This window comes from Paenibacillus sp. SSG-1, from assembly GCF_002224835.1.
Lineage (GTDB): Bacteria > Bacillota > Bacilli > Paenibacillales > Paenibacillaceae > Paenibacillus_AQ > Paenibacillus_AQ favisporus.
This window is the reverse complement of the sequence record NZ_MBRK01000001.1, coordinates 7,349,132-7,464,474: the sequence shown is the minus strand read 5'-3', so window position 1 is coordinate 7,464,474 and position 115,343 is coordinate 7,349,132. Positions and strand designations below refer to the sequence as shown.

111 protein-coding genes, 6 tRNA genes, 9 pseudogenes and 2 riboswitches (1 of these 128 cut by a window edge) are annotated in these 115,343 nt (G+C 47.9%); of the genes and pseudogenes, 35 read left to right on the top strand and 91 right to left on the bottom strand.

Annotated elements, in window-relative coordinates; all coding sequences use genetic code 11:
* The 4 genes from BCV73_RS34270 to BCV73_RS34255 form a co-directional block, all read right to left on the bottom strand.
* Positions 1-829: the 5' end (the start) of an S-layer homology domain-containing protein gene (locus tag BCV73_RS34270; RefSeq protein ID WP_089550018.1), read on the bottom strand. It extends 4,217 nt beyond the left edge of the window; only the first 829 of its 5,046 coding nucleotides appear in the window; the start codon lies at positions 827-829; its stop codon lies beyond the left edge, outside the window.
* A gap of 35 nt (positions 830-864) precedes the next feature.
* Entirely contained in the window at positions 865-2,793 is a 1,929-nt protein-coding gene (locus BCV73_RS34265) for an extracellular solute-binding protein (protein WP_050769773.1), read from the bottom strand.
* A 397-nt stretch (positions 2,794-3,190) separates the two neighbouring features.
* Positions 3,191-4,069, bottom strand: a complete 879-nt coding sequence (locus BCV73_RS34260; protein WP_009225462.1) for a carbohydrate ABC transporter permease — start codon at positions 4,067-4,069, stop codon at positions 3,191-3,193.
* Between the two features lie 18 nt (positions 4,070-4,087).
* Complete coding sequence (locus tag BCV73_RS34255) at positions 4,088-5,062, bottom strand: ABC transporter permease (protein ID WP_009225463.1); 975 nt, start codon at positions 5,060-5,062, stop codon at positions 4,088-4,090.
* A 243-nt stretch (positions 5,063-5,305) separates the two neighbouring features.
* Here BCV73_RS34255 and BCV73_RS34250 point away from each other — a divergent pair.
* Positions 5,306-6,939, top strand: a pseudogene (locus tag BCV73_RS34250) (IS5-like element ISPaen2 family transposase).
* A gap of 162 nt (positions 6,940-7,101) precedes the next feature.
* Here BCV73_RS34250 and BCV73_RS34245 read toward each other — a convergent pair.
* The 15 genes from BCV73_RS34245 to BCV73_RS34175 all read right to left on the bottom strand — a co-directional run bounded on the left by BCV73_RS34245 (position 7,102) and on the right by BCV73_RS34175 (position 29,623).
* Positions 7,102-8,610, bottom strand: coding sequence for a sulfatase family protein (locus tag BCV73_RS34245; protein ID WP_009225465.1), 1,509 nt, complete (start codon positions 8,608-8,610; stop codon positions 7,102-7,104).
* 267 nt (positions 8,611-8,877) lie between these two features.
* Complete coding sequence (gene dgoD / locus BCV73_RS34240) at positions 8,878-10,026, bottom strand: galactonate dehydratase (protein WP_009225466.1); 1,149 nt, start codon at positions 10,024-10,026, stop codon at positions 8,878-8,880.
* Positions 10,027-10,312: 286 nt separating this feature from the next.
* Positions 10,313-12,778, bottom strand: coding sequence for a glycoside hydrolase family 2 TIM barrel-domain containing protein (locus tag BCV73_RS34235; protein ID WP_036645464.1), 2,466 nt, complete (start codon positions 12,776-12,778; stop codon positions 10,313-10,315).
* Positions 12,779-12,986: 208 nt separating this feature from the next.
* On the bottom strand, positions 12,987-14,453 hold the full coding sequence (aldA, locus tag BCV73_RS34230) for an aldehyde dehydrogenase (protein WP_089550017.1): 1,467 nt from the start codon (positions 14,451-14,453) through the stop codon (positions 12,987-12,989).
* Between the two features lie 77 nt (positions 14,454-14,530).
* The gene (locus tag BCV73_RS34225) at positions 14,531-15,304 is read right to left on the bottom strand and encodes an enoyl-CoA hydratase/isomerase family protein (protein ID WP_009225469.1); all 774 of its coding nucleotides are present in this window, start codon (positions 15,302-15,304) and stop codon (positions 14,531-14,533) included.
* Positions 15,294-16,484: a CaiB/BaiF CoA transferase family protein gene (locus tag BCV73_RS34220; protein WP_009225470.1), complete on the bottom strand. Its 1,191-nt coding sequence runs from the start codon at positions 16,482-16,484 to the stop codon at positions 15,294-15,296. The genes BCV73_RS34225 and BCV73_RS34220 overlap by 11 nt, the downstream gene beginning before the upstream one ends.
* 5 nt (positions 16,485-16,489) lie before the next feature.
* The gene (locus tag BCV73_RS34215; RefSeq protein ID WP_256993103.1) at positions 16,490-17,668 is read right to left on the bottom strand and encodes an ABC transporter substrate-binding protein; all 1,179 of its coding nucleotides are present in this window, start codon (positions 17,666-17,668) and stop codon (positions 16,490-16,492) included.
* Positions 17,669-17,700: 32 nt separating this feature from the next.
* Entirely contained in the window at positions 17,701-18,810 is a 1,110-nt protein-coding gene (locus BCV73_RS34210) for a CaiB/BaiF CoA transferase family protein (protein ID WP_256993102.1), read from the bottom strand.
* A gap of 57 nt (positions 18,811-18,867) precedes the next feature.
* On the bottom strand, positions 18,868-19,965 hold the full coding sequence (locus tag BCV73_RS34205) for a CaiB/BaiF CoA transferase family protein (protein ID WP_009225473.1): 1,098 nt from the start codon (positions 19,963-19,965) through the stop codon (positions 18,868-18,870).
* Between the two features lie 123 nt (positions 19,966-20,088).
* A complete protein-coding gene (locus BCV73_RS34200; protein ID WP_009225474.1) occupies positions 20,089-22,449 on the bottom strand; it encodes a glycoside hydrolase family 2 protein in 2,361 nt (786 codons plus the stop codon).
* 134 nt (positions 22,450-22,583) lie between these two features.
* A complete protein-coding gene (locus BCV73_RS34195) occupies positions 22,584-25,661 on the bottom strand; it encodes a glycoside hydrolase family 2 TIM barrel-domain containing protein (protein WP_313955169.1) in 3,078 nt (1,025 codons plus the stop codon).
* A gap of 92 nt (positions 25,662-25,753) precedes the next feature.
* Positions 25,754-26,560: a sugar phosphate isomerase/epimerase family protein gene (locus tag BCV73_RS34190; protein ID WP_036645469.1), complete on the bottom strand. Its 807-nt coding sequence runs from the start codon at positions 26,558-26,560 to the stop codon at positions 25,754-25,756.
* 133 nt (positions 26,561-26,693) lie between these two features.
* Positions 26,694-27,464: an SDR family oxidoreductase gene (locus BCV73_RS34185; protein ID WP_009225477.1), complete on the bottom strand. Its 771-nt coding sequence runs from the start codon at positions 27,462-27,464 to the stop codon at positions 26,694-26,696.
* 15 nt (positions 27,465-27,479) lie between these two features.
* Positions 27,480-28,496 carry a (R,R)-butanediol dehydrogenase gene (locus BCV73_RS34180; RefSeq protein ID WP_036645471.1) on the bottom strand — a complete coding sequence of 339 codons (1,017 nt, stop codon included), beginning with the start codon at positions 28,494-28,496 and terminating at the stop codon, positions 27,480-27,482.
* 23 nt (positions 28,497-28,519) lie between these two features.
* Positions 28,520-29,623: a mandelate racemase/muconate lactonizing enzyme family protein gene (locus BCV73_RS34175; RefSeq protein WP_036645474.1), complete on the bottom strand. Its 1,104-nt coding sequence runs from the start codon at positions 29,621-29,623 to the stop codon at positions 28,520-28,522.
* 184 nt (positions 29,624-29,807) lie between these two features.
* Between BCV73_RS34175 and BCV73_RS34170 the strand changes: the two genes are divergently transcribed.
* Positions 29,808-30,602 carry an IclR family transcriptional regulator gene (locus tag BCV73_RS34170; protein WP_009225480.1) on the top strand — a complete coding sequence of 265 codons (795 nt, stop codon included), beginning with the start codon at positions 29,808-29,810 and terminating at the stop codon, positions 30,600-30,602.
* Positions 30,603-30,698: 96 nt separating this feature from the next.
* On the opposite strand, the gene BCV73_RS34165 is transcribed toward BCV73_RS34170, so the two are convergent.
* Positions 30,699-31,796 carry a glycoside hydrolase family 117 protein gene (locus tag BCV73_RS34165; protein ID WP_143811925.1) on the bottom strand — a complete coding sequence of 366 codons (1,098 nt, stop codon included), beginning with the start codon at positions 31,794-31,796 and terminating at the stop codon, positions 30,699-30,701.
* Between the two features lie 199 nt (positions 31,797-31,995).
* Positions 31,996-32,826, bottom strand: a complete 831-nt coding sequence (locus BCV73_RS34160) for a phytanoyl-CoA dioxygenase family protein (protein ID WP_009225482.1) — start codon at positions 32,824-32,826, stop codon at positions 31,996-31,998.
* A gap of 131 nt (positions 32,827-32,957) precedes the next feature.
* On the opposite strand from BCV73_RS34160, the gene BCV73_RS34155 reads away from it, so the two are divergent.
* Positions 32,958-33,845 carry a helix-turn-helix transcriptional regulator gene (locus BCV73_RS34155; RefSeq protein ID WP_036645477.1) on the top strand — a complete coding sequence of 296 codons (888 nt, stop codon included), beginning with the start codon at positions 32,958-32,960 and terminating at the stop codon, positions 33,843-33,845.
* Positions 33,846-33,960: 115 nt separating this feature from the next.
* On the opposite strand, the gene BCV73_RS34150 is transcribed toward BCV73_RS34155, so the two are convergent.
* Positions 33,961-34,269 (bottom strand): PTS sugar transporter subunit IIB, encoded by a 309-nt coding sequence (locus tag BCV73_RS34150; RefSeq protein WP_009225484.1) that lies wholly within the window; start codon positions 34,267-34,269, stop codon positions 33,961-33,963.
* A 270-nt stretch (positions 34,270-34,539) separates the two neighbouring features.
* A pseudogene (locus tag BCV73_RS36255) lies at positions 34,540-35,652 on the bottom strand (IS110 family RNA-guided transposase); the annotation flags it as partial.
* A 38-nt stretch (positions 35,653-35,690) separates the two neighbouring features.
* Between BCV73_RS36255 and BCV73_RS34140 the strand changes: the two are divergent.
* Both BCV73_RS34140 and BCV73_RS34135 read left to right on the top strand, forming a co-directional pair.
* The gene (locus BCV73_RS34140; RefSeq protein ID WP_009225486.1) at positions 35,691-36,083 is read left to right on the top strand and encodes an SOS response-associated peptidase; all 393 of its coding nucleotides are present in this window, start codon (positions 35,691-35,693) and stop codon (positions 36,081-36,083) included.
* Between the two features lie 206 nt (positions 36,084-36,289).
* The gene (locus BCV73_RS34135) at positions 36,290-36,832 is read left to right on the top strand and encodes a flavin reductase family protein (protein ID WP_036645480.1); all 543 of its coding nucleotides are present in this window, start codon (positions 36,290-36,292) and stop codon (positions 36,830-36,832) included.
* Positions 36,833-36,918: 86 nt separating this feature from the next.
* Here BCV73_RS34135 and BCV73_RS34130 read toward each other — a convergent pair whose 3' ends face one another.
* From BCV73_RS34130 to BCV73_RS34120, 3 genes and pseudogenes are all read right to left on the bottom strand, one after another.
* Entirely contained in the window at positions 36,919-37,302 is a 384-nt protein-coding gene (locus BCV73_RS34130) for a DUF488 domain-containing protein (protein ID WP_009225488.1), read from the bottom strand.
* 31 nt (positions 37,303-37,333) lie between these two features.
* Positions 37,334-37,672, bottom strand: a pseudogene (locus BCV73_RS34125) (MFS transporter); the annotation flags it as partial.
* Positions 37,673-37,690: 18 nt separating this feature from the next.
* Positions 37,691-38,125: a MarR family winged helix-turn-helix transcriptional regulator gene (locus BCV73_RS34120; protein ID WP_379401793.1), complete on the bottom strand. Its 435-nt coding sequence runs from the start codon at positions 38,123-38,125 to the stop codon at positions 37,691-37,693.
* A 384-nt stretch (positions 38,126-38,509) separates the two neighbouring features.
* Between BCV73_RS34120 and BCV73_RS34115 the strand changes: the two genes are divergently transcribed.
* A complete protein-coding gene (locus BCV73_RS34115) occupies positions 38,510-39,421 on the top strand; it encodes a transposase (RefSeq protein ID WP_036645483.1) in 912 nt (303 codons plus the stop codon).
* Positions 39,422-39,892: 471 nt separating this feature from the next.
* Here BCV73_RS34115 and BCV73_RS36060 read toward each other — a convergent pair.
* Positions 39,893-41,395, bottom strand: a pseudogene (locus BCV73_RS36060) (glycoside hydrolase family 2 TIM barrel-domain containing protein).
* Between the two features lie 28 nt (positions 41,396-41,423).
* Here BCV73_RS36060 and BCV73_RS36055 point away from each other — a divergent pair.
* From BCV73_RS36055 to BCV73_RS34090, 4 genes and pseudogenes are all read left to right on the top strand, one after another.
* The gene (locus BCV73_RS36055) at positions 41,424-41,750 is read left to right on the top strand and encodes a substrate-binding domain-containing protein (RefSeq protein ID WP_256993098.1); all 327 of its coding nucleotides are present in this window, start codon (positions 41,424-41,426) and stop codon (positions 41,748-41,750) included.
* Positions 41,668-41,916 (top strand): substrate-binding domain-containing protein, encoded by a 249-nt coding sequence (locus BCV73_RS36050; protein ID WP_256993097.1) that lies wholly within the window; start codon positions 41,668-41,670, stop codon positions 41,914-41,916. Before BCV73_RS36055 ends, BCV73_RS36050 begins: the two co-directional genes overlap by 83 nt.
* Positions 41,917-42,004: 88 nt before the next feature.
* On the top strand, positions 42,005-42,853 hold the full coding sequence (locus BCV73_RS34095) for a mannitol dehydrogenase family protein (protein WP_313955168.1): 849 nt from the start codon (positions 42,005-42,007) through the stop codon (positions 42,851-42,853).
* A pseudogene (locus tag BCV73_RS34090) lies at positions 42,841-44,326 on the top strand (UxaA family hydrolase). Before BCV73_RS34095 ends, BCV73_RS34090 begins: the two are co-directional and overlap by 13 nt.
* Before the next feature lie 55 nt (positions 44,327-44,381).
* On the opposite strand, the gene BCV73_RS35315 reads toward BCV73_RS34090, so the two are convergent.
* The 14 genes and pseudogenes from BCV73_RS35315 to BCV73_RS34025 all read right to left on the bottom strand — a co-directional run bounded on the left by BCV73_RS35315 (position 44,382) and on the right by BCV73_RS34025 (position 54,206).
* Positions 44,382-44,825: an MFS transporter gene (locus BCV73_RS35315; RefSeq protein ID WP_256993195.1), complete on the bottom strand. Its 444-nt coding sequence runs from the start codon at positions 44,823-44,825 to the stop codon at positions 44,382-44,384.
* Between the two features lie 82 nt (positions 44,826-44,907).
* A pseudogene (locus BCV73_RS36250) lies at positions 44,908-44,961 on the bottom strand (hypothetical protein); the annotation flags it as partial.
* Between the two features lie 64 nt (positions 44,962-45,025).
* Positions 45,026-45,178, bottom strand: a complete 153-nt coding sequence (locus tag BCV73_RS35310) for a hypothetical protein (protein WP_009225497.1) — start codon at positions 45,176-45,178, stop codon at positions 45,026-45,028.
* Between the two features lie 74 nt (positions 45,179-45,252).
* The gene (locus tag BCV73_RS34075; RefSeq protein WP_089550016.1) at positions 45,253-46,134 is read right to left on the bottom strand and encodes a hypothetical protein; all 882 of its coding nucleotides are present in this window, start codon (positions 46,132-46,134) and stop codon (positions 45,253-45,255) included.
* An 18-nt stretch (positions 46,135-46,152) separates the two neighbouring features.
* A complete protein-coding gene (locus BCV73_RS34070) occupies positions 46,153-46,833 on the bottom strand; it encodes a PD-(D/E)XK nuclease family protein (protein WP_089550015.1) in 681 nt (226 codons plus the stop codon).
* Entirely contained in the window at positions 46,833-47,261 is a 429-nt protein-coding gene (gene ssb, locus BCV73_RS34065) for a single-stranded DNA-binding protein (RefSeq protein ID WP_089550014.1), read from the bottom strand. The genes BCV73_RS34070 and ssb overlap by 1 nt, the downstream gene beginning before the upstream one ends.
* Positions 47,258-47,740 (bottom strand): hypothetical protein, encoded by a 483-nt coding sequence (locus tag BCV73_RS34060; protein WP_256993096.1) that lies wholly within the window; start codon positions 47,738-47,740, stop codon positions 47,258-47,260. Before BCV73_RS34060 ends, ssb begins: the two co-directional genes overlap by 4 nt.
* A 187-nt stretch (positions 47,741-47,927) precedes the next feature.
* A complete protein-coding gene (locus BCV73_RS34055) occupies positions 47,928-48,254 on the bottom strand; it encodes a hypothetical protein (protein WP_020816499.1) in 327 nt (108 codons plus the stop codon).
* A complete protein-coding gene (locus BCV73_RS34050; protein WP_089550012.1) occupies positions 48,251-49,162 on the bottom strand; it encodes a hypothetical protein in 912 nt (303 codons plus the stop codon). The genes BCV73_RS34055 and BCV73_RS34050 overlap by 4 nt, the downstream gene beginning before the upstream one ends.
* Before the next feature lie 112 nt (positions 49,163-49,274).
* A complete protein-coding gene (locus tag BCV73_RS34045) occupies positions 49,275-49,589 on the bottom strand; it encodes a hypothetical protein (protein ID WP_036715201.1) in 315 nt (104 codons plus the stop codon).
* Positions 49,590-49,947: 358 nt separating this feature from the next.
* On the bottom strand, positions 49,948-50,988 hold the full coding sequence (gene recA, locus BCV73_RS34040) for a recombinase RecA (protein WP_009225502.1): 1,041 nt from the start codon (positions 50,986-50,988) through the stop codon (positions 49,948-49,950).
* A 107-nt stretch (positions 50,989-51,095) separates the two neighbouring features.
* Positions 51,096-51,767, bottom strand: coding sequence for a hypothetical protein (locus BCV73_RS34035; RefSeq protein ID WP_009225503.1), 672 nt, complete (start codon positions 51,765-51,767; stop codon positions 51,096-51,098).
* Positions 51,768-51,819: 52 nt separating this feature from the next.
* Positions 51,820-52,638: a S1 RNA-binding domain-containing protein gene (locus tag BCV73_RS34030; RefSeq protein WP_232282309.1), complete on the bottom strand. Its 819-nt coding sequence runs from the start codon at positions 52,636-52,638 to the stop codon at positions 51,820-51,822.
* Positions 52,639-52,706: 68 nt separating this feature from the next.
* The gene (locus tag BCV73_RS34025; protein ID WP_143811923.1) at positions 52,707-54,206 is read right to left on the bottom strand and encodes a type IV secretory system conjugative DNA transfer family protein; all 1,500 of its coding nucleotides are present in this window, start codon (positions 54,204-54,206) and stop codon (positions 52,707-52,709) included.
* An 87-nt stretch (positions 54,207-54,293) separates the two neighbouring features.
* Here BCV73_RS34025 and BCV73_RS34020 point away from each other — a divergent pair, with 87 nt between their 5' ends.
* Positions 54,294-55,346 carry an RNA-guided endonuclease InsQ/TnpB family protein gene (locus tag BCV73_RS34020; RefSeq protein WP_256993095.1) on the top strand — a complete coding sequence of 351 codons (1,053 nt, stop codon included), beginning with the start codon at positions 54,294-54,296 and terminating at the stop codon, positions 55,344-55,346.
* A 61-nt stretch (positions 55,347-55,407) separates the two neighbouring features.
* Here BCV73_RS34020 and BCV73_RS34015 read toward each other — a convergent pair whose 3' ends face one another.
* The 6 genes from BCV73_RS34015 to BCV73_RS33990 form a co-directional block, all read right to left on the bottom strand.
* On the bottom strand, positions 55,408-55,896 hold the full coding sequence (locus BCV73_RS34015) for a hypothetical protein (RefSeq protein WP_036645502.1): 489 nt from the start codon (positions 55,894-55,896) through the stop codon (positions 55,408-55,410).
* Between the two features lie 39 nt (positions 55,897-55,935).
* Complete coding sequence (locus BCV73_RS34010) at positions 55,936-56,949, bottom strand: replication-relaxation family protein (RefSeq protein ID WP_009225507.1); 1,014 nt, start codon at positions 56,947-56,949, stop codon at positions 55,936-55,938.
* A gap of 241 nt (positions 56,950-57,190) precedes the next feature.
* A complete protein-coding gene (locus BCV73_RS34005; protein WP_009225508.1) occupies positions 57,191-57,832 on the bottom strand; it encodes a hypothetical protein in 642 nt (213 codons plus the stop codon).
* Positions 57,833-57,929: 97 nt separating this feature from the next.
* Positions 57,930-59,177, bottom strand: a complete 1,248-nt coding sequence (locus BCV73_RS34000; protein ID WP_009225509.1) for an FtsZ/tubulin family protein — start codon at positions 59,175-59,177, stop codon at positions 57,930-57,932.
* The gene (locus tag BCV73_RS33995) at positions 59,174-59,536 is read right to left on the bottom strand and encodes a hypothetical protein (RefSeq protein WP_036645504.1); all 363 of its coding nucleotides are present in this window, start codon (positions 59,534-59,536) and stop codon (positions 59,174-59,176) included. The genes BCV73_RS34000 and BCV73_RS33995 overlap by 4 nt, the downstream gene beginning before the upstream one ends.
* Before the next feature lie 207 nt (positions 59,537-59,743).
* Positions 59,744-60,169 (bottom strand): prepilin peptidase, encoded by a 426-nt coding sequence (locus tag BCV73_RS33990; RefSeq protein ID WP_089550011.1) that lies wholly within the window; start codon positions 60,167-60,169, stop codon positions 59,744-59,746.
* 152 nt (positions 60,170-60,321) lie between these two features.
* Between BCV73_RS33990 and BCV73_RS35305 the strand changes: the two genes are divergently transcribed.
* Complete coding sequence (locus BCV73_RS35305) at positions 60,322-60,432, top strand: putative holin-like toxin (RefSeq protein WP_197070091.1); 111 nt, start codon at positions 60,322-60,324, stop codon at positions 60,430-60,432.
* 158 nt (positions 60,433-60,590) lie between these two features.
* On the opposite strand, the gene BCV73_RS33985 is transcribed toward BCV73_RS35305, so the two are convergent.
* The 4 genes from BCV73_RS33985 to BCV73_RS33970 all read right to left on the bottom strand — a co-directional run bounded on the left by BCV73_RS33985 (position 60,591) and on the right by BCV73_RS33970 (position 65,370).
* Positions 60,591-62,978, bottom strand: coding sequence for a CARDB domain-containing protein (locus tag BCV73_RS33985; RefSeq protein ID WP_256993094.1), 2,388 nt, complete (start codon positions 62,976-62,978; stop codon positions 60,591-60,593).
* Positions 62,979-63,055: 77 nt separating this feature from the next.
* Positions 63,056-63,937 carry a copper amine oxidase N-terminal domain-containing protein gene (locus BCV73_RS33980; RefSeq protein ID WP_089550010.1) on the bottom strand — a complete coding sequence of 294 codons (882 nt, stop codon included), beginning with the start codon at positions 63,935-63,937 and terminating at the stop codon, positions 63,056-63,058.
* A 393-nt stretch (positions 63,938-64,330) separates the two neighbouring features.
* Positions 64,331-64,681, bottom strand: coding sequence for a hydrogenase (locus tag BCV73_RS33975; RefSeq protein ID WP_232282310.1), 351 nt, complete (start codon positions 64,679-64,681; stop codon positions 64,331-64,333).
* 44 nt (positions 64,682-64,725) lie between these two features.
* On the bottom strand, positions 64,726-65,370 hold the full coding sequence (locus tag BCV73_RS33970) for a Panacea domain-containing protein (protein WP_009225514.1): 645 nt from the start codon (positions 65,368-65,370) through the stop codon (positions 64,726-64,728).
* Positions 65,371-65,577: 207 nt separating this feature from the next.
* On the opposite strand from BCV73_RS33970, the gene BCV73_RS33965 reads away from it, so the two are divergent.
* A complete protein-coding gene (locus BCV73_RS33965) occupies positions 65,578-66,957 on the top strand; it encodes a helix-turn-helix domain-containing protein (RefSeq protein WP_089550009.1) in 1,380 nt (459 codons plus the stop codon).
* 140 nt (positions 66,958-67,097) lie between these two features.
* Here the strand turns inward: BCV73_RS33965 and BCV73_RS33960 are convergent.
* The 3 genes and pseudogenes from BCV73_RS33960 to BCV73_RS33950 form a co-directional block, all read right to left on the bottom strand.
* Positions 67,098-68,701 (bottom strand): annotated as a pseudogene (locus BCV73_RS33960) (IS5 family transposase).
* A 250-nt stretch (positions 68,702-68,951) separates the two neighbouring features.
* Positions 68,952-69,371, bottom strand: a complete 420-nt coding sequence (locus tag BCV73_RS33955; RefSeq protein WP_218828222.1) for a hypothetical protein — start codon at positions 69,369-69,371, stop codon at positions 68,952-68,954.
* Positions 69,372-69,549: 178 nt separating this feature from the next.
* A complete protein-coding gene (locus tag BCV73_RS33950; protein WP_089550007.1) occupies positions 69,550-70,401 on the bottom strand; it encodes a hypothetical protein in 852 nt (283 codons plus the stop codon).
* Positions 70,402-70,574: 173 nt separating this feature from the next.
* Here BCV73_RS33950 and BCV73_RS33945 point away from each other — a divergent pair, with 173 nt between their 5' ends.
* The 4 genes and pseudogenes from BCV73_RS33945 (at position 70,575) to BCV73_RS33935 (ending at position 73,349) form a co-directional block, all read left to right on the top strand.
* The gene (locus BCV73_RS33945; protein WP_089550006.1) at positions 70,575-71,876 is read left to right on the top strand and encodes an IS1380 family transposase; all 1,302 of its coding nucleotides are present in this window, start codon (positions 70,575-70,577) and stop codon (positions 71,874-71,876) included.
* An 85-nt stretch (positions 71,877-71,961) separates the two neighbouring features.
* On the top strand, positions 71,962-72,219 hold the full coding sequence (locus tag BCV73_RS35545) for a hypothetical protein (RefSeq protein ID WP_218828221.1): 258 nt from the start codon (positions 71,962-71,964) through the stop codon (positions 72,217-72,219).
* Positions 72,220-72,252: 33 nt separating this feature from the next.
* Complete coding sequence (locus BCV73_RS36045) at positions 72,253-72,630, top strand: GerAB/ArcD/ProY family transporter (RefSeq protein ID WP_256993093.1); 378 nt, start codon at positions 72,253-72,255, stop codon at positions 72,628-72,630.
* A pseudogene (locus tag BCV73_RS33935) lies at positions 72,627-73,349 on the top strand (GerAB/ArcD/ProY family transporter). The gene BCV73_RS36045 and the pseudogene BCV73_RS33935 overlap by 4 nt, the downstream one beginning before the upstream one ends.
* Here the strand turns inward: BCV73_RS33935 and feaR are convergent.
* Complete coding sequence (feaR, locus tag BCV73_RS33930) at positions 73,327-74,289, bottom strand: transcriptional regulator FeaR (RefSeq protein ID WP_089550004.1); 963 nt, start codon at positions 74,287-74,289, stop codon at positions 73,327-73,329. The pseudogene BCV73_RS33935 and the gene feaR sit on opposite strands and share 23 nt — an antisense overlap.
* Before the next feature lie 178 nt (positions 74,290-74,467).
* Here feaR and BCV73_RS33925 point away from each other — a divergent pair, with 178 nt between their 5' ends.
* Positions 74,468-75,481, top strand: coding sequence for a carbon-nitrogen hydrolase family protein (locus BCV73_RS33925; RefSeq protein ID WP_343220478.1), 1,014 nt, complete (start codon positions 74,468-74,470; stop codon positions 75,479-75,481).
* Here BCV73_RS33925 and BCV73_RS36245 read toward each other — a convergent pair whose 3' ends face one another.
* From BCV73_RS36245 to BCV73_RS36040, 3 genes are all read right to left on the bottom strand, one after another.
* Positions 75,482-75,694: a PTS glucose transporter subunit IIA gene (locus BCV73_RS36245; protein ID WP_089550002.1), complete on the bottom strand. Its 213-nt coding sequence runs from the start codon at positions 75,692-75,694 to the stop codon at positions 75,482-75,484.
* Positions 75,695-75,828: 134 nt separating this feature from the next.
* Positions 75,829-76,266: a class B sortase gene (locus tag BCV73_RS33915; RefSeq protein ID WP_218828220.1), complete on the bottom strand. Its 438-nt coding sequence runs from the start codon at positions 76,264-76,266 to the stop codon at positions 75,829-75,831.
* Positions 76,267-76,345: 79 nt separating this feature from the next.
* Entirely contained in the window at positions 76,346-76,702 is a 357-nt protein-coding gene (locus BCV73_RS36040) for a hypothetical protein (protein WP_256993092.1), read from the bottom strand.
* Positions 76,703-76,710: 8 nt separating this feature from the next.
* Between BCV73_RS36040 and BCV73_RS33905 the strand changes: the two genes are divergently transcribed.
* Positions 76,711-77,673, top strand: a complete 963-nt coding sequence (locus BCV73_RS33905) for a hypothetical protein (RefSeq protein ID WP_218828241.1) — start codon at positions 76,711-76,713, stop codon at positions 77,671-77,673.
* 195 nt (positions 77,674-77,868) lie between these two features.
* Here BCV73_RS33905 and BCV73_RS36155 read toward each other — a convergent pair whose 3' ends face one another.
* The 9 genes from BCV73_RS36155 to BCV73_RS33865 form a co-directional block, all read right to left on the bottom strand.
* Complete coding sequence (locus BCV73_RS36155; RefSeq protein WP_218828219.1) at positions 77,869-77,973, bottom strand: BsuBI/PstI family type II restriction endonuclease; 105 nt, start codon at positions 77,971-77,973, stop codon at positions 77,869-77,871.
* A 163-nt stretch (positions 77,974-78,136) separates the two neighbouring features.
* Complete coding sequence (locus BCV73_RS33895; protein ID WP_186376357.1) at positions 78,137-78,850, bottom strand: hypothetical protein; 714 nt, start codon at positions 78,848-78,850, stop codon at positions 78,137-78,139.
* Between the two features lie 131 nt (positions 78,851-78,981).
* Positions 78,982-79,194: a hypothetical protein gene (locus tag BCV73_RS33890; protein WP_089549998.1), complete on the bottom strand. Its 213-nt coding sequence runs from the start codon at positions 79,192-79,194 to the stop codon at positions 78,982-78,984.
* Positions 79,178-79,828, bottom strand: coding sequence for a hypothetical protein (locus BCV73_RS33885; RefSeq protein WP_089549997.1), 651 nt, complete (start codon positions 79,826-79,828; stop codon positions 79,178-79,180). Before BCV73_RS33885 ends, BCV73_RS33890 begins: the two co-directional genes overlap by 17 nt.
* A gap of 162 nt (positions 79,829-79,990) precedes the next feature.
* Entirely contained in the window at positions 79,991-81,184 is a 1,194-nt protein-coding gene (locus tag BCV73_RS33880; RefSeq protein WP_016311143.1) for a transposase, read from the bottom strand.
* 107 nt (positions 81,185-81,291) lie between these two features.
* A complete protein-coding gene (locus BCV73_RS33875; protein WP_089549996.1) occupies positions 81,292-82,410 on the bottom strand; it encodes a helix-hairpin-helix domain-containing protein in 1,119 nt (372 codons plus the stop codon).
* Positions 82,410-83,243 carry a transcription termination/antitermination NusG family protein gene (locus BCV73_RS33870; RefSeq protein WP_009226490.1) on the bottom strand — a complete coding sequence of 278 codons (834 nt, stop codon included), beginning with the start codon at positions 83,241-83,243 and terminating at the stop codon, positions 82,410-82,412. The genes BCV73_RS33875 and BCV73_RS33870 overlap by 1 nt, the downstream gene beginning before the upstream one ends.
* A 28-nt stretch (positions 83,244-83,271) precedes the next feature.
* Positions 83,272-83,412, bottom strand: coding sequence for a hypothetical protein (locus BCV73_RS35300; protein WP_156124767.1), 141 nt, complete (start codon positions 83,410-83,412; stop codon positions 83,272-83,274).
* A 66-nt stretch (positions 83,413-83,478) separates the two neighbouring features.
* The gene (locus BCV73_RS33865) at positions 83,479-83,673 is read right to left on the bottom strand and encodes a helix-turn-helix transcriptional regulator (protein WP_009226489.1); all 195 of its coding nucleotides are present in this window, start codon (positions 83,671-83,673) and stop codon (positions 83,479-83,481) included.
* A gap of 161 nt (positions 83,674-83,834) precedes the next feature.
* Here BCV73_RS33865 and BCV73_RS33860 point away from each other — a divergent pair, with 161 nt between their 5' ends.
* From BCV73_RS33860 to BCV73_RS33850, 3 genes are all read left to right on the top strand, one after another.
* Positions 83,835-84,266 (top strand): helix-turn-helix domain-containing protein, encoded by a 432-nt coding sequence (locus tag BCV73_RS33860; protein WP_009226488.1) that lies wholly within the window; start codon positions 83,835-83,837, stop codon positions 84,264-84,266.
* 113 nt (positions 84,267-84,379) lie between these two features.
* On the top strand, positions 84,380-84,859 hold the full coding sequence (locus BCV73_RS33855; RefSeq protein ID WP_009226487.1) for an ImmA/IrrE family metallo-endopeptidase: 480 nt from the start codon (positions 84,380-84,382) through the stop codon (positions 84,857-84,859).
* A gap of 15 nt (positions 84,860-84,874) precedes the next feature.
* Positions 84,875-86,356 (top strand): recombinase family protein, encoded by a 1,482-nt coding sequence (locus tag BCV73_RS33850; protein WP_009226486.1) that lies wholly within the window; start codon positions 84,875-84,877, stop codon positions 86,354-86,356.
* Here the strand turns inward: BCV73_RS33850 and BCV73_RS33845 are convergent.
* The 5 genes and pseudogenes from BCV73_RS33845 to BCV73_RS33825 form a co-directional block, all read right to left on the bottom strand.
* Positions 86,336-87,278 (bottom strand): annotated as a pseudogene (locus BCV73_RS33845) (TadA family conjugal transfer-associated ATPase); the annotation flags it as partial. The gene BCV73_RS33850 and the pseudogene BCV73_RS33845 overlap by 21 nt on opposite strands.
* On the bottom strand, positions 87,271-88,434 hold the full coding sequence (locus BCV73_RS33840) for a P-loop NTPase family protein (protein WP_143811922.1): 1,164 nt from the start codon (positions 88,432-88,434) through the stop codon (positions 87,271-87,273). The pseudogene BCV73_RS33845 and the gene BCV73_RS33840, both read right to left, overlap by 8 nt.
* Positions 88,435-88,611: 177 nt before the next feature.
* Positions 88,612-89,034 carry a thiol-disulfide oxidoreductase DCC family protein gene (locus BCV73_RS33835; RefSeq protein WP_089549993.1) on the bottom strand — a complete coding sequence of 141 codons (423 nt, stop codon included), beginning with the start codon at positions 89,032-89,034 and terminating at the stop codon, positions 88,612-88,614.
* A gap of 125 nt (positions 89,035-89,159) precedes the next feature.
* On the bottom strand, positions 89,160-89,438 hold the full coding sequence (locus BCV73_RS33830) for a hypothetical protein (protein WP_089549992.1): 279 nt from the start codon (positions 89,436-89,438) through the stop codon (positions 89,160-89,162).
* 180 nt (positions 89,439-89,618) lie between these two features.
* Positions 89,619-89,783: a zinc ribbon domain-containing protein gene (locus tag BCV73_RS33825; protein ID WP_374954757.1), complete on the bottom strand. Its 165-nt coding sequence runs from the start codon at positions 89,781-89,783 to the stop codon at positions 89,619-89,621.
* On the opposite strand from BCV73_RS33825, the gene BCV73_RS36240 reads away from it, so the two are divergent.
* The gene (locus BCV73_RS36240; protein WP_433620816.1) at positions 89,736-89,990 is read left to right on the top strand and encodes a hypothetical protein; all 255 of its coding nucleotides are present in this window, start codon (positions 89,736-89,738) and stop codon (positions 89,988-89,990) included. The genes BCV73_RS33825 and BCV73_RS36240 overlap by 48 nt on opposite strands.
* A 136-nt stretch (positions 89,991-90,126) precedes the next feature.
* On the opposite strand, the gene BCV73_RS33820 is transcribed toward BCV73_RS36240, so the two are convergent.
* Entirely contained in the window at positions 90,127-90,546 is a 420-nt protein-coding gene (locus tag BCV73_RS33820) for an organic hydroperoxide resistance protein (protein WP_089549991.1), read from the bottom strand.
* A 241-nt stretch (positions 90,547-90,787) separates the two neighbouring features.
* Between BCV73_RS33820 and BCV73_RS33815 the strand changes: the two genes are divergently transcribed.
* Complete coding sequence (locus BCV73_RS33815; protein ID WP_089549990.1) at positions 90,788-92,137, top strand: Nramp family divalent metal transporter; 1,350 nt, start codon at positions 90,788-90,790, stop codon at positions 92,135-92,137.
* A gap of 66 nt (positions 92,138-92,203) precedes the next feature.
* On the opposite strand, the gene kdpC is transcribed toward BCV73_RS33815, so the two are convergent.
* From kdpC to BCV73_RS33790, 5 genes are all read right to left on the bottom strand, one after another.
* Complete coding sequence (gene kdpC, locus BCV73_RS33810; protein WP_089549989.1) at positions 92,204-92,821, bottom strand: potassium-transporting ATPase subunit KdpC; 618 nt, start codon at positions 92,819-92,821, stop codon at positions 92,204-92,206.
* 57 nt (positions 92,822-92,878) lie between these two features.
* Positions 92,879-94,909: a potassium-transporting ATPase subunit KdpB gene (gene kdpB, locus BCV73_RS33805; protein WP_089549988.1), complete on the bottom strand. Its 2,031-nt coding sequence runs from the start codon at positions 94,907-94,909 to the stop codon at positions 92,879-92,881.
* A gap of 16 nt (positions 94,910-94,925) precedes the next feature.
* Complete coding sequence (gene kdpA / locus BCV73_RS33800; RefSeq protein ID WP_089549987.1) at positions 94,926-96,605, bottom strand: potassium-transporting ATPase subunit KdpA; 1,680 nt, start codon at positions 96,603-96,605, stop codon at positions 94,926-94,928.
* 70 nt (positions 96,606-96,675) lie between these two features.
* The gene (gene kdpF, locus BCV73_RS36235; protein ID WP_354502751.1) at positions 96,676-96,753 is read right to left on the bottom strand and encodes a K(+)-transporting ATPase subunit F; all 78 of its coding nucleotides are present in this window, start codon (positions 96,751-96,753) and stop codon (positions 96,676-96,678) included.
* Between the two features lie 141 nt (positions 96,754-96,894).
* Complete coding sequence (locus BCV73_RS33790; RefSeq protein ID WP_089549986.1) at positions 96,895-97,284, bottom strand: hypothetical protein; 390 nt, start codon at positions 97,282-97,284, stop codon at positions 96,895-96,897.
* 136 nt (positions 97,285-97,420) lie between these two features.
* Positions 97,421-97,593, bottom strand: a riboswitch (cyclic di-AMP (ydaO/yuaA leader).
* Positions 97,594-97,715: 122 nt separating this feature from the next.
* A riboswitch (cyclic di-AMP (ydaO/yuaA leader) is annotated at positions 97,716-97,926 on the bottom strand.
* A gap of 310 nt (positions 97,927-98,236) precedes the next feature.
* On the opposite strand from BCV73_RS33790, the gene BCV73_RS33785 reads away from it, so the two are divergent.
* On the top strand, positions 98,237-98,731 hold the full coding sequence (locus BCV73_RS33785; RefSeq protein WP_089549985.1) for a glutathione peroxidase: 495 nt from the start codon (positions 98,237-98,239) through the stop codon (positions 98,729-98,731).
* A gap of 145 nt (positions 98,732-98,876) precedes the next feature.
* Here BCV73_RS33785 and BCV73_RS33780 read toward each other — a convergent pair.
* A tRNA-Leu gene (locus BCV73_RS33780) sits at positions 98,877-98,959 on the bottom strand.
* Between the two features lie 253 nt (positions 98,960-99,212).
* On the opposite strand from BCV73_RS33780, the gene BCV73_RS33775 reads away from it, so the two are divergent.
* Positions 99,213-99,872 (top strand): urease accessory UreF family protein, encoded by a 660-nt coding sequence (locus BCV73_RS33775; protein WP_179232116.1) that lies wholly within the window; start codon positions 99,213-99,215, stop codon positions 99,870-99,872.
* An 89-nt stretch (positions 99,873-99,961) separates the two neighbouring features.
* On the opposite strand, the gene BCV73_RS33770 is transcribed toward BCV73_RS33775, so the two are convergent.
* Positions 99,962-100,318: a helix-turn-helix domain-containing protein gene (locus BCV73_RS33770; RefSeq protein ID WP_076173486.1), complete on the bottom strand. Its 357-nt coding sequence runs from the start codon at positions 100,316-100,318 to the stop codon at positions 99,962-99,964.
* A 247-nt stretch (positions 100,319-100,565) separates the two neighbouring features.
* Here BCV73_RS33770 and BCV73_RS33765 point away from each other — a divergent pair, with 247 nt between their 5' ends.
* The 5 genes from BCV73_RS33765 (at position 100,566) to BCV73_RS33745 (ending at position 106,315) form a co-directional block, all read left to right on the top strand.
* A complete protein-coding gene (locus BCV73_RS33765; RefSeq protein WP_089549983.1) occupies positions 100,566-101,183 on the top strand; it encodes a PAS domain-containing protein in 618 nt (205 codons plus the stop codon).
* Positions 101,184-101,385: 202 nt separating this feature from the next.
* Positions 101,386-101,769: a MarR family winged helix-turn-helix transcriptional regulator gene (locus tag BCV73_RS33760; RefSeq protein WP_167372902.1), complete on the top strand. Its 384-nt coding sequence runs from the start codon at positions 101,386-101,388 to the stop codon at positions 101,767-101,769.
* 9 nt (positions 101,770-101,778) lie between these two features.
* Positions 101,779-102,996: an MFS transporter gene (locus BCV73_RS33755; protein ID WP_089549982.1), complete on the top strand. Its 1,218-nt coding sequence runs from the start codon at positions 101,779-101,781 to the stop codon at positions 102,994-102,996.
* A 297-nt stretch (positions 102,997-103,293) separates the two neighbouring features.
* A complete protein-coding gene (locus tag BCV73_RS33750; protein WP_089549981.1) occupies positions 103,294-104,133 on the top strand; it encodes an AraC family transcriptional regulator in 840 nt (279 codons plus the stop codon).
* Positions 104,134-104,362: 229 nt separating this feature from the next.
* Positions 104,363-106,315, top strand: a complete 1,953-nt coding sequence (locus tag BCV73_RS33745; protein ID WP_256993090.1) for an amidase family protein — start codon at positions 104,363-104,365, stop codon at positions 106,313-106,315.
* A 153-nt stretch (positions 106,316-106,468) separates the two neighbouring features.
* On the opposite strand, the gene BCV73_RS33740 is transcribed toward BCV73_RS33745, so the two are convergent.
* From BCV73_RS33740 to BCV73_RS33715, 6 genes are all read right to left on the bottom strand, one after another.
* Complete coding sequence (locus BCV73_RS33740) at positions 106,469-107,209, bottom strand: SDR family oxidoreductase (RefSeq protein ID WP_089549980.1); 741 nt, start codon at positions 107,207-107,209, stop codon at positions 106,469-106,471.
* A gap of 13 nt (positions 107,210-107,222) precedes the next feature.
* Positions 107,223-107,876 (bottom strand): SDR family NAD(P)-dependent oxidoreductase, encoded by a 654-nt coding sequence (locus BCV73_RS33735; protein WP_089549979.1) that lies wholly within the window; start codon positions 107,874-107,876, stop codon positions 107,223-107,225.
* A 3-nt stretch (positions 107,877-107,879) separates the two neighbouring features.
* Positions 107,880-108,536: a ThuA domain-containing protein gene (locus tag BCV73_RS33730; RefSeq protein ID WP_179232115.1), complete on the bottom strand. Its 657-nt coding sequence runs from the start codon at positions 108,534-108,536 to the stop codon at positions 107,880-107,882.
* Between the two features lie 157 nt (positions 108,537-108,693).
* Positions 108,694-108,779 (bottom strand) — tRNA-Leu (locus tag BCV73_RS33725).
* Positions 108,780-108,810: 31 nt separating this feature from the next.
* Positions 108,811-108,886 (bottom strand) — tRNA-Lys (locus tag BCV73_RS33720).
* 195 nt (positions 108,887-109,081) lie between these two features.
* Positions 109,082-109,156 (bottom strand) — tRNA-Glu (locus tag BCV73_RS33715).
* Positions 109,157-109,349: 193 nt separating this feature from the next.
* Here BCV73_RS33715 and tlp point away from each other — a divergent pair.
* Complete coding sequence (tlp, locus tag BCV73_RS33710) at positions 109,350-109,559, top strand: small acid-soluble spore protein Tlp (protein WP_076174820.1); 210 nt, start codon at positions 109,350-109,352, stop codon at positions 109,557-109,559.
* Between the two features lie 475 nt (positions 109,560-110,034).
* On the opposite strand, the gene BCV73_RS33705 is transcribed toward tlp, so the two are convergent.
* The 3 genes from BCV73_RS33705 to BCV73_RS33695 all read right to left on the bottom strand — a co-directional run bounded on the left by BCV73_RS33705 (position 110,035) and on the right by BCV73_RS33695 (position 110,717).
* A tRNA-Ser gene (locus BCV73_RS33705) sits at positions 110,035-110,123 on the bottom strand.
* 7 nt (positions 110,124-110,130) lie between these two features.
* Positions 110,131-110,206, bottom strand: a tRNA-Asn gene (locus BCV73_RS33700).
* 31 nt (positions 110,207-110,237) lie between these two features.
* Positions 110,238-110,717: a SprT family protein gene (locus BCV73_RS33695; RefSeq protein WP_084204161.1), complete on the bottom strand. Its 480-nt coding sequence runs from the start codon at positions 110,715-110,717 to the stop codon at positions 110,238-110,240.
* Between the two features lie 139 nt (positions 110,718-110,856).
* On the opposite strand from BCV73_RS33695, the gene BCV73_RS33690 reads away from it, so the two are divergent.
* Entirely contained in the window at positions 110,857-111,210 is a 354-nt protein-coding gene (locus BCV73_RS33690) for a hydrolase/acyltransferase (protein WP_076174826.1), read from the top strand.
* 208 nt (positions 111,211-111,418) lie between these two features.
* Positions 111,419-111,547, top strand: coding sequence for a cortex morphogenetic protein CmpA (cmpA, locus tag BCV73_RS33685; protein ID WP_089549977.1), 129 nt, complete (start codon positions 111,419-111,421; stop codon positions 111,545-111,547).
* Between the two features lie 106 nt (positions 111,548-111,653).
* On the opposite strand, the gene BCV73_RS33680 is transcribed toward cmpA, so the two are convergent.
* Positions 111,654-112,142 carry a DinB family protein gene (locus tag BCV73_RS33680; RefSeq protein WP_089549976.1) on the bottom strand — a complete coding sequence of 163 codons (489 nt, stop codon included), beginning with the start codon at positions 112,140-112,142 and terminating at the stop codon, positions 111,654-111,656.
* 150 nt (positions 112,143-112,292) lie between these two features.
* Between BCV73_RS33680 and BCV73_RS33675 the strand changes: the two genes are divergently transcribed.
* Entirely contained in the window at positions 112,293-112,880 is a 588-nt protein-coding gene (locus BCV73_RS33675) for a CGNR zinc finger domain-containing protein (RefSeq protein WP_089549975.1), read from the top strand.
* A 203-nt stretch (positions 112,881-113,083) separates the two neighbouring features.
* On the opposite strand, the gene BCV73_RS33670 is transcribed toward BCV73_RS33675, so the two are convergent.
* Positions 113,084-115,282, bottom strand: coding sequence for a Tex family protein (locus BCV73_RS33670; protein WP_089550501.1), 2,199 nt, complete (start codon positions 115,280-115,282; stop codon positions 113,084-113,086).
* Positions 115,283-115,343 lie beyond the last annotated feature (61 nt).

Below are 115,343 nucleotides of genomic sequence, written 5' to 3'. Positions count from 1 at the left end.
GCTTGTTGACACCGTTCATACTTAAATTTGTAAGCGCATCCACATTAACGGATACATCTAGAATCTCCTTGTCTCCTCCGAGAACAGTCCATGCGGATGTATCGAATTCCAACGGTACGCCTTCCTCCTCCCAATGATAAACACTTCGAAGCGTACCATTACCGACGATTTTCATTTTATAACCGTCATAAATGACGTCGCCGTTTTCATCCTTAATTAACCAAGGATGCGTAATTCCTTCCGTTGGGTTGGATTCCTGGAATCCCATCTTCGTATAGTTCGTATATAATCCTGTGACACCGTCTTTCCAGCCACCATTTTTGAATACCGTCCACTGAGTCTCAACGCCATTTGGGTCAATGACATAAAGCTCCATCGTTTGTGCAACGGAACCCTCGAATCGCACATCACCAAACAGACGCCATACTCTCGCATCCATCGCAGGAATGTCAATTGTCACCTGCCCATTAACCTCCAGGTATTCGCCTTCTGGATATTGCAGAAAATTAATACGCTGAATACGGCTCTCTCCGTTTATACTTTTGAAATAGGATACCGCATTATCACCGAACAGTTGCTTGTAATGCTCGGCAACATCAGGAATCGTATCGAAATCAGCTTTATCGACTCTAATATTTTCTGGAAGCTCGTCGCTTGCCTCAACCGCATAGCTTATAGTTGTCGGGCCTGCGAGACAAGATACAATCAGCAATACCGCACATAATAATACAGCCAATATTCGTTTAATCTTTAAATAAGATTTCAACTTTTGCACACCATCCCATCTTAATTTTTGTTTGCGTTTTACATAGAGAACTCCCTCTGGCAACAGTGTTCCAGAGGGACTTCTCCTTGTGAAAGCAATTATGATTGGGCGCTGATGAAGCGGTCGTATGCTGTCTGATAAATACTGATTAACTCGTCAACCTTCATCTTATTCAGATCGTCCAGGTAGTTATCCCATTCCTCTTCTACCCCGCCTTCAAGCAGCCACTTGGCACTCGTTTGATTAATGTAGCTGTTCAAATCGGTGTCCAGCGTTTTAATTCTTTGGGACTCCTCAGCAGTGAACATCACGCCAGGGAACGTTTCCGAAGTCATGTAAGGCAAATAATTTTCTTTGATACCGTCAATCTTGACTTTATCCTTTTCAGCCATTGCCAGTCGAGTACCATACGTATTCTCTAGAATCGCATAAGGAGCTTCTACTGGTGCCGTCTTAAATACATATTGGTCAGTTGTCAAGCCGTCTGGTGCATCCTTGAGCGTCAAAGTACCATCCTTGTCTTCCAATGTCGTTCCAATTGGGCCCCAACCTGCTTCGATGGAGGTATCCGTTGCGTAGGACAGATCGATCCATTGCATTGTAAGCTCTGGATGCTGATTTTCGACTGTCATCGAGAAGGCAAACGGATTAACGCCCTGGTTATTATTCAGTGATTTTCTCCACACTTGATCCCCGTTCGGTCCTTTCAGAGCCGGAACAACAACATATTTCGGATCGTTGTCGACGCCGACTATAGAGAAAGCATTCCAAGCGAAGAAGCCACCCAGACGCTGTTCCGTTCCACTTCCTTTACCAAGCAGTTGATTACGGTCTTGAGCAAGGCTCTCTTTATCAAATAATCCGTCCTCGAAGAAGGTATGGAAATATTGAATTGCTTCTTTGTACTCCGGCTCCTTCGCGGAGAAGACCACCTTGCCATCCTCGACGAAGATATGGGTAGCGGAGTCCGCTCTGCCGAAGGCTCCGAACAAAGAGCCGATGCCATTTACATTGTAGTTCGCAAAATCCCACAGGAAGGAGAACGGAATTTCATCATTTTTGCCATTACCGTTCGGGTCCTGCGTCTTGAACGCTTCCAGAACGTTCCGTAGCTCTTCCATTGTTGTTGGCACTTCAAGTCCTAGATTATCCAACCATTCTTTGTTTAGATACATCATGTCGGGAGAGAGCCACAGCATCAGTTCACGGATGCTCGGTAATGAATAGATATGTCCGTCCGGCGCCGTCAACATGGCTTTATATTTTGGATTCTGCTCGATCAACGCTGACAGATTCGGCATTGTTTCCTTCGTAATGTATTGCTCTAGAGGCACCAGCATGCCCTGACCGCCATAGTTGATGACATCGTTGCCTGTCAGCGCAAGCGTTCCGTAGAAGGCATCAGGCAGCTCTCCGCTGGCAAGAATCAGATTGCGTTGCTCCTCACATTGTGAGAATTCGATGTCCGTCCAATCAATATGCACGTTTGTTTTCTCTTCATATTGCTTAAAAAAGTCCATTTCATTGAACGGTCCATTATTTGGATGCTTACAAGCTACCATCTCCAACGTAACTTTCTCATCCAGTGGGAATACACTCTTCTCTGCGTCTCCATCCGTTGCTTCAGGCGATTGCGAAGCTTCTGATTGATCCGGTTCATTCGAAGTCGGTACATTTTCATTTGTGTTATTCCCTCCACAAGCGGATAACACACTCATGATCAAAACTACTGAAATAAATAAAGCTAACAACTTTTTATTTCGATTTTCCAATTCGACGCCCCCCCAATTTATTGTTAAGCCTCCCGGAATTAAATTTTCCGCATCGGCTCCGACATGACGTCCAGAGGCTTTTCTTCTTTCATCCCAAAACAGGAATGTGAACAAACTGTCCTCTGAACTTTTCAGAACGCCCCAATAATCGCTGATAAGGAATTTTTTCAATCTCTCACGAAATTGGAGATTGTTTTGAAAGTTATATCTCGTTCTCGCCAGGACTACTTGACATTCGTAATCCAACAATCTCATAAGAAGTACGACTCACTGGAAGAGTTGCTGTTTTGCGGAACTTTTACAACGACCTGATCTTCTGAATCACGCCGATTAATCTGTCCGCCACCGCTTCCTTAATGCATTCGGCTTACGCTTCCTATCCCAGAGGCTACAAGCCTCAGGATCCAGCTGAAAAGTAAAAACTATTATTCATTACGAGCCAGTCTGGAACGTCCCATCAATCTTCGAAAACGATTACAATTTCATGCATGCCCTTTCATCGACGCCACCTCCATATCGCCCCCTTATTTCGAACTAACACCCCTGCTGTATTTCCAAGCTCCTAGATTGCAAATATACGCTTAATGCAGTTGCAAATCTCGTTACTTCCAGGCGCCCACCTCCCTTTCATAATAACGTTTGATCTTCTGAATTACCCTTTAATGCTTCCGATCATAACGCCTTTGACGAAGTAGTTCTGCAGGAAAGGATACAGGATCAGCGGCGGCAGCGCCGCAATAATGATCATGCCGTATTTGATGAGCTCCGCCGTTCGAAGCTGATCCCCCATTGTAGATTGATCTGTTATCATGTCACTTTGGATCTGATTCTCGACCAGAATGGAACGAAGTACGAGCTGCAGCGGGAATAACTCTTGATCACGCAGATAGATTAATGCATTGAAGTAGGAGTTCCAGTGAGCAATACCATAGAACAAAATCATGATCGCGATGAGCGCCTGAGAAAGAGGCAGCACCATCTTCCAGAAAAACTTGGCATCCGAGCAGCCGTCGATTTTCGCTGCTTCTAGAAGCTCATCTGGAATTGTAGATTGGAAGAACGTTCGAGCAATAATGAGATTCCATGCACCCACGGCATTGGGAATGACCATCGCCCATACCGAATTCACCAAACCCAGTTCCTTGACTGTCAAGTAAGTTGGAATGAGACCTCCACTGAAAAACATCGTGAATGTAATGAAAAGCATAATCGAGTTGCGCCCCTTCATATCCTTCCGCGACAAAGCATAGGCCGCAGGGAGAGTGAGGCATAAATTAATAAAGGTACCTAATATTGCGTATACAAAAGAGTTTTTATAGCCAATCCATAGATTGTCGCTATCTAATATTTTTTTGTATCCCTCTAAGCTGAACTTCTCCGGCCAGAACAATGTCATTTGAACTGCTCCGGGATCCGTAACAGAGGCCAATACTACGAAGTAGAGGGGATAGATAATGATGGCCAGTCCTGTCAAAATCAACAGCATATTCACTCGATCGAACCAGATATCTGCTAGACTGCGTTTAAACATGTTGACCCTCCCCGCTTATTACCATAACGATATATTTGAAGCTTTTTTTGCTATTTGATTAACCGTTAAAAGAATAATGAAATTAATAATGGAGTTGAATAGTCCTACAGCAGTCGAGAAGCTGTATTGGGCTCCGACCAATCCTGTTTTGTACACATAAGTTGAAATAATCTCTGATGAAGGAAGATTGAGAGATGTTTGCAGAAGATATACCTTTTCAAAACCAAGACTCATAATATTGCCTGTACTCAGAATCAGCAGAATGACTGCTGTCGGCATAATCCCGGGAATATCAATATGCAAGATCCGCTGAAATTTATTCGCGCCGTCCACAACAGCAGATTCATGAAGCTCGGGACTGATCGCCGTAAGCGCTGCCAAATAAATAATCGTTCCCCAGCCGGTATTCTGCCAAATCTCCGACAGCACATATACCGGTCTGAACCAATCCGGGTCCCCCATAAAAAATACGGGTTCTCCGCCAAACGCCTCAATGATTTTGTTGATCAAGCCTGTATCTGGCGATAAAAATAAAAACAGCATGCCTGCAATAACAACCGTCGAGATAAAGTGAGGTGCATAAATAACGGTCTGCACAAATTTTTTGAATTTCTTGTTCATTAACTGATTGAGCATCAACGCGAGCAAAATGGGAGCCGGGAAGCCCACTACAAGCTGCAGGACGCTGAGCTTGATTGTATTCAGAATAATTCTCTCAAACTCAAAGGAATTGAAGAATCGTTCGAAATGCTCGAATCCAACCCAGGGGCTATCTGCTATCCCTTTAAAGGCTAGATAGTTTTTGAAGGCAATCTGAATACCATATAACGGTACGTAATGGAACAGCACATAATACAGTACGACAGGAAGCACAAACAAGTATAACTGGTAACTCTTCATCAGCCTCGAAACCTTTTGTTTGAAAGGCATCTTGCGCTTAATGTCGGGAATATTCAACTGCTGGACTTCTTTTACATTTTCCACAAAAAGCACTCCTTCTCTAGTAAGCCTGTAATCCTTAAATTCATTCCTCCTTAGAAAACGTTTACAATTTGTTAATAAAATATTAACGAAACATAACATCAATATTTTTATTATTAAATAGGGCTTGCTGAACACTTAAAAAAAACAACAAAAACCGCATAACAACAAGGATTCTAAGGCCCATTTGTCGAAATCATATGCAAAGGAAATGTTTGAAAACCACCTAAAACCTTTGCAGATGGAGTGACGAAGATGTTTAAGCCGACCGCGCACCTCGATAATCAATTGATCCTGCCCGGCGATTTCTTTCTGCCCTTTGGCGGAAAGCTGGACGAGGACAATCGCTGGGTCCAGTTGGCGCGGTTGGTGCCGTGGGCGGAGGCTGAGAAAACATACGGTCAATTTTTCAAAGACACCTTTCGCGGCCAGCAAACGATCAGTCTTCGGATGGGGCTCGGTGCGCTCATCATTCAGGAGCGAATGCAACTGACCGACAGAGAAACGTTGGAGTCGATCAGCGAAAATCCTTACATGCAATACTTCATTGGTCTGCCTGGATTCGTCATGAAGCCACCGTTCCATCACTCCATGATGACGCATTTCCGCAAGCGTCTGACGGACGTGCTGGCAGAGTTGAATGAGATCGTCGCCACCGAAGGTGCGAAGGAAACGAAAGATGATGATGACAGCAACGACGCGACCGGCGGCGGTAAAGGCCAAGGGAAGCGCTCGAAGAAGCGCGCCTCTGATGAAGAAGTCGAGCAGCAAACCATGTTTGCACAATCGCAAGTCGCATCGTCAGAAGCAGCGTCTCCCGTGGAGTCGATGGCTACAGAGTCAGAGGTTCCTGAAACGAATAAACTTGTTTGCGAAGCGCATCCGAAATCGACCGCAGAATGGGAAGCCCCTGAGCAGCCGAATCAAGGGACCGTGCTGGTGGATGCCACCTGTGCGCCGGCGGATGTGGCGTATCCGACCGATCTGAATCTGTTGAATGAAGCGCGGGAGAAGCTCGAAGCGATCATCGATACGCTGCATGAGCCGGTCATCGGACAAATGGCGAAACCGCGCACGTACCGGGAAAAAGCGCGCAAACAGTTTCTGGCCGTTTCCAAGCAACGCAGACCGGGGCCGAAAGTGATTCGCAAAGCGATCAGGAGGCAACTCGGTTACGTTGGACGGAACCTCTCCATCATCGCCGAGCAAGCCAAGTCGCAACCGCTCACGCTACTTGGCCGCAAAGCCTATCGCGACCTGCTGGTGATTCACGAACTGTACCGTCAGCAGCTTCACATGTACAACGAGCGTTCCCACCAGATGGAAGACCGGGTCGTCAGCATTCATCAGCCGCATGTCAGGCCGATCGTGCGCGGGAAAGCCAAGGCGCGCGTGAGTTCGGAGCCAAGATCGCGGTAAGCATGACGAAGGGCTACGCGTTCCTTGATCGGCTATCTTGGGATAACTTCAACGAGAGCACGACGCTCATGGACGTGATCGAGAAGTATCGCAGCCGCATGGGATTCTATCCGGCTGTCGTCCAAGCGGATCAGATCTACCGCACACGCGAAAACCGGAGATTCTGCAAACAGCATGGGATTCGGCTCAGCGGACCGGCACTGGGACGCAAGCCGAAAAACGGCCCGACAAGCGAAGATAGGCAAGTGGCCAAACAGGATACCGGAGAACGAAACGCAATCGAAGGCAAGTTCGGAGAAGGCAAGCGCAAGTACGGGCTTGGCTGTATTCGAGCACGCCTCGCAAAGACAAGTGAATCCGTGATTACGCTGCAACTTCTGGTGATGAACCTGGAGCGCAGGCTCCGCGTTCTTTTTTGCCTCATTTTTACGCTGCTATCTCGCAGTCGCCTAGCCATGAGTTTCGGTTAAAGAATCGTTCAGCAAGCCCTAAATAACTAATCGAAACTTGTTTCGTTTTTATTGTATTCAAACCAACAATCATTGTCAACACGCCTCATAAAATGGAACAAAAAGAAAAGCTGTCTAGGGAAGTAAAAAAATCACTCTCCTAGACAGCCTTAGGCAAGTTGCTTATGCTCCTGTTATTCTAATCGTATCAAATCGATCGGTACGAATCAGCTCCCGCAACAACTGCTCCGTCATCGTATGCCGGACGTGCGCGTATTCCGGTTCGTTCCATAGATTGTTATGCTCGTGAGGGTCTGCCACAAGATCAAACAATAGCCCCTCTTCCGAATTGATAAACAACGTTAATTTAAATTGCTCTGCAACCAGAGTTCGCATACGGGTCGTCTCTGGAGCATACCAATCCTCATCATATTCAATCAATGCTGGTCGAGCAGACAGCTCCTTGCCCGCTTGAACAGCTTCACGCAGACTACGTCCTGGCAAGCCTAAAGGAGGTGCGCTGTATACGCCTCGAGTATCCATTACAGCCTGATCGATACCCGCAAAATCAAGAATAGTCGGCACAAAGTCAAGCAGGCTCACTACGCGGTCACGATAGACGCCCTGTTTAGCGGCTTGGGGGGCTTTCCATATATACGGGACATTCAGTAGTTCCTCCCAAGGCCACTCCGCCTTGGTCAATAGACGATGGGAGCCCAAATATTCTCCATGATCAGCCATAAATACGATAACGGTGTTATCGTATAGCCCTAATTCCTTCAGCTTTTCCAACACCTCTCCTATACAGCTGTCCATATGCGTAATCATGCCGTACGTTTGTGCCAATACTTCCCTTAAGGTCGTTTCATCGAACTGTGTATGACCAGGATGAACCTTCCGTAATCCCTTTAGCCAATCGATCGAATCCGCTTCATTCTCCCAGCCCTCCGGCAATGTCAGCGACTGTGGGTCATACATTTCACTATAAGGACGGCATGCCGCGAAAGGATGATGCGGATCGGGGAAGGAGCACCAAAGATAGAAGGACTCTTCCGGCTGAAGGTTCTCAAGGAAAGCCACAGAGCGGTTTGCAATCCACCGGTTGTAGTGCAGCGATTCAGGCAGATCAATCTTCCAGTTTTGCTCGTATAAAAGATTCTTCTCATAGGCTCCTGCCCGCAGTAGCTGCTGTCTCCCTCCCGGTAGCTCTTGTTCAAGCCATGTCAAATAATCACCGTAGCAGTCTACATGTCCGCCTACACACTCTGTCGTTTGGTAGCCATAATAACCACTTGGCAATGCTGTAATTTCCCCGGATTCCCACCGTTCCCTGCTCTCCCAGGAGAAGGCCATCTCCTCTCCATTACTTACAGAGCCGATCGGCTGATGATGCAGCTTACCGACGGCATGCGTCCGATATCCTGCCTCAGCGAGTACCCCTGGCAGTGTAGGCAACTGCTCGGGGACGGCGTTGCCATTCGTCAAGCAGCCGTGCTGTCTGGGAGTCAACCCCGTCAGCAATGTCGCACGCGACGGCATACACACTGGATTGTTGCAATATGCTCTAGCGAAGGAAACGCCTTCACGTCCCAACTGATCCAGATTCGGCGTTCGCACATCGGGATGTCCATGCAGTGACAGTGTACGAGCTTGCATCTGATCTGCAACAAATATAAGAAAGTTAGGCTTCATCTATATTCCTCCATTCATTCTTTCATCACATTACCACTAAGATACCAGGAGCGCTCAGTGCTTTGTCGAAGCAAGCCTTAATATTATCCAATGACTCATGCACTATCCAGGCCTGCTTCACGAACGCCCCGTTGACCAGAGGACAGCAAGAACTCTATTGTTCTGACAATGTATAGCTGATCCGAATTCAAGCCCATGACAACAATATGCCAAATGCCACCATTAGACAGCGGTTTCCTGCACATTCCCCTTATCCGAATACCTTTTTTACCATTCTGCATAGGATCCGTCTTCATTGCGCCAAATAGGTGAATGCCAATTATGGCCTTTTTTCGCAGCTTCTCTAACAGCCTCCTCATTAATGGCAATACCAAGACCAGGCTTGTCAGACACACGAACATAACCGGCTTCATATTGGAATATGTCCGGATCTATTAAGTAACCCGGAACATCGCTACCTTGATTATATTGAATACCTAGCCCTTGTTCCTGAATAACGAAATTCGGCGTGCAATAATCGACCTGGAAGCAGGAAGCCAGTGCAATCGGTCCAAGCGGGCAATGCGGCGCCAGACTAACATCATAAGATTCCGCCATAGCTGCGATCTTCTTCGTTTCCAAAATACCGCCAGCATGAGAGAGATCCGGTTGTATGATATCTACGTAACCATCCTGCAACAGCTGTTTAAAGCCCCAGCGTGTGTACATTCGCTCGCCCGTTGCAATAGGTGTATTCGTCATTCTTGCAATCTCCCTAAGTGCCTCATTATGCTCCGGCAACACAGGCTCCTCAATAAACATTGGCCTGTATGCCTCCAGCTCCTTCACTAGAATCTTGGCCATAGTCTTATGAACACGGCCGTGAAAATCAACCGCAATTCCCACGTCTGGCCCGACAGCATCCCGTACTGCCTGCATTCGTTCCACTGCCTGATCAATTTTCCTATATTCATCTAAATAATGAAGCTCATCCGTCACATTCATTTTTAGCGCCTTGAAGCCAAGAGCTACCTGCTTCTGAGCATGACTGCTCACATCACTTGGCCTGTCTCCTCCAATCCAGGCGTATACTTTGATTTTATCGCGAACCGATCCGCCAAGAAGATCGTAGATAGGTGCGTCATAATATTTGCCTTTAATGTCCCATAACGCTTGCTCAATGCCGGAAATCGCACTCATGAGAACGGGACCTCCCCGGTAGAAGCCGCCGCGGTACATGACCTGAAAGTGGTCCTCGATCTTGAGCGGATCCTTCCCTATCAGATAGTCCTTCAACTCCTCGACTGCTGCCCTAATGGTAGAAGCTCTTCCCTCCAAAATAGGCTCTCCCCAGCCTTCAAAGCCCATATCGGTGCTAATCTTCACGAACAACCATCTAGGCTCGATCTGGAATAATTCCACAGCTTTAATTTTCATAATATGAACCTCCTTTAAAATACGGTTCTCTTCCAATTGCATATATTGAGGATTGCGGATAATCAAGACATTCTACGAGCAACATTTCTTCATGACATTGGTCAGAGAGCCAAGCTTCTCAATCTTTACAGTAACGATGTTTCCATCCTTCAGCCATACCTGACTATCCATTCTATAAACTACAATGACGCCTTACGGCGTCCAGGTAAGGAGAAGATCAGATTATAATGAACAACAGGAGAAAAGCATGTCAGTTCAATCGGATGATCTCCCTTGAAATGGATTACTACTCGATAACGCTTACATTACACGTATTGGATACGCTATGAATATGAGTGCATACAGCCCGGATCATGAGATTTCCTGGCACAGAGCCTTGCACAATGAGCAGTCCTCTGCCCAGCTCCGTCATAAGGCGAGTGCTCTGATAAGGTTGTACGTTATCGGAGCTTCCATTGTCCACCCCAAGAATTCGGCATTCGCCCTCCACCTCAAATTCAAGCTCTACATTCTGGTTTGTAATAGCATGCCCCTTGGCATCCACTAACTGCACGGTTACATGAACGACACTGTCTGAATCAATTTTAATCGTATCCTTATCTGCTAGCAGCTTGATAGAATGCACAGGCCCTACCGTATAAAGCTTCGAATCAACTACCTTTCCGCCTTGTTTGCCAATGGCTTTCAATTCTCCAGCGCCATAAGGCACAGCCCACTTGTAGATATGATCCTCAAATTGTTCAAGACGCTTCGTAGCAAGCAGCGAATCATTCAGATACAACGATACCTCCTCACAGTTCGAATAAACCTCGACTACAACGATCTCCCCATCCCGATAGTTCCAATGCGAATTCACGTCGTGCCAGAACCAAACCCGCTGCTGCCAGCCACCCGGATTCTTCTCTACCAGCTCACCGGATTCATCTAGCCTGTACAAGGATTTCTCCAGAACCTGCGTTGCCAGATGAAGATGCGGTTCTTCATTCCATAGGCTCTTGAACATATGATAAGAAGGCTTCTCGAATCCAGCAAAGTCCAGAAGACCGAGATTCGACCCTTTCCGAGGCCAAGGCTTCTGAATAGCTTCTCCAATATGATCAATGCCCGTCCAGAGGAAAATTCCCGGAATATATTCTCTCTCCAGAACTGCCTTCCATTCATGCCACTGGGCCACATTCTCTGTTCCCATAATCGGCTTGTCCGGATAATGATGGTGCCCATAATCATAGATAACTCTGCGATAGCTGTACCCTGCTATATCCAATTCGTCGATAAATCCCGATTCGTAGCTGGCGCTAGGCAGGATGCAATTTGCTGTAACAGGTCTTGTTGTATCCAGCTCCTTGGTCCAGCGAGTCAAGAGCCGGGCTGTTTTGTCAATATCATACGCATCTCTTGGCAGCTGCTGAATGATCTCACGTATTTTATCCTTCCCGTTAGGCGGCAGTGTCCAGAAATAATTGCCTGATGCATTCATGCCAAAATATCCTGTTGCCTCATTATATTTCGGATACGTCCACTCAATTTCATTGCCAATGCTCCACTGGAATATGCAAGGATGGTTGCGATCCCGCACTACAGTATTCTGAAGGTCCTGTTTGGCATATTCGCGGAAGTATTCAGCATGTCCACGAGTAATATAATCAACCTTCTGTTCCCCGCCATTGCTTCGCTTATCTTTCGGATTATCCCATTCATCGAAGAACTCCTCTTGGACCAGAAAGCCCATCTCGTCACATAAATCCAGGAAATCCTCCGATGCAGGGTTATGGGCCGTTCTGATCGCATTGCATCCGCATTCCTTCAGCTTCTCCAATCTGCGTCTCCATACATCCAGAGGAACAGCTGCTCCTACCAACCCACCATCATGATGGAGATTTACACCCTTGATCAAGGTATTCCGTCCATTGAAAAAGAAACCTTTGTCCGGATCAAATCTGAACTCTCGAATCCCTATAGTGTCCTCTACAGTCTGAATGATTCGCCCGCTTGTTACAACTTCAACACTTACACGGTACAGCTTGGCTGCATGAATCTCCCATCTCTGCGGATTTGGGATCGTCCATTCTAATGAAAGCTCCTCCGATTGATTCGCTGCTAGGGAGCAAGTCTTGACTTGCTTGGCCACAAGCTGATTATCAGGGCCAAATATTTTGCCGATAATTTCGGCTTGCTTGCTAACAGCTTCATCATTCTGCAACGTTATTCTGCCTTGCACAATTGCTGACGAGTCACTCACTATCGGCGTCGTATAATAGGTGCCCCATACGGGGATATGCAGCTTCGGAACAATATGAAGGGCTACCTTCCGATAAATGCCTGAGCCCGTATACCACCTACTGTCCGCATATCGGGAATGATCAACCTTCACGGCAATGATATTTTCTTCACCTATGTCATTCAGGTAATCGGTTACATCCACCAGACATGGCGAATAACCGTAAGGGTGGAACCGTACAAGTTCACCATTACAGTATATGCTTGCTCGATTATATATGCCGTCAAAGTTAATAATTACCTTGCTTTGGTCCATCTCAGGCGTTGTCGTAAAGCGCTTTCTATACCAACCAATACCCCCTGGTAGATAACCCGTGCAAGCTTCCCCCTTCTCTTGATCAAAAGGAAATTCCACACTCCAATCATGGGGTAAACTTAATGTTCTCCACGAGGAGTCATCGGTCGCCAGCAAGTGCGGAGCCTCTGGCTCCCCCAACATAAACTTCCAGTCCTGAATAAAAGGAATACCTCTCATCTCTAAACTCTCCCTTCGTCCATCCTCATCTATAAACGCGGCACTCGACACATAGCAGACTCGTTCCTCGTGCGCCATTATGCGATTCTTCTGATTGATAAATCATAAATTCGTCCATTGGATCAATGTAAAGAAAAATGTCGTCTCCTTCGGCACCCCATCCTAATAGGGAATCAGCCTGCGGTCGGTAAACCGCAGGCCAGTCTCATTACTTATAATTCAAGTAGACAACACGCTTCTGCATGTAGCCTTCCAGTCCGTATTCGCCATCCTCGCCGCCCAGACCGCTCAGCTTATGTCCGCTATGATAACCTTGCATACAGCCGGACATACCTTGATTGACGAACACGGTGCCAACCTGAAGCACGTCCGTACCGTGCATCATCTTCTTCATATCGCTTGTGAACAAGTAAGCAGACAAGCCCAGCTCACTTGAGTTGGTAATTTCAATCGCTTCTTCGAAGCTGGAGATTTTTACAATCGGTAACACCGGACCGAATATTTCCTTCTGTGCTGCAGCCATATCCGGTTTCACATCAACAAGCACAGTTGGCTCGTACCAGTAGCCTTTATCGAAAATGCCGCCAGTTGGACGTTTGCCCCCTGCCGCTACTTTGGCGCCTTGTGCGACCGTTTCTTGAACAATTTCTTCGATCTTCTTCAGATCATTGCCATTCGCTTTTGGCCCCATCGTTACACTGCTATCGAAGGGATCTCCAACTTTAATCGATTTCATATGCTCCAGCAGCTTGGCTGTGAAAGCTTCGGCCACCTGTTCGTGAACCAGCACCAGCTCATTGCACACACATACCTGTCCGCAGTTCGCGAATCTTGCGGAAACTGCTGCTGCCGCCGCCTGGTCAATATCCGCATCCTCCAGAACGATGAACGGAGCTTTTCCGCCGAGCTCCAGTGACAAAGCTGTAATGTTATCGGAAGCGGCCTTGTAAATTTGTTGACCTGCCCGTACACTGCCGGTAACAGTTACCAGCTTTGTAATCGGACTGCTTACCAGAAGCTGTCCTACCTCAGCTCCTGTGCCCGTCACGAAGTTCGCTACTCCTGGAGGGAAGCCTACCTCATGAATCAGGTTGAAAAATTCAGCCGATGCGATCGGCGTCAGCTCATGTGGTTTAATAATCATAGTATTGCCTGTCACCAGTGCCGGGCCAAGCTTTCTGCCGATCAAGGCTAACGGATAGTTCCACGCACATAAGCCAATAGTGACACCGTAAGGAACCTTGCGAATTTGCAGCATTTCTCCTTCCTTATTGGACGGAAGGATATCTCCTTTAATTTTGTTGGCTGATTCCACCGCGTACATCATATAAGCCATCGTATCGTCCACTTCACCAAGCGCTTCACGGTACGTCTTGCCCTGCTCCATCACAAGAAGCTTGGCAAGAAACTCTCGCTTCTCCTTCACCTTCTCAACCAACTTCACCAAATAAGACGCGCGCTTCACAGAAGGGAGCGCTTGCCAAGCCTGTTGAGCCCGCTCAGATGATTCCAGTGCCCTCTGTACATCCTTGGCAGTAGCATCGCTCACAAGCCCAATCACTTCTTCATTCGCTGGATTCTGCACCTCAATTAGTCGATCCGAGGCAGAATCCACCCATTCACCGTCAATATATAAACGATAATATTCCTGTCCATTGCGATTGCCCTTCATCATGTATACCCATCTCCTTTAATTATTATAGTGAGGTAGTAAGAATAAAAATTTTCTAACAGGGCTTTCTTCTACGAACTTTACATCCCCTTGAATTCTGGAGCTCTCTTCTCCTTAAAAGCTGCCTTTCCCTCTTGCGCATCCCTGGTTGTGAAACAGAAGGAGAACAAACTGTTCTCGTATTGCAAGCCTGCATCAAGCGGCATATTCATAGCCGCACGAAGCGCAAGCTTAGCGTTCTCTACAGCGATTGGACTGTATCCGGCAATTGTGTGCGCTGTCTCGTAGACAAGCTTTTTCAACTGATCTAACTCAACGACCTGCTCTACCAATCCACAACGCAAAGCCTCTTCTGCCGTCAATAGTCTGCCCGTTAAGACCATCTCTGCAGCCTTCCCTGCGCCTACCACTCTCGGCAGTAGCTGTGTGCTGCCGCTGCCTCCGATCCAGCCCAGCTTTATTTCACCTGCGCCAAACTTAGCATTGGAAGAAGCTATGCGAATATCTGCATGCAAGGCAAGCTCGAGTCCCCCACCAATTGCATAGCCATTGACCATTGCAATTACAGGCTTGCGAATGCTGCGAATCGCCATACAATAATCGTCGCGGTTACGCAGATCCCATGGACTTCCGTAATCGTCCAATACCTCAATATCACTTCCAGCCGAGAAGCTTTTCTCACCCTCGCCAGTCAAAACGACGACCCTTATCCTTTTGTCCCTATTAATTTCCTGACAAAGAAGACTCAACCTCTCACCCATCGCACGAGTGACAGTATTCAGTTTGTCTGGCCTGGATAGGGTAATCGTCCCGATATAGTTGTCAACCTCATACCGAATATCATTATTCTCCATCGATCAACCCCCTATCATCGTTTACTTTGGAAGCCTCGAGCCCGAAATCCTTATTAATTTGTGCAGTATGTTCGCCGACAGGAGGCGCTCCCTTTACATGTTTAAGAAGTTGGCCGTTCACCCTAGCCGGATATCGGGTCGTCTTGAACACAGCTCCACTTGGCCTTACGACCTCCTGGAACATATCCAGTACTTTAATTCCTTCATGCTGGAGAGCTTGCTCCCAATCAAACACCTCTGCGCACCAATAATCAGCCCGCTCCAAAATATCGAGCCAGTGCTTTGTCGACCTCGTCTTCAGATGACAATTCAATAATTGCTTAATGGTATCGCGCTCATCGAACCAGGACTCCTGCTCTGTATATTGGAGCAGCTCTTCGCACTGTAGCAGCTTTCCTAGCGTAAGAATGGAGCCCATAGCCAAAGCGATATACCCATCCTTTGTTTCATAGATGCCATACGGTGCGCCTAAATAGGCATGCGCATTGTGGAACCCACTCCGCTTGGGAAGTTCTCTAGGCTCCTTGTTCATATAAGCACTCAGCACTTCAAATTGAAAGTCTAGCGCTGCCTCCATCAGACTAATTTCTACAAACCCTCCGACGCCTGTTTTCTCCCGCTTATACAGCAAGCCAAGTAAGGCCTGAACAAATATCGAGCTTGTATGCAAATCGATTGTTGCCAGTCCGAAGGGGACCGGTGGCTGTTCGGCATCGCCGTTCAGCCATGCGAGACCGGACAATGATTGCACGAGCAAATCCTGTCCCGGTTTGTTCTTCCAGGGACCTTCCACACCATAGCCGGTAATACTGCCGTATATGATGCCAGGATTCAGCTCCTTAACTGACTCATAGTCCAGACCTAGCTTCTGCATCGTGCCGGGACGGAAATTTTCTATGACTACATCCGCCTTCTGTATCAGCTGTTTGACTCTAACGAGATCGGCCGGATCCTTCAGGTTGGCAGCATAGCTCTCTTTGTTCCGATTCATCGATTGGAATACGGTACTCTCCCCATCGACCCGAAGATTAGATAAGGTTAATTGACGGCTTCCATCACCCGCATTCGGTCGTTCAATCTTGATAACTCGAGCCCCCAGATCAGCTAGCCGAAGCGCAGATACAGGCCCTGCCAAATATTGACTGAAATCCAATACAACGATATCCTCTAATAGCTTCATCCTGTTCACCTCCCTGCTTCCTGATATTCACGCCTAATATGCATATACATTTCATTTAAGGTTTGAATGACCGTTTGTCGTTCAGGTGTTTGACTCATTAATCGATAACGAATCAGATTACCCGCCTGCTCCTGGAAGCTGATATAGCCATGGAATCGAGGTCTCAGCGAGCCATGCATCAATGTCTCCAATGTACGCTCGAAGAAACCTCCGGACATACGATTCACCTCAGGATCCAGCCACGCTTCCCGATGACCAGGCTGACCATCATTCAAGAAAAACGACGTTCGTTGGAAGGAAGGAGAAGCCACCATAACTGCAAACTTCGCAGCTATATCGACATACCGACATTTCGACGAGATTGCAAGTCCCACGCCGCCAATCATGCTTCCGCTTGGCACTCCGCTGTCAGACGGAATATTGCCGAAACTCGTGACGAATGGTCTAAAACCTTCTCTTGCATAATTGGAATAGCCGTAAATAAGCGGGACGTACGCAATTTCATTGCTGGTTCCCATAAGATCCAGCATTTGAATGGGATCATGATGAACCGATTCCGAATGAAGATACGGCATCAAGCCTTCCATTAGCGCGAGCGCCTGCTCCCCTACCTCCATAGGAAGATCAATGCCTTCACTCCAGTAAGCCCGGTTTGACAGCTGTGCACATAAAGTAAAGAAGGTCGAATAGGCATGTACTGGAACCAACGGAAGACCAATATACTGTCCCTTCGGCAGCTTCTTGGCAATCGACAGCACATCGCTCCAGCTCCGGGCAGGCTGCAGTCCAGCCTGATCCAGCAAATCCTGCCGGTATGCGCTGACTTGAGCTGCTGCATCCACAGGCAACGCCCACTGTTTCCCTTCATACGTATAACTGGCATAGCTCAGACCTGTCGAATGAAACTCCTGATCCTGCAGGAATGCTTCCTCTACTAGACCATTCAAGGGCAGCAGCAGCTGCTTCGCTACCGCAGTTCCAATATGAGGGTGATCAATCATAATGAAATCATACTTATCTGCAAGCAGCTCAAGCGGATAAAGCTCGAAATCCGACAGAGAACGCGCATCCCATTCAATCTCGACATCTGGCTCCAGCTTGCGAAATGCCTCTGAGGCGGCTACCAATGGGTTCAAGCCTCGCTCATGAGACCAGGTCATTCCTTTCAATTTCAATTTTATCACCATCTCTTCAACGTTTAATCATAAATGTACAACTACGAGTGAGACAGCCATTCCAATTCGATTGCACCATTATGCTCACCGATGTAAGGTGCTCCTCTCGAAGATTGCAGCCGGTAGCCATTCAAACGAATGGGACAAGAAAGCGCAGTCAATCGAGCACCATTACTTCTATAAATATTCTGTGTGATATTCAGATCGCGGAACGCCTCCTGCCCCAGAAGTTGTTCCCAGTTAAGCAACTCCTCACAAGCAATGCCGGCTTTCCTCAGTTGAATGCACCAGTAGTCTGCAGGCTTTGTTAGTAATAATTGTTGTATGCTGTCAGCTGTCACTTCGTTGATTGTTGCCGAAGAGAAGTGTGCTTCTAACGCTTTCTTCAATTCGTACAGAGACATTTCTTCTAGCGCTATATATCCCGTAGCTGTAGGATACAGGCCTTTCAACCATCGGCTGGATTCAGCTTCTCCAGCACCCTCGTTAGAGCACCTGTCCGGCATCCACTTCTCATCCCAAATCTCTTGCATGACGTCCAAGGTAGATTCCAGCATATTAACCTCCACCAGTGCGCCTGTCCCTTGTACAGATCGACGCACAAGAGCTGCCAGAATACCTTGCACAAGATGGGCACCGGTCATCATATCTGCGATGGCAAGACCGAATGGTATAGGCCTGTGTATCGCATCGTCGCGATTCAGCCAGGATAGACCAGTAAACGCCTGCATAAGCAAATCCTGTCCTGGTCTCCCTCGAAGAGGAGTATCCCATCCATATCCGCTAATAGAACCATAGATGAGAAACGGATTGATCGCCTTTACCTCTTCATATCCGAATCCAAGCTTCTCAATGACACCCGGTCGAAAGTTCTGGATCATAATATCCGCATGGCTTAACAATTTCCTCACCTTATGTCTGTCCGATTCCGATTTCAAGTCGACAGCATAACTTTCCTTGTTCCGATTAATCGAATGAAACAGCGTACTGTCCCCGTCCAGCTCCATATTAGATATATAGAGTCTTCTGCATATATCCCCACCGTCCAGTCGTTCAATCTTAATGACTCTTGCTCCCAAATCTGCTAATCGCAAGCCGGCATACGGACCGGACAGGAATTGACTGAAATCAAGAACTAATAAGCCTTCCAACGGTCTCGGTATCATGACATTTCACTCGCACTTCGACTTAATCTTTAACAATGACGCCTAGAGCAACTGGAATTCCTCCTCAATCCTGAAGTTGTCCTCGCCCGCTCGTACAATTCCTCGACGACTCCTCATATGTTTACCGTCGATACGAATAGGACAACAAGTAGTTAAGAACAATCCTTGCTCCTCCACTTGCACGCTCTGTACATTACGCAAGGCAACAAACCCTTCATGCCGAAGAAGATCGTCTACGGTCTGCACCTCGGCACACCAGTATCCGCCTTCTTCCAAATCGTTCACCCAGACAGCTGCCGGCTTGCTCCTCAGATGATCAGCAATCAACTGCTTAATTTCATCCCTCTTCAAGAACCAACTAGCAGGATCTGTATAGGAAGCTAAGGCGCGGCATTGCAGCAGCTTTCCCAGTTCAAGCACTGACCCCATCGCAAGAGCCAGATATCCGCTCGCCGTCTCGTAAATACCATATGGTGCTGGAAGATAAGCATGCGCATTATGGCTCAAGCTTCTCTGCGGCAGCTTTCCTCCATCATTAAGATGAGTGGTCAGCACCTCGAATTGATAATCAATCGCCGATTCCAGCAGACTAACTTCTACCAGCATTCCAACTCCCGCTTTGGAACGTTGTACAAGCGCAGCTAGAATACCTTGAACAAGGTTGGCACTTGCAAACATTTCCACAGTCGAAAGTGGGAACGGAATTGGCGGATCATCCGCATTCCCATTCAACCAGGGTATACCTGTAAGCGCCTGGACGAACAAGTCACTATATGGCTTCTTCCGCCATGCTCCCTCTCGTCCGTAACCGGTAATGTTGGCATGAATCAACGAAGGATTTAGCACCTGCGTTTTCTCATAAGGAAGCATGGCCGCCTGGGGGGAATCAACAGGAAAACCTTCTATTAGAACGTCTGCTTCAGCAATAAGCTTGTGCAGTTTCTCTACATCTTGATCTCTAGTGAGGTTGAATAACAATCTTTCTTTATTGCGGTACAAGCTGCTGAGCGGCAGCTGCTCATCCTCAATCTGCTCTATCCTGACGACACGTGCCCCAAGATCAGCCAGTCTTAACCCGGCGAACGGACCAGCAATCTGCGTACTGAATTCCACAACGAACAAACCCTCTAACGGAAGCAAGCTACCCCTCCTAAGCGATGGACATAACAGACTTCAAAGCAGGGAAAGGGATCGAACAAACGTGAGCGTATGTTCATCCCCTCCAGCATCAAGAATGGTTAACTTCGTGCCAAATATTCTAGATTACTCAAGCTCCCAGAGCTCTGGGTTGTAGCGGTAATAGCTGCTACCGTATTCATCACGCAGCTTCCTACTTTCATCGAGATGCTCGTTGCATATGCGCTTCGCCTCAGCTTGATCGCCAATGAGCAGCTTGTATTCATTGCTTGCCAGAACACTGCCTGCTTGCTTCAGATTGAGCGTGACTGTGAACTGGCCTGTGGCATCGGCATCAACCTTCCATGCAATATCGCTAAATTTTGCGGCGCTATTCGAAGCGATCTGTGCAGCTATTGCTCCGCTGTGAACGACCTCGTCCTTATGATTGCAAAGCGTCCACTCCAGTACCGTATCCGCATACTCCTTATGATAATCGTTGACAATCCACAGTTCGCCTTGGAACGTCTCTCCCGGATTCCATCTTCTTTTCTCAAATGCCAAGCTTGGCAGAAGCGGCTGATAACTTGTCTTTACGTAGTCGAAACTAATTTTCTTCAAGCCATAATAATCGACGAGTCCCCATTTAATGTCGGGCCAATGCGTAATGAAGTGACAAAGTGACACACCGCTCATCCGCGGTTTCCGTCTCCGGTACAATTCAAGTGCAAACTGTAGAATTGTGCCGTGCGCAATCTGAGTCGATTCTACGAATTGCTCCAGTGAATCCATTCTCTTATCGCCGAACACTTCAATGTTCAATCCTTGGAGAATGTGGATATCTGCCCAATGATAACCCCAGCTTGGTCCCATAGGCCATAGCTCATTCTCCGGAATAAACTTCTTCAAGCTTTCAATCGAAGGAGCTGACGCCGCGGTTAATTCAGGAATGATCGAGCAATCAAGCGAAGGGTAATATTCCTCCATGAAGGTGCCACCACCGCCGTAATAATGCTCATTAGCGTGCTGGGACTCCTTAGGTTTGAATCCCATACTCTGACCGAACTCATTGCTAAGCGGTGATGCCAATCCGTATGGAACAGACGTATATGCTCCAATTGCTACACCGATCGCTTCCATAAGCTCTTTATTGCCGCTCTCTACATGTGCATCCGTAAAGAATACTTCTTCTCCGCCCATCCAATAAATATTGGATGGATGATTGCGGCGAAGTTTCACAATTTCAATACATTCCTTCGACACGGATTCCACAAAAGCTGGATCATTGGAGAAGGCTTGTGTGGAGAACGTGAAGTTTGTCCATACTGTAATACCAAGCTCATCGCATAGGCGGTAGAAGGTTGGTATCTCCGGCGGATGCCAGCCAAAAATTCGCAAATTGTTAATATTGCATTCCTTCACCAGTGACAGCAGATGTTCATACTTCTTCGTGCTGTTCCTTCCATATAAGAAAGATGGCTGGCCTCCCCAACATGCGGAGCGCAGGAATTGACGTTTACCATTAATAACGAAGGTCCATGGATATTCGCATTCTTCTTCTGTAAATCCCGGATTTTTCTCCATCTGAATCGTACGAATACCGATTCTGTCCTGTACACGATCCAATTCAGAACGATTCTTTGCAACTGTAATTTCCAGATCATACAGATGTGGAGTTCCCATGTCCCAAGGCCACCACAGTTTTGCGTCCGGAACCTCTACACTTACTTCTACGAGACCGTTGCCTGATCGAACATCAGCCTCCACTGTACGAGTGATTGTCTCCGATGTGAAGTTGTGGCCCTTCATCGCAATCTGAAGTTGAATGCTTTGATTCTCTGCAGCCATGTTGTCGAGTTCCACTTGCAGATGGACTACAGCGCCTTCCTCCTTAAGCTCGGATTCTGAACGATAATTAATAATTCGCACATCCTCCGTTGCAACCAAGCGTACCGGACGCCATATGCCGAATGGCACCAAGCCAGTGAAATAATCGCCGGAGAAGTTCACCTTCTTGCCTCCAACATTGCGGAAGTTCTTTGGCGGCGGATCAAGCTTGACAGCCAGCTGATTCGAACCACCAGCCCAATTATCGAAGTTCAAATATTGACTGACCTCAAAGGAAAAAGGAGAGAACATACCCTCATGACTACCCAGCAGTTGGCCGTTTAGCCACACGGTACAGCTATAATCGACACCTTCAAATTCCAGATGAATCTTCTTGCCTTTCATCTCTTCAGAGACGTTGAATCTCCGAATATACCACCATTCGTATTCTTGCACCCACTTGGCCTTGTGCATATTACGTCCAAAATAAGGGTCCTCTAATTCGCCAGCACGCTGAAGATCGGTATATACATCTCCTGGAACAGATGCGTAATTCCAGCTAAAGATTACACCTTGACGCTCTGCAGGAAGGATATGGAATCCCTCTCGTTCTCCTTCGCCTACTCTCATCTTCTCCATCTGCCAGAGCTTTCCGCTTAAATCCTTCACTACTCTCGACATTCCAGAACCTCCAGTACTGCAATCGCATTTTTACAGAACAACAACCCAAAAATAATAAATTATAACTAATTTTCGAAACGTTGTTCCGTTTTAAACGATTATACATTTGGTTGTACTTTGCGTCAATACTGTTTTCATTCATCTTCTTTAAATACAGGTCTTAAGGTAAATTGGAAGTCGAACTGCTTCTCATTCAACTGATACTTCTCCATCAATTTAGGGCCACAGGAGTTCGAGCCGACACCACTCATCTTGTAATCGAGCTGAACAATCGTTTCCTTCCTCTTCCGCAGCTCATACGTGTGCTTGGCTGCCGTAAGATCCTGAGGCAAATAATTCGAAACATTAAACGAGAAAGATGCAGTGCTATCCATCAACATGCCCATGCCAAGCTCATTGGATACGATGACCCATTCCGTGCCCCATCTAGAGCCATTCTCCTGCGGCATAATGTAACACTCGCTCATCTGATCTACACGCTGCAAATATCTACCTTTGCGTACGCTCTGACGCTTATCTATATAGCTCTCATGCGGTCCGTACCCGACGTAATCCACCGTATTCATTGCTGCAGGCATTCTAAGCTGCAGACCAAAACGAGGCAGGAAGTCAATCTCTTCCTTCACCTGTACACTTGTCTTCACCGTTATCGCACCTTGAGCATCTACATGCCACTTAGCAACACCCCGCACAATCGGCTTGCGTGTGTAGATGCCTAAAGAAAATTCTGTTGTAACAATAACCTCTTCCTCGCTTGGTTGCTCCCAATCGCAATGATAGACTTTCATACTGGCATGCTCTAGCCCTTCATATTCCCATCTAGAGGCTATCACCCTATCGTTATCAAGTGGAGCTCGCCACATATTGAAGGATAGAGGATGCTCCAACAACTGCACGCCATGTCTGGTCAACTGATTCGGCACACCTCTGCGTAAATCAAAGGAGTGACTGAAGTCGAAGCCATCTATACGAAGCATGCGATCTTGTTCAAGCACTTGGATAGATACATGAGAAGCTTTGTTTTTATATGAATTAAGAGCCAAGCTTTCTTCACTCGCCGTATATTCAAATTGTTGGAACATGATCTCATGACCACGCTCCGCCCATATATTCTGCTTCTCTAAGCAGCAGGATATAGTCAAGCAGATCGTCCCAATCGCGCTTTTATCCGATTGAAATGCTAGCTGTACTTCTTCTCCGGAATGAGGAGGCGTTCGCAGTCCGCGCAGCTCGCCTTCTTCTAAGAGGACGCCCTCTCGCTCCACCTTCCAGTAAAACACCAAATGGGATAGGTCAATGAAGTCATACAGGTTTCGAATGAACAGCCGTCCCTTCTCAAGCTCAATCGCTTCAATTCGAACAGGTGCTATCACCTGCTTTAGTTCAAGCAAACCGGTATGCGGTGTACGATCTGGAGCAACAAGTCCATCGATGCAGAAATTCCCGTCATTCGGCTTGTCACCGAAATCACCGCCGTAGGCATAATACACTTCTCCATGCTCGGTCGTCCTCTCGATGCCGTGATCGCACCACTCCCACACACAACCACCCATTAGCTTAGGCTCGGCATAGATCACGTTCCAATAATCCAGCAGATCTCCAGGGCTATTGCCCATAGCATGACTGTATTCGCACAAAAACAACGGCTTGTCATTTGACTTATCTTTTGCATAAGCCTCAATCTCCGGAACGGATGCATACATACGACTTTCCATATCCAGCACGCTTACATCCGGATTACCGAGATATAGGGATGCTGCTCCCTCATAATGAATCAGTCTGGAGTTGTCTCTCTCCCTCGTCCACTTCGCCATGGCAATGTGATTATGACCATAGCCTGACTCATTGCCCATCGACCAGATCACTACACAAGGATTATTCTTATCTCGTTCCACCATCCTAATCGCCCGATCGACGAATGCTTCCTCCCAATCCGGATTGTTCGACAACTCATGAAATGCAGGATACGATTGCATGCCAAGTCCCTTCGCCATGTTGTCCCAGGTCTCAGCTATTGCTAAACCATGACATTCTAGATCTGCTTCATCCACAACATAGAAACCGTATTCATTACACAGTTCAAGAAATCTAGGATCATTCGGATAATGTGAAGCTCGTATAGTATTAATATTGTGCTGCTTCATCAATTGAAGATCATTAATCATATGCTGCAGCGGAATTGTCTGACCAAGGCTCGGATGAGAATCATGGCGATTGACACCCTTCAGTTTAACGGGAACGCCATTGATCTGAAAGACGCCCTCTCGAATCTCAACACGGCGGAAACCAACGTTGAAGCGAATAATCTCTTCTCCCGAGGATAGAAGAAGTTCATATAGTACCGGCTGCTCGGCATTCCAAAGCTTAGGCTCAGTAACCTGCATCTGAAGCTGACCTGTCTGTCTAACTTCTTCTTGCATCTCTACTATTACATTGCCGCTTGGATCTCTCAGAACAGCATGTACAACAGCTTCACCAGTCATCTCTATCTCTATATTCAGCTTCGCTTCCTTGTCGTCGTTCAACAGCGAAGTACGAACGAACACGTCGCGAATATGCACCTTATCCCGCGCCAGCATATATACATCACGGAATATGCCGGTGTATCTCCATAAATCCTGATCCTCCAAATAAGTGCCGTCACAATATTTCAGTACCATAACCGCCATTCGGTTAACGCCTGGAACGAGGTGATCGCTGATGCGAAATTCTGCGGGAATTCGACTTCCCTGGCTATATCCGACAAAATTCCCATTAACCCATACATAGAAGCATGCATTCACTCCCTCGAACACGACATATTTTTCTTTGTTACTCCATTCCGACGAGATGTGAAAGTCTCGAATATACAGTCCTGCTGGATTATCATCCGGCACAAATGGCGGATCGCACGGTATCGTATAATTGAGATTCGAATAATGCATTTGATCATATCCGTTGTTCTGCCAACAGGAAGGAACTAATAAAGAAGACCAGTCTTCTGCATCAAAGTTGGCTTCGTAAAAGCTTTCACACACATCCTCTACGCTGGAATGATATTGAAATTTCCATGCACCGTTCAAGGTTTGATAATAGGGAGATCTTCCCCTCTTTCGCGAAGCAGCAGTCTCTGCATTCGCATACGGAATGTAATAGGCCCTTGGCTTTTCACGATTTATGTGCAAGGTATGGGGGTCTTCCCAATATTTATCGATCTTCAACAACGTTATCACTCCTATATTATTGTAAGTGTTAAATGTACAGATGATACGAAGAGCACTCGTTTCCAAAGGGATCCAAGTGCTCTCAAATATTTATTGCCTCCTCAAGATATCCAAACCTGATAATTCGCTTTCACCCTGGTCGCGATCCATTCATTAACATCCCATAGATCCGCTACAGGCTGTTTTGTATAAGCAAGTGTCGGCATATAAGGAACAGGTCCGAATTCCGGTGTCATCGTGCTGACGGATTCGCCTTGAGAAAGTCGGTAGCTGAATATGCGCTTCCACCAGCCCTCAAAGCGTTCTCGTTCCGCTGTCCATTCCGGCGCTCCGGGATGCGGAACCTGAGGACCTTGCGAGAAGCCAATTCTGCCATGAATATGATGCGTATGAGTAATGGCCAGGGCGATCTCCTCCTCCATATCTTCAAGGAGTGATTCACACACATTCGTCCAATGGCTAAAATCCGCGGTAATGCGTAATTGCGGGAACTTGTTCAACAGCCTTGCTGTTGTCCATGGCGAAAACATTGCCCGATGCCTGTGTGTCTCATGTGCAACCACAATGGCATTGTCAGACTCTATACGCAGCGCCGCGTCAAAGAAACGATCCTGCTCACTGTCGCTCATGCGATCTCGAGCGCTGTGCGAAACGATAAACTGCGGCTGGAAACCGATAGCTCTCTCCACTTGCTTCTTAAAAGATTGAATATGATCTTCACCGTCTGTGAAGATCTGGGCTATATAAGAAAGTGAGTAGGCTTGAAGCGCTTCACGGAATTCTTCCTCCTGCTCAGGCAGAGGCATAGGCGCTTCAATGCCGGTATAACCCGCATCCGCTGCCCGCTTGAATTGGTCACGATACGTGCCTTCCATTCCCCATAATGCTTTATATAACTGTAGTTTCATGAATATCTCCTTTTTTCGAGCTATGCATATGCAACTTATACTAATCGAGCTCAAACACCCGTTCCTCACTAATCGGGTCGTAAATGGCAATCATACGACACGGTGATGCCAACGCCTTCCCCCGTTAAGAGTGCTATCTGCCCATCCAACCGCCATCCACCGTTACAATAGTTCCGGTCACATAGTCTGAAGCAGAGGAAGCCAGGTAAATAGCTGCCCCGTTCAGATCCTCTGGTCTTCCCCAGCGAGCTGCAGGAATTCGATCTAGGATCGCCTTGTAGCGGTCAGGGTCTTGTCGCAGCTGCTCGGTATTATCAGTCTCGATATAACCAGGTGCAATCGCATTCACCTGAACCCCCCGCGAGGACCATTCATTAGCCAGTGCCTTGGTCAACTGTCCGATACCGCCCTTACTTGCCGCATATCCCGGTACGTTGATTCCACCCTGATACGTAAGCAAAGAAGCGGTGAATATGATTTTGCCCGCACCTCGCTCCAGCATTCCTTGCCCCATCTCCCTCGCCAATATAAACTGGGAGTTTAAGTTCACCTCGACGACGTGATCCCAATAATCATCTGGATGTTCCGCTGCCGGCTTGCGCATAATCGTACCGGCATTATTCAACAAAATATCAATATCAGCATGCTCTTCCTTCACCTTGGCGATGAAAGCATACAAAGCTTTACGGTCACTGAAGTCGCAGGCATATCCGGTGAAGCTTCGCCCTTCATTGCGAACCTCTTGCTCCACTTCGCTACCTGACTCCTCCAGTGTTGCACTGACTCCGACAATATCCGCTCCAGCTTGTGCAAGCGCAACTGCCATCGACTTGCCAATGCCTCGCTTGCAGCCTGTCACTAATGCTTTCTTGCCACGCAATGAGAATAATTCCAAAATATCCATCTTGCTACCTCCCACTTAATTGCATTGGATAAGAATCTTCATAACACCGCTTCCTGATTCCATCTGCTCGAAGCCCTCTTGAATCTGCTCAATCGGGTAAATCTTGCTGATAATACGCTCAAGCTGGAGCTCACCGCTCGCCGCAAGCTGAATCGCTTGCTCGAAGTCCTCATGTTCGTACACACGTGCGCCTAGTAGCTGAATCTCTCTCCAGAAGAAACGATGCAAATCCACTGGAACAGGCTTACTGAAGATACCTACGATTACAATTCGTCCTCTTACCTTAGGCAGCTTGGTCATAACCTCGGCGCCAGCGAGCGATGAGGTTACCTCGAACACAACATCAGCCCCTTTGCCGCCTGTAGCCTCCTGAACGTATTCCGCCAGATCCTGCTCATTCGAGTTACAGATTTCAAAGCCCATCTCAGACAGCAGTTGGAGCCGGTATGGATTAATCTCCGCAACGACAACTCTGGCACCAGCGGCACGGGCAACGAGTGCGATCAACGTACCAATCGGTCCTCCACCAATTACAACAACATACTCTCCAGGCGCCACCTTACCCAATCGAACGTCATGACACGCTACTGCCAACGGCTCAATCATTGCACCATGCTGCAAGCTGAGATCATCAGGCAGCATATGCAGTGTGCTGGCCGGTACAGTCCAATATGATTGGAAAGCACCGTCTGTCTCGATTCCCATAAACTTAAGACGATGACAGATATGACTGCATCCATCCTGACAAGCAGGACATTCACCGCATGGCCCTAGCGGCCTTACAGTTACTCTGTCTCCCGGCTTATAGGATGTCACCTCCTTGCCGACACGCTCGATTACTCCCGACATCTCGTGACCCATCACTTGCGGCAGCGTTACACGATGATCCATATGCCCGTGATAAATATGCAAATCCGTACCGCATATGCCTGCATAGGCCACCTTTATTTCAACCTCACCAGGTCCTGGTTCTTTGCGCGATCCAGCTCCGACTACAATGTTTTTATTTCCCTCATAAAATGCAGCTTTCATTCTGTTCACTCCCTGTTATATCATTAAAATATTTGCTTATAAGGCTGTAATAGCTCCCATCGGAATTCCACACCAGTACCTGGTACATCTGGCGCTACAGCTCTTCCATCTTGAATGACAAGCGGTCGTTTCGTATATTGATCGATCGGGAAACTGTGCACTTCCAGATAAGAAGCATTCGGCATAGCTGACATCAGACTGACATGGAGCTCCTGCATGCCATGTGTGCAAACTGGCAAGTTATAAGCATATGCCAGATTCGCAATCTTCAACCAGCCTGTAACACCACCAATATTAGAAGCATCCGGCTGAGGGAAATCAATCTTGCCCCGAGTAATCATATTTACAAATTCATAGACGGTATGAAAATTCTCTCCTGCCGCAATAGGTAAGCCTCCCTCTGCACCGATACGACGATACCCATCATAATCATCGGGAATCGTCGGCTCTTCCAGCCAAAAGATATTATATGGTGCTAACAGTTGTGCTGCTTTAATAGAGGTCTCGACTGACCATTTCATGTTAGCGTCAACCATAAATATCCGATCTGGTCCAATCAACTCTCTGACAGCTGCCACTCGTTCAATATCCTCAACTAATCGTTCTTGACCCAGCTTGATCTTGACTGCCTGGAACCCCTTGTCCAAATAACCCTTAATATTGTCCAGCAGCTTATCCTTAGTGAAATTTAGATCGATCGCACCCGCATAGGCTTTTGTAGAAGAAGCATGACCGCCAAGCAGTTTCCATAAAGGCTCGTCACTGCTCTTCCCACGAAGATCCCATAGGGCAATATCGATAGCCGAGATCGCGAACGAGGCGATTCCTCCACGACCGACATAATGAATCTTCCAATTCATCTCTTCCCAATGCTTCTCGATGCAGCTGGCGTCCTTCCCAAGCAAAAATGGCTTCAGATCATGCTCGATCATCTGACAGATCGCCCTTCCACCAACACCTCCGGTATAGGTATATCCAACCCCCTCACTGCCATTCTCCAACACAATCGTGACGGTAATCAATTCGAAGTGAGAATGAATGCCATGTCGTGCATCTCCTAGTTGCTCCACCAAAGGTACGAGGAAATAGTCGGTTTGAATATCAGTAATTCTCTTTCTTTTAGCCATTGTGTTCACCCTTTATTATCATTGATCAGAAACCAATCGTTCCAATTAATTAAATGTTATTACACACAATGCGTTTAGTCAATATAAAATCAGAACAACGTACCATTTTATAAATAAGATTGACTCATATCAAAACATTAATTAAAATAACGGAATAGAGATGAAATGAAAGAAGGTGCTTTCTTTGAAAATTGAAGCGAATAAAACAAATTCTACGTTAGAACGTGCATTATTTCTGCTTGAGCAGCTGTCATTAAATAAAGGCGGATCCGGAATCGGTGAATTATCGGAAGCGACTCAGTTGCCCAAGAGCACAACACATCGCATACTGGAGACACTTATGAAGGCTGGGTTTGTGATGCAGGAACCGTCAACGGAGAAATATTTTGTGGGACTGAAGGCCATAGAAATCGGTATGGCAGGACTTCATAACATTGATCTGGTAGAAGCTGCGATTCCTCATTTACAGGACTTGGCTGAGCAAACAGGCCAAACTGCGTTTCTCGCCGTCTATAATGAAGGTGAAGTAATCTACATTTATAAAGTAGACGGAAGCGCATCCGTCATTATGAATGCGATTCTCGGTTCAAGAAACCCCGTTCATTGTACAGGTCTCGGGAAAGCCATTATGGCGTACTTCTCGCTTGAGGCTGTCGACAAGATTATCAACGAAAAAGGGCTCAAGCAATATACGCCAACGACGATAACAGACCATCAGCAATTTCTTCAAGAGCTGAGCAAGATCCGACAATCGGGCATTGCCATCAATCGCGAGGAATACGATGATGGATTAAGCTCCATCGCTGGACCCATCTTTAATTATACAGGCAAGGTCATTGCAGCCATCAGTGTAGCCGGGCCAACCGCTCGCATATTTGAAAAGCAGGATGAACTGGAATCGTATGTCAAGGAGAAGTCCTCTCTTATCTCCAAACGACTAGGTTTCGTGCCTTCCATGCGCTCCATCTACCTTTCCTAACTTCTACAAAGGACGTTGGCTCTTGAGCCAGAGTCCTTATTTATTGTGTGCATACAAGAAGCCGAGCGTCCTTGCAGACAACTCGGCTCATCCCTCTTAATCCTTCTTTTGTTTCGCTTTCTTCCCTAACCAGAGAACCTCCGGATTAATCTTGTTCGCATAATAATGCTTATAATCCTCAACCGTTCTGAATTTGAGAATATGATTCCATTTCGTGTGAACATTATGGCACAAGCCCCAACGAATGCCCTCCAACGGACTACGATCTGTATCCTCTGTCCGAAATGGTCCTGCCGCTTCAGGTGGATTCTTGATAACGGCTTCAATTTCGAAGTTAATGCCGTCAGGTGCATATTGAATCGTATTTTTCTCCGGGCCATCTGTCGAGAGAAGTGCAGCCATGCCGCCTCGATAGTGCCAAAGCAAGGTTTCGTGACCGCTATTGGTAACCGGATTATATTCCGATTTCACGTATGGACCCTCAGGATGATCTGAGATCGCTACCCCCCATTTGGTTGTCCGTCCGCCAAAGTTCATCTCTTCACCCTTCTGCTCACCTTTATAATACAACCAGAACTGATTATTATAATAGAACAGAACAGGATCATGCACCTTCAAACTGTCGAAATCGCCTTTATGCTTCACCGTCAAGCGATTATCATCATCACCGAACCATTCGCCGTTCATTGCAGGACGAAGAATAGGAGCATCGAGCTTACGCCACGGACCTTCTGGAGATTCCGCTACTGCCATTGCAATATTCTCATACTTTCTAAGTAGATATTGTCCTTCAATGACTTGATACACAAGATAAAACTTGCCATCATGATGCAGAATTTCCGGCGTGAACACACTTCGGTCATCGTAGGACCCCTTCGGCCCCCGTCCGACTGCCATTCCACGTTCAGTCCAGGTTGTGCCATCTGGAGAGGTGGCATACCACACATCGGATTGATCCCACGGGAACACCTTACTATCCGGATCGCCTGTGTTAAAACCAACGGCTTCTCCTACCGACTTCGTATACCATACATAATATAAGTCTCCTACCTTAATTACACTACTCGGATCACGGCGATGAATTCCCTCTTCATACCCCAAGCCTTCGACAGGCTCATACTTAAACTCACAGAACCAGTCAGCATTTTTTGTATATTGTTTGGCTCGAATTGTTGCAGCGCTTTCTTTTTTCATTCCCATACCCTCTCTCTTGAATTTTATAAGATATAAAACCATTCTACTATAAATTAAATATAAATTTCGGAATACATTTCGTTTTGTTTGACATTTAGATTATAACTCTCTATTCTATTTTGGTCAAGAATATGTGGAAGAATACAATTCAAGAAAGAACCCCAGCCTGCATGCAGACTGGGGTTCGCCAATTGTGATCTTATACATCCTTCTTATAGACAATAGGATTAAGCTTGCTTGCCGCCAGATCGCCAGGAGCTAGGCCTGGAAGCCACTTTTGCAGGTCTTTCTTGCGGGCATTCGTATCCGGCTCAATGACCTTTGCGCCATCTGCGTAATAGATAACTGTCATGACCTCGCGCATAGTGTTGGTCGGATTGCCAGGTGCGCTGTGCAGCGTCCAGCCGTAATGCCAGGTTGCGTCACCCGCTGCCAGTGCACCATAATTTTCAACCTCAAGACCTTTGGCCTCGATATATTGACCCAACGTTTTTTGTGATTCATCAGAAATAGCCAGCTTGCTAATATAACCAAATTTATGGGAGCCGTTCGCAAAGTTCATCGAGCCCACATCCTCAGAGACTGGAACCAACGGCATCCACATCGTGATGAAGTTATCCGTATCTACAGGCCAATAGATTTGGTCCTGATGCCAAGGCGTGATTCCGCCTCCCGGCTCCTTGAACAGCGCCTGGTCATGATAAATTCGAACCGCATCTACCCCCATCAGCTCGGCTGCAATCTTGGCGAACCGGCGCGCAAATACGAAGCGTTGGATTTCAGCGGATTTTTCCCAAATATTAGATATTTGGATAAAAGCTTTGCCATAAGTATCTCGCTCTTCTATCGGCTTATCATGATAATTAAGCTCTTTCACTTTCTCCCCGATGATAGAACGGTATACGGCAACCTCATCGCTCGAAGCTACCTGATTCAGCTTGATATGTCCCTTTTCTTGAAACTGTTGAATTTGCTCCTTGGAAAGCTGATAATCACTTGAAAGCTCTGGTAGATTATTCAAATCCGACATCCCTATTCACTCCTCGAAATGTTTTTGACTCTTGATATCCCTTATGTTATCATGTCCATACTTCTTTGTAATTGAACTATTGAGGTCAATAGTTGTACTTTACCGACTTATTAAACAGGAGGGAAATTATAGTGCAGTCATCATCGCAAGCCAAACAATTAAACCCGGTTGTGCATTGGGCACAGCAACATAGACAAGCCAAGGAACGCGTCATTGAACGGCGTATTCGGGATTTTGAGATCCTGCTGCTGGAACATGGTGAAGTCGAGGTACAGATCGAATCGGAGCCTTCGTATTTAGTTCAACCTGGTCAGTTCTTCCTGCTGCCCGCAAAACTCAAGCACCGGGTAGAGGTCCTATCGGATCCGGATGCGCTGTTTCTAGGCGTTCACTTCGATTTTTACGACGAGCTTCGTATCACTAAGGATGAGGACATCATTGTTTCCGTTGATCATGAAGACGATGATTATTATTGCACTATGCCGGATATGGCGGAGTTCCATGAATGGATGACCACCGGCAGCATGCATACAACCTCCGAGGTATACAGCGTGCTGGAATCCATCATCCATGAATTCACTCATCGGCCCGCCGGGTACATGATGTGTTGCCAAGGCCTGCTGCTGCAGCTGTTCTCTCATTTGTCAAGAACATTCCGGCATCACCAGCATCGGGCGAATGCCAGTGCAGGCATGCAGCTGGCAATCGCCGAACTTGCCTCTGCTATTGAGCAGAATGTGGGGGATCGATGGTCCAACGAGAAGATGGCGGACATGCTAAACATCAACGTGGATTATATGGGACGTCTGTTCAAAAAATGTATGGGCGTCAGCCCAAATAAATTTGTCCAGCAGATCCGTCATACTGAGGCGAAGCGCCTGCTCCGCGATACAGATGGCACTATCGAATGGATCGGCCATACGATCGGCTACTCCGACGTGCATTACTTCGTTCGGATATTCCACAAATGGGAGGGTATGCCTCCAGGCGAATATCGCAAGTTCTGCAGGCTGCTATAGTCTCTGTTATGCATGATAATCCAGTAGCGAAATATTATTCATAATGAGTAATCCACCGGCAACGACAAGCGGAAGCATATTGGAAACCCCTGTCATCAGGTGCTTATAAATCCCGTTACGCTGCGGCTTTCTTGTTTGTGTCTCTTGTTTTGTCTCCTATTTGTTTGGTGCCGCTTCCTTCGCCAATGCTTCCTCCAGCAATCCCTTTGGATTCCGAATGGCCTCCGCCACAGGAAATTTTAACGATCGGCTTTCCTTCAAAACGCGCCTCCTGAACATCCGTATCTGCAGCAATAATAATCGCATGTGCAGCTTCAATTTCTTCCTCCGTAATACCGCCCTCGACTCCCATTGCCTCCCACTTTTCAACCTTCAAAGAAATATTCATCTCTTTGGCTGATTGCTCTAAAGCTTCAGCCGACATATAAGTGTGGGCAATCCCTGTCGGACACCCTATTACCGCTAATATTTTTTATTCATTAATCTCCCCTCCCATGTCACACTGGGTCTAAGCCCTCACATTCCTTCGTCCTGCCTCTCAAGGGGTGGACGCCGCTTCTTGCTCCTTTACTGGGTCGTTGCCCTTATGGAAATTGTTTCTGTGGCTACTCCATGCTTCTGTTGTCGTGATTGAAAACCTAAGTGATGCAACTGTTGATGTTTGAACCTTCTATGTTGATGTTTGAACCTTCTATTATGCTGCCATCTGAAGCTGGGACTGGCGTAACGGCCCCAAAACATCGATAGGGTTGTAACGAATTTGTTTTGTCCCCAACGTGTATAACACTCGAATGAGTTTTCCACATAGGGCGACGATGGACTGCTTCTTTTTTAATGGATTGTTTGCACGTTTTGTGTAATATTCATGCAATGCTTTAAACTCAGCGTTTTTCGCTACCATCGGCAGTACCGCCCGGAACAACAATGCCCGAAGGCGGGATCGTCCACGTTTGGTGATTGTGGACTTGCCCTTCCTCTTGCCGGAGCTGTTTTCTTTCAGGTTGAATCCGGCAAGACGTATGATTTGTTGACCGTGATCGTAGCCTCGTAGATCTCCGACTTCCGCCATAAATCCGGCCAGCGTGACGACTCCGACCCTTGGTACCGTCAGCATTTCTTCGGAACCGGGAACTTACCCAAGCAGTTGTTCCACCTGTTGCATGATGTCTTCAAGTTGCCGGGCGAATAATTCGTATTGCTCCAATAAAGCCTTCAACTCCATCTTGGCTGCGACGATACCTTCGGTTAGTCCGATGGAGGATTTGGCGGCTTGAACCAATTGCTCCACTCTCTTCATCCCTACAGCACGTTTCACGTCTTGCTTCCAACGCTTCAGAATCGTATAGGCGCCTAGAGATACGATGTCTTGTGGCGTCGGAAACTCAGACAGTGTGATAAGCGATGCTTTGCCTTCCCAGTCTTTAAACACCTGTTGGTATTCCGGAAAGAAGCGGTCAAGCCAGTTTTGAATCCGCCTTTGGACTTGCCCGAAATTCACCATCACTTTTTCCCTCAGATTCATCAGGATGCGTAAGTCCGCATAGACGCTCTTTGGGAATTTCGGTTCGGTGTACTTTCCGTTTCGGATCAAATCCGCGATCACTTTGGCATCTTTGTAATCGTTTTTCGTCGGTGAATTATCCTCAAGCTCTTTGCTCTTATTCACATGGTGGGGATTAACGACAATCGCTTTAATGCCTTCATGCTGCAGAAATTCCGCCAGCGGGAACCAGTAGCGTCCGGTCGGCTCGATGCCGAAGATCACATCGGTTTTGGCACATTGCCTCTGAAGTTCCTTCATCCACGATCGGCTCATCAGCACGCAGCGTTGCGTGATCCCCTGCAATGGCTTTATTATTGGAAGAAGACGGCAAGAAGGAATATCCCGTGCGCGTTGTGCTCAAAAACCGCGGTATCTTTGGGGTCGCTGGTCTGTACGAAGTTTGGCGGGATACGCGCGGCGAGCCGCTTCGCACCTGTACCCTCGTCATGACGGAGGCGAACCCGCTGATCGGAGAATTTGAGAGCCGGATGCCGGCGATTTTGTCCCCCGAGGACATGACCCGGTGGCTGGATGAAGGAATTAGTGATCTCGACGCGCTGGACCCGATCCTGCGGCCACATGCAGCAGAGGAGATGCAGGCCTACCCCGTGACGCCGCCGATCGACAACAACCGGTACGATTCCGATGAATGCATCCGGGAGATGGATTTGGAGTTAGCTTGGGTGAAGCGTTAAGCGGATAAGGTCGACATCGAAAAAAAAAGCAAAATCAGCTCTTGGACGATTGTGTCCAGGAGCTTTTTAGTTTGCTTTGAAGTTGTCCATCCTCCTTCATTCCGCGTTATCGGCATGTGACCGGAATCACCTTGTCGCTCTTTTCACAGCGTTATCTTCAAATAGAGAGGGATTTGATAAGAAATATAGGATTAGGAGGATGCAACATGGAGAAAATCGAGGTTAATTTTGAAAAAATGTACTATGGTTTTCCGGTCATTCTAACCAGCTTTTACGATGAACATGGAGTTGCACACGTGACGCCGTCTTCGTCCTCTTACTCACTGAAGGACCTGATTGTTCTGGGCTACAACAGCAAGGGCTATGCCGCGCAGCATCTCAAAGCGGGAGCCGACTTCGTGGTGAACCTACCGGATCTCTCCCTGCAGGAGTCGATTAACTACTGCGGTTCCCGTTCCGGTGCAGAGGGCAGCAAATTCGCCGCAGCCGGTTTGACACCGGTAGCTTCGGAGCATGTCCACGCCCCGTCGATCCAGGAATGCCCGATCTCCATCGCTTGTCGGGTCGTTGAAGTTGTCGAAAGCGAACAGTTCCCGGGCCTGACCCATATTTTTGGACGAATCGTCAGCCGCTCTGTGGCCAAGGACTATTTGAGCGCGGAGGGACGTTTGCTAATTGACAAGCTAAATCCGGTGATCTATGCCGGGGATGGAGTTCACAAGGGGTTACGGTTTTTGCAGGAGAGCTGACAGCGCGGCGGTCGCCTAGCAGCAATTCCTTTCGTGCGAAAAAAAGCTGCTTCTTCGCTTCTATAGCGAGGGAGCAGCTTTTTGCTTTACTCATCTAACAGCCAACGCCGCAGCACGTTCGCGTGATTATACACCGGGTCCTTGGCGGCATACAGCAAGGTGACCGGACGTTCACGTGCGATATCGCGGATCCGGTCCGCGAGTACGGCACATTCCGGGCGGCTACTCAATTCCCGCAGATAATTGGCGCTAAATTCCGCGTACCGTTCCATTCGGTGCGCGAATTCCTTGCGCAGCTCCGGGCTCGGGGCGATCCCCTTCATCCACTCGTCAATCGCCGCATCGGCCTTGCTCATCCCGCGCGGCCACAGACGATCCACCAGGATGCGATATCCGTCTTCGGGAGCCGGTGGTTCGTAGATCCGTTTGACCCGGATCTGCCCATGCCGCACTTCGTCAACCGTTGGCATGCCTGCCTGGGCGCCGAACTTCGTCACGGCCACCGGCACCGATTCCTTGAATCCCGCGGTAGGCGATGAACTGGAACACGTTCGAAGACGTCCCCGTCATAAATGCGCCCACCATAAAGAGCAATATCCCAATCAATAGGAACGGCTTCCGCCCGTACATATCGGACAACTTGCCGACCAAGACAGTAGCAATTGTGGACGTCAGCAAGTAAATGTTAATCGTCCAAGTATAATAGTCCATGCCGTCCAGAATCGAAATGATTCGCGGCATGGCTGTGCTCACGATCGTCTGGTTAATGGCGGCGAAGAACATCGCGGCCATGATGGCGATCATGATCGAAACTTTACGTTTAAGTGATAAATGTTCCATGAAGTTTCTCCATCTCCGTTATGATTTATTTTCTATATTTGCAAGCACCACGCCAAGAATTCGCCGCAAATGCTGTAGATCTTCCTCATGCAACTGATCAAAAATCCCCTCGAGCATCTCCTTCTGCCGCTCGGTGATCTGATTCATGATTTCTCTCCCCCGATCGGTAATCGAGATGTTGACAACCCGGCGGTCGTTCTCCCCGCGTTCACGGTTCACATATCCTTCCGTGACCAGCCGGTCCGTAATTCCCGTGATGGCTGCGGAGGTAATCCCCAAGCTCTCTGCAATCTGTGATACGGTATGCGTCCCGGAAGTATTGAGCATGTAGAGCATCTTATATTGCGGAAAACTAAGGTTAAACTCGCCCCCGCGCTTGTTCCACTCCTGGGTGATCGCCTTGAACAGCATTCGAAACATCGAGGTAACTTCGAACAGCTCTTCTTTTTTCACCAACGTGTCTCTCCTCCTTCCTGCCTTGAGCCGTTCGATTCGATTCATTTCATAATTTAATTACTTTACTACTTAAATATTTTAGCGGTTAATAATATACTCCTTAATAATTTTCGCGTCAAGCTTTCGTCTAAATATACTTTTGGGCAACACAAAATGAAAAATGTTGTATACCCTGTCCCTTCCTTTGCGCCCCCCTTTTGCACCATTATCCCTTTCGTTCAGTAATTGGGGATTTATTCATTTAATTTATAGGGGATCATTTCATCCGACCTTTTAGAAAAAGATGGGGGTTGGAATATTTTTCTTGATGAACGAACATGCGTTTGGTATAATAATAAAAAAGAACAAATGTGCGCATTTCTGATTGTGGAGGGATCGGACATGGAGATCAGTACGAGTTCAGAGCTCCAATCTTTTAGCAGCCGTTTTCGAAGCGAAGACGACTGTATCGAGGCGATCATCGCGATGAAGTGGCCAAATGGCTTTGTCTGCCCGCGCTGTGCTTATACCGACTGCACCCGTCTGTCCACTCGACATATTCCTTTATTTGAATGTGGAAAATGCGGCTATCAAGCCTCGCCGTTGGTGGGTACGATATTTGAAAGAACCCATTTGCCTTTGGTGAAGTGGTTCCAAGCACTGGAACTGTTTCTGCTTCCGGATGGCATCTCGGCGCTGCGGTTGAGTCAGGTAATCCAAGTGACCTACAAGACCGCTTGGCTCATGCTGCACAAAATCCGTCATACCCTTGGCGAATGTGAGGCGAAGGTTTTGCTCTCTGGAGAAGTAAAGGTGAGCCGCGATCAGTATGGGACGGATCCCAAACGCTTTCATCCAGCTTTTCAGCCTTATGCCACTGCCGTCGTCACCGGCTGCACGGTCACGGAGACTGGCGAGCCCGAGCGAGTGAAGATTCAACTGATTCCGCATAAAAGAGGGGGCGAGCAACAGGCTGACCGGAGCGATCTTGAGGCATTCATCAACAAGTATGTCGATGGACAACATACCTCAACCAAGCGGTGGTTTCCTTTCGCTTATCGGATGTATCTGCCCTTGCGGAGAGTCGTGAGACAAGCAAGAGACTCAATCCGACGCACGTATGTCGCCTTGGGAACAACGCATTTGCAGGCGTATTTGAATGAGTACACCGTCCGCCGTTACCTGCGCATGACTTGTTCCGAGGAAGAGATGCGCCAAAACCTGCTGCAAATGTGCTTGTCCATTCCCGCCATCCCTTACCGCCAGTTAATCGCACATCATCGGAACCATCCGTCCATTGCAACCGCAGCTTAATCCATCTTGCAACGGCTGCTTAATCTCTCGGCACAACAGGCATCGGGAGAATCCATAATTCAGCATGCAGATTTGCACTCGAATCTATATCTGATTAACCATTTCTAAATATTTACTTTAATATATATTTTTCATATATATTATGATCTATATCGAAATCTACTTTTAGATCCATGTTTTTATATACAAAAATACCAATATCAATATCTACTCCTTTTCTATATACCTACTTCTTTATATCTACTCCTTTTAAATTTTAACTTTGGGGCATCTTACTCTTCTTTGCTTTTTCTTTTTTTAATTTTACTTACGGTTACTCCTTCTCTTTATTCACCACCTGATGCAACGGGATAATCCTTCAAAAAGGGGGATCGGATAGACCAACTCTTCCTCCTCCCCCGCAGCAAGAAATAACCGCTCACCCAGCCGCTTGGCCAGGGAACGGTTATTTACACCAACTATACGCTATCTCTATTCTTCTTCCTTAAATATCGGCTGGATGGTTAGCTCAAAATCGAACGACTCCTCGGCAAAACGGTAAGGCTCTGCGAGCTGCGGGCCGCAGGAGCCGGAGCCGGCGCCGCTCAAAATAACGTTACCCATCGCATGGCTATATTCGCAAAGGAACAACGGTTTGGTGCTGTTCTCATCGAGGGCATACCGCTCGATCTCCTTCACTGAAGGGTACATGCGGCTGTCCAAATCCAGGCAGGACGTGTCCGAATTGCTGTAATACCGGGGATCCGCTCCTTCGTAATGCACTAAACGTGAGGCGTCCCGCGCTTTTGTCCATTCCGCCATGACGATATGGTTATCCCCGTATCCGGATTCATTGCCCATGGACCAGATGATGACGGAGGCATGGTTTTTTATCCCGTTCGACCATGCGAACCGCCCGTTCCACGAACGCTTCTTTCCAATCCGGATTGTTCGACAACTTATGGAAAGCCCCTGCTTCGAGTTCACCGGTTCTGGTCACACCATGGCACTCCAGATCCGCTCATCAATGACGTAAACCCCGAATTCATCACATAGATCAAGAAACTTCGGGTCATTCGGATAATGCGAGGTCCGGATCGTGTTAATGTTATGCCGCTTCATGAGCTTCAGGTCTGCAATCATATGGTTCACCGGAATGGTCTGCCCCAGCTCCGGATGGGAATCGTGGCGGTTCACTCCCTTCAGCTTCACGGCGCGGCCGTTGATGCGGAAGATGCCATCTGTGATCTCCACCTTTTTGAAGCCAACCCGAAAACGCAGCACTTCTTGACCCGCTGTCAGAATCAGCTCATACAACCGGGGTTGCTCAGCATTCCACAATTGAGGCTGCGGCACGTCCAGCTCAATCGCCTCTTTGCCGTCGATTTGTGCCTCATGACGTCCGATCAGCTTACCCGCCGGATCCCGCAATTCCGCTTGCACCGTCAGGCTGCCCGTCGTTTCGATCTCTGACCGCAGCTTGCCTTCGGATAGGTCGGAAGGCAGCAACGGTTGATTAAACACGTCACGGATGTGTGTATTATCTCGGGACAGCAAATAGACATCGCGATAAATTCCGGAAAACCGCCAGACATCCTGGTCCTCCAAATAAGTGCCGTCGCACCATTTCAACACCAGCACGGCGAGACGGTTGCGGCCTGCAGCTACAAACGGCGTGAGATCAAACTCCGCCGGAATCCGGCTGCCTTGGCTGTAACCAACGAAATGACCGTTCACACACAAGTAAAAGCAAGCGTTCACCCCTTCAAATACGATCCGCGTCTGTTTCTTCGTCCATGCTTCGGTCAGATTGAAATCCCTTACATAAGTTCCCGCAGGATTGTCATCCGGCACAAACGACGGATCGTAGGGAATCGGATAGTTGACGTTCGTATAATGCAGCTGATCATACCCATTCGTTTGCCAGCAAGAAGGCACGATTAGATCGTCCCAACTGAAAAGGACGTACACGATCGGACTGTTCTTCTCCAGCATCGATCAAGGCCACCGGCGGCTGGCCATCATGGAAAGCAAAGCAGGCTTTCGGTCTGCGACAGAACGGAAGCAAGGCTTCCTGGAAAGCTTGCTCGCCCACGGTCTTTCCCTCCCTGCTGAATATCAAGTTGCCGGCGATTACAGCATCGATAGCGGGTACCGGATGATGAACGCGCTGCTGGATCTGAAGGAGCCGCCAACGTTGGTATTTTGCGCGAACGACGATATGGCGATCGGGGCGATGAACGTCTGCTTCGCCCGGGGGGGTGAACGTGCCGAATCAGGTGTCGCTGATCGGGTTCGACGATATTGTGTTCGCTGGATACACCAACCCCGCCTTGACGACCATCCGTAAGCCGGTCGCCGATATCAGCGAACTCGGAACCCGCAAGCTGATCGAGCTAATGCAGCCTGCTGGCCCAGGAGCATCGGATCAGGAACAACCAACTGAACCATCCAGCGAGACCTTGTTCGTCCCAACGGCATTGGTGATTCGACAGTCCGTGGCCAAGATCTCCTGATCTAATCTGGAACAGTGAATCATGCTTACTGACTGTTAGTCATTACACTATAGGGTCGACTTCGACCCGCAACTAGCAAGATGGGTTCATCCAATGGCTTGAACAGGAGAACACCTTTTGCTGCAGCCTCGTAGACCGGATCGTTCCCGGATACCCGCAGCAGCAAGCAGAGCAACTGGCGCAAGAGCTCGGTCATCAAGACCATTTGATGGTAACCGCCGAGCCTTACCAGCTGTGGGTGATTGATGGCCCTGCCTGGCTGCCTGAACGGCTGCCATTAACCGAAGCGGGGTTAAACGTCATCTTTACTGAAGACCTGCGTCCGTACCACAAGCAGAAGGTTCATCTGTTAAACGGCCCCCACACGACCATGGCCGCGTCGGGCTTGCTTGCCGGGCTAACAACGGTCGAAGATGTGATGAACGACGAGGATCTCTCTGTGTTCGTCAAGGAACTGCTGGAGCAGGAGATCGTTCCGATGCTTGATCTGCCTAGAGCCGGACTGCTGTCTTATGCCGAGGCTGTACGTGAGCGCTTCATGAACCCGTTTATCCGCCACGAGCTGGCTTCGATCTCACTAAACAGCATCGCCAAGTTCCAAACCCGGCTGCTGCCTGTGCTCCTGCGCTACCAGCGGGAACGGGGCGAGCTGCCAAAGCCAATCACGCTGGCCTTCGCCGCCTTGCTGGTTGGTTATCGGGGGGATCGGCTTGCGCGAAAGGACAGCCCGGAGGTGCTGGCCCTCTTTGATCAAGCTTGGTCACAGCCCGCTGAAGTGATCCCGGTCCTGTTACGGGAAACGGAGCTGTGGGGGCAGGATTTATCCAGCGTTCCCGAACTGGCGGGAACCCTGGAGCAATATGTGCGGAAGCTGGACGCTTTTGGCGCCCGAGCGACATTACAATGGTTGGGAGGCGGCAGCTTATGCGACGATTAATGAAAATGAACCCGCGTGACAATGTAGGGGTAGCATTACAGCCAATTACAGCCGGTGAAGAACTCCAGCTTAACGAGGAGTCTGTTCGTGCGGCGCAGGACATTCCTCAAGGCCATAAAATCGCACTCACCGCCATCCCCGCCGGTTCGTCCGTTACAAAATACGGCTACTCAATTGGCCATGTGGTCACCGCGATCGCTCCTGGCGAGTGGGTGCATACGCATAACATCAGAACCAACCTCGCCGGCGAGGAGCAATACGTGTATCAACCGAACCTGCACCCCGTCATTTATCCGAAGCGTTCCTTCACCTTTCAAGGATACCGGCGGGCCAATGGAAAAACCGGCATACGCAACGATCTGTACATCGTGCCCACGGTCGGCTGCGTGAACGGAATCGCGGAGCAAATGATCCGCGCTTTTAAAGCGGAGCACCCGGATCTCGGTCCCTTCGATAACATTACTGTGCTGAGTCACCCCTATGGCTGCTCGCAGCTTGGGGAAGACCATCTCATGACGCGCAGCATTCTCGCTGATACCGTGCTTCACCCCAATGCAGGCGGCGTTCTCGTATTTGGACTAGGCTGCGAGAATAACGTCGTTTCCGAGTTCCGGGAGCGGCTGGGCCATTACGATGAGCAACGCGTCAAATTTCTGGTGGCTCAGGAGGTCGAGGATGAGCTGGAAGCCGGTCTGGCACTGCTGGAAGAGCTGGTTGAAGCGGCGCGCAACGATCGCCGGGAGCCGGTGCCGCTCAGCGAGATGAACGTTGGGCTTAAGTGTGGCGGCTCGGACAGTTTCTCCGGCATTACGGCCAACCCGCTGCTCGGCGCTTTTTCCGATTTTCTCATTTCGCAGGGCGGCTCTACGATTCTAACAGAAGTTCCCGAGATGTTTGGGGCCGAGAAGATGCTGATGGCCCGCGCGGAGAGTCAAGAGGTGTTCGAGCAAATTGTTGTTCTCATCAACGATTTTAAGCAATATTTCCTGTTCTACGGCGAGCCTGTCTATGAAAATCCCTCGCCCGGCAATAAAGCCGGCGGCATTAGTACGCTGGAGGACAAATCGCTGGGCTGCACGCAAAAAGCCGGGACCGCCCCGGTGGTCGACGTCCTGAAATACGGCGAGAAGCTGCGCAAGAAAGGCCTTAGCCTGCTGCAAACACCAGGAAATGACCTGGTCGCCTCCTCTGCGCTGGCCGCCGCCGACTGCCAGCTGGTCCTTTTCACAACCGGCCGCGGGACTCCGTTTGGCAGCTTCGTCCCCACGGTCAAGGTCGCCACGAACAACGAACTGTTCGCCCGGAAACAGCACTGGATGGACTTCAACGCCGGGGTCTTGCTGGATACGCGATAGAAGAAGTGCTGGAGCAGTTTTTCCATTACGTTATCGCGGTAGCCAGCGGTCAACCCACCCGGAACAGCAGAACGAGGTCCGCGAGCTGGCTATTTTCAAAACGGGAGTCACATTGTAAGCGAATCACGCCAAAAAGCCATTGCCTGGACGTTAACGTCCAGGCAATGGCTTTTTTAGGATGGCAATACCGTCTCCTCATGGCGACGACGGTGCCGCGCTTGACGAACAGTAACAAGCAGGAGAACTAAGGAACCGAACACCAACGCAAGACAGAGGACGAAAACCATCCGATAACCGTCTGCGCCGGCTATGAACGCGCCGCCTGCCGCAGTGCCGAACATCATGCCAAGATTCCGCGACAACGCGAGTAAACTGCTGATTAACCCCAAGTGGCTTGGATCCACACGGCCCATCACCAGGCTCGTATTGGGCGAAGTGATCATCCCCATGGATACACCCAGCAAAACAATCAATGTAATTAATAGAAACATCGGATACGAGGAGGAAAGAAAACCTAAAGCAACTAACGTCCCGGACATCGCCAACAATCCGGCCGTCAACAGAGGCAAGGAGCCGTGCTTGTCCGACAAACTGCCAAATAACGGGGAGGCGACGATCCAAGCCAGCGTCTTCCCAATAATCTATAACAACATCATAATCATTTCGAGGACGCGCACTGGTGATCGGCGCTAAAATAATAACATCGTCCGATTCATTTAGCATATCGTTTGAAATGATAATTACAGGTCTCATTTTATATTGAGTTGGATCTTCATAGTACGAAAACTTAGCCACCCAAATATCTCCACGACAATACCTAGTCCCGATACTTCTCGTCATAAACATCGTCCTCAGTATTTTCAAACCACCACTCATAGCCTGGTCCTAATACAGTGACATCTTTCGGAATAGGTGCACTTTTCTTAGCAACGTTGCCCGTGTTCTCCACTGACTTTTCCTCCTTGTTCATGACGATCCTCCTTCCGCTCGGTATTGTTAAGCTCATTGTAACCAAACGGAAGGAGAACATCAATGTATCAGTAATTAAATGTGGCAATCCACTACGACCAGATAGTGGTTAGGATTAGAGGATTTAATAAACGTTTCATAGTATGACTTGTTGAAATTGCGCGCTTCTTCTGGCGTTTCAGAACCCATACCAAACCATCCCATATCCCCTTTGGCATGCCACTCTCCATCCGGTGTAATCACCGCGTAGGTTGAAAAACTCAACATTTCACGAATATAAGATTGCTTATCTCCGTATCTTTCAAAGATATATTCCGGACGGTAAAGGCTTTTTCCAGCCAGCATTTCTTCCCAAGCTTTAGTTGCCTCAGCCACCATAATTTCGAATTTTGGTGCAAGAGATGCTGGTACTTGATACCCCTCAACCTCTACGGTGAGGCCCTCATGATCGGTTTGCTCAATAAAGAAGATATCCTTAATTTGAGCAGCATCCGCTCGTTCTCCCGACTTCAGCAAAAGTGAACCTGACCATCTGCCACCAATGGAATACCAGTCCCATTTAGCATTAGGATTCTCCCAGTAACCGTACTTTCCTGTTTCTTCATCACGTGATGTGTATCCTCCGTATTCGACCATGAAATCATCAAAAGAAGGATACACTTCCGTATGCCGAATTTGAACTCGTTTTAAGTGATCAGGTACTTCATATCCGATTACACTGCCACTTGGAGTTACTTTTCTGAATACCTTATCATATGGCGATACAATACGCCCGTCTTCTAATTGAATTCGTACTGAAGACTCATTTTCATAAATCTTGCGGTACTCTTCTTCAACATCATAAAATTCTAGGTACTCTTTCGGACAATCTCCCATGTTGTTTTCTTGATAAGGAGCCAACAATTCATCAACTTTGTCCAATGACTCTGTAATCACCGCAACTGTAAAATGACTCATTTATGTCATCCTTTCAACTTAATTTTTCGATTTTTGATAACACTCCATCACAAACGGACAATGCTTACAATGGCCGCCTGGTGTAGGTGGAAACAAAGAAGAAGCCATATCCGGGAATGATTCCAGACAAGACTTCTTCATTTCAATCTCTTCCGCCAAACCATGCGCCCATTTTCTAGCTTCATTCGCGTCAGACTCGTTATATACAAACGATTCTGCTTTCCTGAAGCGTAGAAAATACAATGTCCCCATGACTTGCCGAAGCCCTCTTCTTTTCATAATTGCCCAAGCATACAATGCAAGCTGCCTTGTATCATTTGCTCGGTACAGTCGCCAATTCGATTTCCAATCCCAAAATCGTTCTTCTTCCAGAAGATCAATGTAGCCTTGAAATTGAATGCTATCTCCAAGTGGAAGTACAAAATGAACTTCCGTTTGTCCCCTGACTTCCGGAGCACGCTGCACCAATGAAGCAATCTCTTCATAAGTCACTTCGGGATGAAAATCTGATTCAATAATTGCCTCTATAATGGCTTCATGCTCAGATACTCCATTGATCTTTAGCTCAATCGCTTTATGAACTGCTTTTCCAAGAGCTAGTGGTTTGGTAACTGGCTCTTTTTTACCTAAAATGTACTTTTGGTAAAATCGATAAGGGCAAGTTTCATAAAGCGAGAGCCGGGAATAAGAGTACAGCATTAGAATGGCAAATCTTCATCAGAGATGTTCCATCCATCTCCGGCTGAATTGGTCCCTTGATTATTTGTCGAATTTTGACGATCGCCGGTTTGAGAAGTCCCGTTAGATGTGTTAGTAAGGAATTGAACATACTGTCCAACTACCTCCGTTACATATACACGGCGCCCTTCATTGTTCTCATAGTTGCGAACCTGAATTCGTCCTGTAACTGCAACCTGGTGGCCTTTCTTCACATAGTTAGCTACATTTTCAGCGACTGCCTTCCAGACCACAATAGGAATGAAGTCCGCTTCTCGTTCTCCATTTTGATTCGTAAAGGGACGATCTACAGCCAATGTGAATTGTGCCACTGCTACACCAGAAGGTGTATAACGTAACTCAGGGTCCTTTGTCAGTCTTCCGATTAATACTGCTTGGTTCAAGCTCATTTTTTATCCTCCGTCTTCATGCCTGCCCTTTCAGGCTCAGGACTTACAGATTTAAAATTGCAAACAAATCTTTCCGCGTCTTCCGTCCACTTAGGACGTACTGAACATGAATAAATTTGGAGCACATCGTCCAATAAGGGAGCTTCAATTTCTTTCTCGCGTTGTCGGATACGCTCAATGTACTTTTGATATTTAAAGTTCTTTATCCCGATGATCAGCCAGAGATAAGCACCTTGCCGTTCTGTTTCCAGAAACTCATTCCACTGCTCCCAAAGAAGATCCATAGAACGCATGTAATAGGCAAAATCTCTTTCTCTCATCAGCTTCCAATTAGGCTCTTTGCCTCCTGTGTGTTGCCTCAATAACTTTCGTTGATTTCGGCTGAGTCGTTCAGCTGGATGCACAATTTTCCGCTTACGATATCTCTGCCGCACCTGTTCTTCCGGAACTCCCTCCAAAAGAGAAATAAAGCGAAGCACTCCCCCACTCTCCCCACAAAACCAGCATTTGAACACCTGGTCTTTGGTGTTAAGAGAAAGGTAGTATCTTCGCTTTTTTCCCGGTTTAGAATCCTCATGGCAAAATGGACATTTACAGAGAACTTCCTCCCTCGATTGTGAGGAAGGCTTAATAATGAGTCCGTTCTGGTCTGCAACGTCCAGAATGTCAGGAAGCATGGTCGATCACTGCCCTTAATTGTTCTTCTTGGCTGGGAGGAAGTTGTATCTGCTCCCACTCCGACGAAAGAACAATTTTGCGCGTAACCGTGTGAATCTGCTTTTTAGGTTCCCACCACTGCCAACGCTCGTAAACTTCCGCAGCCATTTGAACATGCTTGCATTGCTTGTGTCCGAAATGACATGCAGGGCAGTCATGCGTAATAATCAAATCGTTGTAATGAGGCTCCACTTTCACGAGATACACGCCATTTTGCTTACTGGATGGGAACGCACAGATTAGTGCCTTCCCATCCGTAAAGGTTGTCAGACTCATGCAGCTTCACCCACTAACTGAATCGATTTCACAATTTTGAATCCATTGCTCATTTCAAAATCAAGTTTAAATTGCATGTTATTTGAAATCGCATTGACCTGATCAAGCGTTTCAGCTGTATTGGCAAGCACAATGGATTCTTCACCCGTCCCTACATTGACTACTTTCAACTTGGCGAATGTTACTCCGCCCGGAGAGGTTCCTGTTGCCATATCCAGCATCTTGTATACTTCTCCCGAGTTCTTTGGATTCGAGTTTGAAGGCTTTCCACCCGAATTGTTTTTCTTACCTTTACTTTCAGTAGTCTTAGGATCAGAACTGGATGCAGTGCTATCAGAAGACAACTTTTTCGGAACTTGATTATTCGTTTGAGCAAGCTCACCCACTTCAATCCGTTCTGCACCTTCAATGGTTTCAATCTCACTTTCGTCCATCATTCCAAGGCCGGATAGTGACAGCGTTACCCGACGCTTCGCTTTTGTTTCGGCTTTCATAATGGCATTGGCAAGTTCATCTGCTGTCAACGGGAGAATCTTTCCTGTAGGGACTTTGCATCTACGCATCTCGTCCCAGATCTTCTCCTCTTTCATTAAGGAAACAGCACCTATGGATTCATCAGCACGACCGTCTTGAGTCGTTCCACGAGCTGTCACACAGTAAACATCACCAATGCGTTCACGGCTGGTTATTGTGATACTGATTTTGTGAATTTTACGAAGCTGATCCGTAGCATCGCGCTTAGCATAAAGCACTAACTTTCCATCCAGTTTCAGATAATCAAACGGCTTGGTGAGGGGGTTAAGTCCAAGGCTCTCACAAACTTTCGTGTAGTAGATCAAACGTTCCTCGGGTTTCAATGAAGAAAGATCACCTTGAACTACTACCTTTTCCATAATCGACAAGTCCATTTTTTAACCTCCACCCGTCATTTGACGTCTGTGCTATTTATACCCGCACAGAAAGGTAAAATAAAAAAACGTCCTTTCTCTTTGAGAGAAATAACGTTCATTCACATTTTTATTATTCAAGCGTATAGGTCTTCACAAGCTCATCCAGATCAGTCCAGATTTGTCGAAGCCTCACCTTGAGCATTCCTTCTGATTCAATGCAGGCATCATCCAATAGCGAAAGAGCCTCCTCAAGCATCCCCCTTACTCGTTCAAAAGCTTCTGCTTCTTCCTGAATAAGACTTTGCTCTAAAGGGCTATGCTTATTTCTGGATTTCTCCCACATTAGCTTGAGCTTAGTCCACTCACTCTCATTGGGAAGAACCGGGTTATAATGTGAAACTGATGAATCTTGACGTTTGTCCTTTTTGAACCAGTGTTTAAACATGCTTCGATCACCCTTTCATTTTTTTTGAAAATAAAAAAGCCGATTTCTGCACGGACGAATCCATGCAAAAATCGGCTTTAATTCATTATCAATACTTTAAATTACACATGCGGGTGCGGTTTAACCTTTATCAGAGCCTTTCGGTACTCTTCTTCCCTTGTTCTCAGCACAGGAGATTTCGGGGGGTAATGACTTTATCCTACTTTAATCCTCAGCTATAAAGCTTTGTAGGGGAGGTACAGCACTTATCGCCTATACAGGCAACTCTTGTCTCCGGCAAACGGGAGTGTAGAGGTAAAGATAATTACAGGAATATTATAGCATTGTGATTATAAAAGTGCAATCATACGTTCTCATTTTATCCGGCTGCAAATTCCCGATCTTCCGCTTCTTCCAGTACCGGTTTCAGCTCTACCTCAGATCCGCGGATCTCACTGTCGATTTTGAAAGCTACCTCCGGATGTTCCTTTAAGAACTGCTTGGCATTCTCCCTGCCTTGCCCTAAACGATCACCGGCATAAGAAAACCACGAACCTGATTTTTCAACTACATTCAGTTCAACTCCGAGATCAAGAAGGGTTGCTTCTTTCGAAATGCCTTCACCATACATCATATCAACCTCAACCTGCTTAAACGGTGGTGCAACCTTATTCTTAACGACCTTAATACGTGTCCGGCTTCCCACCATCTCATTACCTAATTTGATCGTCTCCATACGACGTACATCAAGACGAACCGATGAATAGAATTTCAATGCACGGCCCCCAGGAGTTACTTCCGGACTTCCAAACGATACACCGACTTTCTCCCGGAGTTGATTAATAAAGATAGCTATCGTCTTGGATTTGCTAAGCGAACCGGATAATTTTCGCATCGCTTGAGACATGAGTCGGGCTTGAAGTCCTACATGAGAATCCCCCATCTCTCCCTCGATCTCTGCTTTAGGAACAAGGGCCGCTACAGAGTCAATTACGATAATATCTACCGCTCCTGTTCTCACCAGCGCATCTGCAATTTCAAGCGCCTGTTCACCGGTATCGGGCTGGGACAACAGTAATTCATCAATGTTAACGCCTATATTCTTCGCGTAAAGTGGATCAAGTGCATGTTCGGCGTCAATGAAAGCAGCTTGTCCTCCTAACTTCTGTACTTCAGCAATCGCGTGTAGTGCCACTGTTGTTTTACCGGAGGATTCTGGACCATAAACCTCAATAATTCGTCCTCTTGGAAAACCTCCTACACCTAAAGCTATATCAAGAGCAAGATTGCCGCTCGAAACGGTTTCAACTTGGACATGAGCTGCCTCCCCTAATTTCATGACAGCCCCTTTCCCATAAGACTTCTCAATTTCCTTCAAAGCCTTTTCTAGTGCCGCTTGTCTGTTTTCTTGGTTGTCCATAGTCCAAAACTCCTCCCTATAATACGAATGTATGTTCCTTTTTATAGGAACAATTTACCACACATATGTTCGTATTTCAATAGGAAAGGAGATTTTTCCCAAGACATTTACTTAATTACCCATTCTCCCTTGATCTGCCTGTAGAAACGATATTCTTGTTTCAGGTCAGCGTCCAGTAGTAACTTCGCTTCCTTCAAAAGTTCATTCAACGGCATAACTGCTTCAAGAGATTCTGATATTGCGATAATGGGATACGACGAGTGCCGTAATGATGCATGCAAGTGACTGGTATCACCACGGATCACCAATACATTTCTGGATTCAGATCCAATCTCAACTCTCCCCGTAAAGGGATAAGGAGCGGCATGAATTTGAAACGCTTTTTGTTTATCCCGCATGGCACAGCAAAACTGAAAAAACACTAAATGGGACAAAATCTGTTCCATTGTCCATGTTCTCCAGAACTCATGTGACCATTCCAAGTTGAGTAATTGCGCAGCTCGCGGGCCAATCGTATAGACGGGTATCGTGTTCTTGTTCTTGAGAAGTAGGTGCTGAATCAGCTTCTTCTCAGCTAACATGCGCCGGACTTGATGTCGTTTCCACTGGAATAGACGCCCCATCTGAACACTTCCCATACAGCCGATCAAACCAAGCGATCTGAGTCCATCTGCTTCGGTAGCCGCTCGTAATGGAGCATATCCCGGTTCAAGCTCTTCCGGAAATGAAGCAGGTTTAAACGTCCATTCATGCGTAATAGAGAAGGGTGATGTTTTCATACAAAGCTCCTTTCTAAAACTGAAGTAAGGAAAGAGGCGAGAATCGCCCCTTTCACTTTTTGGGAATAATCCGCCCATAAATCCGTTCTTGCTTAGGGTCAACTCCGCGGACCCGAATATAAACCGTGTCGCCCCGCTTCACTTTTCCGAACCGGATATGCGGAACCAGAGCATCGACTCCGCGCTCAAGATTAACAAAGATGCCATATTCCATTACACCGGAGACCTTACCTTTGTATGTTCCTTTGGATACATAACGTTTTGCGCAATCCGGCCATGGACTTTTCTCTGTTGCCTTCTTGCTAACCTTCACGATTTTATTTTCTTTATCCAGTTCTACCACCTTTACTTTGAGGTGATCCCCAGCACTTATTTCTTCACGAAGATCATCTACCCATCCATAACCATATTCCTGAACCGGCAACTCCGTTGTAATACCGCCAATATCTAGCATCAATACCTTGGGCGTAACATTACGAACTACCGCTGTGATTACCGCATCTTGCTCCAGCCATTTCCACGTCAAACCTTCCATATGTTCCAGGGCTGCTTGACGGGATGCGATGAAGGTATCTCCTTCACGATCATAGCTCAAGATCTTAAAGGCAACGGGTTCTCCAAGTAACCGCCGAAATTCATGGGCATCCTTTGTACCAGAGAATTCTTGAGGAATATAGCCTCTTACCCCACCAACCAAAACCACGCCACACAGCTTGTTCAGCTTTGGTTCAAGGCCAATTAATTCAGCTTGCAAGACTAGATCATTCTGTCTTGCACTATAAATCTGCGCCCAGCCTTCATCATAGCTGCTTTGTTCCAACTTGTCCTCGTTATAACCTTCGATCAAAACTCTTTTCAACTCTTCACTCATGTTCATTACCTCCAGAAATTTGTTTTTTTGATATATGAAAAAACCTCAACGTATTTGCGCTGAGGGACTTACTCAAATGGATCTTCTTCTCTTTCTGTCGTTACGGTATCTAAATCACCTTCGTCTACAATCGGCTCGTTTTCGATAGGTTCAGATATAAATTTCAAGCGGGATGTAGTCGTTTCTACATCAGGCTGCTCATCTAGTGCCAAATTTTCCTGTACAGCCTTAGCGCCTTTGCCCTTGATTACGATACTAAATCCTTTCCACCACTGCCGCTTTACTTCCCATTCCCGCCGTTCTTTCCAGTCCCTCGGAATAAATGAACCTTTGCCTATTTTCGGCGGTAAAGGTGTGCCATCGTCCAGCAGCTTCGCCACGTAATGAAACTTTGGCAAACCGTCCATCATTTGCGTATAGAAAATGCGATCCTCTTCTATTTCCGTATCACGATAGTTTTCCGGCAATAGATTAGGCAATAACAATTGCTGTTTAAACGTGCTTTGTCTGCTGATGATCTGCTTTTTGCCGAACTCCCGGCTAAATTCAACAGCATCTTGATAAGATAGCCCGCCAAAAGCGATTTTGTTACGGCAACTCGTCATAATGGATTGCTTCATGGCCTTCGCGTTGATCTTGCCAGATTCAACTTCTAGCTGCCCCAAAGACTGGATAGCAAATATTCCGGCTGTTCGATACTCCGCTGCAATGGATAAGAACAACTCCACATCGGGATTAATATATCTGGAATACTCATCCACGATCATAAAATGAGGGATGCGCGTGCGCTCTGTGCCCGGCCTGCGGAATGTTCCGCTCTGCAAATGCATCACGACGAACTGACCAAAGGCATCCCCGGCTTTCCGCAATTTACCCATGGCCGTATTTACAGCTAATACACCGCCAGAAGCAAAATGCTTGTCCATGTCGAAATCGGATTGTCCGGTCAAGATTGGCTCCAAATGCCGGTTAGACGTTAAGTTCTCAAGCTGGGCGCGAAGCCCGATAACAAACTGCTGATATTTTTCCTTCTGTGCCCCAAGCAGTTCCGATTGGAAAAACTGAACCAGATCGGATTCACCCTCTTTAAAACGAAGTTCCTGTACCTTATCCTCCAGCATTCGTTGATCTCGCATCGTTCGGAGTACATCGCCCAGGTTAACATCATCCAAGTAAAGACGTTTTAAAAGCTTGGTGATATTGCGTCCGGCAAGCTCCTGAACCGTAGCGAAGAATGCTTCCTGTTTCCCGAACATCGACTTTAAGACGGTTACCGTAGCTTCAGCTACGTCGTCCTCATCTCCTTTCATCACAGGAAACCTCGCGCTATGAGTTATGGTGGGATCAACATGGACACAGGGCATATCCATTGCATCACACATTTCTGCCACCATTGCCGCAACATCACCTTTAGGCTCCACAACAGAAAGTCCTAGTGGAACCCCCTTCTTCTTCAGAAGCAGCAACTGATAAATCATTGGCTTGAGTAAAGTGGCTGTCTTTCCACAGCGGGTAGGGCCAACAACAAGCATATGCGTGAACATATCACTGCCTCCCCATTGAATCATGCTCTCACCTTCCTTTCTATTGATTAATTTATTCAATAATTGTGGTATAATAGATTGCAAAGGGGGGTGATTTCCTTGCTTTGCACGATGAAGATCAAACTGTTGACGGATAGTGAACAACATCGAAAGTTATTGGACACCATGAAACGATTCAATGAAGCGTGTAACTACATCAGCAAAGTTTCTTTTGAATCCAAAACGTTCGGTAAAATTGGTATCCAAAAGCTTTGTTATTACGACGTCCGCGAGCGCTTCGGTCTGTCGGCGCAGTTGGTTGTCCGCTCTATCGGAAAGGTTGCAGAAAGTTACAAAACTGAACGCAAGTCCGTCCATGCCTTCCGCGAATTTGGGGCCGTCGTGTATGACCAGCGTATTCTGTCCTTCAAAGGGCTGGAGTACGCATCTATACTTACACTTGAAGGACGCATTGACGTCCCTATGATTATTAGCGCCTACCACAAAGGCGTATTGCAGGGCCGCAGGGTTCGCGGGCAAGCCGACTTGATTTTACAAGACGGATCATTTTATCTCCTCCTTGTGGTTGATTTGCCGGACGGAACACCGTTTGAGCCAGAAGGCGTAATTGGCGTTGACCTTGGTATTGCGAATATCGCTGTTGATTCCACGAGCGAAGTATTTTCTGGTTCAAAGGTTAACAGCATTCGCGCTCGTCATCGTCGTTTGCGAAAGAAATTGCAAGCGAAAGGCACCAAATCTGCTAAACGCTTGCTTAAAAAGCGTCGCCGCAAAGAACAGCGTTTTGTACGCGATATAAACCACTGCATTTCCAAGAAGATTGTTGAGAAAGCCAAAGGCACTCGGTCTATGATTGCTCTCGAAGACCTCAAAGGTATTCGGGAACGGACGGAGAAGACGGTTAAAAAGGCTCAGCGTGCGAAACATTCTTCTTGGGCGTTCTATCAGCTTCGCCAGTTTATCGAGTACAAGGCTAGACTGGCTGGTGTACCAGTGGTTTTGGTTGATCCGCGCAACACATCCCGAACATGTCCGGAATGCGGACTGATCGACAAAAAGAACCGAGCGACCAGAGATACATTCCATTGTCAATGCTGTGGGTACGCTGCTCCAGCCGACAATGTGGCTGCTCGTATCATTGCGAGCAGGGCTACTGTCATATAGCCAAACGCGGCAGATTTATTCTAGCTGCAAGCTCACGGCTTTAGCCGTGTGGTTTATGACCTCAATCCTTCATAGGTATTTCTTCACCCAAATTCAGCCGAATCTCTGTCTTGGAGGAAATAAATAGACGTTTAAACCTTTTCCAACGATCAGCCGCCGTAGGTTTGACATGAACAAGTTGTTGCTTGTTCACATTGCCTCGACGGTTTTTCAAATTGTGTTCGAGTCTGTAATTGGTAAATGTAAGGAACGAGGACAAAATGAGTGCTGCTATAAAGGCTGTGTGCACCGTTCCTGTTATCGAAAACGGAAAGGATAGAGTCGCTATAATCTCCTCTTTCAGTCTGAGACACAACGCTATCCCAATCCAAAGCAGGCTGGTGAAGAAGTAAATTAGCTTATTCTCCCGTTCTAACACCCAGCCGTATAAATAGATGATTAAACCGACGATGCTAAGTGACCAAGGAATAAATAACGGCCAACCCGGTAAGCGCCAATACAAATAAGCCCACCCGCCAAGAGTGAGCAATAAGCTTACGAATCTGATCATGGCATATAAGTTTCCTTTCAAATCTTCGTTCAAATGAATTCAAAGGGAATTCTTTGAAATACCCACAATATCCACATGTGCTGCGGTTGATAACTCCTGCTTGTAGTGTTCAACTTCATCCTCATAACAAAAAAGGAGGACTCTTCGTCCTACTGTCTGGCTTACTCCTATGGAGTAGTTGGTTAAACATCGTTTCAAAGTCATCATGTTCATCGTTAGGAGTTCGATGACATAGGGGTCTTTCCACGGTCCCATCCGTTCTTTTTGCACCAGACCGTATTCAAATCCGTATTTGCTGGAATTTCCCACTTCTTTCAGTTCTCCATACGGTTTAAGTACTTTCTGTAGCTTCAAAAACGTGTTTGTCAGGATGTATTCCCTTGTGATTTGAATCCCTAACTCATTAAACGGCAGCAAGTGAACCGGGATACCGCCTGTTACCAAGTTCATCTTCTCACTCATGGTTTCAAAAGTGCGTTTAACGGACTGGCTCTTGTAATACACCAGAAATCCTCGTAGTTTCATGTGCTTCTTGATCTCGTTGATGATCTTCACTAGCGTTTGTTCCTTGGCATCGGGCATCAGGATGTAGATCATATAATCCCCTTTGTCACTTCTGAATCCACCGACCGTTAGATTACCACGGTTGAGATTGTATTTGCGTTTGATCTGGCGAGAGTCCATATACGGCACTTCGGGGATCTGCACGAATAGCTCGTTCGCATCCGTAATGTACTGCCGCTGTTGAATTGACAGCCCCAAATCCCGTGCACGATAGTTCTTGCCGTCCAATAAGCCACGTTCAATTAACAAGTCCATCCCTGCTTCGGTTAATCGAACATAAGCCGCCGTGACTGTTCGACCTGCGGTTCTCTTACCAAACACATTCGTAGTTATGAGTCCTTCCTTCTTCATGATATATAACCGTTTATGTGCGTACTTCTCACTGGCAAAATGCTTCATCGTAATTTGCTTCTTCGTCATTTCCCGTAGTATATACAGTTCCTGCAATATACTCAGGTCCCGGTCTGTCCATTCACGTTGTCTTGGCATGTTTACCTCCTTTCTGCTGGAAATTTACTGCCCCGCATTCTAAGATACATCGTCTTGTCAGGGACGGTTTATGGGTTAATGGACGGGGGGCGTAGGACGGGGTGGTCAGAGTCTATCGCTCAACTGCGTTTCGCGGTAGCCTCTTCCCACCTTTCCGCTCTAGCCTTAATTTCGTTTCGGGTACAATCCAATATCCAGCACGTATTTTTAAAAAGTTCTTTCCGAAAATAACGGGTTCAACTCATAGGGGGTGTTTATCGGGTTCAAACATACCCGAAAAATCATGGCCGGCCCGGTACTTTTTACGAATATTTTCAATCATTTTCAAAGCATTTTGGGAAGGTGTAACAAAGACTTGAACATGGTTTTTACGATTAACATCCAAGAATCCAGATTCCATAATTTCCACTTCCTTCCACGAATCATCTTTGATCAATCCAGCATATCGAATCGCGTTTATTATTGCGCTACGGTTACGATTGTCCAGATCACGGATCAATAAATCCTCAAAAAAATGACAGATATAAATAAAGGCCGAACTCAGAACAGGAGTTTCTGTTTGGGAAGCCGCTACTGCTTCCATTGTGGCCTGAATAGTAGCTTGAGTGTAGTAGTCCTTAATTTGATTGCCGTAATGCTTGTCTCTCAGATAAAGAGGCAACATCCCTTGATACGAGAATTGATAAACTGGATTATCTCCCAGCATGTACGTTCTATAGATACATGGTGGATACGCCTTCGGATCAGGAGAGGTACTTTCTGGCAGCATCGTCCTCCATTCTGATAAAGCCGTTCCTAATTTGAAAGAAAGCTCTACTGCCTGTTTGTACATCTCCTCCAACTCTTCAGTTCTTTTTCGAGTACGCTGCTCCCAAAACGACATCTGATTCACTCTCCATTTTGGTTTTAATTTATATGTGCATCACTTGTCACTTTTATCTGCCGCATTATCCGCTGTACAAAGGCTTATCTGAAGCGTATCACTTCAGACTGTTTAGAAAATCAAAGGGATCAGATTTCTCTTGGGCTGTTTTTGGTGCAGGATCATCTTCAAGCAACGCCTCCAGATCGACAGCTGCCTTCTTATCCCTAGGCTTGACTCGTGCTAGCGCCTCTGCAATGGTATCTGTCTTCTGGCTTCGTTCTTCCGCTCTGCGCTCCAGTTCGGCCAGCTCTTCCGTCAATGTTTTCACGCTGTCGGGAAAATTTAACCCTGCAAACACACTATACACTGTTACTTGCCCAGGCTGATCTCCAACATAGGTAGCCACAGGGTTCTCATCCAAAATCGGGGTACTCTCGTGCAGGAATGATTGAATCTGCTCCACAAAAGCATGAGTGAACAAGCGCCTTGCCGTAGAACTATCGGCTACAATACTAACTGCGCTGCTTGTTGCGTCTTGAAGATCGTAACCGGCTGACAACTCCCCGTTTAGCACACTCTGCTTGATCGCTTCCATATAGGTTACTGGAGAAGCCAGGTCAACAGCCTGAGCGGAAAGAACGCACTTACCAATGTGTAAGCAGCCACCTGTCTTAAGCATGTTCAACCATTCCGAAGCATCAAAGTGATAGCTACCATATGGCTTGTAGCTGGCTGTGACTGTGTTCAGATCGTGGAGCAGCCGTGCCACATGGCGATTACATGATTTCATGAAATCCTCCACACTCTGATTTTTATTCAAGCCAGTTTGGAACAGCTTTTCATTGTCCACTACAACAATCGCTCCTAAGCCTTGCATCGCCCGCTTAATCACTTGCAGACGTTGCAAGGCATTGTCTAGAACCTTCCGACCTTCGTCTCGACGTGGCAACGTAAGCAACAAACCAAATCGCCCTGCAAAGCCCTTTCCATGAAGCAGACGAACAGCTTCAATAACCGCACCTGTTCCTGTACCACCGCCTAAACCACAGCAGATGAAAATGTAATCCCGGTCATTAAAGTAGCTCTGCAGTGTCTTTGCAATAATTTCCTTGTGAACATTGAATGCTTCCTGCCCAAGCTGAATATCCCGACCTACCCCACGTTCAAATCCTGGAAGCTTGATTTTCTTAATATTCGGATAATCTGGCAGTTTGAGAAGATCCATCTCATTACTGTTAATCAATAAGGCCGTATAAGGACGCTGCTCACTTTTGGCAGATAACCGCATCCCAGCACATGCATGAGCAATTGAAGTTCCTCCCATCCCTAACCCCAGAAAACCATACTTCAAACTGATATTCATTGCTCCGCTCCCTTTCGTTTGATTCGTTCTTGCATCAGCTTATATTGCCTATAGTTGAGTAGTTCTTCCCCTAATGGGGATAATGTGTATCGCTTGGATTTTGCTACTTCAGCTACCTGAACCAGCGATGCTCCTTCTAACATCGCTGCCGCTTCATCCAGCAAATGCCTTGATCTAATCGGCAACTTCTCCTGCTCTACATCAGGATGTATCTTTTTGTACAAGGCGTTGGTTACATCCCTTAGCTGCTCCTTCTGTACAGGTCGTTCTGCCATTCTAAGTGCTGCCAACATCCACATCATATTTTCGTTCTCAGCAGTAGCCGATAGTAGCGCATCCAAAATGGCTTCTCTGCTCATCAAGATCGTCTACCTCCCTTCAACCTTTAGCAAAACAAAAAAAGCCCCTACCCAATTGAGGGTAGAGGCTATTGAACGGTATTTGTTCATCTTCTTATCAATCTTCTACGTTGCTCTTCTAACATTTTGCGCATGGTTTGCTCTACTACACGATCATTTTCATCTACTAAAAAATACATCCAAAGTTCTTCTATTTTTTTCAATAACTCATATTCCTCCAATTATAAATAGAAAATATGCCGTTAAATAGAACGGTGCTAATGGAAGTTTTTTTCTTCCATCCCTAGCCCATTTGAAAGCTATAGCAAATAACCAAGCAAACGTGAGCATAATAATCAAAAATAACATTGCTTGCCGCCAGCCAAGAGCCATACCTACCACTGCCATTAGCTTAATATCTCCACCACCAAATGAATCAGGTTTTAAGACAGCAAATACATAAAGCAAGCCTGCTCCAATTAAAACACCTAGCAAATAATAAAAAGGTTGTTCATTATGGAATAGCCGAAATATAAGGAAATATCCAATCCCTATACCACTCAACCAATCAGGTATGATTCTATACTGCAAATCTGTATACGTGGCTACCCCTAACAGAATTATCAGCGGAATCGACTCCAGTAAATTGTTCATGTTCTTCCTCCTAACCCTCTACTACCTAACCCTCTACTAATAGAAAAAGCAGCCTCCGAAGAGACTGCTTGAGGTCGTCTATGATATAATTAAAACTGCAACAGAAAGGCTATATGGGCGGTCGGCTAACCTCTCGGAAGGGAGGTGATGCCATGGAAGTTAAAGACGCTTTAACAATTATGATCGGTTTCAGTTCGCTAATTATCGCGCTACTGACGCTGGTAGTTACAATTGTTTTAGCGATCCTTAACCAAAAGAAATAGACCGCCCCTCCTGAGAAAAGGTTTCGGTCTTATTCCTTAATAAGCATTATCTTTTCTTAATGCCGAACCGCCCTTAAAAGCGGCTGTTGCAGGGGACGGTTACCGCCGCCCCTTTCTTATTTTTATTATAAATCTGAAATTACATACATGCAATGCCCTTATTTGTACCACTCCGATGTATCTCGCTTCGTCTGCCAATCATCATACATGCTACCGTAAATGGTTATTTTCTTGATGATGCAAGAGGATAAGTCATTCTGTCCAGCGTGCATGGCTACAATTTTAAACGTATACTCTCCATCGGGAGCTTTGACATCCGTATAAAATTTTCGTTCATAGATGTCAAGAAACTTCGATTTGAAATGCTCTTCTGGAAGCTCCCATGTTGCTGTTTTATCATCTCCACCTGTCTTAACTAGACCAATGCTGGTCACATAATCACCGTTGGTGTCCCAAATATAGACCCTAACCTCAGTAGGCCCTTTTAGCTCACCCCCAATGGGTTTAGCCGTCCCTTCTAAGCCTTTAGGGACTTTGGTTTCCCAATCTGTGGTGTATTTTGTCGTTGCTTTGATCTCTACACCATAACCGGCACGCGTAACCTCATTTGGATTCAAGCCATTTTCCTCAGCCCAAGGAATGATTTCCCACGAACCTCGGCTTTCACGATCTGATTCCTTCTCTTCTTCCGGCTTCCAAGGCGGGGCTGTAGGAATTCCCTGCTTTGTATTCAGTTCAGCCGAAACGGTAAGCTTTTCATTATAGGTTACTTTTCGATTCTCCCAAATCGGGTCGCTGTAATCCGTGTAGCTTTCCGTAGAAGTATGTCGTTTACCTTCTGAGTCCGTCCAAGACACCGTTCTGGTCTTGGTTGGATAGCCTGTAATCAATGGATATGTCACATCCCACGTTGCCTCCGGCTTCGTGGTATCACAATAAGCATCGCCGCCATTCTTGGTTACAGAGCAACCAGTAACGGCTACGTTATTAGAACGATCTTTATCTTGTTTTTCCTTCTCGGGGTCTACATGAACGCTTAAGGTATGGATACCCGTATTTCCTGTCCACTTGAAGCCGCCTACAGTAATCGGCGTATTAGCAGGCATGTTCTTTCTGGTTTCATAGATGGTCTTCTTGCCATCTTCCATGAAGCGTATCAGGACATTGGAAACATCCGTAGTCCCTACATTCTTCACCTTTGCTGTCACGGTAGACGATTGACCTACAGTCAGCGCCGATGGGCTGGCGGTAATGGATTGGGCGATCAGATCGTTCTCCGGAGCTTTTCGCTCAATCAGCCATTCACCATGAATCACGTTGTTCCTATAGGCTTCCGTAGGTGATTCCAATGCTCGATCCGGATGATCTGGATTATTAATTGTGGCATCCACCTTGATATAATATTTCCCCGGTGAATCGCTGATTTCGATCTTGCCCAACATATAGCTGATTTCCTGCCCTTTTTCAATCATATCGGGCAGCTTATTATTCATGGATGGAAGCGAAAACTGGGTCGTCACTGCTCCCCCTATCTTCACCGCCGCCGTCATGGGCATACCCCGTTTATTTACATAATCCCCGGTAATAATGTCTTCATCACCGTCATAACGGAACTTAACCCAAAGCTGACCCCCTTCGGTTAGCGTCAGTTTTGTTGGGACGTAATCCATATTCAGATCATCTGCTAATGTCACACTCTCTATCTGAGTACGTCCGTAGCCGTCATCTACGATAACATCTACGTCTTTGCCTAATACACGCGACAAGTCTTTGCTGGCGATCTTGACAGTATTGCTATACTCAGCATCCTCCGTAGTTACAGAGGTTAATTTGACACGCTTAGTCATGTCAGGGAATGCTCCTTTGGGCAACGCATAGACATCCACTTGACGCAAGCTATTATTAACCCCAGCAGTTGTAAAGCTCACCGTGAGTTGTTCGCCTTGTGTGACTTTCAAAGTTGGCCAGGCTGTTACTTTGAAGTAAGCATGACCCTTGCCGTCAATCTTTTGGGTTCGGTCAAACTGGATACCCATTCGGCTGACGATGCCGGATGTTCGGAGAAAGAAATGCCGAGTATTTAGCGTATAGAAGTAGTCATGATCAGAATCATAATATATCCCGCGAACAATAAAAGTATCTCGGAAATATTGTTTTTGCTTCTGAGAGACATTTTGCATGTGTCCTGACCATACAGCGTCAAATAAATCCCCTACAGCTTCCTTACTCTTATAGGTAAGACCAAATCCATTTTGATCTGAAAATACCGGATCGCCCGGTCTTTCCTTCACAGCAAACACGTCGTAATTGTCTATAATCTGCTTCTGACCATCAGCAAAGGTAAATACCCCTTGCCATTGATACAGTTTCCACGGATTATCAGACACCTTTTCTCCTAATGCAGGGATATAGCCTACGAAATGATCCCCTGTTTCACCATATTCCCACTTTACATATCCATTTAGCATCGGTATCCCTGCAGCAGATACCACCATAGAAACCAGCATGAATACCATCACGAACACCACGGCTACTTTCCTTTTCACTCCTGTTCCTCCCCCCAAAAAATTGAAAAGCAAAAAGAGCCTGCGAGCATACCGCAGACTCTCGAAAATAAATTAAATTACAGTTCCTTTGCAAATGAAATCACTTCAGGTAACAGCGATGCTGAGAAATTACCAGAGTTAATCACAATTACTTCATCAGTTTCGCCGAATAGTTCCAGCAAATATTCGTTGAATGCACCATCTAAATTCACCGTATACCCTTCCTGTTCAGCTCTCCCAGGATAAACCTTCGCAAAAGAAACAAAGCCGTTACCCTTCCCAATAGGGTAGGTATAGGTTTTTCCTGGTGTAAGATCAGTAGAAGCGCCATCTTCTGCATAATATTGAGCTTTAGCCCCTTGGGGAAGGGTAAACGTCAGCTTGCCGTTGCTCACTTTCATATTGTCAACGAACAATTCCTTAGCCAACTCCGTATACCCAGCCTTCCACTGAAAATCCGTGCTGTACATATTATCATCACTCGGAACCGGATCAGGCTCCGTCACTTCCTTGCCTGTACTGATACTTACAAGGCTTTGACTGGACTTCCATTCCACTGTAGCCCCAAGCGCTTCACTCACGAACCGCAGCGGTACAAACACACGCTCCTGCTTAACCCGGGCTGGAACATCTAAGGTAACGATATTGCCATCCACCAGCACCTTGTTACTGTTGACCTCCAGACTGATATTCTTTTCACCCAAAGTTACGTACACCGTCCGGCTTACTCTCTTACCAACCGTCTCCTTCTTATAATCCACCTTCGCACCCAGCGATTCAGATACAAACCGCACAGGAATCAACACTCTATTCTTCTCGATATAAGGCTTCGCATCAGGGAACGTCACGTTCTTCCCATCAACCTGAACATAAACTGTTTGCGCCGCCGAAGCCGATCCCAAGGCCATCCCTAGCAACATGACTGTGGACATTAAAGCAAGTCCTAATTTCTTAAACATATTTCTACAACTCCCTTTTCTGAATTAGTGGGGTATTCGCATACCCTATTGATTTCTAAAAGCCTTCAAACTTCCGAATACACAACATAGATTCCATTATAATCCAAGCACTGTTTTCACTCAATTACCCTTCAATTATTTCTCCCTCCTCTATATTTCAGCCTCTATAAAATGCGAAAAACTCCACCAACATTAAAGTTAGTGGAGTTGATTTGTAAATGTAATATTTTTACATTTTTTTAGTTTATAGCTTCGCTACTTGATTAAATCCATTATATACCTTGTGCAGAAAGAATGCAAGAGCGTTTGTTCGTACATAGAGACATAATCAGAACATCGTTTTTGACTGGGTAAAGTATCATTCATCACTTGTTGACCATTGCTAACTTATATTCAAATATCAATACCAGCTAGTTTAAGTTGAAGTGCAGATAGTAACATAAGCTGCCCGGTGTTCAGTTTTCCAACCGGCCCTTCTAAATCTACTTTCAAAAATGGTTGGGCTGCACCCAACCGAATCAAACTCTTTCTGTTGAAATAGTTCCCTTCTTCTGGTTCTAATTCTAAATCTGTATCTCTTTTCATATCAGTTCTTGTTGATAATGGAGCGGCATTTACCGTCCAAATGTGTTTATTCCCATTGGATTCACAGTGGTGGATAATACATACCATCCTTTTATCATGTAGAGTTCGTCCACTAGTGTATCTTGATTCGGGAAACGATACTAATTTATCTTTGATCATATATATTTCTCCGTAGTTAAATATCCGAATATCAATAGGACTATCTATTGGATTAGTTTCCATGACTCAGCTACTCTCTCCCGAAATAGTCTTAATTCTTCAATTTCTTTATTAACCACACTTGCGTATTCTTCATCCGAACCTCGACTTGAAAGATCGAGATTTTTTGCAACCTCCTTAATTTGTCCGAGCGAGAATAAGGGCTTTGGGGAATCCTTTAATTTACTCATATCCAATACCTCCCCATAACATTTTTTACCCTCTTGCTTTTCTTTATTCTGCACAGCAATCATTGGTTCTGTAGAATATGCCTTAGCCAAAAAACCATTGAGGTCTGAATTTCCAAGATCATTGATAATGTCATCGGCAAGATACCGAACAAAGCCATCCAGTTCAATTTCCTCAGGGAAGTTCTTTCCGATGTGAAACTCGAACCCGTGACCACCAGCAAAAGAATAAGGTATTTCCTCAATAATACCTTGGATAAGCAAATAATCTTTAGCATCGTAGAATGCAGTATCAAATGGTCCATTATTATCCCTTAAGTAAGTCATTCCTGTAAATGTGGAACCGTATATTTTGTACCACTCACAATCCAAAAGATAAATTGCTTTTATCAGCTTTGTTCTACCCAAGCTTTGAGGAAAGTTTTTTATGAAATAGATCATGACATTTTGCAGCTTATTCATTCTTATCCTCTTTAAATTATTTCCTCTAATAATTATTTTATGCTCACAGTTGTATACTGTTGTACGTTGCTATACCCAAAGTATAGCCCTAAAATTAAGCAAAGTGAAGATATTTTTCAGCCAACTGCTGATTTTGTAAAATTGACCATCATTCAAATATTGGATATTATTGAAATATTGGAAAATCTTATCTAGGCGGTGGTTAGTATGGATTCTGCAACCACGATTACTACAAGACTTAATGATTTTATGAAGCAGGAGGGATTAAGCTTAAGTCAATTTGCTCAAAAAATAGGTATAAATATCGGAACATTAAGTTCTATTCTAAGTGGAAACCGAACCTTGAGTATTGAACAATTGGACATTATCACTGAATGTATGGGTTTAGCAAAAGGTTATTTCTATATTCAGTATTTTGAAGAAGTTCTAGCAGAATCTACTCCCAATTGGCGCAGAATTAAACCTTTTATTTATGGGTGTGCAGAGATTGGAAATTGGGACTTGATTCATAAAGCCGTTCAATTGCTGCTCGACAACTTGTTATATTCTCCACACCTCTTTGAAGTGGCAGAAGATTTCTATACAATCGGTAAAAAAGAAGCTGCTATCATTTTATATGAAAATGTTGCTCTCAGTGAAAGAAGTCAGCATTCAGAACGTTTGGCCCTTTGCCAATATCGCCTGTTTATGTGCAAACTTGGAAAGGATCAAGAAAAAAATTATCAGTCAGCAATACAATTTGAATTATTCGTTGATCGCTTGGATGAGTACGATCAGTTGGAAGCATTGAAGGATTTAGCGAATACATACCGTTCATTACGCCGGTGGGACAAAGTAGAGGAAACGGCTGAAAAACTCAAAAACAAGGCTGAAATCCTATATCAAAGAACTACAAAATATAATCATCAAGACTATAAACTAACAACACCACTTTTCACATATATAGCTTACTCAAATCTACTATTAGGCAGCGTTTTTGAAATCAAGAAAGACTATGAACGAGCCATGCAATACATCTCATTGTATGCAAACTTAGATTGGGTAAGAGAAGATGATAAGGATACGCTTATTTGGAAAGAAAAATTCTATGCTTGGGCTAAGATGAATACAATGGTCACCAAGTTGTCAGCTGGAGATTTTAGCGTACTACCAGAATACATCCAGTATCTTGAATCCAACAAAGACGAACGATTGCTATCTTTATTGAATATCATCGAAGCGGCCAATCGTTATCATTATAATGTTGATAGCATTCTTGAAAGATTTGATATTTCTTCAATAGTCAAAGCAGAACATTCAAATGATGTTTATACTAAACAGACTATTGAAGAACGTCTTGCACGTTTTTATTTTGAATTAGCTGACTATCATCTAAGCAAAGGCCTTTATAAGGATGGTTTTAAGCACTTAATGAATAGCTTGAATAAATCAGCATCTATTAATGAAAAAACCTGTATAATTAAGTGTGTAGGCCTATTTGAAAGCTTACGTGAAAAGTGCGATAAAGCCTTAATAGAAGCCTACCAAAAAATAATTACAGAGGTGTATAATAATGAAAAGAAAACTGGCAGTACTATTTATGTCTAGTCTCTCGTTAATTGTTCTTTTTTCTCCGCCAATTATTCACCTAATGGATCATCACGGAGGAATGTGAAGTTCTATAACATTTACACTAACAGACCAGTTCGCGAACTGGTCTGTCTAATTAGGGCTTGCTGAACGATTCTTTAACCGAAACTCATGGCTAGGCGACTGCGAGATAGCAGCGTAAAAATGAGGCAAAAAAGAACGCGGAGCCTGCGCTCCAGGTTCATCACCAGAAGTTGCAGCGTAATCACGGATTCACTTGTCTTTGCGAGGCGTGCTCGAATACAGCCAAGCCCGTACTTGCGCTTGCCTTCTCCGAACTTGCCTTCGATTGCGTTTCGTTCTCCGGTATCCTGTTTGGCCACTTGCCTATCTTCGCTTGTCGGGCCGTTTTTCGGCTTGCGTCCCAGTGCCGGTCCGCTGAGCCGAATCCCATGCTGTTTGCAGAATCTCCGGTTTTCGCGTGTGCGGTAGATCTGATCCGCTTGGACGACAGCCGGATAGAATCCCATGCGGCTGCGATACTTCTCGATCACGTCCATGAGCGTCGTGCTCTCGTTGAAGTTATCCCAAGATAGCCGATCAAGGAACGCGTAGCCCTTCGTCATGCTTACCGCGATCTTGGCTCCGAACTCACGCGCGCCTTGGCTTTCCCGCGCACGATCGGCCTGACATGCGGCTGATGAATGCTGACGACCCGGTCTTCCATCTGGTGGGAACGCTCGTTGTACATGTGAAGCTGCTGACGGTACAGTTCGTGAATCACCAGCAGGTCGCGATAGGCTTTGCGGCCAAGTAGCGTGAGCGGTTGCGACTTGGCTTGCTCGGCGATGATGGAGAGGTTCCGTCCAACGTAACCGAGTTGCCTCCTGATCGCTTTGCGAATCACTTTCGGCCCCGGTCTGCGTTGCTTGGAAACGGCCAGAAACTGTTTGCGCGCTTTTTCCCGGTACGTGCGCGGTTTCGCCATTTGTCCGATGACCGGCTCATGCAGCGTATCGATGATCGCTTCGAGCTTCTCCCGCGCTTCATTCAACAGATTCAGATCGGTCGGATACGCCACATCCGACGGGGCGCAGGTGGCGTCCACCAGCAATGTCCCTTGATTCGGTTGTTCTGGCGTTTCCGGCGCCGCGGTGGAATCGATGGCCTTGTCGGACGCTTCAGGCGGCACCGCCGCAGGCGTTTGCGCTGCCGATTCCACTAGCGTTTCCTCGAACAGCGCTTGCTGTTCAAATTCGGTTTCGGTTGCAGCGGCGCGAGGCGTTGACCGCTTTCTTTTCCCGCCACCGCTTCCACTGCCCGGATCGTTGTTATCGTCTTTCGTTTCCTTCGCACCCTCGATGGCGACGATCTCGTTCAACTCGGCCAGTACGTCGGTCAAACGTTTACGGAAATGCGTCATCATCGAATGATGGAACGGCGGCTTCATCACAAATCCGGGCAAACCGATGAAGTATTGCATATAGGGGTTCTCGCTGATTGACGCCAGGGTTTCTCTATCGCTCAACTGCATGCGTTCCTGAATGATCAGCGCGCCGAGCCCCATCCGCAGGCTGATCGTTTGCTGACCGCGGAAGGTGTCTTTGAAGAAACGACCGTATTTCTGTTCAGCTGCCGCCCACGGCACCAACTGTGCCAACTGAACCCAACGATTCTTTTCATCGAGTTTTCCGCCGAAGGGAAGAAAGAAATCGCCAGGAAGGATCAATTGATTGTCGAGATGCGCGGTTGGCTTGAACAATTTCGTCACTCCATCTGCAAGGATTTTGGTCTGTTTTCCGAAGATTCCTTTGCATATGATTTCGACAAACACATCCCAAATCCCTTGTTATTATGCGGTTTTTTACATCTTTTCGGGGCGTTCAGCAAGCCCTAATTATTTAGTAATTGCAAGGAGCTTTATGATTGATGGATAGGGGAGGGGAATAGGTAGGGGAATAGAAAAAGCCGTTCGATACCCCTGAGGGGGAGGGAACGGCTATAAATTGAGATTAGCGGTCTACCAAAGATGCTTGCTCGTTGATGTAATTAATAAGCGCGGCGGGCGGTTGCTTCATCATCCCAAGAAGCTCTTTCAATTTAGATAGGGAAGTCGGATTAGCCCACTTCAATTGCTCGCCAACAACATCATTTAGAATAGTGACTTTAAACAGCCCACTTTCATCTTCATCATCGTAATCGATGTAGACATCAAGGTCATCTTTTTGAAATCGAATGCTCTTGTAGAAGCCAGGATTCTTCGTGTAGCTGCCGTATTGACCATTGTGATACCCTTTAAAAACAAGAATAATATGGTTCTCCCTTGCCACTTGTTTACCAACAAAATCATATCTTCTGTTGAAAGCTGAAGCATTAGATCGCCTCCTGATTTTTGATATACCTATATAAATCTGATGGCGATCCGGCTCCAAAAAGTAAAAAGGTCGACCCCTGAATACGAAGTCGACCCCATATGGGGGATAAGACATGATGAACCTTGGTTACTCCTCGATTAAAACCAATACAACAGAATCAAGATGTATGGATGTCTCCATAGATTTTCAAACAAAAAGCAGGGGTTCATTCCCCTGCCCGAACCCCATAGAAAAATCAAACTTCCTCAAAAGACTCCATAAACTCTTCCTCTCGCTCTTCCGCCATTGATACTCCATAACGGCGATATTCATCATAAATAATGGTTCCCTCTAGGTCAATAATGCCAAGATTCGTTTGCCCATTCACTTGACTTTCGAGAGCCGTTAGACTTGGATGGAAAATAACCCCTTGTTCCACCCAGTAATTCAATATTGCTGTGACCTCTTTATCGAAATTATAAGAGGACTTTACCCCAAGGACTCGAACATCAAGGTTCTCCCTATACGTGTAGGGAATCACGTAAAGATACACGTAGTTACCATTTTGCAAGGCTAACTTACAACCCTTGAAATAGACCCTACGCTTGTTCGGAGTCAAAATCAAAGCACACATGTTTAGACGGTAAACATGTTTTCTCGGGAGAATATAGATGTACTTACGTCCGAAACCGGTATCAATGTAATCCACGTACTTAAACCCCTCAGATGGCTTATGCTCCCTACCATCCACAAACCTTCTCAAACCAATCGAAATCTTACTCACCACCGCTACACAATCATGACTAACCGGGATTTGATCGTAAACATAATTACCCGAACTATCCCGACGAAATGACCCATCCGAAAGAACTTGACGCTTCTTCAGAGTCGTCCGACCGACTAACTGAACTTCTTGCTCATTCAAACGGTCAAAAAACATCTCCGTTACCCCTTTAATGAAAGCCATACGACCCTTAGGAATGCCGTTAATCATGGTATCCAATCGAGGTAATGGTAAATCCGTAATCTTAAAGGAATGTGCCATGCTTCTACGACCATTCATCATATCCCTAAACTCTTTCGCAAAGACTGCATCGTTTGTCTGCATAAAACTCCCACCTCCTTATAGTAGAAGGACTTTAATCACTAAAGAAGGACTTAATGAAGTATAATCCTGAATTTCGAAAGTATCGCTTCTTGAAAATATGAAAAGGGCTCCGAATCTTTGGTAGAATGGTGTTTACTTGGAACACTACACCCAAAGAGAGGAGCACCTTATAGGTGAAGTCTACCACAACGATCAGCAAAATTAAAACAGAATTTTCACTACAAAACGCAACGAGCTGCGGCGGCATCAAAATCTTCCTGGCCTTTCTCGAAAAAATCAAACTGCCGGAGGCGATGTGCAGCCTCTCCGGCGGCAAAGCGCGCAACTCCCTCTTCCCCGTTTACCGTATTCTGCTCTATCTCATCGTTGGCTGGATGCTTGGCTGCGAACGGATTTTTCATTTCCGTCGTTTGCAAAGCGACGTGCTGCTGAGGCGCTTTCTCGGCGGCCGCTGCCCGCATCACAGTCTGTTGTACAAGGAATTGATCCGGCTTGGTCGTTTCTGTCCCTCTCTGGTTAACGAACTGCGGAGGCTGAATCAAGAGATCATTCGACCCTGCTTGCCACCTGAGCTGATTCTCGATCTGGATTCCACGGTAGAGACCGTGTATGGCGATCAGTCCGGCGCGGCCAAAGGCACAAATCCACACAAGCCCGGGCGTAAGAGCTATCATCCCCTGCTTGCCTTTGAAGGCCAGAGCCGACTAAACTTGAACGCCGTGCTTCGACCGGGCAATACGCACTCTTCCACCGATGCGGCCGACTTCCTGCGGCAAACCTTTAGACTGCTCGACGAACACAAAGTGAAGTACGCAAGGTTCGACAAAGGCTTTGGCGGTGAAGATTTTTACAGCTTGTGGGAGCAGCACCACATCGGCTATGTCGGCAAGCTGAAATGGACCCAGCGGCTGGCCAAGGAAGTTGGGGCTTGTCGTTACTGGACGCGATATGTCGACGAAGAGTGGATCATCGAAGGTATTTGCTTGATCTACCAAGCGACCTCCTGGAACAAGGCGCGTCGTGTAGCGATCATCCGTAAGGCGCAAGTGTTCGAGGAGGGCCAAGGCCGCATTGTATTCGATTCGGACTGGCAGTACGAAGCCATGGTGACTAATCTGGAATGGGAACCGATCGATTTGTGGCGATTCTACAATCAGCGCTGCTGCATGGAAAATTACATTAAGGAAGCCAAGAACGGGTTTTCCATCGATCGCATTGCGACAGGCGATTTTAAAGCCAACGAACTGGATCTGTTGATCAAGCTGCTCGCCTACAATTTGTTCGAGCGCTTCAAACGCGACTGCTGTGAGCCAGTGCATCAAGGTTATACGATTGCCCGGTTCCGCTTGGAATTCTTTCATTGCGCCGCGACGCTCATTCGGCATGGCCGCTCTATCCTACTCAAGCTTGCGAGGGACTTTCCCAGCCGTTATGTCTGGAAACGAATCGAGGTTCGAGTGGCGCAGTTAGAATAATGATAAGCAAAATTTTACATGGAAATCAGGACTGCCTCTTCATTGGGGAGGGGGAAAGACCATCCGCTACAAGCTCCCGTCTCCATTGGGCATGGAAAATTCCTGCATTTTTACATCACAAGTCGTCATTGCTTCAGCATCTTGCATTGATCTTATGCGCTTTCGAAATTCAGGTTTAAGTAAAATCAATGCACTCTGCAAAAGCCCAGATGCCGCTAAAATATATACAAAAGGTGCAAAAACAGCAGACATGGTTGCAATTACGCGATTCAAGATTGATCCTTTATTTTCAATTTCTGCATCCGTTGTTTCAACATTGACTAATTTGATAAACGGCGCTTAAATCAGGGAGCAGGTCGGAAAGGATGTATGGGACATGAGTTTGAAAAAAGGACGCTTATCTTCAAGACAGCTGACTGTGCTTTCCCTGTTTGTGTTTGTTGGCGACATGGTGCTGGTTTATCCCTTAACCATGGTGACCGATTCGCATCAGGACGCCTGGATAGCCGGTTTAATCAGCTTGCCGCTGGGGCTCGCCGGCATGTTGATTCCACTTAAAGTACATTATTTTTATCCTCAGATGAACCTTATCGAAAGCATTAATAAAATACTGGGAAAATGGGCCGGAACCGCAGTCAACCTGTTCTACTTGTTTTTCTTTCTGATGGCAACATCTATCTACCTTCGTGCAATCGAGGATTTCATGTGCACGCAAATTTTTGAAAAGACTCCAGGAGGCGTTTTCGTTTCATGACCTTTTTCCTGGTGATATACGGCCTCCGCCTTGGTCTCGAGACGCTTGGCAGGGCCGCTGAAATATTTTTGCCGCTGTTCATTCTGTTTTTCGCTTCATTGATGATTCTGCTGCCTCCGCAGGTCCAATTGGAAAATCTGTTCCCGATCATGAATACGCCTTTGCCCAAATTGCTGCACTCCGTGTTGTTTGGCATCAGTTATCCGTTTGGCAAGATGATTGTATTTCTGATGGTGCATCCGTACGTCAAGCAGAGCAGGACTACCAACCGGGATATTTTTCTCTCCATGATAATCGGAGCCGCCATCCTTAATCTGATTTTATTTCTTTCCCTTACCGTTCTGGAGCTTATCTAACCGAGCATCATTTTTACGCCACCTATATTCTGGCCCAAAAAAATCAATATCGGCAACTTCCTGCAGCGAATCGAAGCGCTTATGGCCATCGTGTGGATAATCACCACCTATTTCAAAACGGCACTGTATTTCTACGGCTTTACGCTCGGTACCGCCCAATTGGTTAATCTGAAAAATTTCCGTTCCTTGATTTTTCCGGTTGCGTTCCTCTCGTTTGGACTTTCGCAACTGTTATCCAAGGATATTATTTTTTACATGAAAAAAATCCCACCCTATTGGCTAGACTGGGATATTACCGTTGCTTTTGTTATTCCTCTGCTGCTGCTGATTGTTTATTATGTCAGAAATCTATGTTCCGATTAGCACGATAATCGGTCGGGCTTACCCCGTACTGATTTTTGAAAATTCGGCTGAAATGAGCGGCATTATTAAACCCCCAATTCAAAGCGATATCAAGTACAGTACGGTGAATTTGGCTGGCATCTCCCAGATCCCGTCGACAGAACTCCAACCTACGGTCACGAATAAAGGAGGCAACGGTCAGGCCTTCCTGTTCAAACAGTTTGTGTAAGTAGCGGATTGATATTCCTAGATTATTTGCAACCATAGACGGGGATAGGTTAGGGTTGGCGAGATTGTTCGAAATGAACGCCCGTGCCTTCGCTCTTTGCATATAAGCAAGCGAAGTAGCTTCGTGATGATTATAACCGGATACGGCGCGAAGCGCAGTTGCCAGCAGATCCAAAGAGTTCTCAACTATTCGCATCCCGGTGGCCTCATCAAGATATGGATAGTTGGCGGCAACATTCCTCAATAAAGTAGAGGCCATATTCCCGACCGGGTTTTCTATCCCGGGAATCCTGATAGATGTCAATTGTTCAGCTTGTTTATAACGGGACAAAAGCAAGGAACGAGGGAATCGAAACACGACCTGTTTAAAGGGGTGTTCGAAATGCAAAACATAGGGTCTCGTGCTATCGTACAAAACGAAGTCACCCGGATGAAGATAAGCTTCGCGTTTTTCCTGCTCGGTATATCCCTCTCCCTGGAGTTGCAAACTCAACAGAAAAAAATCGTCCAAAGACTTGGCGATTTGACTTCGCGAACGAACCACATGCTGGGGATCTGCTGACACAACCGAAATTTGAATTTTGTCTAAATCCCCAGTTTCTAATTTCCCCATGAACGTTTGACGGGAGAGCTGAGAAGCATCCAATTGTACAAAAACATCGCAAATTTTCTCCCGCCAGTAGGAAAAACTTTCCTTTTCAGTTACTTGCTCCGTTGACAAGATAGTTCGCATATGGAATCTCCTCCTATCACTTGATCTCACCCCATCATTATGTCATATTTTCTGCCATATAATCAACAATATTTGATGATAAGTGCACAAATCGGCAAATTCCTCTTCTCTCACAGTAAATAAACTCAAATTTAAAGAGGATAAAATGTTTATGTAAGAAAATATAACTCATCGAGGAGTGATTTATACCATGTCTCATTTTCCAAATTTTCGAGTTGCAGCCGTCCAAGCATCGCCTATCCTATTGGATCTGGATGCCACCATTGAAAAGACTTGCCGGCTAGTCGATGAAGCGGCATCAAATGGCGCAAAAGTGATTGCCTTCCCGGAGGCATATATCCCGGGTTACCCTTGGTGGATTTGGCTTGGAAATGCTGACTATGGCATGAAATATTACATTGATCTGTATAAGAACGCAGTAGAAATTCCCAGCCTAGCTGTGCAGAAGCTTAGCACAGCAGCCAAGCGCAACCAAGTATACTTCTGCGTATCCGTTACCGAGAAGGATGGCGGATCTTTGTATCTGACACAACTGTGGTTTGATCCTCGCGGTGATCTTATCGGCAAGCATCGCAAATTCAAGGCTACGAACGCAGAGAAAGTAATCTGGGGAGACGGAGATGGAAGCATGATGCCGGTGTTTGAGACGGAATTCGGCAACCTCGGCGGCTTGCAATGCTGGGAGCACTTCCTGCCGCTAAATCTTGCAGCCATGACTTCCTTGAATGAACAGGTGCATGTGGCTTCATGGCCGATCGGTCTTCCGCAAGAGGGCCATTTGTTTGGAGCCGAGCAATGCTTAATCGCCACGAAATACTATGCCATCACGAACCAAGTGTTCTGCTTGCTCTCCTCACAGATCTGGACGGAAGAACAGCGAGATCGAATCTGCGAGACGGAAGAGCAGCGAAATTTCATGGCAGTTGGCCACGGCTTTGCCAGAATCATCGGCCCTAACGGCGAGGAAATCGGCACTCCGTTAGCCCATGACGAAGAAGGCATTACTTATGCGGATATTGACCTTGAACAGATCATTCCAGGCAAGTTCCTGATCGATTCCGCCGGGCATTACTCCACTCCGGGATTCCTCTCACTGACCGTTGACCGGACGGAGAAAAAACCCGTTAAACATATCGGTAACTATAAACAGGAAATAGTTACCTTCGATGAGCTTCAATTCAATCAGGAGTGATTAAGATTTAAAATGCTGCATAATAGAAAGGGCTGAGAATACCTTACCCATTTCGGGTCGGATAGCTATACCTGGCCCCATGACTCCACTGGAAAACGCTTCGTCCTCTACCTGTTGAGGCGGTGCAATATTTCGCCGAAAATGAATCAGAATAAAAAGGCAGAACCCTAAAACGATATAGTATCGTTCCTGGGTTCCTGCCTGTATTGACATCCCCCTCTTCGCTTCAGTGCTTTTGCCACAAGTCTCAAGGTGTACAAGTCCATACTCAAGCTCATGGATGCAGAAATCAAGTAGATTGCTGAAAAAAGATTAAATTACTCATGACTCCTCCTTGTTACAGACTCCTACCCCTCGACGAGCTTGCCAAATAACGCATAACGGGCGTTATCAAACTCGTAGGTGCAAGTAACCAGCGAGACAATGCGATCCTCCCCTGTCACTGCCACCTCGCTCCCGAAGGTTGAAGCTGCTCTTAGTTCATCTATATAGGCAAGAAAATCATCATCATCGAATTCATAACGAACAAACTCCATATCCCCGTCAGCGATGATACCGGCGAATATCTCAATTATATATTCTTTGTTCGGCAGATAGAGGCTTAGATATGAATGCGTCTCATAATAAGCCGGGTTCCTGTATTGGGCCAAGGATGAGAACATCGATCCATCCTTCATATTATGTCCATAAATTATGGTGTTCCTGTCAGAAAAATCGCCAGCTACTCTATAATCGACAAATAGACTTCCAAGCCTGTTCTGTTCGCCCGTAAACAAATGATTCAAATAGAACCGCATTATCTTGCCCCTTCACTACAGGGTAATCAATCACCGTATCCTCCGCAGCCAGCCAGGCCACAACTTCTTAATTGACTTGACGAAATGCGGCAAAATCGACCTTTTCATCAGGAGCAGCTGAGAATGAGGCTCCATCATCGCTGCCTGCAGTTTGATTGGTCCATGCAGAGCTCATTTGCTGTCTGAGCAACGCGTAAGACTGATCCCCTCTGTCATATTCTCGCTGAACAGAAATAATCAGGGGTTCGAAGATAGGTTCCAGTCTGTTTTTCAGCGCTTGCTGACTTACCCTGTCCCGTATCGCCGGAATGCCGAGTGGACGCTTCTCGTTTAGCTTCCCCTTCTTGGGAATGAAAATCCGTTTGACCGGCATCGGTCGGTACGTACCCTGCTTCAGTTCTTCGTGGAGCCGTTCCAATTCCACCTCGGCTATTGCTTGAAATGCCGGGATGGCGACCTTGTCAACTCCACCACTGCCTCCAGAATCAAATAACCGGATTCCAGCTTCTTTCTTGGCTGGAAACATGCATTAAGGAAGTTATATCGTTACCAATCTCTAACGTCGCAATTGAAATAAAACGTTTACTTAGAAATATAAAAGAAGATGCGATAACATCACATGATGCTAAACAAATTGCATCTTTTTTCTTGCATCTAACAAGCGAACAAAGTAACAATCTAGCACAAGGCTTTTTTGGTATCTACACTCGCCAAGATACGACATCAAAAACGAGAGAAAACATACATCTGCTGCTTCCATTTCTATGGGGGAGTGTAGACGAAGATGTAAAAAAGGGGTTTGGTATAAGATACGGGAGATTCGTTGCAAATAATGAACAAACTGAAAAACAACTCGCAAGACAATTCCTTGAAGTCGTTCAAGCAGAATCGTATATCCCGGATGATCTTAGAGCAACAGAGATAGACACAGCTCTTCAGAACTTACGTTATGCACACCGCTCGTGGAATAATTACTATAACGAACCGCCATTTGCTAGAGAATTGGAGAAACTCGTTGGTTCACATGGTAGGCTACCTAATCAAATTGAAAAGGAATATGTAACAACATTAGTTGAAGTATTTATTACTAATGGTAATGGGAAGTGTTGGGATGCAGAGCCAATTTACACTCGTTTAATTGACCAATTTGATTCCAATCAAGCTCTCTTAGCCATTTTGTCATTCAGCAACTCAACCATATCTAGTAGACTGCAATTCTCGCTATGCGAAAGTCAATATAAATTACTTCTTGAAATGATGAAAACTAAAGTTTCTGCACATGCGGTTAAGGAGTTGATTGATCAAATTGAAAAATATAACGGTCCGCTTCACAGAATGAAAGATGACTCAAATTTCAAGAAACGAATTGAACCACTTCAAAAAATCATTGGCTAGCAACATGAATATCCATTTTAGATAACGACATTTAGTGCTTTGGTGACAACAATAATGGAAATGAGACCGATTTAAACTGCTCCTCTCGTCAAGTATGATTACAAGAGTCAGGTGACAGACAAGAAGATGATTCCTGTGCAATACAAGAATCATCTTCTGCAAATTAATCAATATGGTTCTAAAAATCTTACACCACTAAAGTGAATTAAATGGGACGGTTTGAAACAACCGTGCATACTCCTCATGCCGTTTACCATCAACGGGTCCGTGGCTTGTCACTAATTCAACGAATAATAACAAATCTCTATAGGATAATAAATCACAACATCCATTATTTTTCCATGCAAGTCAATCCTGATCCCCAATTTAAGCAACAACTTTTCATCAATTTTTTTTTGTTCAAGACTACACTTCGTATTTCCTATCAATCAAGCGGTTAAAACACCAAGTAAACTATGGACTGTTATTCAGCATAAAAGAAATAGTAACAAGTAGAACCATCAACTTCAATGCTTATTTTGTTCTCTCCCTTGACAGTGAAAAATGAGATCCAAGTAATGTTAGGGTTGGATGCAGTCGGCCGACCATCTATCGTTATATCATTAAGTTGTATTAGAGGATCTGCTTCATAAGGGACTTCGAAATCTATATTTATTTGCTCACCGATGGATGTTTCAACCCGATCGCCAGAAGCTATCGCAAAATATCCATTGGCACCGCTGTTCGGAAAGAAATAATGAGCATTAATAGATGAAATGCTGAACGAAAGAGTCGGTAGATCATCCTTATCTGCTACACTATCCTCATTGGGACTATCCAATCCGCTTGCTCCTACGTTGCCAAAGCCCATTTTGCCATTAGAGTCTTTGACCTGGGCTGTATCATCAGCTGGCTTGGTGATGGAATTTCCGAGTAATATTCCTCCTGTACTTAACGTGTTACTGGTAGAGCGGGTAGCTGGAACGTCTGGCTGCCATTGAGGAAAAATAGAGTAGTAAAAGGCAACGGTAACAAATCCCCAAAACACCGTACCTTTTAGAAGATAGCCAAAATCATTAAATTTATCCCAGAAAGCAGACCAAATAAGAAGAATAAGCAATATTAAAAATAACAGTGATGAAGCAATCAAACCTATATATTTTCCAACGTCCCAAACTTGATCCCACACTGTAATCATCCTCTATGATCAAGGAAATCTATGAATTTCGTTTTAAAATGTAATCTCTATCCATATAAAGTTCTAATTTAAAAGGTATGCTCTTTGTCTGACTATTCTGGTTCTCCCCCAATAAACTCGCTCAAAATACTTTATTCTTTTTGTACTTTAAACTCATGAATAGCTCTGTTGTAATATGTATCCGATACCTTGACAAACTCTGGCGTGTATTTCTGAATTGGCCCACCATAATCCACTACCCGTTTACGTCCTTCATGGTTTTCTACAACAAAAACCCTGACTTGATGTATCGCAGCGGTTAAAAACTCTTCGTCTTCAACTAAGTTCTTAAAGATTCTTCTCATGTTCATTACTCCTTAATCCAATTCCAGCATCTTTATCAGGAATATTGACTGCTTTTTTTGCCATATCAACTAGTTTATTTAAAACACCAAATATTACTTCCGTATTATAACCTCCAATAAAAATAATTAAATTCACCAGATATACTCCAGTAATCTGCTCGTTTTCAATCTTACAAATATTCAAAAATATTATAGGGAAGATCAATGCAAGTAAGGCACGGAGTTCAAAAGAATTTGTAGCTCTAAAAACTTTTGTATATAGATGCGTTAATGCCCCTAAATAACCAAGTACTGCAAGTGACATAAAGAAAAAAAGATTATACAAGAAATTATTAGCTGGTGAAGCGAATTTATAAAAGATTAACATCAATTCGAAGCCTAAGATTAAGTAAATCGATAATGTAATTATTTTATTATTTTGCCTTTTTTCTGCTGAATCAATAATTTTCTTTATCTTTAGTATCTTATATTTTTCTTTAATTAAAGATCTTGCATCGAATTCCTTGGAGTTAAGCTCTCTCTCTATTTTTTCACAACGCCTTATGGCTTTTAGATTATAAGGCTTCACCCCATTTTCTATTTCGGTCCTAATTTGTATTATTTCCTCGATAAGCATATCCTGAGTAATATACATAAATATTTTTCCTCACCTTTTATTTAATTGAGTGTTTTGCATAATTCCGTTTCAGAGAAGAAGCGATAGCATATTCACTGTCGTTAAGGGGTAATTTTCGAAAATGGTATTATATGGATGAAGAAAAGGGCAGACTTGCAGAATTTTAGAACAGCTCGTTTTTTAAGCGGCAGCCCGTTTTGAATGATGAGAAACGGCGAGCGCAGATGCAAGCAGAACAATGGCATTCAAATACTGGTGAGTTGTGACTTTCTGAATGCCCCGGACATGTGCGGCGTCTGCCGTCAAATAGGTTTTCAATCGGGAGTTGCAGCGTTCTACGCTGGTTCGTTCATTGTAAAGTTCCTTCCAACGCTTTGTATCCCGATGAGGGATGCTGTATCGCCGGAGATCATCCTTCGCATTTACTTTGACGACCATTCCATAGTTTGAAGACGAGCAGGCAGCCATGCCAAGCGGACAGTCGACTTTACCCGTGGCATGCGGGCAGCGAAATTTATGCATATCGCCGTCAACTCCCCAGTATGTCATCGCATAACCCATGGAACAGCACGGTGTTCCGTTCGAGGTCATGCCAGCAGGCGGTTCCTTCTCCCCCCGAAGATTAAGGGGAATGATGGCTTGTGCCTTGACGTTGCGGGCGGCCTCATAAACTTTCATTTGGTCGTAGCCCGCATCGAGTATGAAAAATCGTGTGCTCGTCCTGGACGCTGTTTTCTCGATCAGGCCCGGCGCCATTTCTCCATCATTGACATGCGCCGGCGTTACTTCCAAGGCGATCGGCAATTCACTTTTCGTATCGACCGCCAGATGAATTTTGTAACCAAACCATGTGATTTTATTGCCGAAGGAATCAATTTTTGCGCCCCAGTTCGCATTACCCGTTTGCTCGCTTTTGCGTTTGGGCTGCTTTTTCTCGTAAGCGCGGAGAGCGGCGCTGTCTATGGCGACGTTACTGCCTTCTATGATACCTTCCTGCTGACAGCGTGTGACCAAATCCTCAAAAAGCCGTTTTGCCAAGTCCTTTCTCGTCAGTTCTGAGAAAACTCGGCTTAATGTGGATATGGAAGGAGCTTCTCGATCCAGCGGAAGACCACACTGATAACGAAACCGGAGATCCGTATCCAAACGCTTATGCAACCCTGAAAAGGTACTTATTCCTTCAAGCGGCGCAGCCAAGAGTGCTCGTAGAATACCTTGTCTGCAGTATCCCTCAGCGCCTCGGGGTGAACGGCTTCTCAGTTCCTTGGCATACGGTCTCAGATCGAGAGAACTGAAGAAGATCGGCAATCTCTCCTTGGGTTGAATTTTTAAAAGTTCTTCGAAGGAAAACAGACATTCTTGGAGAATATACAAAGTGACTTCCTCCATCCTTGAGGTTTTTGGGTTTGGTCACTTGAAAACTTCTCCAAGTTGGGGTGAAGTCCCTTTTTTATGTCCGAAAATCCTTACGGCTCAAGGCCTCAGATTACTGCAAAACGCTCATATATGTCGATCATAGCCTTTACCACAGTTGTTTTGCCGGTGCCTGGATTCCCTGTAACAATTAGAATCTGCTGACGAAACATTTCTCTAATGGCTTCACGTTGCTTATCAGCCAAAACTATACCATGCTTCATCTGATACTGTTTGATTGAATTTTCTATAGAAGGCATAGCTCCGCCACTCCGGGTTGCCATGCAAGCCAGCTTATGAGCAAGTTTATTCTCATAGATATACAGGTGCTTCGGATAAATCTTATCTTCTTCCCATATTACTTGTTCGTGAGCTGCCATTAACTGAAGCTCTGTTTCAATATCCTGTTCTGAAACGCCTCGTAAAAGCTCTTTAGTCCGATCAATTAGTTCGTGTTCAAAGACAAAGCAATGACCACCCTTATAGCACGTCTCGTTAAGAACATGCTGTAACGCTGCATTTAAGCGATACGGTGAGTCCATACTAATGCCTATTGTCATAGCTATCTCATCAGCCTTAAGAAACCCGATTAGATGAATCTCCGTGAGTCGATATGGGTTGCGCCGCACAATATCAACGCACTCGTTCCCCCATTGCTTATACATTTTCGTTACAGTATCCGCAGAAATTCCGTAGGGCAACAGCGTCATCATAATCTGCTGAATTTCAAAATTGCTTTTAATGCTATCTGCAATTTTCACTGCACTTTTCGTGCCAATCCCCTTAATACCCATTAGACAAGCGGCACCCTCATGCATAATTCGTTCCAGTGCTCGATCACCGAGCTTTTGAACGATCAATTCAGCAGTTTTCACTCCGCACCCTTTGACGAATTTAGAACTGAGGAAGGAAATAATCTGGTCCTTGGTTTTAGGCAAAGGCCGCTCCCAGTGATCTACAGCAAACTGTAGTCCATATTTGGGGTGAGTCTCCCACTTACCATGAACAGTAATCCGCTCCCCTTTGTTTACTCCGTAAAGATTGCCTTTAATGGCAAAGGGTTCACCGCCGTTTTCCGGCTGCCAACGCGCTACACCAAAGGTATCCTCCTCACTCAAACTACCGTTACGTGGATGGATGAAGTACACCACATGGCCTGTGCTCGTTTCTAGTAATGGTGCTTCCATCAGCTAACACCTGACTCACGAAGATATTTAAACAATAAAGTTATCAATGATCGCGGTGATTGCAGCCATTTGCTTTGAAGATCAACAGAGTATATAATTTTGTCCAAAAAGGTTCTTGGAAAACTCACAATTTCTTTGTTATTTCTTACAAATGCTCGTACCCTTTCAGCCATTCGGTTCTTATGTTGCTGAATGCTTTTCAGTTCCCTTGCCACTACTCCAACCGGCTCTTCAGCCCCCTTTTCAAGCTGTTGTATCGCACTCATTGTGAGTTTGTGGATGGCTGAAATTGCAACATCCAAAGCTTTTAGTGCTTGTACGCGCTCTTCCTTAGTCTTGGCCATATTGACCTCATGCAGAGCATTCTTCATATTTTTCTCAACTTCATCGACTTGAACCTTTTCTTCCGTAGATCCAGGTGCCTCTTGCTCTTGAATAGGCACTGCAACTTCAACTTGTTGTTCCTCTGGCTCAAGCCCTAACATCTTTTGAAACTCTTCGGCTCCGATAACTTGTCCAGAGCCAGTAAATTGTTTTATTACTCCGGGGATACTCTTGATGAGATGCCACACATCGGCAGGTAAATGCGCCGAGCAATTATTTTCATCGACTGAGTAATTCATTTCAATAAAAATATAACCGGGCATAATAGCACGTTTAATCTCTTTTCCAAGCTTTCCCTGACCGAGCAATCGTCGAGTAGTTGTTGTAAATGTATGTACTGCCTTGATCCAATTTTGAGCGGATTCATTTCGAGCAAACGCCCACTCCATCAGCTTTTTAACATTGTTCTCTTTACCAGTCATAACCTGTATTGCAAATGCAGCTCCCATCAGAGTACCTCCTTCATCGTTTTACTCACTACATAGCTTTTTCTTGCTTTGCTTTTCGGCTAGCTTGAATCTCAGCAGCGTATTTGATATTTAAAGCTGCCAGCATTTTGTGCAGCTTATTCCAAGCTTTTTCAGATAAACCAGGGTTATATGGTTTTGAGATTTGCATTCTAATAATCGCCTCCAACAAAGTTTCTATAAAGAATACTTTTTTGAAATTATGTTTTCATTTAGTTTACTTTTGAGGTAAAAAAATATCATCAGGATACATATTAAAAAATGCTGCTATTTTTACTGCAAGATCATAGTAAAGTTTCCTTTTACCGTTCTCGATTTGCCAGTAGTAAACCTTACTTATCCCTACAGCATCAGCGACTTCCTGACAAGTTTTATTATTATTTTTTCTTATTTGCTTTAAAGTCAAGAGCACTATGCAGCACCTCCTTGAATAAACCATTAGTGAACTATACCCAGTATATGTTAGCGTTTAGTGAATTGTCAATGAATAATTTCTATTTAGTTAACTACATTGAAGTTAGCCGCTCGTTAACTTATTATTAAGTTAATTGAACTTGTTCTGGAGTGATTAAATTGTCTTTTCCCTATCGTTTAAAGCAACTTAGAAAAGAGCATAAGTGGACACAAGAAGAGCTAGGTGCAAAACTGAACCTAACTAAAGTTTCCATTTCAGGTTATGAAAATGGAAATAGAACTCCTGACATGGACACCCTCATAAAAATATCAAACGTCTTTAATGTGTCTATCGATTATCTCGTAGGAAAATCAGATGTACGTTCTGTTGATTCACCCATTATTTCCGGACAAGTCTTGAAGAATTCAATCACTAATTCTCCAAAGCCACCACTTCTTGAACAAATTTTTTTCGATGGTTTTTTAGAGGCTTCAAACGAAGAAAAGGAAGAAATTATTCGCTACTGGCATGAAGAAATCAAAAAGAAAAAGAAAGTACCTCCTACAGAAAAAGACACTGACGAATCCGCTTGGGATTTGAAAGATAAATAATTCTATAGCCCTTTAGGGCTTTTCTTTTACAGTTTAAACAGAACATACGTTCCGTTTAAACGTGTTTTCAAAGCTTAGAACACCATAATCACCAAGAAAAAGGACGATGTTTCATGAACTTAAACTTAGAGCAGCAAGTGAATAAACTCTTGAATTATCTCAATATCCACTACCCACACGAAATCGACATCGAAGCCATCGCTTATGCTTGTAAAGCCGAAGTCTTTCCAACTTCAATCCGCAGTCATTGTATCGCCCATCCCACAAAAATAGGATGGAGCGGTTTATATATCAACGATCAGTTATCTCTGCCTGAATGGCGACAGACCGTAGCCCATGAGTTGTGTCATCATGTTCTACATGTAGCCTCCCACTTAGAAATATCGAACTTACATATCCAGCGCCACGAAATACAAGCAGCACATTTCGCAGAGTATCTGCTTGTACCCCTTCACATGATCAATCATGACGATATTGCACACATCAATTACCTTGATGAAGGTATTCGCTGGATTGCTGAAGAATTTGTCGTTCCACTCGACTTAGCCAAAAATAGATGGGAAGCCTGGAATGCACAAAACATTAATGCTTAAGGAAGCGATGTATAAATGCGTGTTGCTATCTATATTCGTGTATCAACAGACATGCAAGCAGAAGAAGGTTTTAGCATTGAGGGGCAACGTAGTCGTTTAATCAGCTTTGCAGAATCACAGGATTGGGTCATACACGACTTTTACGTTGATGATGGCTATTCAGCAAAAGACTTAAAACGCCCAGATATGCAGCGTATGTTGGAAGATATGGAGAAGAAACTGTTTGATGTTGTTCTCGTTTACAAACTCGACCGCCTTACTCGTTCCGTAGGCGACCTACACTCCCTACTTAAAACATTTGATCTTTATGGCGTGAAGTTTAAGAGCGCTACAGAGATTTTTGAGACGACGACAGCAATGGGGAGGTTCTTTATCACCCTTGTCGGTGCAATGGCTGAGTGGGAGCGTGGGACGATCTCAGAGCGTGTACGCTTCGGAGTCGAGCAAATGGTTGCGGAGGGGCGACGTCCAGGTGGCGTAGTGCCCTATGGATACACGCAGGACGAGCAACTCATTCCTGAAGAGGCTGCACTGATTCGTGAAGTCAGAGATTTGTATATGAGTGGTAAAGGTTATAAATCTGTGGCTATGATTATGAATCGCTCGGGTAAGCTTCGAAGAGGGCGAGAGTGGACTGATGCTACCGTTGCCTACACATTAGAGAACCCATATTACGCAGGTATCATTAGGATTGGTTCAAAGACCCCTGCTGGTACATACGTTAACAGCAAACGAGATGAGAGGGTAAAGTGCGTATATGGTAAAGGATCACATGAACCTATTTTTACTCAAGAGGAGTATGAAGAACTCAAGAAATACATGAAACGGAAATCTCAAGGCGGATTCAGCAAAGTTGGTGAATACTGGTTTAGTGGCGTTTTACGTTGTGGTCGTTGTGGAGCAGCTATGTTTGGACGATTGACAACAAAAAGAACAACAACCAAAGGGATTGTCCGTACTCAATACTATATTTGCTCTAACCGTCATCACAGTAAGACGTGTGATCTCCCTATCTTTCGCCAGACACACATCGAACATTTGGTGTTCCAGTACATTAATCAAATTCAAGAAGATATGGAAAAACTTAATGAAGAGGCTATGAAAATATTTGCTGATGAAGGAAAAAAGAAAAGTGCAATCGACAGCGCCAAACGCGAGCTTTCAAAGGTAGCTGAACGTAGGGAAAAGTGGCAGTACATGTTTGTTGAAGGCTTGATTGGGAAGCAGGAAATCCGTAAGAGAATGGCTGAAGAGGATAAGCGTGAGAAGGAGATTCGCCAACGGATTGCACAAGAACAAAAGGCTTTTTCTGGCATACCTCGAATTGAGGAACTGGTTGGACTAGCAGAAGGCTGGGCGTATTTCGATGATCAAGAGAAAAAAGAAATTATTCATACTGTCTTTGATAAGATTGTAGTAAACACCGACTTACGAAAAATTAAAGGTGTGAAAAACAAGTTTTTTGATGCTTACATCCAAGAGATCTCGTTCAACTAACGACTCCATGTCTAATTCACTACCACAATACCCACGATGGACTTCCATCATGGCCGGTGTTCATCGCCTGCAGCATATCGAGCGCCTCGCTCCCCCGAACCTCGCCGACCACGATCCGATTGGGACGCATCCGAAGGGAGGAGCGGATCAGATCCCGGATGGCGATTTCCCCTCTCCCCTCCGTGTTGGCGTTACGGGTCTCCAGAGCGACCAGATTGGGGACCGTGACAATCTGAAGCTCAGCCGAATCCTCAATCGTGATCACCCGTTCGTCCGGCGGGATGAATTGTGACAGTGCATTGAGGAACGTCGTTTTGCCTGAGCCCGTCCCGCCGCTGATAAAGATGTTGTATTTCCCCACCACCAGCTGCTGCAGAAACTCAGCCGCCTCCGGACTCAGCGCTCTCCGGACGATCAAGTCCTGCATCGTCATCGGCGATTCGGGGAACTTCCGGATCGTCATCGTCGGCCCCTTCAGCGCAACCGGCGGCAGGACGATGTTGACCCGCGAGCCGTCCTTCAGCCTGGCGTCCACGATCGGCGAAGACTCGTTGACGACGCGGTTCACGCCGGCAACGATCGACTGGATAATGTCTTCAAGCCTCGACCTCGATTCGAACTTCAGCGGCAGCCGGGACACCACGCCGTCCTGCTCGATAAAAATATCCTCGTGGCTGTTGATCATAATTTCGGTAATCGCAGGATTGTCCACTAAAGGCTGCAAAATGTCGAGCCCGCGGAACGAATCGAAGATCCGCCGGATCAGGCTGCGCTTCTCCTGCGCGGTCAGCTCGCGAAGCTCAGGTCTCCTGAACACCGTCCGCTCGATATACTGCATCAGCTCCCGGTTGCCCAGCGCAGAAGTCACGTCCAGTCCGGACCGGATTTCTTGACGAAGCTCGCGGAACAGCCCTTCATCCATATCCCCTCACCCCTGAACCACTGACGAATGAGTCCCCCAAGAGGGACTTGCACAGCTTGAGGATATCCCGCTGGTAGATCGGCGAGCTGAGCAGCAGCTCTTCGTTGCTGTTCTGCTTCCAGGAAGGGATATACGGCAGAACGCCGTCCACCTCCGGAATGCACGCGGGCAGCGGATTGGCCAGCTGCCCGGTGAACCGGTTGACCACGTACCGGCTCTTTCCCGCAAGCTCGGCGAACAGCTCCGGCTGGCTCCGCTCCATAAACGCAAACCACTGGCCGTTTTTGTACAGATTGGTGATATCGTCCAGCATCAGCCAGACCAGGTGGCGGCATCCTTCCAGGACGGCGGCCAGGCGTTCGTTCGTCCCGGAATCTGTGTCGGCGATCACCACGTCGTACCGGCCGCTTGCCGCGATGCTCTGCAGCAGCTTCCGTGTATCGGCTTTCCCCAATTGAACCAGCTCTTTCAAATTGGTGACGGGTTTGAACCAATCCGCACGAATTCCCGGATGATGGACGGTGTACGGGTCCGGAGATACCATCGTCTGCACATGCTTCTCCTCCTGGGCCGCTTTCAGCTCATACAGCATCCCGGGCAGCCCCTCGGCACTCTCCGCACCGCCCCCCTGTCTGGGAAAAATTCCGCTGCTGTTCACGGTTTCGAGGTTCAAATAAAATACCGACAGGCCGGCCGCCCCCAGCTGTTTGGCCATATTAACGGCAGCGGTCGTCTTCCCGCTCCCGCCCACGACGGAGACGAAGCCGATCGTCACGGCCTCTCCGTCCGCCACCGGCAGTGTACGGCGCTGACCTTCCCTCCGGCATAAGCCGAGGATGGAAGCCATCAGCTCCGGAAGGGGCTGATATTTGGGGAGCACCGGTCCTTGTATAGAGGCAGCCTCCCCATGTCCGAGCAAAATCCAGTTCGGTATATCGCCGTTCTTCCCGGCAAGCCAGGGCTCCAGGAAAGCGGCCTCCCCAACGACGGCGTCGGGCAGCTCCTCGCCGTCCATATACTTCATAAAAGCGTCCAATTTAGTGAATCCGGATATGTGCAGCTTGTCCCCAAACTCGCTGCTGTGAACATAGTGCAGGATACCCTCCAGATACTGCGCCTCCTTGACCGCGAGCGTAATTCGGTATGGTACCATCACGAATGATCCCTCCTCGTTTCAGACAGCAAAAAAGCACCGTCCAACAACCCGCCTGGCGGGTGTTAAACGGTGCTTCCGTTATTGGTAAGTATTTACTTAATTTAGAATTTATCACATCCGGTCCGGAAACACAATACACTTTGACATGAAAAAATCGATCCGGTAACGGTTCATTTTTCACAGAAAACGGTTCCTAATCTCTGGCGTGGGCAGCAGGCAGGCTTCCTCCTTGCCAAACCAGCGGTACCGGTTGCGCGCGACCCAGCGATAGATCACGTTCCGGAGCGGCGCAGGCACAGCGATGAAAGCATACAGAAGCGGCCAAGGCTGCTTTAAACGCCGCACAATCCGCAAAGCCGCAGCAGATTCCGTATAATAGCGTCCGTTTTCAATCAGAACGACGGTATTTAGGGTTCCGACTGGCAAGCCGCCCTCCCGGAGCAGCTTCTCTCCAATCTCGGACTGGAGTGAGGCAAAATGGAATATTCCTGCCGGATCCCGTTGGAGAATGAACTTGGTCAGCCCCTGGCATAAATGACAGACGCCGTCAATCAGAACAATGGCATTTGGCTTACCTGTGCTTCCTTGCTGCATGGTCATCGGCGAGCCCTCCCTTACCTCCAGTATCTTCCTTATTGCCTCGTAAATCAAGCCACCTTATTACTCCCCGAAAATAGAAAAAAGCACGGGATTCATAATCCCGCACCTGTATCTCCTGGATGATATTAATGGGCAAGCGCCTTATCAATCCATTGGTTCTCAACGATTTGCTGTTCCAGCTCGCCTGTAAAGCTCTCCATGCACTTGCAAATAAAGTCTTTGCGGCATACAGGACAAGGAGTTTTCTGCAATCGGCTGATGTTAGTCATTTTCCATTCCGGAAAACGGTTATAGAACGCACGGCACTCTGTTCCGTCAGCCAGGTTGATAATGAATTCGTACAATCCGCTTTTTTCATTGCTGCTGGCTTCTCTGACGTTCGTAATGATCGGTCTGTAAGACATATGCATCACCCGTTTATTTAGTTTTCTTGCCTCGGACAAATAGTACGTAACAAGTACTTAGACATATTAAATGAATTTTATATATCATGTCAACAAAGAAGGGTATGTAATTCATGTATTTGGCCCCAATATGTCTCTACAGTACCGATCTCTTTTGCTTCCCTTCAATATAAAGGATGCCTAACTCCCAAAGAAAATATCCAGAATCGTGCCAAGCTGATCTTTCTTTTTCCCTTCCAAAATATCGGGATTAAGCACCTCGACATTCCCGCAATGCTTGCAGGAAACAAATAAATAATGGATATGCTGGATATCAAACATCTTGCTGAGGCCGGCTCCCGTCATGGAAACCTCACGGATGTCGCAGATCCGCCCCTTGCACTTAACGCATACAAAACGATCCTCAATGATGTCCTTAATGCTCAAGCTGATCTCCCCTTTCCTTTGGTGCCTAACTATTTTACGCCAGGGCGGTGGAAATCGTTCCAGGGATATGGTTATGCCGAAAAAGGATACGACAAAAAGCCGGAAGCAGCCGCCACCGCGTGGTGAGCCCCCGGCTTTTGTTACGATGATAAAATTCAGCGGAGCTAAAACCATTCCATCATCGCACGGAAAACTTCCGCGAAAAGCGGCCAGTTTTCTATGAAGGTACGTCGATAGACGTTCGGATACATCCTGACGTTATTTAAATAACGTTCAGCTCGACATCGATATTCCCCCGCGTGGCTTTGGAATACGGGCAGAATTCATGCGCCTTTTTCGCAAGCTCTTCCGCTTGTTCGCGTTCGATTCCGGGCAGCTTGATATCGAGACGGGCCGCAAGGCGGAAACCGCCGTCGCTCTCGTCTTTGCCGATCATGACGTTGGAAGTGACTTCCACATCATTCAGCTTCACGCCGGCCTGGCGGGCCACATTGGCCAGTGCGCTTTCGTAGCAGGCACCGTACCCGGCTGCAAACAGCTGCTCGGGGTTGGTTCCATTCCCGCCGGCTCCGCCTAATTCTTTGGGCATACTGAGTTCATGCTTCAGGACACCATCGGAGGATGCGACCGAACCCTCCCGGCCGCCATGGACCGTTGCCGTTGCCGTATATAGAGCTTTCATCTTCATCGACTCCTTTTCCTGAAATTTGACCCTACCCTCATTAATTAAAGCGATCCTTCCAAATTGAAACGGGATCCTTCGGGTAATGGCTATTCAGAAGAGGTGTGCATCCCATTCTTGTGTGTCCCAAAAATAATTGTACAACCACACAAAAGTTTCCCTAGACAAACAAATTTGTATGAGTACAATGAATAGTAGAACATTTATTACATTACAATAATTTTAATAAGGTGTGATGCATATGAAAGACACCGAAATTATACATCCTTCCAAGTCCAATACGTGGGAGAAACCGAAGGAACGAACTTCGCTGTCTGACGTAAACCAATCTATGAAAGTCCCGGTGAACGCCTCGACTTTTCGCAAATTTCTGGCCTTTGTCGGCCCCGGATATCTGGTTGCTGTAGGCTATATGGATCCCGGAAACTGGGCGACGGACATCGCCGGGGGATCCCGGTTCGGCTATTCCCTGCTGGCCGTGATCCTGCTGTCGAACCTGATGGCCGTCCTGCTCCAGTCGCTGTGCAGCAAGCTCGGCATCGTTACAGGCCACGACCTGGCGCAGGCGTGCCGCAGCCATTACAGCAAGCCGGTCAGCATCGGTCTGTGGGTGCTGTGTGAACTGGCCATCGCAGCCTGCGATCTGGCCGAGGTCATCGGTTCGGCGATCGCCCTGAAGCTGCTGTTCGGGATCCCGATCCTGTACGGCGTGCTGATCACCGCCCTCGACGTCCTGCTCGTGCTGCTGCTGCAGCACAAGGGCTTTCGGGCGATCGAGACGCTCGTCATCGTGCTGATCGTGACGATCGGACTGTGCTTCGGGATCGATCTGTGGCTCTCCAAGCCGGATGCCGCCAGCATCTTCACCGGGTTCATCCCGACGGCCGATCTGGTGACCGATCATCAGAAGCTCTATATCGCCATCGGCATCCTGGGCGCGACCGTTATGCCGCATAACCTGTACCTTCACTCATCGATCGTGCAGACCCGGCAGTACGAAAACACCGACAAGGGCAAACGGGAAGCCATCAAATTTTCCGTGTGGGATTCGACGATCGCGCTGACGCTTGCCCTGTTCATCAACGCGGCGATCCTGATCGTCTCGGCGGCGACATTCCACAAGGCGGGGATGACTACGGTCGCCGACATCAGCGATGCGTACCATCTGCTGACGCCGCTGCTCGGAACGACGCTCGGAAGCATTTTGTTCGCCGTCGCCCTGCTGGCATCGGGCCAGAACTCGACGCTGACCGGCACGCTCGCCGGACAGATCGTCATGGAGGGCTTCCTGAACCTGCGGCTGCCGTCCTGGCTGCGCCGGCTGATCACCCGGATGATCGCCATCATCCCGGCGGTCATCGTGACGGCCATCTACGGCGAGAGCGGCACCGAGGATCTGCTTATTCTGAGCCAGGTCATCCTGTCCCTCCAGCTGCCGTTTGCGGTGGTTCCGCTGGTCAAGTTTACTAGCGACAAGAAGCTTATGGGCAAATTCGTCAATCCGGTTTGGGTCAAAATATTGGCCTGGGTCGTGGCGGCATTTATCATTGTCCTGAACGTGTACCTTCTGGTTCAGACCATTTTCGGTTAATAATAACGGACAAAATAAAAGCCCCGTATCTCATGGATTCCATGGATACGGGGCTTTTTTAAAATATCAGGACTTGCCGAGCTCGCTCAGGGCCAGGTTCAGCTTCAGCACATTGACCCGCTTCTCGCCGAATACGCCGAGGTCCCGGCCCTCTGTGTTCTGCTCAACGAGACGGTCCAGCTCATCGGCCGAAACGCCGCGCAGCTTGCTGATCCGCGGTACCTGGGCTTTCGCTGATTTGGGTGTAATATGGGGATCCAGCCCGGAGCCCGAGTTGGTGATCAGGTCCACCGGAAGCTCGCTGACCGGCACATCAGGGTTGTTCTTTTGCCAATCCGCGATCGAGGCTTGAACCCGCTTCAGCAGCTCGGGATTGGACGGGGCATAGTTGTTCGATCCCGAACCCTCTGCCTTGTAATCAATGCTGGAAACCCGCCCCTGGAAGAAGGAAGGGTCCGTAAAGGATTGGCCAATCAGCTCGGAACCCACGACCTTTCCCGTGCTGTCCTTTAGCATGCTGCCGCTCGCCTGGCTTGGGAAAATCAGCTGGGCCAGTCCGGTGCTCACCAGCGGATACGCAATCCCGCATAGGACGATCAGCACCAGACTCGTGCGCAGTGCGACACCCCACAAGGAACCGTTCCACTTTTCTTCGCCGACCGCCGTCGTCACCGTCGTTTTCATATCGTATCATCCCTTTTTCATAATCTATCGCTTATCCATTTCTTTAGTTCGTTCTATTTAAATCCACAAATGAACCACCAGATCAATCAGCTTGATGCCGATAAAAGGCGCAATCACGCCGCCAAGACCAAAGATCAGCAGGTTGCGGCTGAGCAGGCGCGACGAGCTTATCGGCTTGTAGGCCACCCCTTTCATCGCCAGCGGGATGAGCAGCGGGATAATGACCGCATTGAAAATCAGGGCGCTTAAGATCGCCGAAAGCGGCGAGCCGAGCTTCATGACGTTGAGCACGTTCATTTCCGGGATGGCGGCCATGAACATGGCGGGAATGATGGCAAAATATTTGGCCACGTCATTCGCGATGCTGAACGTGGTAAGCGCGCCGCGGGTCATCAGCAGCTGCTTGCCGATGGCCACGACCTCGATGATCTTCGTCGGATCGGAATCGAGGTCGACCATGTTGGCCGCTTCCTTCGCGGCCGCCGTGCCGCTGTTCATCGCGAGCCCGACGTCGGCCTGAGCCAGCGCCGGCGCGTCGTTCGTGCCGTCGCCGGTCATGGCGACCAGCTTCCCTTCGGCCTGCTCGCGGCGGATGACCGCGATTTTGTCCTCCGGCTTGCTCTCGGCGATAAAGTCATCGACGCCCGCCTCCCGGGCGATCGTAGCCGCAGTCAGCGGGTTGTCGCCGGTACACATGATCGTCTTGATCCCCATCTGCCGGAGCTGGTCAAAGCGTTCCTTCATGCCGGGTTTGACCGTATCCTTTAGGTGAATCAACCCGTAAATACGGCTGTCCACAGCGACAGCCAGCGGCGTACCGCCTTCCGACGCGATTTTATCGGATTCCATATCCAGATCCGCCGGAATACTTCCGCCTTGGGCCTGCACCCATCGCTTCACCGCGTCCACCGCCCCTTTACGGACATGCCGCCCATCCACCAGGTCGATGCCGCTCATCCGCGTCTCCGCCTTGAATTCGATAAACTCTCCAGCGGCGGCCGCCTCCGGATGAACCTCTATCGACTGCTTCTTCACCAGTTCCAGCACGGAGCGGCCTTCCGGCGTCTCGTCTTTAACCGAGCTGACGGCCGCCCAATAGGCGGTTTCCGCATAATCCGCGTCCCCCACCGGAATGAACTGGCTCGCCATCCGGTTACCGAAGGTAATCGTACCCGTTTTATCCAAAATGATCGTGTTGATGTCGCCGGATGCCTCGACGGCTTTCCCCGACATGGCCAGCACGTTGAACTGCGTAACCCGGTCCATGCCCGCGATGCCGATGGCGGACAGCAGCCCGCCGATCGTCGTCGGAATGAGGCACACGAGCAGGGAGATCAGCACCGGGATATCCAGCGAAATGCCGAAATGCTTGGCAATTGGCGCTAACGTGACGACCACAATCAGAAATATCAACGTTAGTGTTGTAAGCAGCGTGTTAAGAGCAATTTCGTTAGGTGTTTTCTGGCGCGCCGCCCCTTCGACCAGGGATATCATCCGGTCCAGGAACGATTCGCCCGGATCGCTTTTGATCATCACCTTGATCTGGTCGCTGACGACGCGGGTTCCCCCGGTGACCGAGCTGAAATCGCCGCCGGCTTCTTTGATCACCGGTGCCGATTCGCCGGTAATCGCCGATTCGTCCACCGATGCAAGGCCTTCGATGACTTCCCCGTCACCCGGGATCATCTCTCCCTGGGAGACGATGACGACATCGCCTTTGCGCAGCTCGGCCGAACTGACGACCTTGATCTCGCCGCCCACGATTTTGTTCGCCGTCGTGTCTTTTTTGCTCTTCTTGAGCGTATCGGCCTGGGCCTTGCCCCGGCCTTCCGCCAGCGCCTCCGCGAAATTCGCGAACAGGACGGTGAAGAGCAATATCAGAAACACGGTCAGATTAAACCCTATCCGTCCCTCGGTGTGAAAATAAGAGGGAAAAAGAACCATCAGCAGCACCACGAAGGTGCCGACCTCCACAACGAACATAACCGGATTTTTCATCATTACGGCCGGGTTCAGTTTCATAAAGCTGTCTTTCAGCGCCTGTTTGGCAATACCGCCAGACAGCATACTTTTGCGTTGTCCGCTCATGACTTGCTCCACCTCTTTAGTTAAGTGTTAAAAATTCGGCGACCGGCCCCAAAACGAGGACCGGAAGGAACGTCAGCGCTCCGATCAGCAGCACGGTTCCGGTCAAAATGCCGGCGAACAGCTTGTTGTCGGTCCGGAAGGTGCCCTGAGTCTCGGCGACCTTCTGCTTCACCGCCAGCGAACCTGCAACGGCGAGCAGCGCAATAATCGAAATATATCGGCCGAGGAGCATCACCAGACCGGTGCTGACGTTCCAGAATACGGTATTGTCTGCCAATCCCTCGAACCCGGAGCCGTTATTCGCCGCCGAGGAGGTGAACTCATAGAGCGACTGGCTCAAGCTGTGATACGAAGGATTGGAGAAGGCGTCGGTTCCCAGGTGCGTCATAAACGAAATCGCCGTCGGCGCAAGAATAATGAAGGGATGCATCAGAATCGCCACCGCGATCAGCTTCATCTCCCGGGCTTCGATCTTCCGGCCCAGAAATTCCGGCGTCCGGCCAACCATCAGGCCGCAGATAAATACGCCGAGGATTGCATACATGATCATATTGACGAAACCGACCCCCTTGCCGCCGAACACGACGTTCAGCATCATTTCGGCCAAGGGCGCAAGCCCTCCCAGCGGCGTCAGCGTATCATGCATGTTGTTGACCGACCCCGTCGTGGCGGCGGTGGTGACGGTTGTGAACAACGCGGACTGCGCGATGCCAAAGCGCACCTCCTTGCCTTCCATGCTGCCGGCCGTGCTGTTGATTCCCAATTGGTTGATCAGCGGGTTGCCGGCTTTTTCCGAGAAATACGTCAGGCACAGGAACGCTACGAACAGCGTCATCATGACGCTGAAAATCATCCAGCCCTGCTTCTTGTTCCGGGCGAACCGTCCGAACGTGTAAGGCAGTGACGCCGAAATCGTCCACATGCTGAGAATTTCGATTACGTTGGTCAGCGGGCTTGGGTTCTCGAACGGATGGGCCGAGTTGACACCGAAGAAACCTCCCCCGTTCGTTCCGAGGTGCTTGATCGATTCCAGTGAGGCCACAGGACCCAGCGGAATCTGCTGCACGCCGCCTCCCAGCGTTTGCACGGCCCGCATCGGCTCCAGCGTCTGCGGCACTTTGAGCCCGACCAGCACCAGGGTTACGATGAGGGCAAGCGGCACGAACAGACGGACATGCGCCTTGATAAAATCCTCGAAGAAGTTCCCGAGCCCTTCACCCCTGCGGGTGATGCCGCGCATAAAAGCAATCGCGATAGCCAGGCCCGAGGCTGCCGAGGTAAACATCATCATCGTGATGACGATCATTTGGCCAAAATAAGACATGCCGCTCTCTCCGCTGTAATGCTGGAGGTTCGTGTTCGTCATAAAGCTGATGACCGTGTTGAAGGACAGGCTCGCCTCCATATTGCCGATGCCGTTCGGGTTGCCCGGAAGGGCGCCCATCGTTCGCAGCAATATATAGCTGATCGCTACCAGAAAGATATTGGTTGCGATCATGCTGAGCGCGTACTTTTTCCAATTCATGCTGCCCCGCTGCTTCAGCCCGATGATCCGGTATAGAACTCTTTCCACGCCGCCGAAAATCCGGTCCGTCCGGTTCGGTTCATTGGAGAACATATGATATACGTAAGTGCCTACCGGCTTCACGAGCAGCAGGAGCACGAAAATGACGATACAAATTTGCAAAATATCCAAGGCTGGCTTCCCCCTCTTACGAGCATGTTCTGCTTTGGCCCCTTGAGGCTTACAGATTTAAAATTCCCCGTCAAAATTTTTCCGGATGGATCAAGGCGTAAACCAAATAGATAAAGACAAGCACGGCGAATGCCCCAACGACAATCATTGGTCTTTGCCCCCTTCTTCCACCACTCGGCCGCACCAATGAAGAAATAACAAGAACACGCCAAAAGTTGCAGCGAGCGCAAGTATCATATATACATCCATCATCGTTTCCGGTCTCTCCTTTGCATGGTTAGAATCATCTTTATTTCAGTAAAAATCCGACTTCGCCGTTTAAGGTATAAATGATGTGATCGGCACCAAGCCCCCGGTAAATGCCGGGTGAGTTGCCCCTCTGCGTAATGACATATACCGGTTCCGACGTCCAGGGACGGCAGATTTGCAAATAGCGGCAGGTCAGGTTGAGGCTGCTTTCAAACAGAAAGATTTTGCCGACCTCTATTTCGGGCACCACCCAATCCTCCGCGTGATTCGTATTCAACCGGATGATCCGCTGCACCCCCATTTTTCTCAAGAGGCGTTCCTCCCGGGCACTGTTGGTCAGAACGGCAAAGGGCCTCTTCCAATACATCAGCAGCTTGATAAAATTGCGTCCCGCCTCGTTCGGCGCGGTCACGATGACGACGTTGTCCATTTCAAAGGCTCCTCCTATGCGGCAGCCGCGAATACGCAAAAGAAGCCGCAGGGAAAGAAGGACCTTTCCCGCGGCTTCTTGAATTTAGACGAACTATGAAGGATCGTCCTTTATTCAAAATGCGCACGACAAGTGCTGCCTCTCCCGTTACGCTGACGAGGTTAGCTGTCGGATTCGGGCGTGAGAGTCGCCCTACCTTCCGGTACTTACCGTACCGGAAAGATTCACCCCGGCGGCTTCCATTCCAGGCGGCCGCTGTGGTTCCCCCGCTCCCGGCCGTTTCCGGCCGAAATTAAGCGTTATTGATAAGTGTATGTGATTGTGATGAATGCTCTCTTTTGTTCCAGTAAGCTAAAAAAGGGTAAAAAAAACACAGAGGCCAGCTGATCCCCCTGTGATCCGAAAGTTTATTCGGGTCGCAAGTTTCATCATTCCTCTCTCAAACGACGCTTACGAGGTTAGCTGACGGATTCGAGCGGTGAGAGTCGCTCTACCCGGCCGGATCCATGGCATCCGTAGCCGGGATTCACCCCTGCGGCTGGCAGCAGACCCCCGACTCTCACACCGGTTCGCTGCTCCATGGCACGCGTTTGGTTCCCCCGATTTCCGCGCTTTTTTGCGGAAACTCAGCGATTAGTAATGGAAACTGTATTGAATACGCTCTGAATCATACACCCGCTCCTTCCAAGCTGTAAAGGCAGTCTAAAAATCATGAACCGCGAATTTTGGAACATTCAGGCTCTTATTAGCGCTTACATTTTGGCTTTTTGACTTCTACCTCTTTCATGCTCCCGATTTGGCGCATTTATGGAAACCAGGACAATCGGGGACACTGGCTCGCAGGAATACCCGCATTGACTTTCCAGTTCAATCGTTTAAAATTAAATTGTGTGATTGGTAAATGTTTCGGCTGGATGATCATTCATTGAAGCACAAAAGGAGGAGGATGGCAGTGAGCGTCTATGATTTTCAAGTGAACACGCTGCGCGGCAAAGAGGTATCGTTAAAGGAATATGAGGGTGACGTGCTGCTGATCGTGAACACGGCCAGCAAATGCGGATTTACGCCGCAGTTTCGCGGGCTGCAGGAGCTGTACGACGAGTTCCGTGACCATCATTTTCAAATTCTCGGCTTTCCGAGCAACCAGTTTGCCAATCAGGAGCCGGGTACCAGCGAGGAGATCGGCGAATTCTGCCAGATGAATTACGGGGTCACGTTCCCGATGTTTGAGAAGATCGACGTCAAGGGCAGCAACGCCCACCCACTGTTCCAATACCTGACCAGGGAAGCGCCGGGCGTGCTCGGATCGAAAGCGGTCAAGTGGAACTTTACCAAGTTCCTGGTCGATTCCAAAGGAAGGGTCATCAAGCGTTACGCGCCCAAAACGACACCGGACAAAATCGAAAACGACATCCGCAAGCTGCTTGCATCCGGAAAAAGCGAATAGGCAAATCAGCCCTACAAAATAACGCTACTTGCTGCGATCCGAATTCACTAGCTTTGCGGGACCCCGAAATATACGAAAATGCAATAAGCAAAAAAAAGAAGCTCCCCTGGATTTCTCCAAGGAAGCTTCTTTCTGTGTTCATAGATGCGGTAGAGAGGACTCGAACCTCCACGGGCGTACGCCCACTACCCCCTCAAGATAGCGTGTCTGCCATTCCACCACTACCGCATAATATCCAAAGTTCATTTAGCGAACTTTTTTATTATACACAAAATCATCCGAATTGTAAAGGGAAATACATTAAAACACCATCCATGTAATATTATATAACACATAAAACAACAAAAACAGTGATTAAGTCGCCCTAACATTGACAAATCACAATATTTATGTAATATTAACTTACAAATAATAGTGATCGATGATTTTACTTCGTAATTCATGTAATATTTATTACCACAATAATATGGAGGTGACCGCGTTGAACGACAAAAGCACCAAACTGCTCGATTACGTGCAAACGCTGGATAACGACTTGTCGGTCGGAGGCTTCAGCCATGTGTTTGACCTCCAAACCCGAATTGCAGAAGGGCGCATCCAGAGCCAGGAAGAGCTGGAAGGGTTCATCCTTCATCCGATGATGAGTCGCTTGGTCCGCCAAGACGGCGCGGCCATTCAGGCGATTTACGCAGCTGCCGACCAACGGGATATCCGTCAGATCGCCCGAATTGACCGGTACATCCTCGGAGGAATCGCTGCACATGAAAATGATGAAGCGGTGCGCCAACGGGGCAGAAGACTTTTGAAACTGGCCCAGGCCCTGTACCCCTGGCTCAATCTGAAGGTTCTTGACGAACTCGCGCAGAAGGAGCTGTCTCCCGTCTGCCTGGCCACGGCGCATGCCTATGTCAACTATCAGCTCGGATCCAGCCGCGACCACACCGTTTATGGCTATATGCAATCTGCGGTCTGCACATGCATCCAGCTCGCCGCCCGCTCGCTGAGCATCCCGCCTCACGACGCCAAAGCGTTGGCCGGCAAATGGACGGCTGAAATGGAGCGCGCATGGACAGCGGAGAAAGACTCCCTGCCCACAGACCTTTTCAATATCCAGGAGAACGACTCCCATATCGCCTCGTGATCTCTTTAACAACACCACAAAGGCACTCCGCTCTGCCCTGCTGCAGCGAAGTGCCTTTTCTGTTCCCATGTATGTAATTGATCTTCATCTTACTGATCGCGGGACTGGTTCTTCCGGTATTCCACAAACTTGATGTACTCCTTGATAAACTCCTTCTCGTGATCGGATAGCGGCATTTCGTTTAACTGCCTTCCGTTTTCCCACAAATAAGGATCCTGCTGCTCTTTCACCATATACGGCCCCGGTTCCTTGCCCAGAATCAGCCAGTCAAGGCTGACGCCGAAAAAGCTCGAAATTTCGATCAATTTATTGGTGCTCGGGGTGGACTTCCCCCTTTTCCAATCTCCGAAATTCCCCGTGCTGATATTAAGCTGCTCGCAAAACGACTTTTTGGTCATCCCCTTCTGCTTAATCAATGCCTCAATACGTCCGTAAATGGATTGCATAAAAAACCGCCTTCCAGTCATGTCGCAAAAAAACGACGCATTTAAGTAATTTCATGCTTGCAATATGACGCAAAAACGTGTATAGTATTCTTTATATTAGGAATTTCCATACCTATGGCTCTTATTGTATCATTAGTCCCTTTTCTAATCCAACCGCCCTGCAATCATTCACTTCATATCTGACATTACCTTTCCAACGCGATTCGGGCCCGCTTATGACCAATACCAAGACAGGGAGCGACCGCTTTTGCACACACTCGACATTTCTTATCATGAATTGATCCATGCCATGAGGCAATGTATTGCCGTCGTGGATGCCGGAGGAGTTATCATTTCAGTGAACCACGCCTGGATTCAAAGCGCGTATGACGAAGGCGTCCCCCAATCCTTTAACTGGGTTGGTATTAATTTTATGCAAATCGCCGACGCCCTTTCGGGAGAAGACGAACAAGACATGGACAGACTCCAGGCGGTTTTGCAGGGTATTTCTACATACTACAGGAACGAATTCCGGTCGAGCTGCATCCAGCCCTCCCGCTGGTTTCAAATCGAGGCTTTCCCGCTCCGGAACGGCGCCAGGGAGGAACCTCGGGGAATGATCGTCTGCCTGTCGGATATCAGCCGAAGCAAGCAGCTCGAGAACGACTTGATGACCGCCTTGTCCCAGATCCGCACTCTACGCGGATTGCTGCCCATCTGCGCCGTCTGCAAACGAATCCGCGATGACGATGACTTGTGGAATTCCATCGAGAGTTTTTTGCAAAAGCATGCCCACACCGAATTCACGCACGATATTTGCCCGGACTGCATACGGCGGCTGTATCCCAAGTACTCGTCCATATTGGACACGCCTACTCACCAGTAGCTGCCCCACCACCAGTCTCTACCCCAACCAAACACTTCTTCAAAATCATCGTCAACGCACTGCAGCTTTTTTTCGTTGACGTTCTTTGTTCATATCCATATAATTGTTATGACAATTATATTTTGAAGGAGTGTTTTCCCTGACCCGCTTCTCATCTTCGTCCCAAACGATCGGTTTCCGATACGGAAATATGTCCCGCAGAATGTCTTCTATTTTTGCAGGCCTGCTTAAACCTTACGGCATCACACCCGAGCAATGGTCCGTACTGTACCAGGTTCACCTCCAGGAAGGCATTAACCAGAAGGAACTCGCGCTTCGCTCCGGCAAAGACCAGCCCTCCATCACCCGCATTCTCGATGTGCTGGACAAGAAAGAACTGATTCAGCGCAAGCCGGATCCGGCCGACCGCCGGGCTTATTTAATCTACGCCACGCCAGCCGTGCAGGAGCTGATGAAAGAAACGATCCCGATGGAGCTGAAGCTTAATGACGAGCTGATCGCCGGCATTACGGACGAGCAATTGGAGTCACTGAACCGCATCATGGATCAAATCAATAAAAATATAGATCGAATTTTAATGGAGTAGGAGTCACCTATGAACGACACCCGAGAGAAACTGTGGACACGTGAGTTTATTATGCTTACGCTGTGCAACCTGCTGTTATTTTTAAATTTGCAAATGATCGTATCCCCTCTGTCCGGCTATGTAAAAGAACATTTTCACGCCAGCGCCTTCATGGTCAGCATGTTTACGACCCTGTTCTCGCTGGCTGCGATCGCGGCGCGCCTGTATTCTGCCAAGGCTTTGGAGAGAGGCATCCGCAATCAAATCTTATATATCGGCCTTGCCTTAGCGCTGCTCGCCACCTTCGGTTACCTGTGGAGCGGCACGATGGCGCTGCTGCTGCTGATGCGGATCGTGTTCGGGGTGGGTTTCGGCATGGGCAGCACGACGCTGCCTACGATGGCATCCGGTATTATACCGGTCCGCAGGCTGGGCGAGGGCATGGGCTATTTCGGACTGTCGACAAGCATCGCCCTTTCGCTTGGACCTGTCATCGGGACGGCGCTTCTGGAGAACAAAGGGTTCGACACGCTGGTATACGCTACACTAATCGTTATTGCCCTGATCTTCCCACTGGTCATTCCACTGACCAAAAAGGTAAAGCCGGCCGCCCCGGCCATTCCAAAAGAATTTACGGCGGTGCCCCAGAAGCAGGGCTTTCCGAAAGCGCTCCTTCTGCCCAGCCTGATGAACCTGCTGATGTCCATTACCTATGGCGGACTGCTCAGTTTTATTAATTTGTTCGGAAAAGAGGCCAGCCTCGCGAACGCATCGCTGTTCTTTCTGTTCAATGCGGCCGCCGTCGTGCTGATTCGGCCCATCTCGGGCAAAATTTACGACCGCAAGGGGCATATCGCCCTGCTCATTCCGTCGGCGGTGCTGCTCATTGGAGGGCTATGGCTGTTATCTTATGCCCATACCACCGGATTTTTAGCCCTTGCCGCCCTCTGCTACGGCCTCGGATTCGGCACGGTTCAACCGACCCTTCAATCCTGGATGCTGCAGCAGGTTCCTCCACAAAAGCAGGGACTCGCCAACAGTATGTATTTCAACTCACTGGACCTTGGCATCGCCGTTGGAGCCATGATTTTGGGCCAGATCGCCCAATACTCGACTTACGGGGCAATGTACCGTTATGCATCCTTGTTCCTCGTCCTGTTCATCATGGTATACGCGTTCTATCTTGCGAAACGGGCCAAGAACAACAACATGCCAAACCGCGATACCGGAACGTCCACAACCGTCTAAAGCCCCTTGGGCTTGATCGATTCAGCACCTTTCTGTACCTGGCAGAAGGGTGCTTTTTATTTCTTTTACAATCACAGCCATATGCCCCCGGCCCCACACATCACCTACTCCCTGTAGTTACCCTGGTTCCACTAGTGGCTCTCCCAATGCATCAATGAACATTACTACATAAATAAATGTCATATTTTATAACTTAAAATGTTAAATATACTTTCAAATCTATCAATCAAGGAGTAAAATAGTCATATTATCTACCATAAGCCATATTTCTATTCCAATTCCGGGGGAGAGATTACGATGAACATGCCGGCCGCATCCACTGCCTTCGAGACGTTTATGCCCGTTCAGCCGGGCTTTGCCAAGCATTTTACCGATTACACAGAGCATTGCGACTTATTACCAGACACTCCGCTGCCTGTTCTGTTCTACCAATTCTCGGTCCCACGTGGCCACTCAGGACGCTGCCCCGTGCTGCCCGGGGGACATGTCGATATGTTGTTCCCGGTCGGAGGCTTTCCTACCGATTCCTTGCTTCTCGGCAGCGTCCTTTGCCGCCGGGAGGTGCCGTTTCGTCCAGGCACGTTATACTTCGGTGTCCGGCTGCTTCCCGTCCCCCTCGCTCCTGCTTTTAAAATTCCGCTAAAAGAATTGGCGGACCGATCCACGCCGCTGGATCGCGCTTTATCTATTCCAGCCGCCGCCATACAGCAAATCCAGGCGGAGGACGCCTCATTCCATCGCAGAATATCCAGTTTCCACAGCGGCCTCCGTAAGCTGCTTCATTCCGGGCCATGCACTGCCGCTTCTGTACCGCCATACTTTTATCAGGCCATCCGGCTTATTTTTCAGTCCTGCGGCAATATCAGCATAACCGAGCTCTCTACAGCTATGGACTGTTCAACACGGAGTTTTCGATCCCTGTTCGAGGCGTATATAGGCCTCTCTCCCAAGCTGTTCTGCCAGATCATCCGGTATCAATCGGCCGTGGGCAGACTGCTGCATCCGTCGCGGGCGGCTTTTAACGACATTATTTCAGAGTACGGCTATTACGACCAGGCCCACTTTATCCACGAGTTCAAAAAATTCAGCAGCGAATGCCCAACCCACTGGATGGTGCAGCTCCTGCGGAAATCGTAATCCAGTTATTGTTGCGTAAACTTTCCTGACACAAATTCCGTTTTATACAATTCATGTTAACTCTTCTTCAATATAATAGACTCCAATGACGGAGTGAAGGCATTCGTTTATCCCCAGTTTCTGCGGGTTCGTCCTCCATCCTGCGAAGTTTCTCCCGCGGAAATTTCAAACGATGCCTTCCTTCCGCCACAAAGTCAGAATACATAACGCTGTATTGGAGGAGAACGACTTGAAGAGTTTTAAGAGCAATCTATTCACGGTTTTAATCGTTTCAGCTTTATCGCTGACCCCGACGCTGGCCTTTGCCTCACCAGCCGCTTCCACGGCAGCTCTAAGCGGTGAGACGGCCGATGCACTGTCCCAGAGCTGGATGCCCAAATCTCTGACCTCCCTTACCGCCAGCAGCAAACCGATTACTGCCGCAGAGTTTGCCGAAGCGATGAAACTCGCTGCAGAAGAAGCCGGGAGGACGGTAAGCCCATCCGGTTCCAATATTAGCGGTGCATTGACACGCGAAAAGGCCGCCGTACTGCTGGATTCCGTCATCCATGTCCCTTACGCCGCTTCCGCAGGCTACCAAGACATTGCCGGAGGCAGCCCTTACAGCAAAGCCATCGCCAATGTCTATACCGCCGGCCTCATGCAGGGCAGCTCCTCCCAAACTTTCGGATACGGCAAGCCGCTGACGCACCGGGAAGCCGCCACGATCATCTACCGCCTGTATCAATATTTGCAGCCGTTCAAGCTGACGGAAGCGACCATTGGGGAGATGCAAAAGGCGATGGAAACCGGCCGGCTGACCTCAGAGGAACTTGTCCAGCAGTATTTGGACCGGATCGCGAAGTACGATGATCAGGGCCCGAAGCTGAACAGCATCATCACCTTGAACGATAAAGCGCTGGAAACGGCGAAGCAGCTGGACGCCGAACGCGCAGCCAAAGGGGAACGCAGCCCGCTGCACGGGATTCCGGTGATCGTCAAAGACAACTACAACACTTCCGACATGCCGACCTCTTCCGGGAATATCGGCTTAAAGGATGTCATCCCTCCGGAGGATGCCACACAAGTCAAGGAGCTGCGCGATGCTGGGGCAATCATTATCGGCAAAGCTAACCTGCATGAGTTCGCTTTTGGCTATACAACCGTCAGCTCATTGGGCGGGCAGACGCTGAACCCTTATGACCCGACCCGCGTGCCCGGCGGATCCAGCGGCGGAACCGCAGCCGCGGTAGCCGCCAATCTGGCAGCCGTAGGCATGGGTACCGACACCGGCGGATCGATCCGGATTCCTTCCTCGTTCAACAGCCTGGTCGGCATTCGTCCGACGGTCGGCTTGTCGAGCCGCTACGGCATCGCTCCGCTTGCCCTGACGCAGGATACCGGCGGCCCAATCGCCCGTACCGTGGAAGACGCCGCATTCATATTGAACGCGACGGCCGGCTATGACCCGAAAGACATCGCAACCGCGAAGAGCGTCGGTTTCGTGCCGAAGGATTATACGGATTATCTCGATAAGGACGGCCTCAAAGGAGCAAGAATCGGCATTGTCCGCGAAGTATTCGGAGACGACGCCCAGGTCAACGCAGTCGTGTCCCAGGCTATCGAAGAGATGAAAGCGGCCGGGGCGACGTTGGTGGAAAACGTCAAAATTCCGAACTTCGATCTCATCAACAAATATGGAAGCCTAAGCGCCTGGGAATTCAAGTTCCAATTCAACGACTACCTGAAGTCCCTCGGCGATGCTACGCCTTACAAGTCTTTGGACGAGCTGATCGCTTCGGGCAAATACGACCCGTCGATTGAAAAAGCCCTGATCGACCGCAACAACCGTGAATCGCTGGATGCCCAGGAGTACAAGGACATCGTCCTGTTCCGCACCAAATACGTACAGGAAGCGGTCCTCAAAATGATGGCGGACAACCATCTGGATGCCCTTATCTTCCCGACCTCCTCCAAAACAGCCGTGAAAATCGGCCAGGAGCAGGTGGCGGGCGACGCCTTCAAACTAAGCTCCTTCACCGGCTGGCCGACGGTCACCGTACCGGCTGGCTTCACCAGCGACCATCTGCCGGTCGGCATCGACTTCTTCGGCAGAGCCTTCAGCGAGCCGGAGCTGATCAAGCTGGCGTACAGCTTTGAGCAGCACACTCATCACCGCGTGGCACCGCAGACGACGCCTTAAGGACACCCAAGAAAATCATCTATCCGACGTACCTTCTAAAAATCATTTTCAAAAAGCGCACCCCCGGCTGCCTGTCCGGGCGGACACCCTAATCAGGTCCGACCCTTTCAGCGTGCCGCAAGGTGCGCTTTTTCCTTTTTCCATATCAGCTTCCTACCACGGCCACTCCCGGCCCAGCCAGTCCCTCATGACCAACCGGTCCTCCTCCTGAATCCCTGGTCCTTCATAGCGGTCCCGCAGAAAATAGGCCACCGCCATGCGCGCCGCATCATCGGCATCCAGGTCACCTTCGGTATTCAGCTCACCCGACATATAGGATCTGACCCAGCCCGGATGGTACAGACGAAAGGTAAAGCCTTCGGGACGGAGTTCTTCAAACAGGCATTGAACTCCCCGGTTCAGCGCGGTTTTGGACATACAGTACCCGTACCAGTTATCGCGAAAGCTGCGGTTGATACTCCCCGCTTCCGAGGACACGAAGCACATGCGCTTTCCGGACCCCGCTCTCAGCAGCGGCACAAACGCCTGCGCCATCCGCATGGGTCCAACCGCGTTAACGTTGTAAATTCGCAGCAACTCCTCCTCGACCTGCTCTTCATGAATCGTTCTGGGGTAACGTGTGGCGATCCCCGCATTATTGATCAGCACATCCACCCGATCAGTCTTGCTCCCAACCGCCCGGCTGGCCGCCTGAACGCTCTCATCGCTGGCTACGTCCAGCGGAATGACATACAGCCGCTCCGGCTCTTTCTGTCTAAGCTCCGTCAGTTCCGGCCAATCCGCCAGGTAACTCCCGGCAAAAACGTCCCAGCCCAGCTCCAGCAGCCTTTTTGTTATGCCAAGTCCCAACCCCCGGTCCGCGCCTGTAACAACGGCAACTCTGCTCCTGCTCATCCGTAAGCACCTCCTACTGTCCCCGCCAATCCAGCATAACTACCCGCTCTTCATCTTCCCTGGCCCCGGTAAAATAAGCAGCAGCCGCTTCAGCCGAAGCCCCCGTTTCATGCTCCGATCCAGGCTCAAACAGCCGGAACGTGAACCCCTTGCCGCTCAGATCCCCATGCAGCATGGTGTACGCCATATGCAGCGCAGCTTTGGACATCGCATATCCTGTCCCTGCCCCCGAAAGGCCAAGCCCCAAACTGCCTTGGACATCGGACAGCAGCGCGATTCTTCGCAGCCCGTTATCCATAAGAGGCAGGCACGCCTCGATGACACGAATCGGACCTAGCGTATTCGCCTGGTAATCTTCCAATACGAGATCCGCCGACATATTGGCGATTCCGGCCGCCTCCCTCCCCAGGCTGGATGCCGTTCCGCAAACGAGCAGATCCACCCGGCTGGTATGCTCTTGAATCCGCCAGACTGCCTGCTGCACCGATTCTCTGGACCTTGTATCCATCGTAAAGATATGTATTTTATCCGTATCCAAGGCGTCCTGAAATTCCTCTTCGGGAACGGGACTGCACCCCATGACGCGCCAACCCTTTTTAGCGAATTCCTGAACTAGTGCGCATTCCCACGGACGGTGAACTTCCGTAATCAAAACAACCTGGTCCATGATTCATTCTCCTTTCGGCGCTGATGCGGTCCACGTCAATGCTTGCCGCAGCAGCTGCTGGTAGCCCGGATGCAGCCAAACCGCCAAATTGTGGCCGGGTGTCAGCACGCAAACCCTTCCCTCGCCTTCCGTTCGGGTCCATCCGCCCGGCTGCTCCCCATATTCCGACCGGGTCACCATAAATATATTCACTTCACTCTGGTCAGTCATATCCATGAAATAGTGCTCGTCTTGCAACGTGAAGGCTTGGACTCCCCGGGTAATCTCCGTGTCTTGTACCGGTTCGACCGTGACCGGACACTGCTCCGGATGGTGATGAAAGACTCCTCCGACCAGCCCGCGCACGTCCTCTATGTCCCGGTAACCTATCGTACCGGAGTGCAGGACGAGAAGACCGCCACCCGCGCTGACGTAACGCTGCAGCAGACCACCGGTTTGGGCTGTGAGCCACGGTTGCTCTTTTACCGCGGAGACCCGATTGGATTTCGCCAAGATCAGCAAGTCATATTCCGTAAGCAACCTTTCCAGCGAGTCCTGCCATTCGGCGTCGGTTTCCAAAATGTAGTGAAAATTGAACCCGCCTGCCCGAAGCGGCTCCAAGCCACCCTTCACTACATCGGCCGGATGCCATTGATCGTCGCATAATACGAGTATGTTCACGATGTTCCCCTCCTTTGACAGCGTTTGCAAAGTATATTACTCCCAGTATTCCAGAAACCCGCTTGCCACGCAACCCGGTTCCAGGTCCGATCATGCAGAATGCGGATATAACAAAAAAATCCTTGCTCATTCGCAAGGATTGTCATTAATCAAATTATGGTGCGGTAGAGAGGACTCGAACCTCCACGGGCGTACGCCCACTACCCCCTCAAGATAGCGTGTCTGCCATTCCACCACTACCGCACGTTTAAAGGGAACTGCTATTTTAAAAAACTGGTGAGCCATGAAGGACTCGAACCTTCGACACCCTGATTAAAAGTCAGGTGCTCTACCAACTGAGCTAATGGCTCTCGATGATCCACAACCTGCGCGCCCATAAGCATAGATGGTACAGATATTGGAATTCTTATTCTGCTGCAAGCAATGAAAGTGGTGACCCGTATGGGATACTCTCACTTCGTTCGAGACTGCGAAGCTGATCCTAACGATGCAGCGCTTCGACGAACCCGCCTTGGGTTTTCATCCCCTGTTGCAAGCAATGAAAGTGGTGACCCGTATGGGATTCGAACCCATGTTACCTCCGTGAAAGGGAGGTGTCTTAACCCCTTGACCAACGGGCCATATCGTAACATCACTTTCTTGACGACAAGACTGAGTATAGCATAGAACAAAAAAGCTTGGCAAGCCCTTTTTGTAATATTTTTAAAAAAGTGTCGCTGCCACTTCTCTCCTATTCCCGGGCATAAAATCATCCCTTATTTGGCATCCTATACACGTCAATGACATCAACACACGACAAGGAGACAAAAATCAATGGCTAAACCAGACGACCGTTCTGATAACGCGGAAAAGATCAAAACCGCCATTATCAACACGCAGGACAACATTAACGAAACCAACGATTATTTGGCCGAACACGCCGAGGAAATTTCTGGTCAGGAAGTTCACAACCTTCAGCACAAAAACGCCAAGCGCGAAAGAGCAATTGAAGGCATGCGGGAAGAGTACGAAGACGAAAAATAAAGCTTTAAGGATTCGCCCAAACAGCCCCCTGTCCAATGATGAATGGGGGTTGTTTTGTTGCTCCGACGCCCCCTCCCCCGAGGGTTCTCATCCCTTTACACCAAAAAGCCCCCAGCCGCAAAAGCGGTGGGAGCTTTCTTACGAAGTATTCCAAAACGGAGATAGAGGGATACTCTCACTTCGTTCGAGACTGCGATGCCGATCCTCCCGAAGCTTATGCTCCGACGCCCCCTCCCCCGAGGGTTCTCATCCCTTTTACACCAAAAAGCCCCCAGCCGCAAAAGCGGTGGGAGCTTTCTTACGAAGTATTTCAAACCGGAGAGAGAGGGATACTCTCACTTCGTTCGAGACTGCGGTGCCGATCCTCCCGAAGCTTTTGCTCCGACGAACCCTCCCCCGAGGGTCCTCATCCCTTTACACCAAAAAGCCCCCAGCCGCAAAGGCGGTGGGAGCTTTCTTACGAAGTATTTCAAAACGGAGAGAGAGGGATTCGAACCCTCGCACCGCTTACGCAGTCTAACCCCTTAGCAGAGGGTCCCCTTATAGCCACTTGGGTATCTCTCCAAGAAACTGGCTCCCCGAACAGGACTCGAACCTGTGACAACTCGATTAACAGTCGAGTGCTCTACCAACTGAGCTATCAGGGAACGTTGTTATATGGTAACACCAAATAATTTATCATGATTTTGTAGCGGAGTCAAGCTTGTTCAAACGAAGATTTCCAGCGCATTTCCCGCACCGGTAACGGCGGGGATCGACCTTGCGTTTGCGCAGGTACACCATCCCGCACTGGCGGCACACCAGCTGGTACCGGTAAGGCTGAACCTTACGCTCACGCGCCGAAGGCAGCGACTGGCAGTATCGGCTTCCCCCGACCTGCTGCAGCAGCATTTTAAAATCCGGATCCCGGTGTTTGTAGCCCCTTCCCGTCAGGTGCAAATGGTAATGGCACAGCTCATGCTTGATGATCTTTTCCACTTCCTCCCGCCCGTTCGCTTCGAGCTGATGGGGATTGATTTCGATATGATGGCTTTTCATAAAATAGCGCCCGCCCGTTGTGGATAATCTCCGGTTGAACGTGGCCCGATGCCTGAAAGGCAGGCCGAAGCTTTCCTCCGAAATCCGCTCCACCCAAGCTTGCAGCTCTTCATTGCTCATGACGTCCATGAGGTCCTCCTCTGACTGAATTTGACGGTCTTCGGGGCGGTTGTCCCGAAAGAAACATTCTCTTGAATTATAACTTCCCCATACGCTACACTGACAAGTAGAATGTTATGGAGGGAGATTTTTGCGCCTTATGCCGAAGATGAGATATGTAATTTTACAGAAAAATGCCGACCTCTTTTTTGTGGAAATGCCCGCCGATTACGCTTACCAGCTCAGCGCGCTGAACCTGCGCCTCAATAAGGAAATAGACAAATTGACCGCCTCCGTCGTCCCGGAGCTGCCGCTCGCCGTGGCGGAATGCGATCAGTTGGATCTGCTGCAGGAACATCTGCAAATTCAGGATGGACTTGCCTACATCAACGCATTGGAGCAGTCCTTTGCTTCGATTGATGAACAGAGCTATCCCCTCATCGCCCTGCTGACCGAAATCCGTGCCCTTCAAGCCCAACTGGAACAGTGGTATGAGGAGGAAGCGGAGGGCTAGGCCGCCGCAGCGTTATTACGGAAATAGCCATGAACTGAACCGGGATCACAGCGAAGAGAATCGTGAAGGAATGCATAATGGGATGCGTTTATAAAATACAATCCCGTCCCCTTGCAGAACCCGGGAAATTCAAATGAGACCTGCACGCTTTGGGCGTTCTCCCCATATGCTGACCGTAGAGACGGAATGCAAGAGGAGGAGATCACCCTTGCCGCAATGGCTCTGTAATCAGCTGAGGAAGGCGTTTCACAAAAAAGACAGACGCCAGATCAAACTGCTCAACGAATGCTGGTTCTTCTACCGAAACGCCCCGGAAGAAAACTCGGACGCCCGATAAATATTTAGAAATGAGCCCGCTCCATGCAAACAGGCCGGTACCGTGTACCCGCCTGTTTTTTGCGTTTGGTTTAGACGATTTCAATAGTCAGTGTGCTCCTTGTTACCTACTCAAAGCTTCTCGAAGCCGGCCAGCTCCCTTTCAGCTTGCGAAGCAAAATGATCTGACCCGTATGATAGGCGTCATGCATCATCAGGCTGTGAATCAAGCCGGAAAGCGGCCTGTCCCGAAACGGCGCGTTCAGCTCGCTGTCACTCAAACCGGACAGGAAGCTACGGATCTCGAGATGGATCCTTTTGAGCCGATCAACCGTCTTCTGCCAGGCCTCATCTCCATCTTCGACGTTCCTGAACGTCTCATCGTTGCTGGACGCCTTGCCGTCCGGTTCCTCGCCGCGCATCCGCTGCAGGTAATATTCCTTGTAATAAAGCAGGTGGTTTACGTTCTCCCAGATCGTGTTGATGGCTTCCCCTTCCGGCTTCCATACCGCTTCCTCAGCGGTTACACCGTCCAATGCAGGTACAAGCGGCGGATACCAGCCTTCATGATCAAAACATTCATCCCATCTTAGCAGCTGCTCTTGAGTTTGGCCCATCTACAAATCCTCCCTGTCCGGTTTTTTGTAACGAACTAAAATCAATTTATTAGTTACATCCATAAATTAACACAGTCTATTTCTGCCGGTCAAGTAACTAGCAAAATAATTATTTAGTTGTTACAATGGACCTGAAAGGAAGGATAACGTATGCTTTGGGATGATTTTTTGAACAGTGACTGGCATGATTGGCGGGGCAGCGGCAAGTCCGAGGACCGGTTGGACCGGCCCGGATGGCTGCGGGCATGGCTGCAGGAGCAGCAGCTGCCGTTACTCGATGAACCGAACCCCCACGAGCTGCAGCAGCTGAAAGAGCTCCGCTCCTTGATTCATGGCATGGTCACCTCCATCGTCCAGGGTGTTTCCCTTGAAGCCGAGGCGATCGGCAGGCTAAATGCGGTCATGTCCGCCGGCCCCGTCATTCGGGAGCTGTTCTACCGCGAAGACAGCTTGTCTACTGGGAACAAACCGGTCCGCTGGGACTGGCAGCAGGTCATGTCGGAGATCGCCGCGTCTTTCGCCGAGACGATCGCCAATGGCGAAACGGCAAGAATCCGGATCTGTGACAATCCGGACTGCCTCTGGGTGTATTATGACGATACCCGCAACCGTTCCAAACGCTACTGCGATGACAAAATGTGCGGGAATTTGATGAAGGTTCGACGATTCCGGGCACGTAAGAAAGCGACCCAGCACGACCACGGCCACGACCACGACCACGACCATAACCAAACCTAAACCCGAACACACCAAAATCCCGAAGACTGGAAACATTTTTTTCCATTCTTCGGGTGGGCTATGGGAAGGAGTCCGGCAGCGATCATGAACCAGCTAAAGAACGCCATGTTGGCCGGAACTCCATATATACCTATCTTATAAAATCCTTTAAATCCTGATCTGGTTATAATCCGATCTTGTTTACTTACAGTCTTGAGATAAGATTATTCTCCCTGATGCGGGTTGCGCATCGTCAGGCCGACACGGCCTTTTTTCAAATCGACGTTCAGCACCCATACTGTCACGTTATCGCCGACGGACACCACGTCCATCGGATGCTTGACATAGCCGCTGCTGAGCTGCGAAATGTGGACGAGACCGTCGCTTTTGATCCCGATGTCCACAAAAGCCCCGAAGTCGATGACGTTGCGTACGGTGCCCTGCAGCTCCATGCCTGGGGTCAAATCCTCGATCTTCAGCACGTCCGTCCGGAAAATAGGCAGCGGCAGCTCCTCCCGCGGGTCGCGCCCCGGGCGCTGAAGGCTCTCCAGAATGTCGCGCAGCGTAGGCACGCCAACTTCCAGCACCTCCGCCAGCTTCTCCACGTCCTGACGCCCCAGCAGCTCGGACAGCTCAGGCGTTCCCAGCTTCTCCATGCCGACACCAAGCTCGCGGAACAGACGGTCCACCACCTTGTACGATTCCGGATGGATTGGCGTGCGGTCGAGGGGGTTATCGCCCTCGGAGATGCGCATAAATCCGATGCACTGCTCGTAGGTTTTGGCTCCCAGCCGCGGCACATTCTGCAGTTCTTTACGGCTCAAAAACTTACCGTTGGAATCGCGGTATTTCACGATGTTTTTGGCGGTCGTCGCGTTGACGCCGGACACATAGGACAGCAGCGACGGCGAAGCGGTATTCACGTCGACACCGACATGGTTGACGGCCGATTCGACGACGGTCTTCAGACTCTCGTCCAAATGCTTCTGGGAGACGTCATGCTGGTATTGGCCGACACCGATCGCCTTCGGCTCGATCTTTACAAGCTCAGCCAGTGGGTCCTGCACGCGGCGGGCGATGGACACGGCGCTGCGCTCCGCAACGTCAAGATCCGGGAATTCCTCCTGGGCCAGTTTGGACGCCGAATACACGCTCGCTCCGGCCTCGTTGACGATCAGGTAAGCAAGGTCCGGAACGCCAATGTCGCTGATTACTTCTGCCACGAACTGTTCCGTCTCGCGCGAAGCCGTACCGTTGCCGATCACGATCAGCTGGATGCTGTATTTCTTAATCAGCTCGTTGAACTTTGCGGCGGCTTCTTTCTTTTTGTTGTTCGGCGGCGTTGGGTACGTCACTGCCACCTCGAGCAGCTTGCCGGTATCGTCCACGACGGCGAGCTTGCAGCCTGTCCGGTAGGCCGGATCCACCCCGAGAACACAGCGGCCCTTGACCGGCGGCTGCAGCAGCAGGCTGCGCAGGTTGCCGGAGAAGATCGAAATCGCCTGATTCTCCCCCTTCTCGGTCAGCTCAGCGCGGATTTCGCGTTCGATGGAAGGGGCGATCAGCCGTTTGTAAGCATCTTCAATAACGGCCGTGAGGATCGGCTGCACCGCCGAGCTGCCCTTGATGACCTGACGCGCCATAAAATTGTGGATCGACTCAGGCTGCACGTCGAGGCCGACTTTAAGAATATTTTCGCGTTCTCCGCGGTTAATGGCCAAAATGCGGTGAGGCGGCATCTTTTTCGCCAGCTCCCGGTAGTTGTAATAGTTCTCGTACACGGACTCCTGCTCGGGATCCTTCGCTTCCGAGGTCAGCATTCCATGGTCCATCGTATAACGCCGCACCCAGGCCCGGATGGTCGCATCGTCGGCCAGGTTCTCCGCCAGTATGTCCATCGCGCCGGAAATCGCATCGTCCGCCGTTTCCACACCCTTTTCCGCATCGACGTATTTGGCGGCTTCCTTGTGCACATCCCCCTGCTTTGGCTGAGCCATGATCCACTCGGAGAGCGGCTCAAGTCCCTTCTCTTTGGCGACGCTGGCACGGGTTTTGCGCTTCTGCCGGTACGGACGGTACAAATCTTCCACTTCCTGGAGCTTGGCCGCCTTCTCGATTGCCGTCTTGAGCTCCCCGGTCAATTTCCCCTGCTCGTCGATAATCCGGATGACCTCGCGCTTGCGCTCTTCCAAATTCCGCAGATAAGTCACGCGCTCTTCGATTCCGCGCAGCTGGTTCTCATCCAATTCCCCGGTCATTTCCTTACGGTAACGGGCGATAAACGGAATCGTGTTGCCCTCATCCAGCAGTCCCACCGTCGTCCGAATCTGCTTCAGGGACAGCTGCAGCTCCTTGGCAATCTGCTGCACGATCCGCTCCTTTTCCTGTGCCTTCAGTACTTCACCATTCTGTTCGATAACCATTTCCTTTTCCGTCAAAAGAAATCCCTCTTTCCCATTCGTACTTGCGTTTCCATGTATTCAA

Coding starts and splice junctions, on each gene's coding strand:
- BCV73_RS34265 (WP_050769773.1), bottom strand. CDS start 2,793: ATGAGATTGTTGGATTACGAATGTCAAGTAGTCCTGGCGAGAACGAGA.
- BCV73_RS34260 (WP_009225462.1), bottom strand. CDS start 4,069: ATGTTTAAACGCAGTCTAGCAGATATCTGGTTCGATCGAGTGAATATG.
- BCV73_RS34245 (WP_009225465.1), bottom strand. CDS start 8,610: ATGAAGCCTAACTTTCTTATATTTGTTGCAGATCAGATGCAAGCTCGT.
- dgoD (WP_009225466.1), bottom strand. CDS start 10,026: ATGAAAATTAAAGCTGTGGAATTATTCCAGATCGAGCCTAGATGGTTG.
- BCV73_RS34235 (WP_036645464.1), bottom strand. CDS start 12,778: ATGAGAGGTATTCCTTTTATTCAGGACTGGAAGTTTATGTTGGGGGAG.
- aldA (WP_089550017.1), bottom strand. CDS start 14,453: ATGATGAAGGGCAATCGCAATGGACAGGAATATTATCGTTTATATATT.
- BCV73_RS34225 (WP_009225469.1), bottom strand. CDS start 15,304: ATGGAGAATAATGATATTCGGTATGAGGTTGACAACTATATCGGGACG.
- BCV73_RS34220 (WP_009225470.1), bottom strand. CDS start 16,484: ATGAAGCTATTAGAGGATATCGTTGTATTGGATTTCAGTCAATATTTG.
- BCV73_RS34200 (WP_009225474.1), bottom strand. CDS start 22,449: ATGTCGAGAGTAGTGAAGGATTTAAGCGGAAAGCTCTGGCAGATGGAG.
- BCV73_RS34190 (WP_036645469.1), bottom strand. CDS start 26,560: ATGAAACTACAGTTATATAAAGCATTATGGGGAATGGAAGGCACGTAT.
- BCV73_RS34185 (WP_009225477.1), bottom strand. CDS start 27,464: ATGGATATTTTGGAATTATTCTCATTGCGTGGCAAGAAAGCATTAGTG.
- BCV73_RS34180 (WP_036645471.1), bottom strand. CDS start 28,496: ATGAAAGCTGCATTTTATGAGGGAAATAAAAACATTGTAGTCGGAGCT.
- BCV73_RS34175 (WP_036645474.1), bottom strand. CDS start 29,623: ATGGCTAAAAGAAAGAGAATTACTGATATTCAAACCGACTATTTCCTC.
- BCV73_RS34165 (WP_143811925.1), bottom strand. CDS start 31,796: ATGAAAAAAGAAAGCGCTGCAACAATTCGAGCCAAACAATATACAAAA.
- BCV73_RS34160 (WP_009225482.1), bottom strand. CDS start 32,826: ATGTCGGATTTGAATAATCTACCAGAGCTTTCAAGTGATTATCAGCTT.
- BCV73_RS34150 (WP_009225484.1), bottom strand. CDS start 34,269: ATGTCGGCTGAAGCTTTAGAGCAATCAGCCAAAGAGATGAATATTTCT.
- BCV73_RS34140 (WP_009225486.1), top strand. CDS start 35,691: ATGGCTTTATTATTGGAAGAAGACGGCAAGAAGGAATATCCCGTGCGC.
- BCV73_RS34135 (WP_036645480.1), top strand. CDS start 36,290: ATGGAGAAAATCGAGGTTAATTTTGAAAAAATGTACTATGGTTTTCCG.
- BCV73_RS34130 (WP_009225488.1), bottom strand. CDS start 37,302: ATGCCAACGGTTGACGAAGTGCGGCATGGGCAGATCCGGGTCAAACGG.
- BCV73_RS34115 (WP_036645483.1), top strand. CDS start 38,510: ATGGAGATCAGTACGAGTTCAGAGCTCCAATCTTTTAGCAGCCGTTTT.
- BCV73_RS36055 (WP_256993098.1), top strand. CDS start 41,424: ATGGAAAGCAAAGCAGGCTTTCGGTCTGCGACAGAACGGAAGCAAGGC.
- BCV73_RS35310 (WP_009225497.1), bottom strand. CDS start 45,178: ATGAACAAGGAGGAAAAGTCAGTGGAGAACACGGGCAACGTTGCTAAG.
- BCV73_RS34075 (WP_089550016.1), bottom strand. CDS start 46,134: ATGAGTCATTTTACAGTTGCGGTGATTACAGAGTCATTGGACAAAGTT.
- BCV73_RS34070 (WP_089550015.1), bottom strand. CDS start 46,833: ATGCTGTACTCTTATTCCCGGCTCTCGCTTTATGAAACTTGCCCTTAT.
- ssb (WP_089550014.1), bottom strand. CDS start 47,261: ATGAGCTTGAACCAAGCAGTATTAATCGGAAGACTGACAAAGGACCCT.
- BCV73_RS34055 (WP_020816499.1), bottom strand. CDS start 48,254: ATGAGTCTGACAACCTTTACGGATGGGAAGGCACTAATCTGTGCGTTC.
- BCV73_RS34050 (WP_089550012.1), bottom strand. CDS start 49,162: ATGGACTTGTCGATTATGGAAAAGGTAGTAGTTCAAGGTGATCTTTCT.
- BCV73_RS34045 (WP_036715201.1), bottom strand. CDS start 49,589: ATGTTTAAACACTGGTTCAAAAAGGACAAACGTCAAGATTCATCAGTT.
- recA (WP_009225502.1), bottom strand. CDS start 50,988: ATGGACAACCAAGAAAACAGACAAGCGGCACTAGAAAAGGCTTTGAAG.
- BCV73_RS34035 (WP_009225503.1), bottom strand. CDS start 51,767: ATGAAAACATCACCCTTCTCTATTACGCATGAATGGACGTTTAAACCT.
- BCV73_RS34030 (WP_232282309.1), bottom strand. CDS start 52,638: ATGAGTGAAGAGTTGAAAAGAGTTTTGATCGAAGGTTATAACGAGGAC.
- BCV73_RS34025 (WP_143811923.1), bottom strand. CDS start 54,206: ATGATTCAATGGGGAGGCAGTGATATGTTCACGCATATGCTTGTTGTT.
- BCV73_RS34020 (WP_256993095.1), top strand. CDS start 54,294: ATGAAGATCAAACTGTTGACGGATAGTGAACAACATCGAAAGTTATTG.
- BCV73_RS34015 (WP_036645502.1), bottom strand. CDS start 55,896: ATGATCAGATTCGTAAGCTTATTGCTCACTCTTGGCGGGTGGGCTTAT.
- BCV73_RS34010 (WP_009225507.1), bottom strand. CDS start 56,949: ATGCCAAGACAACGTGAATGGACAGACCGGGACCTGAGTATATTGCAG.
- BCV73_RS34005 (WP_009225508.1), bottom strand. CDS start 57,832: ATGTCGTTTTGGGAGCAGCGTACTCGAAAAAGAACTGAAGAGTTGGAG.
- BCV73_RS34000 (WP_009225509.1), bottom strand. CDS start 59,177: ATGAATATCAGTTTGAAGTATGGTTTTCTGGGGTTAGGGATGGGAGGA.
- BCV73_RS33995 (WP_036645504.1), bottom strand. CDS start 59,536: ATGAGCAGAGAAGCCATTTTGGATGCGCTACTATCGGCTACTGCTGAG.
- BCV73_RS33990 (WP_089550011.1), bottom strand. CDS start 60,169: ATGAACAATTTACTGGAGTCGATTCCGCTGATAATTCTGTTAGGGGTA.
- BCV73_RS35305 (WP_197070091.1), top strand. CDS start 60,322: ATGGAAGTTAAAGACGCTTTAACAATTATGATCGGTTTCAGTTCGCTA.
- BCV73_RS33980 (WP_089550010.1), bottom strand. CDS start 63,937: ATGTTTAAGAAATTAGGACTTGCTTTAATGTCCACAGTCATGTTGCTA.
- BCV73_RS33975 (WP_232282310.1), bottom strand. CDS start 64,681: ATGATCAAAGATAAATTAGTATCGTTTCCCGAATCAAGATACACTAGT.
- BCV73_RS33970 (WP_009225514.1), bottom strand. CDS start 65,370: ATGAATAAGCTGCAAAATGTCATGATCTATTTCATAAAAAACTTTCCT.
- BCV73_RS33965 (WP_089550009.1), top strand. CDS start 65,578: ATGGATTCTGCAACCACGATTACTACAAGACTTAATGATTTTATGAAG.
- BCV73_RS33950 (WP_089550007.1), bottom strand. CDS start 70,401: ATGCAGACAAACGATGCAGTCTTTGCGAAAGAGTTTAGGGATATGATG.
- BCV73_RS36045 (WP_256993093.1), top strand. CDS start 72,253: ATGAGTTTGAAAAAAGGACGCTTATCTTCAAGACAGCTGACTGTGCTT.
- feaR (WP_089550004.1), bottom strand. CDS start 74,289: ATGCGAACTATCTTGTCAACGGAGCAAGTAACTGAAAAGGAAAGTTTT.
- BCV73_RS36245 (WP_089550002.1), bottom strand. CDS start 75,694: ATGTCAATACAGGCAGGAACCCAGGAACGATACTATATCGTTTTAGGG.
- BCV73_RS33895 (WP_186376357.1), bottom strand. CDS start 78,850: ATGATTACAGTGTGGGATCAAGTTTGGGACGTTGGAAAATATATAGGT.
- BCV73_RS33890 (WP_089549998.1), bottom strand. CDS start 79,194: ATGAGAAGAATCTTTAAGAACTTAGTTGAAGACGAAGAGTTTTTAACC.
- BCV73_RS33885 (WP_089549997.1), bottom strand. CDS start 79,828: ATGTATATTACTCAGGATATGCTTATCGAGGAAATAATACAAATTAGG.
- BCV73_RS33875 (WP_089549996.1), bottom strand. CDS start 82,410: ATGGAAGCACCATTACTAGAAACGAGCACAGGCCATGTGGTGTACTTC.
- BCV73_RS33870 (WP_009226490.1), bottom strand. CDS start 83,243: ATGGGAGCTGCATTTGCAATACAGGTTATGACTGGTAAAGAGAACAAT.
- BCV73_RS35300 (WP_156124767.1), bottom strand. CDS start 83,412: ATGCAAATCTCAAAACCATATAACCCTGGTTTATCTGAAAAAGCTTGG.
- BCV73_RS33855 (WP_009226487.1), top strand. CDS start 84,380: ATGAACTTAAACTTAGAGCAGCAAGTGAATAAACTCTTGAATTATCTC.
- BCV73_RS33850 (WP_009226486.1), top strand. CDS start 84,875: ATGCGTGTTGCTATCTATATTCGTGTATCAACAGACATGCAAGCAGAA.
- BCV73_RS33835 (WP_089549993.1), bottom strand. CDS start 89,034: ATGACCATGCAGCAAGGAAGCACAGGTAAGCCAAATGCCATTGTTCTG.
- BCV73_RS33830 (WP_089549992.1), bottom strand. CDS start 89,438: ATGTCTTACAGACCGATCATTACGAACGTCAGAGAAGCCAGCAGCAAT.
- BCV73_RS36240 (WP_433620816.1), top strand. CDS start 89,736: ATGGATATGCTGGATATCAAACATCTTGCTGAGGCCGGCTCCCGTCAT.
- BCV73_RS33825 (WP_374954757.1), bottom strand. CDS start 89,783: ATGACGGGAGCCGGCCTCAGCAAGATGTTTGATATCCAGCATATCCAT.
- BCV73_RS33820 (WP_089549991.1), bottom strand. CDS start 90,546: ATGAAAGCTCTATATACGGCAACGGCAACGGTCCATGGCGGCCGGGAG.
- BCV73_RS33815 (WP_089549990.1), top strand. CDS start 90,788: ATGAAAGACACCGAAATTATACATCCTTCCAAGTCCAATACGTGGGAG.
- kdpC (WP_089549989.1), bottom strand. CDS start 92,821: ATGAAAACGACGGTGACGACGGCGGTCGGCGAAGAAAAGTGGAACGGT.
- kdpB (WP_089549988.1), bottom strand. CDS start 94,909: ATGAGCGGACAACGCAAAAGTATGCTGTCTGGCGGTATTGCCAAACAG.
- kdpF (WP_354502751.1), bottom strand. CDS start 96,753: ATGATTGTCGTTGGGGCATTCGCCGTGCTTGTCTTTATCTATTTGGTT.
- BCV73_RS33790 (WP_089549986.1), bottom strand. CDS start 97,284: ATGGACAACGTCGTCATCGTGACCGCGCCGAACGAGGCGGGACGCAAT.
- BCV73_RS33770 (WP_076173486.1), bottom strand. CDS start 100,318: ATGCAATCCATTTACGGACGTATTGAGGCATTGATTAAGCAGAAGGGG.
- BCV73_RS33760 (WP_167372902.1), top strand. CDS start 101,386: ATGTCTTCTATTTTTGCAGGCCTGCTTAAACCTTACGGCATCACACCC.
- BCV73_RS33755 (WP_089549982.1), top strand. CDS start 101,779: ATGAACGACACCCGAGAGAAACTGTGGACACGTGAGTTTATTATGCTT.
- BCV73_RS33750 (WP_089549981.1), top strand. CDS start 103,294: ATGAACATGCCGGCCGCATCCACTGCCTTCGAGACGTTTATGCCCGTT.
- BCV73_RS33740 (WP_089549980.1), bottom strand. CDS start 107,209: ATGAGCAGGAGCAGAGTTGCCGTTGTTACAGGCGCGGACCGGGGGTTG.
- BCV73_RS33735 (WP_089549979.1), bottom strand. CDS start 107,876: ATGGACCAGGTTGTTTTGATTACGGAAGTTCACCGTCCGTGGGAATGC.
- tlp (WP_076174820.1), top strand. CDS start 109,350: ATGGCTAAACCAGACGACCGTTCTGATAACGCGGAAAAGATCAAAACC.
- BCV73_RS33695 (WP_084204161.1), bottom strand. CDS start 110,717: ATGAGCAATGAAGAGCTGCAAGCTTGGGTGGAGCGGATTTCGGAGGAA.
- BCV73_RS33690 (WP_076174826.1), top strand. CDS start 110,857: ATGCCGAAGATGAGATATGTAATTTTACAGAAAAATGCCGACCTCTTT.
- BCV73_RS33680 (WP_089549976.1), bottom strand. CDS start 112,142: ATGGGCCAAACTCAAGAGCAGCTGCTAAGATGGGATGAATGTTTTGAT.
- BCV73_RS33675 (WP_089549975.1), top strand. CDS start 112,293: ATGCTTTGGGATGATTTTTTGAACAGTGACTGGCATGATTGGCGGGGC.
- BCV73_RS33670 (WP_089550501.1), bottom strand. CDS start 115,282: ATGGTTATCGAACAGAATGGTGAAGTACTGAAGGCACAGGAAAAGGAG.